Source organism: Cupriavidus sp. UME77, assembly GCF_014170355.1.
GTDB classification, from domain to species: Bacteria; Pseudomonadota; Gammaproteobacteria; order Burkholderiales; family Burkholderiaceae; genus Cupriavidus; species Cupriavidus basilensis.
Window position 1 is genome coordinate 1 of the sequence record NZ_LZZU01000065.1, and the last position, 115,343, is coordinate 115,343.

Genomic DNA, 115,343 nt, shown 5'->3' on the forward strand with positions numbered 1-115,343 from the left:
AACCAATCGCGAACCAACCGCGCCATCCGACTCCATGTGGTGCTGTCCTTCTGGCTGCGGCGCCGCAGCGCGCGCCACCAGAGCTTTGCAATTAGGAATCGGAATGCACGTATGGCGTGCGTGTTGGTCGGCACAGCATGGTAGTTGAGGAAGCCTTGCACCACCCGCCTTAGCCATTTCCCCTGCTCCGAGATCGACTGGTGCCATCTGCGTCTCAACTCCTCCCTGATTTCCCGTAGCTTGGCCTGCATCCGGTCGCGCCGGGTGTGCCGCCTAAGCATGAACTTGCCATCTTTGGCTCGTCCACTGATGTGGGTGAATCCGAGGAAGTTGAAGGTCTCGGGCTTGCCCAGTCCCCGCTTGGCTCGATTTGCGGCTGCGAAGCGGCCGAACTCGATCAAACGGGTTTTCTCCGGGTGAAGCCTGAGCGCAAATTGCTCCAGCCGTTGCTGCATGGCACGCCTGAAGCGTTTGGCATCATCGGCCTTGTCGAAGCCGACGACGATGTCGTCGGCATATCGAACGATCACGACGTTCCCCTGCGCATGGCGCTTGCGCCATTGGTTCGCCCAGAGGTCGAAGACGTAGTGCAGGTAGATATTGGCCAGCAAGGGCGAGATGACTGCACCCTGCGGCGTACCTTCCTCGGTGGCCGTAACCACCCCATCTTCCATCGCGCCAGCTTTCAGCCATTTGCCGATCAGGCGTAACACGCGCCGGTCGCCGATGCGATGCTCCAGAAACCGCAGTAGCCAGTCATGGCTGACGGTATCGAAGAATCGACTGATGTCGGCGTCCAGTATCCAGTTCACATAAGTTCGCGCTATCCCGGTGGCCAGTGCATCCAGCGCATCGTGTTGACTGCGCCGTGGCCTGAAGCCATACGAGAACCCAAGGAAGTCCGTCTCATAGACCGCGTTGAGCACTTCCACCACTGCACGCTGGACAATCTTGTCTTCCAGCGCTGCAATGCCCAGAGGGCGCAGCTTTCCATCCGCCTTGGGTATGTACTGCCGGCGGCTGGGCTGTGCCCGATAGGCTTGGCGGTGCAAGCGCCCGTGCAGGTCGCTCAGGTTTTCCTCTAGATCCTGCTCGTAGTCGCTCCATGTCACCCCATCGACCCCGGCCGCCGCCTTCCGTTTAAGCCAGAAGAACGACGTCTGTAGCAACTCAAGATCAATCAGGTGGAACAGTGCTGTGAACCGTTCCTTCTTCCTTTGCCTTGCGGCTTCCCGCACACGGACTAATCTCTGGGACACGCTGATCCGGCTCAGCGTCCGGGACGTGTGTAACCAATCCGTGTTCCCCTTGGCCTTCCCCCTTGGCTCCACCGACTCCGCCTCCGGTTGCCCGGACTTGTTCGCCAGCTTCGTCGCTACTATGGGGAAGTCCGACTTCTCTCGTCCGTACATCATCGGCTGAGTCGTCCGGGCGCTCGCGCAAGCGCGCCCGTCCGTGTTGCCTTCCGCAAACAGTAGTGCGTCGGCACCCGGGACTGGATAAATTTTTCGCGGCTCAATGGCTGGCCTATACGCACCCCTGTCAACGCTTCGCTGCGCGCCTCGCGGCGCACAACGCATGACTCGGGGACAGCGTGATTCGCTAAATCTTCTGCTGTCAGGGACTTTCACCCTTTACTCCTTGCCGGTTAGCCGGCGCACACTGTATGTTTATACAGTACCACGGATGCGCGCAAGGGTGAAGCGGTGGGGACGTCGAGCGATGGAAATTGATAATAGTCAGCGGCGCCGTGCTGCATCGGTGGCATGAGAATATGCTGCCATCGCAATGACCTCCCGCCATGATGACGATCGCTCGCCTGCTCTGCTTCCCGCTGATTGCCTTGCTCGCCGTCAATGCAAGCGCCGCCGCTCCCGACGAAGCATCCCTGGGCAGGGCCGAGGGCTATCCACCGGCTCGCAGCCTGAAGCAAGCCTACACGGAGCCCTATCTCGTCGGTTCGTTCAGCGCGATGGACAGCTTCAATCCATCCTGTGCGCTCGCTCCGGCAGACGATCCGCTTGCGCTGAAGAAGGCCGCCACCGAGACGCCGTTCAGTTACCGCTTTCGTGGCAGCAAGCTGACACTGGACGACTACATGCAGCGACAGCGCGCCACCGGGCTTCTGGTCGTGAAGGACGGCGAGATTGTCGCGGAGCGCTACAACTACATGCGCGGCGCCGACATGCGGATGCTCTCCAACTCGATGGCCAAGACGATTACCGCGCTGGCCATCGTCAAGGCGCAGGAAGAGGGCTTCATCCGCTCGCTTGATGACCCTGCCGAGACCTACGCGCCCCAACTCAAGGACACGCTGTACGGACAGACCCGAATCGTGAATCTGATGCGCATGTCCTCGGGCGCCCGGTTTATCGAGGACTACTCGGAGCACGACGACCGGGTCCGGTTCAACGATGCCGTGCGCCGGGTTGGCGTTGCTCAGGCCGCCCGGCTGATCACGGCGCGCAGCGATCCCGAAGGGCAGCGCTTCAACTATGCCGGGGCTCAGACTCAAATCCTGGGGCTGGTGTTGCGCGGCGCCACGCGCCGCACGCTCTGTGATTACGTCGATGAGAAGCTATGGAAGCCGATCGGCGCCCAAGCGCAGGCGACCTGGCTGGTGAATCCGGCCGACCAGGACGTGTTCGCGCAAGGCGCCTTCAATGCCACGCTGCACGACTACGCCCGCCTGGGCCTGATGATGGCAGCCGACGGACTGGTGAGAGGCACCGCCGTGGTATCACGTGACCACCTGCTCGCGATGACGGACGCAACACGGCAACCCGAAGCATTTCGGCCGGGGCAAATGCAGTACCACGGCAGCACCTACTACGGTTATGGCCTGCAGACCTGGATCCTGCCCAGCAGTCACCGCCGCTTTGCCCTTCTGGGTGTCTACGGGCAGGCCATCTTCGTCGATCCCGCATTGAACCTGGTGGTGGTGCATACCGCTGTCGGCAAGGATGCCGCGGGCGACGCGAGCGGCGCCCACCTTGGCGCGGAACGCGACGCGCTGCTGCGTGGCATCGTATCGGCCTATGGCGACTGGTAGAAACGTGGATTGCCCCGGGTGTGCGCCTTGGGTCGATCGTCGTCGCGGACCCGGTCAATTCGGCGGGCGCCCCGGATCGTTGGCGAGGCCGGCCTCAGGAGGCAGACGGCCTGGCGGGCATATCAACCCAATCAACCCAATCGACCCGCTATTGCCAGTTGCCAGTTGCCAGTTGCCAGTTGCCAGTCTCCAGTCTCCAGTCAATGCAGCAGGGCATCCTCAAAAGCCATCTGCTCTGCCGCATCAAACAGCGCCCCAAGGCTCGCCGCCCCCGCTGCCGCCATCCCGTCATCGCTGCCCGCGCGCCGCACGGCGTCCAGGCTGCGCCGCATCCCGGCTACCGCCGCGCCCGGCAGCAACGTGGTCAGGCTAACCCGGCGAACCCCCAGTTCGCGCAGCCGCTCCAGCGCAACATTCGCGGCCGACGGGCTTGGCGCCAGCCCGGTCCCGGCGCTCAGCGTCACCGGGATATCCAGCGCGCGCACCAGCCGGGCGATATCGTCCTCGGTGCGCGGTGCAATGGGCAGCAGCATATCGGCGCCCGCCGCCTGGTACGCCCTTGCCCGGAGGATGACCTGCTCGGTGGTTTCGCAGGCAAATGCGTCCGTGCGGGCAATGATCATGAAGTTGCTGTCGCGCCTGGCGCGCTGCGCGGCGTCGATCTTGGCGAGCATCTCGCCAAGCGGCACCACCTCCTTGGCCGCCGCCGAGCCCCAGCGCCTTGGCACCACCTGGTCCTCGATGTTCAGGCCGGCCGCGCCAGCTTCCTCGAACAGTTCCACGGCGTAATGGACACCGCGCGGGTTGCCATAGCCGGCGTCCGCATCTGCGGTGATGGGAATGGATGAGGCGCGGGTCAGCCGCCGGCAGTGCTCCACGCATTCCGTCAGCGTGAGCAGGCCGATGTCCGGCACGCCCAGCAGGCTGTACGACAGCATGGCGCCGCTGATGCAGGCGCTCTGGTAGCCCGCCTGCTCCACCAGCCGCAGGCTGAAGATATCGTGGACGGCAGGCGCCACGACGAACGATTCCCGTTGCAGCAGGGTGCGCAGGGATGCGGTCTTTTGAACCGGGGCAATGCGTGGCATGGACTTAGGATCGCGAGGATGGTTGGAACGTCATGGGGCTTGTCACTCCTTGGGCATGCCGTCGGCCAGCTTGCGCATCATGGGCTTGCGCGCGGCGATTTCCCGGGCCCACTCGTCTCCCGGCAGGTAGGCCAGCACCGGCGCATCGTTGCCGGCCTTCTTCAGGTACTCCGGATCCTTGAGGGTCGCCCGGATGGCCGCGCGCAGCTTCTCCACGATGGCTGGCGGCACGCCCGCGGGCACCGCGATCCCCCGCTCGGCCGGCATCACATCGTCAAAGCCTTGCTCCCGGGCCGTGGGCACATCGGGCAGCGAAGCGGCGCGCTTCTCCCCCATCTGCGCGATGATCTTCAGCGGCACGGCCTCCTTGCTCGCATCCTGCAGCTCGCCCGTGGTGACCGCCGCAAGATCGATATGCCCGCCAAACAAAGCCGTCTTGGATTGCGCCGTCCCGTTATAGGGGATGTCGGTGACCTTGACGCCCGCCACGTTCTGCAATTGCAGTAGCGCCAGGTGCCCGTTCGTCCCGACCCCGTTGTGACCGAAAGACAGCGACGCCGGCTTCTTCTTCAACGCCGCCACCACGTCCTTCAGGTTGTTGTACGGGCTATCCTTGCGCGTGACCAGGATGGTCGGGTCGCTCAGCACCCGGGCGACCAGCCGCAGCGCGGCCGGATCGAAGCTGGTCTTCCGGTACAGCGGCGAAAACGCCATGGCCGGCAGGTTGACCACGCCAACGGTGTAGCCGTCCGGCGCCGAGCGCATCAGGTTGAGGTTGGCGATCTCGCCAGCGGCGCCGGGCTTGTTCTGCACCACCAGGCTGGCGTTTGCGCCAAGGTAGCGCTGGATGAACGGCGCCATCGTGCGCGCCATGGTATCGGTGCCGCCACCGGCGGCAAACCCGACATAGACCTGGATGGGATGATCGCTGGGCCATTCCGCCCTGGCCGGCGTCGCCGCCACGCCCGTTGCGAACAGAAGCAACGCGCCCAGCGTGTGGATTGCGTGATGCGCCTTGCATGCCTTGAGCCCGTGCCGCATGATCTTTCCCTCTCCCAGCCGATATTGACAATGGCCAGACGATACGTACCTCCCGCGCGGGAAGAAAGCGACAAATCCTCACGTCCCCCGGTGAGATTCTGGAATGACCGCACGCGAGCCGGGCAGCGAACGCATCGCCGGGCCAAGGCATCGCCATGACACTCAAGCAGCTGGAAGCGTTCTACTGGGCCGCAAAACTCGGCAGTTTTTCCGTCGCCGCCGCGCGGCTGCATGTCACGCAGTCATCGCTGTCAAAGCGCATCGCCGAGCTGGAAGACGATCTGGGAAAGGCCTTGTTCGACCGTACCGGGCAACGCTCGGTGATCACCGACGCGGGCGAGCGCCTGCTTGAGCATGCCGCCCAGATCCTCGACATCGAAAGCCGCATCCGCTCGGACCTGGACATGGCAAGCGCGCTGCGCGGGAGCTGCCGCTTCGGCATCAGCGAGCTGGTGGCGTCCACCTGGTTTCCGAGCCTGGTCGCGCGGGTGCGCGAACTGCACCCGAACCTGGTGCTGGAGCCACAGGTGGACCTGACGCGCAACCTGGAACGCAAGCTGGAGCGCGGCGAGCTGGATTTCGCGATCATTCCCGGCCCCTGCGCTTCGCCCAACCTGTCGCAGGAGAAGGTCGGCGAGCTGGCGTACAAATGGATGGCGGCGCCGCAGCGGCTGGCTGGCGGCACGGTCCTCACGCCCCGGCACTTCACCGAGCATCCGGTGATCATGCTTAGCGCGGAAGCGGGCCTGACGCAGGCCTTCGAGAAATGGGCGGCGGCGCAGAAGCTGGAGATTCCCAGGGCGCTGGTTTGCAACAGCCTGTCGGCCCTGATTGCCATGGTGATGGCGGGCGTGGGGATCAGCCTGTTCCCGCAGTCCTACGTGGAGCCGTTTGTGCGTGCCGGCAAGCTGGCGGAGCTGACGAGCACGCCGGCGCCGCACAACCTGTCCTACTATTTCCAGTGGCGCACGGGGGACACGCGTGCCGTGGTCCGGTCGCTGAAGGCAATCACGATGGACGAGGCGGATTTCTCCGTGAGCTCGCCGTTGTGGCCGGAGGCTGGGAAGGCAAGAAGGCAAGGGCCGGGCGCACGGCAAAAATAACGCAATCGCTGGCGACAGAGGCGCGCCAGCCAGGCGCGTGCGCCCCGCCCTCCCCGCCTCAGTCCAGCGGCCGTCCGGGCCGGAACCCGTCCCGCAGTTCCCGCTTGAGCACCTTCCCGATCGCACTGCGCGGCAGCACATCCACCAGTTCCAGCACGGCAAGCCGCTGCGTCTTGCCAACCTGCTCGTTGGTCCAGGCCATCAAGGCATCACCAGACACCGTGGCACCATCGCGCCGAACCACAAAGGCCACCGGCGTTTCGCCCCAGCGCTGCGAGGGCACGCCAACCACCGCGCAATCCAGCACCTCCGGATGCTGCTGCAGGATCCCTTCGAGATCGCTGGGATAGATGTTGAATCCGCCGCTGATGATCATGTCCTTCTTGCGGTCCATCAGCGTGAGGAAGCCGTCTTCGTCGAAGCGGCCAACGTCCCCGGTGCGGATAAAGAGCTTGCCGGTGGCGTCGCGCCATTCGGCCGCGGTCGTCTTCTCCGGCTGCTTGTGGTAGCCGGCCATGATGGCGTTGGAATGGCCGACGACTTCGCCGATCTCGCCCACCGGCACTTCATTGCCGTCGTCGTCGATCAGGCGGATGTCATGGCCCTCCATGGGCTTGCCCACGGTGTGAAGCTTGTTGGGGAACTCGTGCGCGGCCAGCACGCAGCTGCCGCCGCCTTCGGTCATGCCGTAGTACTCCACCAGGCCGCCGGGCCAGCGCTTGAGGATATCGGCCTTGAGCGCGGCGGAAAGCGGCGCGCTGGTGGAGAACTTCATCCGGTACGACGACAGGTCGTAGTCACCGAAGTCCGCGCGCGCCATCAGGCGCTGGTATTGCACCGGCACCAGCATGCTGTGCGTGACGCGGTGCTGCGCGGCCAGTTGCAGATAGCGCTGCGCGTCGAACTTGGGCATCAGCACGGCGGTGCCGCCTAGCGCCAGGGTGGGGATGAAGCTCACCAGCGTGGTGTTGGAGTACAGCGGCGTGGAGATCAGCGTGACGGCGTCGGGGCCGTAGCCGCCGGATTCCTGGACACGGCGGATCTGGTTCCAGCGCAGGGCGTGGGCGTGCACGATGCCCTTGGGCGTGCCGGTCGTGCCCGAGGAGTAGATGATGTTGAACACCTGATGCGGCGCGATGGCATGCGCTTGCGGGCGGCTGCCGTGCGGGGCCAGCCAGGCTTCGAACGCGAGCCCGGCGGGGGCGTCGGCCAGCCCGATAAGGCGGGCCTGGATACGATCCTTCACCGGCTCGATCTCGCGCAGGACGTCCGCGTCGACAAAGAACACCCGGGCGTCGGAGTCTTCGACCATGCCGGCCAGGCTTGCCGGCGTGGAGGACGGGGCGAGCGGCACCAGGGCAACGCCGGCGCGCAGGCCGCCGATCAGGATGGCGGCGTATTCGATGGACGCTGCCGCGCAGATGGCAAGCGAGGCGCCGGGCTCCAGGCCGTCGCGTTGCAAAGCGGTGGCGACGCGGTCGGCCAGTGCGTCGAACTCGGCATAGGTAAGCGAGCCCCGGCTGTCGACGACCGCGACATGCCCGGGCCGCTCTGCGGCGTGCAGGCGGACGCAGTCCGCGAGGTTGCCGATCGGCTGCGTCAGAAATTCTGTGATGCCCATAGGAAGGTCCTGTCTCCATTTGGCGTCGCGATCAACAGGTCCGGGGGACCGCCTTCGCGCGCGAATTTATCGTCTTGAACGTCCAGGGCAGCGGCGTTCATCCCGTGGGCCTGCCGGTATTTCCGCAGGCCGGGGTAGATTTTCGCATGGACACGGCAAGGCTGCCCCACACCGGTGGGACAGCCCGCACTAACAGGTAACCACGAGGTAACTACGAGGTAACTACGCAGGTCATTTCAGCGCGCAACCTGGCTCAAAGCGGCCCGCCATCCCCGATCCAGTAGGGGTTGCGGCCATAGTACTCATGCAGCGTGGTGCCCCATTGAGGATCCGCCATGGCCGGCCAGCTGTCCTTGTCGAAACCCGGGGCATCCTTGATGCGTTGCGCGGTCACGCCGATGCGGAAGCACTTTTCGTCGGTGTCCAGGGTGAGCGCGCCCCAGGGAATGGCGTGCAGCGTGTCGCCCATGCCGAGGAAGCCCCCGCTGGTAAGCACCGCGTACGCAATGCGGCCACCGCGCACGTCGAGCATGATCTCAGAGATCTTGCCGACATGTTCGCCGTCCGAGGAATAGACCTTGTCGCCCTCGAGCGTCGATGCGCCCATGACATCGGGGCCCGGGCCATCGCCCACACCGCGGCCGACAATGGCCGCGCCCCTGCTGCCGGCAGGCATGCCGGGATTGAGTTGTCCCATGTTCGTCTCCTGAAAAAGGGTGGTGCCAGAGAGCGCGCAACGAACATGCCAGGCCGTTGGGGCAGGCGGCGCCGCGGCATGGGCTTCGGGATCACGGGAAGAATTACAAAAGCCGGTAACTTTCTTTCCTTTCCGACCCGTGCCGACCCGCCCTGTTGCCGCAACGAGCGTGCGTTGCCACATGGCACGAAAGCTGCGCCTGGACCCTGCCCCCAAACACTCTTCAGGAGAACCCACATGGAAACCGTTGGCAATGGACAATCGTCGGCGCAGGACGAGGCCTCGCGTATCGCCGGCAAGGTTGGCACGGCTACCTCGAACGTGCTGGATGCCACCAGATCCGCCGGCCGGCAGATCGGCGCTGTCGCGCGGGACGAAGCTTCCGGCCTCAAGCGCGAGCTGGACGACCTGATCGCCCGCCTGCCGTCCCTGTCGGCCACCGCGATGGAAGAGGCCAAACAGGACTTCCTGCACAAGATGGCCACGACCAAGGAGGCGGCCAAAGGCATCTCGGACAACGTGCGCCAGCAGATCACGCAGCGCGCGGAGGACACCGCGGCTTATGTCAAGGCGCAGCCGCTGCGGTCCATGGGCATGGCGGTTGGCGTTGGCATCATCCTGGGCCTGCTGATGTCACGCAGCGCTGGCCGAGATCGAGACTGAAGCGCACCAAGGGCGGACCAAGGCGCGCACCGGCTTCCTGGCGAGGCCGGGCAGCCCTGTGCCGCCGCAGCACCCCTGTTTGTGAGCCAATTTGTAAGCCACTTGCTGACGCCGGATTCCTCGTCCGCCGATGCGCATTTACCGTCTTTCCGACTTCGCCCCGGCCCGCTCCCTCCTAGCATGGAATCAAGGGCCCAGCCCCGAGCGCGGCTAACGGCCAGCGGCCAGCGGCTAACGGCTAACGGCTAACGGAACCGGGAGAACGGAAATGCGATCAGACACCACCAACCTGCATGCGATCGTGGCCAAATGGATTGGCCCTGCCGAAGGCCGGCCGGTGCGCGTTGCGCGCTTCGGCAGGATGTGTACCGGCCGGGTGCCTTATGTCGGCGTGGAACGCGAGGCCGACATGCTGTTTTTCTTCCGCCACGGCGACGGCTCGTGGTGCGTGTTTCCGCCGGCTAGCCAGGGGACGGCGGCGCGCAGCGCCTGACGCCTGACCGCCTCCAGTTACCTCCCTTATGTCATCCACGCGTCATCCACGCGTCATTCACGCAGACGGCTCATAGTCCACCTGGTGGCGTGCAATGCGCAAGTCACCCAGTTCCTCCTTCACCCGCAGGTGCTCCGGGTGGGTAGCGTACCCCTCCAGCGCCGATTGCGATTCGAACTCGGAGTACAGGACCACGTCGCAGGCGTAGTTGACCTTGCTAGAGTCCACGCCGACTTCCAGGTGGCGCATTCCGGGGATCCGGCCGCGAAGCCCTTCGAACGCAAGCTTGAGCCGCGCCACGGCGTCTTGCTTGTCGACTTCGGTTTCTCCGCGCAGGTTCCACATCACGATGTGTTTGACGATGGACACGATTTCTCCCTTTGCCGATCTTGGCGGATCTTGGCTGATTTTCCTGATGTTCCCGATGTTCTTCACGTCAAGCCAACGCGCGGCCAACGTCAGGCCGGCGGGAAACCGACCTTCTGCGGCCACAGGTTGCTAAAGCCATGCACGGTCGACTGCCCATAGACCCCAGCCTGCGTGAAGGGCTCCCCGGCCAGCCACGCCTTGGCCTCGGCAAGCGACGGAAAATCGATCACCAGCAGGCTGCCGGCCATGGTGGTGCCGTCCTCGGCCAGCAGCGGGCCCGCAAAGGCGATGCTGTCGGCCTTGGCGCCGAGATAGACCTTGTGCGCCGGGCGCACGCGGGCGCGCAGTTCGCCCGTGCCGGGCTTGTCGAGAAGATGGAATACGAACAGCATGAGGCCTACCTCCGGGACGGCGCCGGCGCTGCCGGTGCCGGGTTGAGAATGAAATCGAAATCCAGCGTGTAAAACGGCGTGGCCGATGGCGTGCCATCCGGGGCGGTGCCGGCCTCGTGCCGCACCCAGTCCCCGATGAGGGAGCTGCGCACGCCGAAGACCGCGTCGGAATCCAGGTACTCGCCGCCCTCCCGGAACACATGGGTGATGAGCGTCTCAAACCCCGGCGCCGAGATCATGAAGTGCAGGTGCGCCGGACGCCACGGATGGCGGCCCATGGCATCGAGCATGCGGCCCACCGGGCCATCATGCGGAATCGGGTAGCACTCGGCGACGATCGACTTGAAGTGAAAGCCGCCGCGCTCGTCGGCTGTCAGCGTGCCGCGGCCCTGGTGGCCATCGAGCCCCGCCTGCTGCACATCGTAGAAGCCTTCCGAATCCGCCTGCCAGACTTCCAGCCGCGCGTTCGGCACCACCTCGCCCGTCACGCTCTTGACCTTGCCACTGACGTAGCACGGCTCGCCGGTCATGCCGTTGGCTACGTCGGCGCCCAGTTCGTACTCTGGCGCGTCGTCCACGTAGAACGGCCCGAACACCGTGGCCTCGGTGCAGCCGCGCGGCTTCTTGTGGTTCTGCGCGGTGACCAGCGTGGACAGGCCAAGCGTGTCGGACAGCAGGATGAACTCCTGCCGGCTGCCGGTGCAAGTGTGGCCGACTTCGGTCAGGAACTTGATGCCTTCGGCCCATTCCGCCTCGGTGAGATGCACCTCGCGGGCAAAGGCGTGGAGATGCTGGACCAGGCTGGTCATGATCTCCTTCATCCGCCCGTTGGGCATGTCGGCATGCCGCGCCAGCACGGCCTGGGTGATGGTCTCTTCGTCTAGGTTGCGCATGATGCGTGTTCCCTTGTGGTCGTTCTTGCGGACGTTCTTGTGGACGTTCTTGTGGTCGTTATTGTGGTCGTTCTTGCGGACATCAGGATCAGGCCTTGGCGGCATCTTCCCAACGCGGGCAGGCACGCTTGCTCACCGGGATGTCGATCGACTGGTAGTTGGTCTTGTCCACCACCGTGGCCGGCAGCACGATGCTCTGCGTGACCGGCATGCCGCGCAGCTTGCGGATGGCGGCGGTCATGCCCAGGCAACCCTGGGCAAATCCATTGTAGTCACCCGTGGCAAGCATGGTGCCGGCCTTGATCGCGTCGATGGCCTCCTGCGTGCCGTTGATGCCGGACACCAGCGCCTTGCGGTTGGCGCCCTGCAGCGCCTCGATGGCGCCGATGGCCATGGCGTCGTTGGTGGCAAAGATGCCGTCGATCTGCGGGTACGACTGCATCAGGTTCTCCATCACCTGCAGGGCCTGCAGGCGCTGGTAGTTGGCCGGCTGCGAGGCCACCAGCTTGATGCCGGGGAAGGCCTTGAGCGCGTCGTGCATGCCTTTGACGCGGTCGATATTGGTCAGCGAGCCCTTGATGCCTTCCAGCAGCACCACATTGCCCTTGCCGCCCATGGCCTTGAACAGGTGCGTGGCGGTCTTCAGCCCCAGGTCGTAGTCGCTGGCGCCGATGAAGGAGACGAAATTGCCCACGTCGCTCTTGTCGGTCACGTTGACCACCGGGATGTTGGCCGCGTTGATCTTCTTCACGCCAGGGCCCATGGCCTTGTAGTCCACCGGGACGAAGACGATGGCGTCGGCCTTCTTGACGATCACGTCCTCGATCTGGCTCATCTGCTCCGGGATGCTGTCCGGCTTGGTGGGGATGTAGTGGGTGACGCGCGCGTTCATGCTCTTGGCCGCCGCATCCGCGCCCTGGCGCACGACCTGGAAGAATGGGTTGGTCTGGTTCTTGGTGAACACCGCGATGCGCTCGCCGTCCGCGTGGGCCGGCGCGGCCAGGATGCCGAGGGCCAGCAAGCCGGCCAGTTGCTTCAGGTTACGTACGTTCATGTTGTCTCCTTTGTCTTGAATGAAAAGCTTGCGAGCTTGTTTGACGACGTCGAGCTAAGACCTCACGCCCAGCCGCTTGCGCGACAGCGTATCCAGGAATACCGCCAGCACCACGATCACGCCCGTCACCAGCGGTTGCCAGTTGGCGCTGACGGTGAGCAGGTTCATGCCGTTGAGCACCAGCGTGAGGATGATGGCGCCGACCAGCGTGCCGGATACCCGGCCCACGCCGCCGAACAGCGAGGTGCCGCCGATCAGCACCGCGGCGATGGCGGGCAGCGTCAGCGCCTCGCCGATGTCGCCCTCGGCCGAGTTGAGCCGCGCCAGGAACACCAGGCTGGCGATGCCGGCCATGGCGCCGCTCACCAGGTACACCAGCACCAGCCGCCGCTTGACCGGCACGCCGGAGAGCCGGGCCGCGACGGGATTGGCGCCGAGGGCGTAGATCTCCTGGCCATAGGTGGTCTTCTGCGACATGGCGGTGCCCGCCACCAGGAACGCCAGCATCAGGTACACCGGAATGGGCACGCCCCACAGGTAGCCGCTGCCGATCGCCCGGAACGCCGGCGGGAAGCCGTGGATGGTCTCGCCCGCCATGAACCAGTAGGTGACGCCGTGCAGCACCCACAACATGCCGTAGGTGGCAATGAATGGCGGGATGCGCAGCATGGCCACCAGCAGGCCGTTGGCCAGCCCGATCAGCGCGCCGGTGCCCAGCCCTGCAACCACGCCGAGCAGGGTGGAGCCGGTGGCCTTCATCACGGTGGCCGCCACGCAGGCCGACATGGCCACGTTGGCGCCCACCGACAAGTCCAGCCCGCCGGTCAGGATCACCAGCGTCACGCCAGACGCCAGCAGGAACAGCAGGCTGGCCTGGCGCAGCACGTTAAGGATGTTGCCCAGCGTCAGGAACGCGTCGGACGCCACCGCCAGCAGCAGGCACAGCAGGCCCAGCGCAAACAGCCGGTAGGCAAACGAGCGGGCATCCGCCGAAAGTGGCGGGAACAGAGTCGCCGTGTTCATGCTTTCCCCTTGAACGATTCGATCAGCAGCACCACCAGCACCAGCAGCCCGATGGCCGCCACCTGCACCGACGACTGCACGCCCACCAGGTTGAGCCCGTTGCGCAGCACCCCCACCGCCAGCACCCCTAGCACAGTGCCGGGCAGCCAGCCGTTGCCGCGGTCGAAGGTGGTGCCGCCCACCGCCACCGCGGCGATGGCATCGAACTCCAGCCCGATGGCCGCCGTGGGGTGCCCGGCATTCATGCGCGCCGTGAGCAGCAGCGCGGCCACGCCGGCCATCAGCCCGCCCAGCGCATAAACAGCGATCAGATAGACATTGATGCGCACGCCGGAGAACTTGAGCGCCTCGCGGTTGCCGCCCAGCGCGAACACATAGGCGCCAAAGCGGGTGTGGTAGAGCAGCCAGTGGAACAGCCCGTAGAACCCCACCGCGATCCAGATCGGGAGCGGCACGCCCAGCAGTTGCCCGGCGTAGATCAGCGGAATCGTGTCGCCGATACCGGTCACGCTCTGGCCATCGGTGGCCACCAGCGCCAGCCCCTGCGCGACGCCCAGCGTGCCGAGCGTGGCCACGAACGGCGGGATCTCCAGCCACGACACCAGCGCACCATTGAGCAGGCCGAACGCCAGCCCGGTAAGCAGCGCCGCGCCCAAGGCCAGGGGCAGCGATTGCGTGGCCACCATCACCATCGCCAGCACCACGCCGCACAGCGTCAGCACGGCCCCCATGGACAGGTCAAGCCCTTCGGTCATGATGATCAGCGTCATCGGCAAGGCGATCAGCAGCAAGATCGTGGATTGCGCGCCGATGTTCAGCAGGTTCTCCACGCTCAGGAAGCCCGAGCCCGTCGCGCTGAAGCCCAGCGAAAGCAGCAGCAGCACCCAGACCGATCCGGGCACCTTGCCGGTGGACAGGCCGAGCGGCCGCGGTAGTGCGTTGGTATCAAGCATCGTTCATCCCCAGTTGCAGAATGCGTTCTTCGGTCATCTCGCCATGGGCGACTTCGCCGGCGATGCGCCCGCCGCGCATGACATAGGTGCGGTCGCAGACATTGATGATCTCCGGCAGTTCGGAGCTGATCAGCAGCACACCGGCGCCCTGCTTCACCAGGCTGTCGATCAGCGCAAAGATCTCGGCCTTGGCGCCGACGTCGATGCCGCGCGTGGGCTCGTCGAAGATAAACAGCTTCGCTTCGGCGACCAGCCATTTGCCGATCACGATCTTTTGCTGGTTGCCGCCGGAGAGGAACTGCGCCAGCTGGTTGCCGTCGGGCGTGGCTATGCGCAGCCGCGCGATCTCGCGCTCGGCCAGCGCCTCGGCCTTGTCTGCGCGATACCAGCGCGCGGGAAAGGCGCGCCGCAAGCCGGCCAGCAGCAGGTTGTCGCGCACCGTGCGGATCAGCGCCAGCCCCTCCGACTTACGGCTTTCCGGAATCAGCGCGGCACCCAGCTCACGGGCGCGGTCCGGGCCGCCGGCCAGACGCTTGCCAAAGATGTGGATTTCGCCCTGCTGGATCGGGTCCGCGCCAAACACGGCGCGCGCCACCTCGCTGCGGCCCGAGCCCACCAGCCCGGCCAGGCCCACGATCTCGCCGGCGCGCACCTGCAGGTTGATATCCGCGATGCCGGTGTCCGCGCTGACGTTGCGCACGTCCAGCGCCACTTCGCCCAGTTGCGCGCTGCGCTCGCGGCTGTAGCTCATGTCGACCTTGCGCCCGACCATGCGCGCCACCAGTTCGTCCGGGGTGGCGTCGCCGGGCAGGCAGGCGCCTACCTTGCGGCCGTCGCGCAAGATGGTGATGCGGTCGCCCAGCGCAAAGACCTCCGCCATGCGGTGCGAGATATAGATCATCGACACCCCATCGGCCTTGAGCCGCGCGATCACGGCGAACAGCTTCTCGGTCTCGCGCTCGGATAGCGCCGCGGTGGGCTCATCCAGCACCAGGATGCGCGCGTTCTGCGACAGCGCCTTGGCGATCTCCACCATCTGCTGCTGGGCCACGCCCAGCGCATGCACCGGCGTGCGCGTGCTCACCTCCATGCCCAGGATATCCAGGATGCGGCGCGCTTCGGCGTGCATCCTGGCGGCATCGACGGAGCCGGGAATGCGCCCGCGCGGCTCGCGGCCCAGGAAGATGTTCTGCGCGATGTCCAGGTAAGGCACCAGCGAGAACTCCTGGAAGATCACCGCGATACCAAGGCGCATCGTGTCGGCCGGGCTGGCGATCGCCACCGGGCTGCCGTCGTGATAGAACTCGCCGGCATCGGCCACGTAGACGCCGCACAGCACCTTCATCAGCGACGACTTGCCGGCGCCGTTCTCGCCCAGCAGCATATGCACCTCGCCGGGGTAGATGGCGAACGACACATCGTCCAGCGCCTTCACGCCGGGGAAGTGCTTGCAGATGCCGCGCATCTCGAACAGCGGCGTGATTTCGGTGATTGCGTTCATGATGCGAGCCTGAAGATCTTGCCGGCGCCGATGCCGATGCCGATGCCGTGCGGGGCGGGTTGTCGATGCATGTGGTCTCCTTCTTATCGTTGGTATCGTTGGTATCGTTGGTGGCTTCCTGGCGCTGGTGGCACGTTGATGACGGCAAAGGCAACTGCATTTTCACCGCCCCTGCGGGGCGGCGACCTACTTTCTTGTCTTGCCAAGAAAGTAGGCAAAGAAGGCGCGCCGGATGGGGCGACACCCCAGGGCGCCCCATACGGCCTGGGTGAACCTCCACGGCTCGCTTCGCATCGCCGTGGGTGTTTCCCGCCCCTTCGGGCGGGAAACACGGCTACCACAGTGGTTGATCTTGCCGCTGGTTGGCTCCCCTCTCCCACTTGTGGGCGCCGGGGGAGAGGGCGGGCGGTCACTCGAAGTGACCGTGTTTGCCGCTGCCACCGCCCTTCCTTTTGCCTGCGCGACATCGCTTGCGCTCACTGCCCCGCCGCCAGGCGTTCGCCCGACGCGCGCAGCGCTTCAAGCTTGCCCGGCAGCCCGTCCACCAGCAGCCGGCCGTGGCGCTTGCGCGCCTTGCCTGCCACGAACACGCTGTCGATATTGGCCAGGCTGGCCTGCATCACGATGGCGCTCACCGGGTCGTGCAGCGGCATCATGTTGAGCTTGCGGGCGTCGATCATCACCAGGTCGGCCTGCTTGCCCACGGCCAGCGAGCCGATGCGGTCTTGCATGCCGAGCATCCGCGCGCCGGCCAGCGTGATCCAGTCCAGCGCATCGCGGCAGCTCACCGCGTGCGCGGGAGCGATCTCGCCGTGCTGCTGGCGGTACCCGGCATGGTCCAGCGCGCGCTGGATGCCCAGCGCCATGCGCGCGGCGATGAACATCTCGCCGGACAAACCCGATTCCAGGTCCACGCCGAGCGACGGCGCGGCGCCCAGGCGCGTCAGCCGGCCCGTGATGGGGAAGCCATGGCCCTGCGTCAGTTCGTTCTCCGGCGTGACGGAGAAGCTCATGCCCAGCCCGACGAAGCGCGCCAGCTGCGCGTCGGTGAGGTTGTTGCCGTGCACGATGTTGATATGGGGGCCAAGCAGCCCGGCCTGCTCCAGCCGCTCCCACCCCTGCGGCGTGCGGGCGCTGCCGCCGCCCTGGTGCATGCTGGCCAGCAGGCCAAATTCCCGTGCCAGCGCAAAATCGTGCAGCGCCACTTCCAGCGTCGAGTAATGCGGGCCGAGGATGGCCAGGCCGAGGCTGAGCAGGGATGAGCCTTGCAGCCGCCTGGACAGGCGTTCCACCTCGCCGCGCGGGTGCGGCATTTCCCAGAACGGCAGCGCGCCGGGCTTGGGGTCTGGCTTGGGTGAGCCGTGCAGGAACGCGGCGCGGATGCCGGCATGCTCCAGCGCGTCCAGCGCGGCATCGCTGTGCGCCGGCGTGGGATTGTTGTGGCACCAGTCCACCAGCGTGGTGGTACCGCAATCGAGCTGGTTCCAGGCGCCGACGAGCGTGGCGATGCCGATGTCATCGGGCGTGAAGCGCGTGGCCAGCCCGGCATGCATCTGCCGGAAATACTCGGTCAGCGTCCAGCCCGAGGCAACGCCGCGCAGCGCGGTCTGCCAGGTGTGCATATGCGCGTTGACAAAGCCTGGGGCGACGATGAAGCCGCGCGCGTCGATCAGCTCGGCGCCGTGCGCTTCGAGATGCGGTGCGATGGCGGCGATGCGCTCGCCGTCGATCAGCAGATCGCCGGTGAACTCGCCGAGGGCGGGTTCCATGGTGACCAGAGTGGCCCCGCGTACCAGGATCATGGGTGTGTCTCCGTTGCCTGGCGGCGCTGCCTGTGGCCGGCGCGCCGCTCTGGGTTTTGCAGGCATCCTGTCCTGCCTGACAGGCGCTGGAACAAACTCTATACTGCCGGCAAATGGAAAAAAACGACGGATAAGGAAATCTTCTTTCCGCCAGGCGAGAGAATCAAAACGGCTCGCGCGGCGGACCAAGGGACACACGGGGAGACAAGGCATGGACCGTTGGACCGAATTCGAACTCTTCGTCCAGATCGCGGAGCTGGGCAGCATCAGCAAGGCCGCCGAGCGCCTGGACATTTCCAACGCGGCGGCAAGCCGCTACCTCACCTCGCTGGAGCAGCGGCTATCGGCGCGGCTGATCGAGCGCAACACGCGCCGTCTTTACCTGACCGATGTGGGGCACGAGTTTTTCCGGCGCTGCAAGGGCGTGCTGACGGAAATGAAGGAGGCGGAAGCCGCGGTCAACGCCAATGTGCTGGAGCCGGGCGGCACGCTGACGGTCACCGCATCGCTGTCGTTTTCCATGAAGCACCTCGCGCCGCTGCTGCCGGATTTCACCAGCCTCTATCCCAAGGTGGACGTGAACATCCTTGCGGCCAACCGCTACTACGACATCATGGACAGTGGCATCGACCTGGCCATCCGCACGCGGGAGTTCGAGCCGGACTCCGGCCTGACCGTGCGCCGGCTGGCCGAGACGCGCCGCATCCTGGCCGCCTCGCCACGCTACCTGGACCGCATGGGCACGCCGCGCAACGTCGACGACCTGCTGCGCCACCACATGCTGATCTACTCGTACGCCAACCGGCCGCACGAGCTGGCCTTTACCCGCAATGCAGAGGAGAAAACGATCACGGTGCGCAGCAAGCTGGAGTCCAACGACGGCCAGGTGATCCGCGCGGCCGCGCTGGAAGGCCTGGGCATCCTGGTGCAGCCCAAGTACATCGTCTACGACGATATCGTGGCGGGCCGGCTGATCCCGGTGCTGGACGACTGGGACCTGCCCCGGCTCACCATCAACATCGCCTTCCAGAGCCGGCGCTACCTGGCCGCCAAGGTGCGCCTGTTCATCGACTACCTGGTGGCGCACTTCGAGCGCATGGACTACGAGCGCAAGTGGACGTCGTGACGGTGCGCTTAAGCGCCCTGCCTAGCCATTGACGCTGGGCAGCCCGGCGGCGAGCCGCGTGGACTTGATCACCGCGGCGTAATCGTCGCCGGCCATGCCCTGCGCGGCGGCGCCCTGCAGCATCTGGCCCAGCAGCGCGGTGAGCGACAGCGGCACGCGCAGGTCGGCGCCCGCATCCAGGATCAGTCCCACGTCCTTGAGCATCTGGTCCACGGTGAAGGTGGGCGTGTAGTCGTTCTCGACCAGCTGCGCCGACTTGGCCTTGACGATGGGCGCGGCCACCGCGCTGGCGGTGATGACAGACCACATGTCCTGCCACTTGAGGCCACCCTTGGCGCCGAGTGCCAGCGCTTCGGCCAGCATGCCGGAGGTCAGGCCGATCATCAGGTTCACCACCAGCTTCATCAGGCGCGCTTGCTCGGCTTCGCCCAGGTAGAACTGGGCCGGCCCGAGCGCGGCCAGCAGCGGCTTTGCCGCCGCATAGGCGGCCGCCGGGCCGGATACCAGCGAGGTCAGCTGCGCCGCCTCGGCCATCTTGTTGTTGCCGGATACCGTCACGCGCAGGTACGGGATGTTGCGCTGCGCCAGCACGGCGGCCACGCGAGCGGACGCTTGCGGCGACACCGTGCTGGTATCGATATACAGCGTGCCCGGCGCGGCCAGCTCAGCCACTTGCGCGCCCACGGCCTCGAAGGCCGCATCGTGCGGCAGCGAGCTGAACACAACGTTCTTGCCGGCGGTTGCCTGCGCGAGCGAGCCGGCCGTCTTCAACCCGGCCTGGCGCGCGGCTTCCAGCACGGCGGGTGACAGGTCGAAGCCTTCGACCGCGTGCCCGGCCGCGGCCAGGTGACGCCCCATGGGCAAGCCCATCTTGCCAATTCCGATAAAGCCGATCTGCATTGTTTGTCTCCGGTGCGCTATGCGCTATGCGTTGTGCGTCGTGTGTGGTGTGTTTGCTGGCCCGCTCAGTCCGGGCGCACGCCTTCAAAGGCGGCCTGCAGCAATTCGCGAATCGGCGCGCGCTCGATCGGGCGCGGATTCCAGTACGGGTTGGCCAAGGCGATATCCGCGGCGCGGTCCAGGTCCTCGGCCTTCATGCCGATATCGCGCAGCGCCGTGGCCGCGCCATGGCGGGCGGCCAGGTCGTAAAGCGCGGCGGCGGCGGAGATGCCCTCCCCGCCCATGGCCCGGCGGATCCGCGCCATGGCATCGGGCGCGGCCAAGGCGTTATAGGCCATGGCGTGCGGCAGCACCGCCGTGTGCGTCTCGGCATGGGGCAGGTTGAAACTGCCGCCCAGCGTATGGCACAGCTTGTGGTGCAGCGCCATGCCGACGCTGCCCAGCACCGTGCCGCACAGCCATGCACCGTAGAGGCAATCGGCGCGGGCATCCAGGTCGGTGGGCGCAGCGAACACGCGGGGAATGCCGCGGGCCAGCGCCCGGATGCCCTCCTCGGCCATCAGCGACGTCACCGGGTTGGCATCCTCGGCGTACAGCCCCTCGGCGGCGTGGGCGATGGCGTTCAGGCCGCTGGTCACGCTCAAGGCCACCGGCAGGCCCACGGTCAGCACGGGATCGTAGATCACGGTGCGCGGCAGCACGCGCGGGTCGCGGCCGGTTTTCTTCAGGCCGGCGTCGGTGAGGCCATAGATCGGCGTCATCTCGGACCCGGCGTAGGTGGTGGGAATCGCCAGGATCGGCAGGCCGGAGGTCAGCGCGATGGCTTTGCCCAGCCCGGTGGTCGACCCGCCGCCAAGGGCGATCATGCAATCCGCGCCCACTTCCTGCGCGTGCGCAATCGCCGCGCGGGCGGATTCCACCGGCACGTGCATCACGGCGCCAGGATAGATGCCGGCGGACAACGGCCCGAGCGCGTCGGACAGCCGCGTTGCGTCTTCGGCCTGGTTGGGCGTGCACAGCACCAGCGCCCGCCTGGCGCCCAGCCGCTCCAGTTCCGGCCCCACCTGGCTCAGGGTGCCCGCGCCAAACAGCACGCGCGTGGGCTGGGCCACGTATAAAAATGACGTTGGCATGGCTTTGTCTTCCTCCGCAAGGATCAGGTTCTATGCCCGCTTGTCGTGTGTCTTGCCCGGCGCTTGTGGCCTTGCGCAGCCATGAACCACAGCCAGCGGACGCGCCAATGGACGTTAGCCTTCCGCCGGGCGGAAAGAAATGCCGGGATGGGAAAACACTCTTGACGCAGGCGGAAGAATTCACGCCTTTTACTAACGGATGTCGCGCGGCGCCGGATTCGGTGCTAGCTTCCGGGCTGGACTAGCGCACTTTTCGATTCTGTCCTGCCAGCGCGGTCCCTTCTGCCATTCCACCCTTGCGCAAAGCGAATACCGTGAAACTTCGAACCGCCACGCTCGCCGTCTCCGCCATACTCGCCGTGGTGCTCGTGGCCCTTGCCGCGGCGCTGGCCGCCGGCGGCCCGACCCGGCCAAAGCCGATGCTGAGCATCAGCGATCCGTTCAAGGACGTGGATTTCTCCGCGCTGCCGGCCCCCGCCCATTACGCGGCACGCGACGGCGCGCAACTCACCTACCGCCGCTATCCCCCCGCCAGCGGTCTGCCCAGCCGGGGCAGCGTGGTCTTGGTGCACGGCTCCTCGGCCAACAGCCAGAGCATGCATCCGCTTGCACAAAACTTCGCGCAGGCCGGCTTCACGGCCTATGCCCTGGATATGCGCGGCCACGGGGCCTCCGGCCCGCGTGGCGATATTGCCTACATCGGGCAGCTCGATGACGACCTGGAAGACTTTGTGAGCACCGTCCAGCCCGCCGGCCCGAAGACGCTGGTGGGATTTTCATCGGGCGGCGGCTTTGCGCTGCGCGTGGCCGGCGGCGCGCGCCAGGCCCTGTTTGACAACTACCTGTTCATGGCGCCCTATACGAACCGCCGCGCGCCCACGTTCCGCCCCGACGCCGGCGGCTGGGTCTCGGTCGGCGTGCCGCGCGTGATCGCGCTCACGCTGCTGAACCGGATCGGCATCACCGCCTTCAACCACTTGCCCGTACTGGCCTTTGCCATCAACGACGCACCGCGCGCCGAACTGACGCCGACCTATTCCTATGCGCTGGCGACGAATTTCCAGCCCGATGAGGACTACCAGCGCGATATTCGCGAGATCCACAAGCCGGCAGCGGTATTGGCCGGGCAGGACGATGAAGTGTTTGTCGCCGCCAGGTTTGCACAAGTGTTCGCCGACGCGGGCCGCCCGGATATTCCGGTAACGCTGGTGCCCGGCACCGGCCACATCATGCTCACGGTGTCACCGGCCGCCCGCGCGGCAGCGGTGCAGGCCGTGGAGCGGCTGGATGGCTTGGCCGGGAAATGACTGGCATGGCAGCGCCGGGCTGCGATGGATGCCATCGCTCGCGCTGCGCCGTGAGCGCACGGCTCTCGCTCACTTGAGTTGATAGGGAATCCGCACACCAGGCTCGCTGATCGAGAAGTCCTTGGTATTGCGTGTGACCAGCAGCATGGAATGCGCTTGCGCTGACGCCCAGATTATCGCGTCAGGCAGCTTGATGCGTGCGGTTTTCCGGATCTGGACTGCGCGGGAGGAAACCGCATCATCGACGGCAATCAGCCGGAACCCATTGAGCCAAGCGCGCAATGTCTGCTCTTCTTCAGCTGTTGCGCCGGCCATCACCGCCATCCAGGTGATGACACTGATCGCCCTTGACTCGTAGCGGCGCATCTCGATCATGGCCTCTTCGATTCCGTTCAAGTGGTCGATCAGGATGTTGGTGTCGAAGAGCGCGTTCACCACTCCTCCCGCAGCTTTTCCTGATACGCAAGGCCATCCACCTCGCGGTGCTTCCAAAGCCCGAAGGTGTCAGAGGCCAGGCCAGGCTTGCGCTGCGCTATGTACGCTTGAATTGCCTCGCGAATGACTACCGCCCGAGGGCGCTTTTCTGCCTCGACAATGGCTGCCAGCTCCTGGAGCTGGTCTTCCGCAAGGTCGACCAGGATGCGACTCATGATGAACCCACAAATGATATGTGATATACGCATCGTATATCATTCGATTTAAAACAACAAGGCACCAGCACGGCGGACCGGACCGGAACACGGTGGCGCTGGAAACCGGGCTGGCGCGCAGGGCTTTGCGACCGGCAACGCATCTGCTCCGGCCCGAACAGGCCCCGTCTGCTCCTGTTCGGCGCGCGCAAGGGGCGCTAGCCTCATGGCTACCCACAAGCCCCTCGCCGGCGGGGCGAACTCCCCCTCCCCGCACGGCACACCTGGAAGTGCTTCATGTATGTGTATGACACCGTCGACCAGCAACTGGTCGACCAGCGCGTTGCGCAGTTCAGCGGCCAGACCGAACGGTTTCTCAACGGCCAGCTCACCGAGGACGAGTTCCGCGTGCTGCGGCTGCAGAACGGCCTCTACATCCAGCGGCATGCGCCCATGCTGCGCGTGGCGATCCCCTACGGCATGCTGGTGTCGCGGCAACTGCGCAAGCTGGCCGAGATAGCGCGCCGCTTTGACCGCGGCTACGGGCACTTCAGCACGCGGCAGAACATGCAGTTCAACTGGCCACGCCTGGAGGACGCGCCCGCTATCCTGGCGGAGCTGGCGACCGTGCAGATGCATGCCATCCAGACCAGCGGCAATTGCATCCGCAACACCACCACCGACCACTTCGCCGGGCTGGCGCCGGATGAGATCGTGAACCCCCTGGTGTGGTGCGAGATCATCCGCCAGTGGTCGATGCTGCATCCCGAGTTTGCCTTCCTGCCGCGCAAGTTCAAGATCGCGGTGAGCGGCGCCACCACGGACCGCGCAGCGGTGGGCGTGCACGATATCGGCCTGCAGGCCGTGGAGCGCGATGGCGAGCTTGGCTTTCGCGTGTGGGTGGGCGGCGGCATGGGCCGCACGCCCATGGTCGGCAAGCTGATCAATGCCTTCGTGCACTGGTCCGATTTGCTCACCTACCTGCAGGCCACGCTGCGCGTCTACAACCTGCACGGCCGGCGCGACAACAAGTACAAGGCGCGCATCAAGATCCTGGTCAAGGACCTGACGCCGGGCGTGTTCGCGCAACAGGTGGACGAGCAATGGCAGCGGATCCGCGGCGGCCCGGACACGGTCAGCGCGGACTTCGTGGCCGGCGTGGCGGGCCGCTTCACCATGCCGGACCATGATCCCGCGGCGGCGCACGAGGCCGGCCCGGATCCCGAACTGGCGGCGGCGCATCCGCGCTTTGCCCGCTGGCTGCGCAGCAATGTGCATGCGCATCGCGTTCCCGGCTACGCCGCCGTGACCGTCTCGCTGAAGGCCACCGGCATGCCGCCCGGCGACATCACCGCCGACCAGATGGATGCGGTGGCGGACCTGGCGGAGCGCTTCGGCTTTGGCGAGCTGCGGGTCTCGCACGAGCAGAACCTGATCCTGGCCGACGTGCGCCGGAGCGCGCTGTTTGCGCTCTGGCAGGCGCTGGACGCGCTGAACCTGGCCACCGCCAATATCGGCCTGCTCACCAATATCATTGCCTGCCCCGGCGGGGATTTCTGCTCGCTGGCCAACGCGGTGTCGATTCCGCTGGCCGAGGCCATCCAGCGCCGCTTCGACGACCTGGACTACCTGTTCGAGATCGGCGAGCTGGACCTGAACATCTCCGGCTGCATCAACTCCTGCGGGCACCACCACGTGGGCCACATCGGCATCCTTGGCGTGGACAAGGCCGGCGAGGAGTGGTACCAGGTGACCATCGGCGGGCGCCAGAACGGCGCGGCCGGCCACTCGCTGCTGGATCAGCACAAGGGCGGCGGCGCGGCGATCGGCCGCATCATCGGCCCGTCGTTCGCGCGCGATGAAATCCCGGATGTGGTGGCGCTGCTGATCGATACCTACCTGTCCCAGCGCGACAGCGAGGCGGAGCGGTTTATCGACGTGGTGGAGCGGGTTGGCCCGGAACCCTTCAAGCAGGCGGTCTACCAGGACCCGAGGATCGTCGCGCGGCGGCAGCAGGCGGAGCAAGCCCGTGCCTGATCACCAATCAATGCCACCGCTGAACAATGTGATTCGCAACGGCCAGCTTGAAGCGGACATCTGGCGCGCCTTCGTGCCAGACCAGAACGCGCCGGTTCCTGCATCGGCATCGGCAGCACACGCACTGCCGCCGGACGAAAACGGCTGGCTGGTCACCCTTGCCACATGGCGGGCAGCACGCGATGCCCTGCGCCTGCGCCGCCACCCGGTGGCCGTGTACCTGGGCCCGGATGCGGACCCTGAAGACCTGCTCGAGGCGGGCGCCGCCACCATCGATGCCACCGGCATCGCGCACCTGGCGATCGACTTCCCGGTCTATACGGACGGGCGCGGCTATTCGCTGGCGCAGCTGCTGCGCACGCAATATGGCTGGGGCGGCGAGCTGCGCGCGGTGGGCGACGTGATGATCGATACCGTGCACTACATGGCGCGCTGCGGCTTCGATGCCTTCGCCGTCAAGCCGAGCCACGACCCGCAGGCCGCGCTGGCGGCGCTAGGGACGTTCACGGTGCACTACCAGAAAACGTACCCGGCGGCGGCGGCGCCGGCTATTTCGGCAACCAGCCGTCCAGCAGTGCGTTGACTGGCTCGTGGGCCTCGTACTGGACCCAGTGGCCCGCGCTGGCAATGACGCGGCCTTCGCGGCGCGGGTTGTCCTGGGTCATTGCCGCGATGGCCGGGACAGGATCCGCCGTGACGTCGTGCTCGCCCCAGGCCAGCAGCACCTCGCCGCCGAAGCGGTCCAGCGCGCCGCGCAGGTCGCCGGAGCGGGAGATGTTCTTGCTGCGAAAGCGCGTGAGGCGGCATGACTCGGTGTGCGCGTACATGGCCATGGCATCGATCTTGGCCGGGTCGGCCAGCATGAACGCCTCCAGGTTGTAGCGCATGGCCACCGCCAAGGCCTCGGCGTCCCCGGCCTTGCGCCAGTCCAGCAGCGCGCGCTGCTGGCGGCGGATGCCGCCATGGCCGCCTGAGCCCATCAGTGCCAGCCGGCGCACGGTGCCGAGCGATGCGGCCACATTGGCCGCCACCAGCCCGCCAAAGGAGAAGCCGGCCAGGCTGAGCGCCTTGCCGCAGCCAGGCAACTGCCTGATGCCCCTGACAAGCGTGCCGGTCATCACCGAGAGATCGCTGGCGATATCGTCCGACTCGCCAAACCCCGGCATGTCCGGCGCCCACACCGTGCGGTGCGCGGCCAGCGCCTCGATATTGCGCACCCAGTGCAGCCAGCTTCCATGCCCGCCGTGCAGCAGGACCACGGGTTGCCCCTCGCCAAAGCGGCGCCAGACGATGCGGCAGCCATCGGCATCGGTGACGATCCGTTCGGATTGTTGCAACAGGGCGGCCGCCTGCGCTTCGGGTTGGGCTGAAGCGACAGGCGTTTTGAGGTTGATCCGGGTCATTGGCATAGGTGCGCGCCGTCTGGCCGCCGGGCGCGGCTATCTGCCTCGGCGCACCTGGGGATGCCGGACGCGCGAAAGACGGTTCCGACCCAGGATCATAGCGAATTCCGGGGGGTCCGTCCCTGGCCTCAGCTGCGTGCAAGGACCGCGTCACCGCTGGCCGGCGCGCGCGCCAGCTTCGGGATATGCCCCTTGACCGCAAGCAGCGCCACCAGCACGGCGGCCATCGCCGCGCCGAGCATGCCGAGGTAGGACGACGCGCCGCCCGCGGTGATCACCGCCGCGCCCGCGAAAGCGCTGAGGATGGCCCCGAGGCGGCCAAAGGCCAGCGCCGATGCCGTGCCGGTGGCCCGCACTGCCGTGGGGTACACGAAGGCACACAGCGCGTACATGGTCGACTGCACCGCATTGACGAACATGCCGTGCACGCCCAGGCCAACGATCAGCAACCCCGTACTGTGGCGAACATCCACGCCTTGCAGCAACAGCGCGCTAGCCGCCCCGCCGGCGCAACAGATCGCCAGCGGCCAGCGCGAGCCGAAACGCGCGATGGCAACCGCGCAGCACAGCGCGCCGATGACACCGCCGAGGTTGTAGGCGGTCAGGCCGGAACCCGCGACCGCCACGTCCAGCCCCTCCGACGCCAGCATGGTCGGCAGCCAACTAAAGGCGCTGTAGACGGCCAGCAGGCACATGAAGAATGCGCACCAGATCGCCAGCGTGTCGCGCGCCTGCCCGGGCGCGAACAGCGCGCCGAAGCCCTTGCGGCTTTCCGCGCCGCGCTCGGCCAGGTCGGTGAAGACGGCGTCAGCCGGCAGCGGCCTGGACATGCGGCCGAGCAGCCGGCGCAGTTCGTCCCACCGGTGCGCTCGGCGCACCAGGAAGCGTGGCGACTCGGGCAGGACCAGCATCAGCAGCACGCCCAGTCCCAGCGGCAGGGCGCCGCCGATAAAGAACAAGCCGCGCCAGCCATAGGCCGGCAGGACCACGCTGGCAAACAGGCCGGCCAGCATGCCGCCCAGCGGCACGCAGACGATCGTGGCCGTCACCGCCAGCGTGCGGCTGCGTGCCGGGGTGAACTCGGCCGTCATGGTGGTGGAGCTTGGCAAAGCGCCGCCGATGCCAAGCCCGGCGATCAGGCGCAGCATGGCGATCGTCGTCGTGTCCGGGGCGAAGCCGATGGCGCAGGTGGCCGCGCCGAACAGGAAGACGCTGCCGATCACGGCCCACCGGCGCCCGAAGCGGTCCGCCAACAGGCCCGCGCACGCGCTGCCGATGCCCATGCCCACCAGCCCGGCCGCCACCGCGGGCGCGAAGGCGCTGCGGGTGATGCCCCACTCCTTGATCAGCACGGGGATCGCGAAGCCGATCAACTGGCCATCGAAGCCGTCCATCACGATGGACAGCGCCGCCAGCATCACGACGATCTTCTGCATGGTCGTGTAGGGGCCGTCATCGAGCACGCTGCCCACGTCGACGGGCGTGCCGGCTTGCCGCAGGTTCGCGCTCATGCTTGCGCTCCATGGCGATGCGCGCCGGGCGCTTGCACCGCGCCGGCCGGGATCATGGCCAGACGGCGCTTGCGCCGCGCGGTTGAAATGCGGCCCGCGGCAATGGCGCGGAACAGATACGTATTCATGCGTGTCTCCTGTCGATGGGCGCTTTGGCCGGGGCCAGCGCTTTTTTGTCTTGCGTCTTGCGTCTTGCGTCTTGCGTCTTGCGTCTTGCGTCTTGCGTCTTGGGGCCACGGCGTGCCGTGGCTCAGTGCTAGCGCAGCGGGCTGGCGCCCTGCCCGCCGTTTGCCGCCCGGGCTTCGATCAGCCGGACGAGTTGCAGCAGGCTCTCCGTGCACGGCACCGGCACCCCGTGGCGCCGCGCCGCGGCCACCACGGCGCCGTTGATCGCATCGATCTCGGTGCGCCGGGCGGCAACGATGTCCTGCAGCATGGAAGGCTTGTGGCCGATGTGATGGCCGATGGCGTGCAACACGTTGGCCCCGACCTTGTCCGCATCGACAGCCACGCCCTGACTCCTGGCCACGGCCAGCACCTCTGCCACCACGGACAAGGCGAGCGCCGTGCCATCCGGGATGTTGCCCAGCTGGTCCACGGTGCTGCCAGTGACCGCGCACAGGGGATTCAGCGCGGCGTTGAATGCCACCTTCTCCCAGATCGCGGCCCACACATCCGCATCGGCGCGGCAGTGCAGCCCGGCGCGCTCCAGCGCCGCTACCGTCTCTGCCACGGCGGGCCGGTCCATGCCATCGGCGCTCATCATCCGGATCCCGCCCTCGCCGTGCGAATGCACGTGCCCGGGGCCAGCCAGGTCGGCCGGCCAAGTGGTGACGCCAATCAGGAGCCGCTGCGCCGGCACGAATCCGGAAATCGCATCGACGCTGCCCAGGCCGTTCTGCAATGTCAGCACAACCGTGTCCGGCCCCAGCAGGTGGCGCACGCCCGTCATCGCGGCGCGCGTGTGCATGGATTTGGTGAAGACGATCAGCAGATCGGGGATGGCATCCGCCTGTTCCGGGCGCACCGCCCGCATGCCTTGGATCCGCCGGTCCGCCTCATCTGTCTGCAGGCGCAGGCCGAAGCGGCGGATCGCGTCGAGATGCGCGTCGTTGATATCGATCAGGGTGACGATATGGCCCGCTTGGGCAAGGCGTGCGCCAAACAGCGAGCCCATGGCCCCGGCCCCGAGAATTGCAATTCTGTTCATAGGCGTCGCCGCGATCCGGCGCTGGTTGAATGGTGTTGTCTGGGCGTGGCGGCAACCCGGCCGCCTGCGGCCTAGAACGGGTAGTGGCGCGGCGTCGTCTGCACGGTGACCCAGCGCAGGTCAGTGAACTCGGCAATGCCGGCCTGCCCGCCAAAGTGGCCAAAGCCGCTGCTCTTCACGCCGCCAAAGGGCATCTGCGCCTCGTCGTGCACCGTCGGGCCATTGATATGGCAGATGCCGGATTGAATGCGCCTGGCCACGTTCATGGCCCGCGCCACGTCGCGGCTGAATACGGCCGACGACAGCCCGTACTCGTTGTCGTTGGCGCAGGCGATGGCCTCGGCCTCGCCGCTGACGCGCACGATGGGCTTGACCGGACCGAACGACTCTTCCGCGTAGATCCGCATCCGCGGCGTGACGTGATCGAGCAGCGTGGCCGGCATCAGGGTGCTGTCCGCCTTGCCGCCGCACAACAGCGTCGCGCCCTTGGCCAAGGCATCGTCGATCAGCGAGTTGCAGCGCGCAACCGTGCTCATGTCGACCACGGAGCCCAGCACCACCGGCCCCTTGCGCGGATCGCCCAGCGGCAGCGCGCGGGCCTTGGCCGCCAATTGCGCGACAAAGGCATCGGCGATCTTGTTGTCGACGATGATGCGCTCGGTCGACATGCAGATCTGGCCGGAATTGGCAAACGCGCCAAAGGCGGCGCCGGCGACGGCGGCATCGATATCGGCATCGTCCAGCACCAGCAACGGCGCCTTGCCGCCGAGCTCGAGCACCACCGGCTTCAAATGCCTGGCACAGCTAGCGGCGATGACCTTGCCCACGCGCGTGGACCCGGTGAAGTTCACGCGCCGTATCGCCGGATGGGCGATCATGGCTTCCACCAGTTCGCCCGCATCGGCCGGCGCATTGGTGACGAAATTCACCACGCCCCTGGGCAGGCCGGCCTCCTGCATGGCTTCGATGATCAAGCCGTGCGTGGCCGGACAGATCTCCGAACCCTTCAGCACGACGGTATTGCCGCAGGCCAGCGGCAAGGCGATGGCGCGCACGGCCAGGATGACCGGGGCGTTCCAGGGCGCCATGCCGAGGACCACACCGGCCGGCTGGCGCACGCCCATGGCCAGGCTGCCCGGCACGTCCGACGGAATGACCTCGCCATGGATCTGCGTGGTCAGGCAGGCCGCTTCAAGCAGGCCGGCCGCGGCCAAGTGCACGTTGAAGCCGGCCCACATGGCGGAGGCGCCGGTCTCGGTGGCCATCGCGGCAGCAAAGGCTTCGCTGCGGGCTTCCAGCGCATGCGCGGCCTTGGTCAGCAACGCGCGGCGCTCGCTCGGGCCGATGGCGGCCCAGGCGTCGAAGGCCGCCGCGGCGGCGTCCACCGCAGACAGCGCATCGGCGACTGTCGCGGCCGGGGCAAGCGTGGCTACCTCGCCGTCCAGGGGATTGCGGCGCTCGAAGGTGGCGCCGTTGCCGGCCTGGCGTTGTTCGCCGTCGATCAGCATCGAAATCTTCTGCATTCTTGTCTCCTTTGTTTTGCTTGCCTGCGGTTTGCTTGCCTGCGGTTTGCTTGCCTGCGGCTCAGGCGACCTCGACTTCGACCAGCGTCGGTACCTGCGAGCGCAACCCATCGGCTAACGCATCGCGCAGCCTTGCAGCGTCCCGCACGCGCACGCCTTCACAGCCCATGCCTTGCGCCAGCGCCACGAAATCGATCCCTGGCAGGTCCGTGCCCTGCACCGGATCGGCCGGGGCAAAGCCAAACTCCGGCGCGAAGTCCTGCAGCGCGGCGTAGCGCGCGTTGTTGAGGATCACGAAGGTGATCGGCAGCTTGAGCTGGACCGCGCTCCAGATGGCCTGGACCGAGTACATGCTGGAGCCGTCGCCGATCAGCGCGATGACGCGTGCCCCCGGCCGCGCCAGCGCCACGCCAACGGCAGCGGGCATGCCGTAGCCCAGGCCGCCGCTATCCATGGTGTAGAAGGTGCCGCTTTGCGTGAACGGCAGGTAGCCCTGCATGACGGGACGCGCGCTGGGCGCTTCTTCCACCACGATGTCGGCGGCGTCGCGCACCTCGGCCAGGGTCTGGAGCACATAGGCGGTGGACATCAGCGGCGTCGGTTCGGCACGCGCACGCGGCTGGCGCGGAGCAGGCAGCGGGCGCGCCCTGGGCGCGGGCCGCGCCAGCAGGTCAAGCACGCCGAGCCGGATATTGCCCACCACCGATGCGCCCACCGGCGTCCAGGCGGCGATGGCGGGATCGTCGATCAGCTGATACAGCGTGGCACCCTGCGGCACGTGGGGGCCTGCGCCTTCCACATGATAGGTAAAGGCCGGCGCGCCCAGCACCAGGATCAGGTCGTGCCCGCCCAGCAGGCCGACGATCTTCTCGCGCATGGCGGGCAGAAAACCGGCGAACAGGCGATGGTCTTCCGGGAAGCCGCAGCGACCAGACATGGGCGCCACATAAACGCGCGCATTGTGCGTCTCGGCCAGGCGCACAACGTCGACCCACGCACCGGCGCGATCGACCGCGCCGCCGATGACAAAGGCAGGCCGCTCGCAGGCATCGAGCGCGGCGCCAACGCGCCCGATCGCCACCGGATCGGGCCGCACCTCGGTGCTGACGGTACGCGCGGCCACCCGTTCGGCCGGCTGGTCCCAGTCGTCCACCGGGATCGAGACCAGCACGGGGCCACGCGGCTCCTGCATCGCCACGTAATAGGCGCGTGCGATGGCCAGCGGCACATCCGCGGCGCGCGCCGGCTCGATGCTCCACTTGACGTAGGGCTTGGCCAGCTCGGTGGCCTGGGTAGACGACAGGAAGGGATCGAACGGCAGGATCGAGCGCGCCTGCTGGCCCGCCGTGACGATCATCGGCGTGCGGTTCTTGAATGCGGTGAAGATATTGCCCATGGCGTTGCCCACGCCAGCGGCCGAATGCAGGTTGACCAGCGATGCATTGCGGCTGGCCTGCGCAAAACCATCGGCCATGCCCACCACCACCGCCTCCTGCAGCCCGAGCACATAGCGGAAGTCAGCGGGGAAATCCCGGAACATCGGCAACTCGGTCGAGCCGGGATTGGCAAACACCGAAGTGATGCCAAGCTGGCGCAGCAGGTCGATCACGGCGTCGCGCACGGTGCTGGTTGCGTTGCGCGCGGCGCCCGCCACGGTTGTCGTGCTACCGGTCATGCAAATCTCTCCCGTCGATGTATTCGGTGGAACGCCTGGCCCAAGGCCAGCGCGTGCTTGGTGCGCAAAGTATGCGAGCCCACCCCTTAATTGAATATTGCCTTCTCGGGCAAAAGGCATTACTTTTGCGCATGACTTTTGATCTGCGCCAGCTCAAGGCCTTCACCACCATCGTCGCCAGCGGCAGCCTGGGCCGGGCCGCCGACGTGCTGCACGTGACCCAGCCCGCACTAAGCCGCACCATCAAGCGGCTGGAGGACGAGCTTGGCGCACCGCTGTTCGAGCGGCACACCAAGGGCATGCAGCTCACCGCGGTGGGCAGCGCCCTGCTCCCCCATGCCACGCTGCTGCAGCGCGAGGCCGAGCACGCGCGCGAAGAGATCGATGCCATGCGCGGCCTGGCCAAGGGCACCATCAAGGTGGGCGCGGTGGGCAGCATCGCCAGCTTGGTGCTGCCGCTGGCGGTTGGCCGGGTCACCAAGGCGTGGCCGAACCTGCGCGTGGAGATTACGGAGGGCGTGTGGGACCGGCTGGCGCAAAGCCTGATCCGGCATGAGATCGACCTGGCGCTCAGCATCTGCGCGCCGGACACCGACGAGATCGTGGCCATTGCCGACTGCCGGTGGGAGGACCGCAGCTACGTGGTGGCAGCGCCGGGCCACCCGCTGCGGCGCAAGCCGGCACTGACCCTGGCCGATACCCTTGAGCAGCAATGGGCCATCCCGCCCCGGGGCACCGGGCCGTTCGAGCACATGCGGCAGGTGTTTGCGGCGCAGGGGCTGGGCCTGCCGAACATCGTCGTGGAGACGCGTTCGGTGACCGCGCTGAAGAGCCTGGTCGCGCAATCCGGCTTTCTGAGCTGGATGGCCGAGCCGATGGTCGAGGCCGAGCGCAAGGCCGGCGTGATCGATATTCTGGACATTCCCGGCGGGGTCGGCACGCGTACGCTGACGGCCTTCCGGCGGCGCCAGGGCATCCTGCCCGGCCCCGCGGTCAAGCTGCTGGAAGCGCTGCGCCAGCTGACCGCGGCTTGATGGGGCCTGATGGGGCCTGATGGGGCTTGATGGGGTGTGATGAGGGTTGCCGGCATGCGTGCCGGCAACCGGCCGCCAGCTAGATCGACGCCAGGGAAATCACCTCGGCAAGGTGCCGTCTTTCGCAAGCCATCTCATCGGCCACGATCTCCGCCATCGCCGCCAGGCTGGCCTGGACGATGGCCGCGGCATCGACCTCGAAATAGCGCCGCAGCGCAGCCCGCGAATCGCTGCGCCCGAAGCCGTCGGTGCCCAGCGTCACATAGCGCCGCCCCGGCGGGACAAAGGCGCGCACCAACTCCGGCAGCGCGCGCACATAGTCGGTGGCCGCGACAATCGGGCCGCTGCCCGCCCCGAGCTGCCGCCCGAACCAGCTATCGATGGCCGGAACCTCGCCATGGCGCCACAGGCGTTCGCGCTCCACCCCTTCACGCGCCAGCTCGATGTAGCTGGTCACGCTCCAGACATCGGCGGCAATGCCATGCACCTGCTCGAGCTGGCGCGCTGCCTTCAGGACTTCGCCCATGATGGCGCCGCTGCCGAACAGCTGCACGCGGTGCTCGAACGCCGCGCCACGGCGCAGCAGGTACATGCCGCGCACCACGCCTTCGTGCGCTTCGGCCGGCAGGCTCGGATTCTCGACGCTTTCATTGGTGACGGTGACGTAGTAGAACTCGTCGGCCTGTTCGCTGACCATGCGCCGCATGCCGTGGTCGACGATGACTGCCAGCTCCCCCGCGAAGGCCGGATCGTAGGCGCGGCAGTTGGGAATGGTCGAAGCCGCCAGGTGGCTTGTGCCGTCCTGGTGCTGCAGCCCCTCGCCCCCGAGGGTGGTTCGCCCCGAAGTGGCGCCGATCAGGAACCCGCGTGCGCGCTGGTCGGCCGCGGCCCAGATCAAATCGCCCACGCGCTGGAAGCCGAACATGCTGTAGTAGATATAGAACGGCAGCATGGTGGTGCCGTGCGTGGCGTAACTGGTGGCCGCCGCGGTCCACGAGGACAGCGCGCCGGCTTCCGTGATGCCCTCCTCCAGGATCTGGCCATCCTTGACTTCCCGGTACGACAGCATTGAAGCCGAATCCTCCGGCTGGTAAAGCTGGCCGAACGGCGCGTAGATGCCGACCTGGCGGAACAGGTTCGCCATGCCGAACGTCCGCGCTTCGTCGGCGACGATCGGGACGATCCGCGGGCCCAGCACGGGATCCTTGAGCAAGGCGCCCAGGTACCGCACCAGGGCCATGGTGGAGCTCATGGCCTTGCCATCGGCATGCAGGGCGAACGCGGCGGTCTTGTCCAGCCCTGGCACGGGCAACGATTCGGCGCCGGGATGGCGCGCAGGCAGATAGCCGCCGAGGGCGGCGCGCCTGGCTTGCAGGTAGCGAATCTCGGGGCTGTCCTGCGCCGGGCGGTAGAACGCGGCCTGGGCCACCTGTTCATCGGTCAGCGGCAGCTGGAAGCGGTCCCTGAACGCGAGCAGATCAATCGGGCCGAGTTTCTTTTGCTGGTGCGTGGTCATCCGGCCTTGCGCGATGGCGCCCATGCCGTAGCCTTTCATGGTCTTGGCCAGCACCACGCAGGGGCGCCCATTGCCCCTGGCGGCTTCGGCAAATGCCGCGTAGATCTTCGCCGGATCGTGCCCGCCCCGGCGCAGGCGGTCGATCTCGTCGTTGGAGAGATGCGCCACCAGCGAGCGCAGCGCCGGCGTCTTGCTGAAGAAGTTCTCGCGGTTGAACGCGCCGTCATTGGCCGAGAGCGTCTGGAACTCGCCATCCACGGTCTGCGCGAACGCGCGGCTGATGGCGTGATCGTGGTCACGTGCCAGCAGCGCGTCCCACTCCGATCCCCACAAGCACTTGACGACATGCCATCCCGCCCCCGCGAACAAGGCCTCGAGCTCATCGACAATGCGCCCGTTGCCGCGCACCGGCCCGTCCAGGCGCTGGAGATTGCAGTTGATGACGAACGTGCAGTTATCCAGCTTTTCCCGGGCGGCCAGCGTGAGCGCGGCGATCGACTCCGGCTCGTCCATCTCGCCATCGCCGAAGAAGCCCCAGACCCTGCGCTCGCTGGTCGCTTTCAAGCCCCGGTTTTCCAGGTAGCGCATGAAACGCGCCTGGTAGATGGCGTTGAGCGGGCCGATGCCCATCGAGCCGGTGGGGAACTGCCAGAAATCCGGCATCAGGTAGGGATGCGGGTAAGAACTCAGGCCGCGAATCCCCTTGCCTTCGGCAACGATCTCTTGCCGGTAATGGCAAAGCGATGCTTCGTCCAGCCGGCCTTCCAGGAAGGCACGCGCATAGACGCCAGGCGCCGAATGGGGCTGGAAGAAAACGAGATCCCCGCCTTGCGCGGCACCGGGGCCGCGGAAGAAATGCTGGTAGCCGACCTCGAATAAATCCGCCGCCGAGGCATAGCTCGCGATGTGGCCGCCAAGCTCGCCATGCGCCTGGTTGGCGCGCACCACCATGGCGAGCGCATTCCAGCGCAGGATTGCCGACAGGCGCTGCTCCATCGCCAGGTCGCCCGGATAGGCCGGTTGCGCTTCGACCGGGATCGTGTTCAGGTACGGCGTTACCTGTGCCGGCCGCCACCGCAACCGATGCTTGCCAGCATGCGCCAGCAACGCATCCAGGATGGCGCAGGCGCGCTCCCTGCCCTGCTCCGGCCCCCAGGCCGACAACACGCCGTCGAGCGCGTCGCACCACTCCTGCAACTCCTGCGGATCCGCCTGCACAACCGGATCGCTCGCCAGGATGGAACCGAATCGGTCACGAGATGCCATCTTGATACGCTCCCGCCGGCAACCGCCCGGCTCAATTTGCCTGGATACCGGCCTTCTGGGCAATGGCCCGCATGCGCGGCAGGTCCTTGTCGATCATGGCGCTGACCTGTTCCGGCGTTGCATAGGAGGGCTCCAGGCCGTTGGCCACCAGTTTTTCCTGGATCTCGTGGTCCTTCATGGTCTGCGCCAGGGCCTTCTCCAGCCGTGACTTGACATCGGGCGGCAAGCCACGCGGGGCCGCGATCGCCACCCATGAATCCGCATCGAAGCCCGGGAAGCCGGATTCCGCGACGGTGGGCACCTCCGGCAGCAGCGTCGCGCGCCTGGCGCCCGCCACCGCGATCACCTTGATCTTGCCGCTCTTGATATGCGGCAGGGATGCCGCGATGGTGTCGACCGAGAACGGAATCTGCCCGCCGATCAGGTCGGCAATGGCCGGGGCGCTGCCCTTGTAGGGAATATGCTGGAGCTGCATGCCGGTAGCGCCCAGGATCATCTCGCCCGCGAAGTGGCCGGTGGTGCCATTGCCGAACGAGCCATAGGCGTATTTGCCCGGCGCGGCCTTCACCGCCGCCATCATCTGCTTGAGGTTGTCCACCGGGACATCGCGATTCGCCAGCAGGATCAGGGGCACGCGCGCGACCAGGCCGATGGGCTCGAAGCTCTTCACCGGATCGTAGGGCAGGCTGGCGTTGATGGCGGGGTTGACCGTGAAGGTCGAGCCGGAACTGATGAACAGCGTATAGCCGTCAGGCGCGGCCTTTGCCACGTAGCCGGCGCCAACGATGGTGCCGGCGCCCGCGCGGTTCTCGATGACCACGGGCTGGCCGAGACGCTCGCCCAGCTTCTTGCCAACCAATCGTCCCATGATGTCCACCGCCCCACCCGGCGGAAACGGCACGACCAGCACGACCGGCCTGGCGGGATATCCCTGGGGCTGCGCATGCGCGGCGCACATGGCGATGCCCAACAGCGACAGCGCCTTCACCGTCATCGAAACGCTTCGTGAAACGACGTTCATGCGCTACTCCTGTGATTGAGCGACGGGGGCAAGCGTGGAGCAAACAATGGGGGGCAAAACGAGACAGGGGCTTTGCCGAACAAGCGAGCCCTGATGCCGGCGTTGCGCCACCGGCATCAGGGGGCAACCAAGCGCGCGGGATCAGCCGTTCCGGAACAGGAAGCTATATGCGCTCAACGCCGGGGCGCCGCCCAGGTGGGCGTAGAGCACCTTGGAGCCTTCCGGAAATTCGCCGCGGCGGACCAGGTCGATCATGCCCTGCATCGATTTCCCTTCGTACACCGGGTCGGTCATCATGCCTTCGAGCTTGGCGCTCATCCGGATGGCTTCGAGCGTCTCATCGGATGGCAAGCCATACTCCGGCCCGCCGTAGCGCGTGTCGAGCACCACGTCTTCGTCGGTGATATCGCGGCCGAGGTCGACCAGATGCGCGGTATTGCGGGCAATGCGCAGGATCTGCGCCCGGGTCTGCGCCGGCTTGGCCGATGCGTCGATGCCGATCACACGGTTGGCCCGGCCATCGGCGGCGAAGCCGACCACCATGCCAGCCTGCGTGCTGCCGGTCACCGAGCAGACCACGACGTAGTCGAACTTGAAGCCTAGCTCGGCTTCCTGTGCGCGCACTTCTTCCGCAAAACCGACAAAGCCCAGGCCGCCCAGCGGATGCTCGGAACACCCCGCCGGGATGGGGTAGGGCTTGCCGCCCGCCTGGCGCACGCTCTGCATGGCCTCTTCCCAGCTCTTGCGGATCCCGATATCGAAGCCATCGCTGACCAGGCGCACGTCGGCGCCCATGATGCGAGACATCTGGATATTGCCAACGCGGTCATAGACGGCATCGGAGTAGTTCACCCAGTCCTCCTGCACCAGCACGCACTTCAGGCCGAGATGCGCCGCCACGGCAGCCACCTGGCGCGTCTGGTTGGACTGGATGCCGCCGATGGACACGAGCGTGTCGCACCCCTGGGCGAGCGCGTCCGGAATGATGTATTCGAGCTTGCGCGTCTTGTTGCCGCCAAACGCCAGGCCGCTGTTGCAGTCCTCACGCTTGGCATAGAGGTCGACCTTGCCGCCGAGATGCGCGCTCAGGCGCTTCAGCGGCTGGATGGGCGTGGGGCCGAACGTGAGCTGGTGGCGGGGAAAGCGTTTGAGATTCATGCTGGCAACTCCTGGGTTTCTTGGATGACTCGGGTGAAGAGCGGGGATCCAGGCATCAAGGCTGGCGAAGAACACTGGCATGTGGCGCCACCTTTCGTTGATGCTGCGACGGACTCAATCCTAGAAAAAAACGCACGAAACATGGTTGCAAATATCAATCCATTTATGCACTATAAAAAATTCATGGCACTTGTTTTTACTCTTTTGTTTTTTGCAAAGCATCATGGACGAAACAAAATTGCGCACCAAAACCGAGCACCCCGTGCCGCATTCCGAGGCATTGGATCGCACCGATAAAGCCATCCTGCGCGCACTCCAGCGCGACGCGTCCATCTCGAATGTGGCGCTGGCAGCCAAAGTCAGCCTGAGCCCGCCAGCCTGCCTGCGGCGCGTGGAGCGGCTCAAGGAACTCGGGCTGATTCGCGGGATCGTGGCGCTGCTGAACCCGGCCGCGCTGGACGCGGGGATGCTGGTGATGATCGGCGTGGTGCTGGACCGGTCCACGCCGGAATCCTTCTCCGAGTTCGAGAAGGCCGCCCAGCAGGTCTCCGGCTGCATGGAGTGCCACGTGGTGACGGGCGAGTTCGACTACTTCATGATGCTGCGCACCAAGGATAGCGAGAGCTTCAATCGCCTCCATGCGGAGCAACTGCTGTATCTGCCGGGAGTCCGCCAGATACGCTCGTTCATGGTGCTCAAGCAGGTGCTGTCGACGACGCAGTTTCCGATCTGAAGCTGCTGCGATGCTATCCAGCCGCCATGGCAGCCGGCCCGAGTGATTGTTATGCCACGGGCGCCATCAGGGCACGAACCTGGTCCTCAAGATCTGCGATCCGCAGCTTCATGCCGGCTTGCGCGCTGATATCGCTGACGACGCCATACCAGCGATCGATCGCGCCATTCGCATCGATATGCGGCTGGGCACGGCTCAGCATGTGGCGCCAGCTGCCGTCCGGCCACTGGATGCGGAACCGGGTCGCGAATGGCTGGCCGCTCGGGATCCAGGCAAGCCACTCTGCCCGGATGCGCAACTGGTCGTCAGGATGGACCGTGGCACGCCAGGCGTCGATGCGGTCCTGCATGGCGCACCCTGCGCTGTCGCGGAAGTTCGGGCTGATATAGCACAGCGTGCCATCGGGTTCCGCCGCCCACGCAATATGGGGGCTCAGCTCGACCGAGCAGCGGAAATGCTCCTCGCTCTCCCGCAAGGCCAGCTCGGCCCGTTTGCGCGCCGAAATGCCGATGGCAACGAGGGAGACGCCAATCACGTCCCCGATGTCATCGTTGACGCGCTGGCCGACCACCAGGTAGACCTCGCCGTTCGCCGTAATCTCGCGCTCCATCGGAGAGCGCGTCTCCACGGCAAGCACGGCATGCGCCAGCGAGCAGACCGATCTGCCGGCTTCGGACATGCAGGCCGCGCAGAGCTGGGCGCCGACAAGGGCGTCCGCCTGGGTGCCGAACATTTCCGCATAGCGCCCGTTGACATGCACGTGCCGCAAGCGCGTGTCCAGGAAGCACAGGCCGACGGGCGCGCCGACATAGAGCGCCTCAAGCTGATGCAGGCGTTGATACGGCGAACGGTCCAACGGCCGCGGCTGCGGCGCGCGCAAGCCAAGCCGCTGGATAAGCGCGGGAATCCACTCCGGTTGCAGCGCCCGTGCCCACAGCCATCCCTGGCCGATGTCGCATCCCAGCTTGCGCAGTATCGTGGCATGCTCTTCGCGCTCCACGCCTTCCGCGACAACACGCATGCCGATGCTGTGGCCCAGCCCCACGATCGCCGTCACGATCCGGCGGCACTCCTGGTCGTCGACCATGCCGCGCACAAAGCTGGCATCGATCTTGATCTCGTCGAATGGCAGGGCATGCAGGCGTGTCAGGCTGGCATAGCCGGTGCCGAAGTCGTCCAGCGCGATACCGATGCCGAGCGCCTTCAGATCGTCGATGATGGCACGCGCGAGCTCCACATCCGTCTCCATGGCGCCCTCGGTGATTTCGATCTGTATGCGCTCCAGCGGGAATCCCGTCTGCGTGACGGCGTCCGCGATCAGCGCGACGACCGCCTTGTCGCGCAACTGCACCGGAGACACGTTGAACGCCAGCACAAAGCCCTGGCCCCAACGCACGGCCTCCCCGCACGCAGTGCGCACGATATGGGACGTCAGGCGATCGATAAGCCCGCACGACTCCGCGATCGATATAAAGGTGACGGGGGAAACCGGGCCCGTTGCAGGGTCCGTCCAGCGGGCGAGCACCTCGAAGCCGACGATGGCGCCGGTTTCGAAGCAGATCAATGGCTGGAATGCCGGCCGGAGCAAGCCGCCATCGAGCGCGGCTGCCAGTCTTGCGCAGGTATCGTCCGTGTCTCCCACTTTCATCCTCTCAGATACCGCCGGAAAACCGGATCGTGTCCTATCGAACGGCGCACCCATGGATCGGGCCCGGCCAACACCTGTGCCGGGCCGTGTTCCGTCAGGTTTGTTCCCTGACCGGGCGCTTGCAAGGCGTAGCGACCTTTTCGCCACTCCCCCCACTGGATATCGGCCAGCCTGACGGCAAATTGAGGTCTTGGCTGCCAGGGCAGCCCGGGGCGTGCGTGCGGCGCATCATCCCGGCGACCCTATCTGGCGCTAGCGGGCCGCCGCCTGCGGCTCCCGGCCCACGAAGATCCGCGTTGGCAGCACAAAGCCCCGCAGCGCCAGCATCTCCAGCGGCCCCTGCCCGACCTCGGTACGCATCAGGTAGCGCACCGGATAGGTCACGTCCGCCGCAACGGGCGCCTGGGCGCTGCGCGCGGTCAGGCTGTCGGGATCTTCGGCGAAGGTCCGGCCGTGCGCATCGGCCTGGCGCTCGGCAGTGGCCTTCGGCGCGCCTGGCCCTTCCAGCGCTTCCGACGCATCCAGCGCGTCCGGCTTCGCGTGCCACGTCAACTGGTAGTTCGCGCTATCCACCGGTTCGATGTGCGCCCGCTCCAGCATCCGCACCAGACCCCAGCGGCCGCCGAACTCGTAGCTCTTGCTGGTGCCCGCGCGCTCGGTCTGCCATTGCAGCCGGGTACCCGGGTCCTGCAGGTTCTTGCCCGGCCACGTCAGCGCCTGCCACGTCTCGCGCTGGTTGTAGTAATGCAGCGTCTGCCCATCGAGCGTCAGCAGCGTGTCGGTCAGGCCCGGGGTGGGGATCGGCTTGAACTCGAAGCGGTACTGCGGCTCGCCCTGCGCCAGCAGGTGCGCCGCCATGCGCTGCAAGGTATTGATCGCGTTGAGGAAGGCCGGATCGAAGGACTGCGCCTGCCCGCCGGTGGCCGCCGGCAGCCACTGATCGCCCTGCAGCTCGAGCACGCCCGCCAGCTGCGTGCCGAGGAAGGACCCGATCAAGCCGCTGTGCGGGCGCAGGAAGCGCGCCAGCTCAGCCAGCGAGGCATCGTTGGCGGTGTCCGCAAACGGATAGCGTCCGGCAAAGGAGCGGCTCCACGTCATCGCGATGCTTTGCCGCCACGCGTCGTTCAGGCTCGCCTGCGCCGGTTGCAGCACCGTCTGCGTGGCCTGCGCGATGGGCCGCACAAACAGCGTCTCGCCCATGCCCGCCCACTGGCTGCCGAGGCTGGCCGCCATCAGTTGGGCATAGGCCTGGGTATCGGCCAGTTCCGAGCCCTTGCCCTGGAACAGCGCCTGCGCCATCTGGCGGGCCTGCGCATCGGCATCGGCGCTGTTGCCGACCTGCTGCAAGCGCAGGCGCAGTGCCGTTGCGCGGTCGAGGAACCGTTGCAGGCTCAGGTCACCGCTGGTGCCAGCGTTGGTGCCAGCGTTGGCGCTGCCAAGCTGGCCCTGCGCCACCAGCCGCAATACCGGACCAAAGGCCGCGCCCAGCGGCCCCGCCGCGTCCGGCTTTGCCACCTCGGGCCCCGCCGGCTTCTTGCCCAGCAGATCCTGCGTCTTGGCCACCAGCGTATCGGACAGCGAGTCCTTGCGAGCGCCAGCGCCACCCTGGTACTCGAGCGACTTCATCAGCGCGATGACGGGCGACTGGCGCGCGTCGGCCATCAGCTTGAGCTGCCCGATCGCGGCCGGCAGGGTCGGCGCCGGCTCCCATTGCAGGCTGTTCATGAAGTCCTGCCAATGCTCCGCGTAATCGGCGAAGTACTGCTCGGTCAGGGCCGTCTGCAGTGCTTCGGCCGAACGGCTCTCAGTCTGCAACGGCGGCTTGCCGTCGGTCAGCACCCAGTCATTGGCGATCTCCGTGCGCCTGGCGGCCTGTTCGATCGCCGAGGCCACATAGCCCTCATAGGCCTGGCGGGTGAAGACCCCGGGCACGATGGCAGTGGCGCGCACCAGCCCCCGGGGATCGGTGCCGGCGGTCAGCGCCGCCAGGGTCTGGTCCGGATACTTGCTGCCAGCGTGCTCGCCAAAGGCCTGGATCACACCCCGATAGACGGTGTCCTCCGCATTGCGCTCGCCGATCACGGCCAGCAGCGTCTGGCGGGCCCCGGCGACCAGTTCGGGCCGCGGCTCGATGCGCCCGGCCGGGTTGGCCGGGTTCGCATTCAGGTGCTCCGCATAGAACTTGAGCAAGCGCTCGGCGACGTCCTGCCGCTCGCCCGGGGTCATCCGGGCGTCGGTCGACCAATGCTGCACCAGTTGCGGGGCCAGGAACGAGGGTTCGGCACGCTCCGGGTTGGCCAGCATCAAATAGGTCTTGAGCGCCTGATGGCCGCTCAGCGCCACCCGGTTGGTCGTCTCATCCAGCACCGTGGTGCGCAGTTGCGCAAGATCCACCAGCGACGCCTCCAGATCCCGCTGCACGGGCGCGACGAGCAACTCGCGGCTGGCCTGCGCGTAGGGCTTCCACAGCGCGGCAAGGACCGCCGGATCGCGATTCAGGCCAAAGCGGGTCGCAAGCGGCGCATGATGCTGGGTACGGTACTCGTAGCGCTCGATCTGCTGCTGCAAGGCAAGGAGCGCGCGCAGGCGCGCAGCCGGGTTGGGGGCCGACTGAAAGTCATTCACGGATTGCCGGGCGGCGTGGATGTCCCGCCCGTTCAGCACGCCGGAGACCAGCATGCCCGCACTCCACAAGCCGATGGCCGTCAGGCCCACGATGGAAGCCACCGTGACCGGGTGCCAGCCAACGCGCTGCCCCGGCTGGCGGCGGGCGGCTTCGCCCAGGTAGTGCCAGAGCGGCAGGTCGATGCTGCTCTGCACGCTCGCATCGCCGGCGACAGGCCGTGGATACGGCGCAAAGACGATGCCCTCCACGGCGATGCGCCGGCGCTGCCGGATCCCCAATCCGGCGATCCAGTCGGCGAGCGCTTTGCCGCGGGTATCGAGCCGCTGGGAAAGCTCTCCCATACAGCGGTCGCGGTTGCCCGCCATCAGCTGCGCGACCACGCGCTGCGCCAGTTGGTCGCGCAGCGTGCGCAGCGCGCCATCGATGGCGTCCGCGTCCGCCTGGCGCGGCAGTTCACAACTGATGACCGGCATGGGGCCGTGGCCCACCGTTCTCGCCTCCGCCACATCCAGCAGGTAGACCGGGGCGGACCAGCGCAGCAATTCGGCGATGCGCGCCAGGCGCATTCCATGGGGATGGGCGCCGCGGCGCTGCGTCTGCAGATCCGCGGCGCTGTCCGTTGTGAGAATCACCGCGTCCACCGGACGGCGGCGGCGTAGTCGGTAGAGTTGCTTGAGCCAGTCGGCGTCCGGCCAGCCCTCCTTGTTGGCCTTGCTCCATAGCAACACCGCGTCTGGGGTGATCAGCCAGCCTTGTTCTGCCAGTTCGGGCAGGAGGCGGGCGATGGCGGCGTCGTCGCCGGTGAGCAGCAGCCAGGGCTGGCGGTAGCGCCAGCGCAGGCCGTGTCGCTGCAGCAACTCCTGGCGAAATGGCCCCAGCAGACTCGGCTCCGATCGATTCCGGTCACCGATGGCGAGGATGCTCGCCTGTGTCGTACCAGCCGTCTCCGGTTTCCGGAAATCCAACCACCTGCCCAAGGTACGCAGGGCATCCCACCAGCGGGCCAGGCGATCCAACGACACCATAATGGCCAGCACAATGGCGCCAACAGCGACCACCGATAGCCAAAATCCTTGCGCTTCGAGCGTTTTGATACCTGCGTACTCGCCCCACATCAAAATAGCACCGGCGACTACCAGTGCGAGAACCAGTATCGCGGTCAGGTCGATTTGCAGCTTCTTCATTGTTCGGGAGATACGTTCATGCCCATGCTTTGGGCCCAATCGGGATACTTGATGCCCTCACAGGGGGCCAGGCCGCCAGTCGCACGGCGTTGTTAGACATCCATGTAAGACGCGTGCTGTGACGGTATCAGTCGAGGGCTCGGATCACAGCGGCAGACACAGAGGTCATCGCTCAGTGCGGCTTGTCGCCCGTCAGGCCCCGTCATTGACAGGCGTGGCCCGGCACAAACGATCCGTCCCATCGTTTTGCAGACTGGACACCACACCGGATCGCCCTCATAAGCCTGCTCGCGATCTCCCACCTTGTCATCCCGCCTCCCGCCCTCAACAGTTCCACCAGAGGTCGTCGCATCACCTCTCGTGATGTCGTAACGTTTTGTCAAAACCAACTCCTCGTTTGCCGTCTATCGGCCTGCATCGGTACGACAACCCTTTCCAGTTCGATGCAATTTGGCAACTCCGTCATCACCTCGGACGAATACGGTAGGGTCAATCCAGCCGCTTTTCGCGCGCTACCGAGCGCACGACTGCGGAATCCACACCGCCAGGCTGACCGGCAAAGACGATCTGACTTTGGACGTCACCGGATAGCGAACCCGCGGCGCAGGCTATCGCGAGCCAGGGTGCGGCAGTGCCGGCATGCCCGACGGTCTGGTCAAGGTCTGTTGGCCGCGCAGTCAGTCCAAGATGCACGGCGGCCTCGCGCAACACACCGGCCTGCGTTGCATCGAGGCCGGTCTGCCAGCCGCCGGGAATTTCCGCGGCAGCGATATCGCCCCATTTCACAGCATGCGACAAAGCGCCGTCCGACTGGTCGAACGGACCGCGTACCGGGCGATGCAGGCTTGCCTCTGACACCACTTGTAGCCCGCCGGCCTGTTCGCCTGGCATAAGAAGAAGCGCAACTCCCGCTTCCGCCGCACCGACGGGCGGCGTCTTGCTCAGCACTGGATACAGCTGAATGGCGACAATCAATCTCGCCTCGCGCCCTTCGCCGCCAGCAAGCTGATCAAGCCAACCGTCGAGAACATCGAGGCCGGCGGGTTCAGTCTCCTCGGAGAGGCGCATATCTCGAAGCTGATGTTCTCGCCAGCACGCTTGCCAGAGCGCCACATGATCCTTGCGAAGCAATCCTCCCGACACCCATAGACAAACGCTAAGATCAACCCGCGACGGCAAGGACTGGATGCGGTTGGCAAGATCGGCAAGTAGTTCCGAATATAACCATCGTGTCACCTCGCGATGACGGCGAGCGTCTGCCTCCTTTCCACCAGGACCAAGCGGTACGCCAGGCACCACCAGCCAGCGAGCCTTTGTGGGTCCGCTGTCGCTGGCGATCGGCTTTTGGGTCTCCAGCGTGACCTTACCTGACAGTATGGTGCGCGTTGCATTTTCGCTCTGGTCCGACGAAAAACGATGGGCCGCACCGAGCAGGGCCAAGGGACGCGCCGCCAAGGCAAAGACACGCTCGTTGTACCTGCGAATCACTTCGTTGCGCATCAGAACGTCAAGTCTGTGGCCCTCATGATGGCTATACCGGCGCAGTACTATCCACGCAGGTATCCCCACCGGGAAAAGGATCAGGCTTGCCCAGAATTTCCACGTATGCGTAGGCAGATCTCTCGGCCATGACAGCAGGATCGCGATTGCGCACGCCAGCGCCATGACGAGAAACACGATCGTCCAGATCAACAGCGACGGCGGATCTCCAGGCTCCGGCTCTTCCTTCGGCAAAAGCGAGAAATCAACAGCCATGGCACCCCGCGCAGCGCGGACCGAGATTGGATTTCAATTCGTTCACTGCTCTGTTCTCCTGTTAAGTTAATGGCTTGGGGGGGATGTCAGAATCCGTTTGGACGCGGGCGCAAGGTTCGCGAGACCACGTCCCAGAACGCAACGGCTTCGCCCTCGGTCAGCGATGCCTTTTCGATAGGATCGCGTAGCACTTTGTTGTGCGAACCCGTATCCAGTTTCAAAATGACCAGGGGCGTTTGCGCACTGCCGATCCTGGAATTCGCCTCCAGCACCAGATGGTGTCCAGGCACACCGCGCGTAGTTATCGCTGCCATCAGCCATTCCTCTGCCTGCAATCCAGGCAAGTCCACCGGGCCCTTTCGAATCGTGCGGCCCTCTCTTTCCTTGAGCGCCGCGTTGATGCTGTCGCCGCGTTGCAGCAGCGTGGTTGGTTCTTGAATATCGGAATCCGTATTCATAACCACACGCACGTCGATCTTGTCATGCAGCACGAAATGGCTCCAGATTTTTTCAGTGGCACCTGCCTTGCCCGGCAGGAACCCACCAAAAAAGCACACCCCGGGTTCGGACGGAATTTCACTTTCCGGGCGGCCACGCACGCGCTTCAGCAGGTCGAATACGCGGGCGCGCAGTTCCGGAACGATGTTCTTGGGAGTGATTAGCTCGACAAGCGAGTCATTGGTTCGATCCAGGTTGGTGTAATCCCACCCCTCCGTTCTCGTCTTGATCTGAAAGCCCCGGTCCCACTTGTAAGCTTCGATGACCCGGCTGGCTGGATGAGCAAGAGCATCGCCCCGATGAATGAAATATCTTGTAGCTGCACCCGACACCTCACCGCTTGCATACAGAAACGGGTAAGCATCGGCACTCCTGGTGCCCTTCAACTCCGCTTCGCGCGAGGCGACCTCCCGCTGAAACTGATCCTCCGGCATTGCCGTCGCCTCAAGAGGAACCTGGTCTACCGTGATGTTTCCAAACACAAAGACATCGGCGGGCATGTCAATCAGGTAGCGTCCCACGCAGCGTGGGCCGAGATTGACGGTCAGTTCGTTCACGGTGTTTTTCTCCTCTTGCGTCAATGGCTTGGACGGATTGCTGGCAGTCAGGCATAGCGCGAGACATGCGATGGCCAACGTGGTTGCGCTCCTCATGCCTTGTCCGACCATAGGCGTAGAGCCATCAACTGGCAGCAGTGAAGAATCAACGACCCTATGCGAAACACCATCCGTCAGAATCCGTTTGGACGCGGGCGCAAGGTTCGCGAGATCACGTCCCAGAACGCAACGGCTTCGCCCTCGGTCAGCGATGCCGTCTTCTCAATACGATCCTGCAGTACGTTGTTGTAAGAACCCGTATCCAGTTCCAAGGTGATCAAGGGCGTTTGCGCACTGCCGATCCTGGAGTTCGCCTCCAGCGCCAGATGGTGTCCAGGTACATCTCGCGTGGTCATCCCCGCCATCAGCCATTCCTCTGCCGGCAAGCCAGGCAAGTCCACCTGCCCCTTTCGAATCGTATGGCCTTCGCTTTCCTTGAGCGCCGCGTTGATGCTGTCACCGCGTTGCAGCAGCGTGGTTTGCTCTCGAATATCGGAATTCGTCTCTAGACCGACACTCACGTCGATCTTGTCATGCAGCACGAATTGGGTCCAAAGGTTTTCCGTGGCACCAGCCTTGCCCGGCAGGAACCCACCAAAAAAGCATACCCCGGGCTCGGACGGAATCTCACTTTCCGGGCGGCCGCGCACGCGCTTCAGCAGGTCGAATACGAGGGTGCGCAGTGCAGGAACGTTGTTCTTGACGGTCATCTTCTGAACAAGCGAGTCATCGGTTTGATCCGGGTTGGTGTAATCCCACCCTTCCACTCTCATCTTGATCTGGAAGCCTCGGTCCCACTTGTAAGCTTCGATGACCCGTCCGCCCGGATCAGTATGTACTTCGCCCCGATGAATGAAATATCGCGTAGCCGCGCCCGACACCTCACCGCTTGCATACAGAAACGGGTAAGCATCGGCACTCCTGGTGCCTTTCAGCTCCGCCTCGCGCGAGGCGACCTCCCGCTGAAACTGATCCTCCGGCATCGCCGTCGCCTCAAGAGGAACCCTGTCCACCGTGATGCTTCCAAACACAAAAACATCGGCCGGCATGTCAATCAGGTAGCGTCCCACGCAGCGCTGGCCGAGATTGGCTGTCAGTTCGTTCACGGCTTTGTTCTCCTCCTGCGTCAATGGCTTGGACCGATTGCTGGCTGTCAGGCATAGCGCGAGACATGCGATGACCACCGTGGTTACCCTCCTCATGTCTTGTCCGACCATAGCCGTAGAGCCATCAACTGGCAGCAGTGAAGAATCAACGACCTTATGCGAAACACCATCCGTCAGAATCCGTTTGGACGCGGGCGCAAGGTTCGCGAGACCACGTCCCAGAACGCAACGGCTTCGCCCTCGGTCAGCGATGCCTTTTCAATAGGATCGCGTAGCACTTTGTTGTACGAGCCCGTATCCAGTTCCAAGGTGACCAAGGGCGTTTGCGCACTGCCGATCCTGGAGTTCGCCTCCAGCGCCAGGTGGTGTCCAGGCACACCTCGCGTGGTTATCCCCGCCATCAGCCATTCCTCTGCCGGCAAGCCAGGCAAGTCCACCGGCCCCTTTCGAATCGTGCGCCCCTCTCTTTCCTTGAGGGCAGCGTTAATGCTGTCACCACGTTGCAGCAGCGTGGTTTGCTCTCGAATATCGGAATCTGTCTCAAAAACGATGCGCACGTCGATCTTGTCATGCAGCACGAATTGGGTCCAAAGGTTTTCCGTGGCACCAGCCTTGCCCGGCAGGAACCCGCCAAAAAAGCACACCCCGGGTTCGGACGGAATCTCGCTTTCCGGGCGGCCACGCACGCGCTTCAGCAGGTCGAATATGCGGGCTCGCAGTTCCGGAACGATGTTCTTGGGAGTGATGAGCTCGACAAGCGAGTCATTGGTCTGATCCGGGTTGGTGTAATCCCACCCTTTTGTCTGCATCTTGATCTGGAAACCCCGATCCCACTTGTAAGCCTCGATAACTCGTCTACTTGGATCGGCAAGAACATCACCCCGATGAATGAAATATCGCGTTGCCGCGCCCGATACCTCACCGCTTGCATACAGAAACGGGTAAGCATCGGCACTCCTGGTGCCCTTCAACTCCGCCTCGCGCGAGGCGACCTCCCGCTGAAACTGATCCTCCGGCATCGCCATCACTTCAATAGGAACCCGGTCCACCGTGATGCTTCCAAACACGAAAACATCGGCCGGCATGTCAATCAGGTAACGTCCCACGCAGCGTGGGCCGAGATTGGATGTCAGTTCGCTCACGGTTTTGTTCTCCTCTTGCGTTAATGGCTTGGGCGGATTGCAGGCTGTCAGGCATAACGCGAGACATGCGATGGCCACCATGGTTGCTCTTTTCATGACTTGTAGGCCATCGAGGTCTTCGCAACACCACAGGCAATCTTGGTGATCGCCCAAAGGGCAAAGAGCTGTTGAGGCCTGTTCTTGTACGCACCTTCGTGATCGACGCCCGGATATGACACACAAGCCTTGACTCTTCGGCCTGGGGCTGCGCCGGATCGGATTGGTACCGTGCCATCTCCGTTCTCGCCGGCACCCTTCAAAATGAAGCTTGTCGCCAACGGTCTGCCGCCAGAGTGCTGGTTTACTGTCTGCTCACCCCTCCCCGGATCGTGCAAGACCTGTCCGGCCGTGAGATCGTCAACTTTGGGATACGCATCGAACAGCCGGAGAGCACTGGAGATCCTCCGCTCCCAGACCACGTCTCCCCAAGTTTTATGACTCGGATCGTCCCCGTAGAATGCATATGTGGTTGCGTGGTACTTTCTGCTGATTTTTGTCTGGAATTTTTCTACTTCGTCCCGAATCAAATCCACAAATCCGATCCAGTCCCGATCAATCGTCACCTTCTTCGGATCCAGCGGATTGATCAGCTTGTCATCGCAAAGGCCCCACCACTTGCCACGGACGGTATAGATCTCCTTGTACGGGTCAGCCTTGGGCAAGCCGACCGTATTTTTGCCGTCTTTCAGCTTGAGCCAACCCATCCCGTACTCCGGGCTGGGCAACAACTGCAGGGGCCCGGGTGATTGGGCGAACACGGCAGTCATCTCCGCGGCATTGGCGCCCAATGCGATCCCAGCCGGCATTTCCGTGCCTGCCTTCACCCGTTTATAGGCTGTAGCCGAACCCGTGGCGGGCATGACGCCGTGCACGATCCCCAGCACGCTCTTGTTGCCCCCCATCAGTTCGGAGTAGTAGCGAGAAACCAGGCCGCCCATCGAATGCGTCACGATGATCACGTAGTCGCACATATAGCCCTTGCTCCGGTAGTACGCCATGAACTCCTGGATCTTCCCGTCCAATCGCTTTGCAGACTCTGCATTCGATTGGAGCCAGTTGTAACCTACGGCATGCAAGGGGAGCTGATATTTATACGAGAGTGCTACCTCATCGTGGGTTAGTAACTCAACGCCGGGTGCATTTGCCACAAGTGTCTTCATCAGGCGCGCGCGCTCGCCCGTCTTGCACTGATCGGCGTCGTTGAGCGCGTTCTCGAGCCAGGGCAGAAACGTGCCATAGCTCATGAAGCCGACCTCACCCCACCCGCGGCGCTTCAGTTCGGCATCGTTCTGGCGCGTGCCTTGTGGGATGGTTCCATTAGCAAAGACTCGGGTCTTTTTAGGATCAAGGACCCGTTTTCGCTTGTCTGGACTTCCATTCGCCCACTTCGTCAGTACGCTCGCCGACCCATTTACAAGCCAAACGGGTTCCTCGTTGTCATCCATCAAGTTCGTGCCCATCACACCCGGCACAAAAATCACGGGTATGATCCTGTCGGGCACCATGTGACATACAGCAATGCTGTCGTCGGACGGCGACATGACGGACGAGTAATGCACCGATCCATCATCGGCTATAGCGGGTGGGATTACGCGTTCAACGGTGGCCATACGAAGTTGCTCCGGTTTGCATCTGCGTGGTTGTGGTTGTGAAGGTGCACTGCATGCCTACAGCCATTCATTCCGGATCGATGCGCAGGCGCAGTCCATCCACGAAAAGACTCTTTTGCAGCCCCGTCTTCCCTTCGGCATCGGTGGTGCCACGGATCACACTGCCGTCTTCGCGAATGATGGAGAACGCGCGATGGCTGACGGGCTGGCCATCGAAGGGCCATTTGAGCGCGTATTGCTCATCAAAGTCAGCGTGCTTCCACGTATTCATCGATTCGGCGAGCGAAGCCGGCCCCTGACGGCTGAACGCGGCCGACTTGATGGTCCGGTCCCCGCGCGTGCCGTCCTCTATGCCCGTGGACGACAGGCGAAGATAGGAGCCACCACACTTGAGCAGCAGTTCCTCCTTGGCCTCGATCACGACGCGCCCGTTTGCACTGCTGATCGTCATGTTCTTGTCCGACAGCAGGCGCATCTCATCGCCCTGGGCCCGGATCTCGACCTTGCCCTTTGCTGCAAACAGCTTGATGCCGAGCTTCTGCGCGAACACGGATACCCGTTCGCCTGCCGCAACCGTAAAGCGCTTGAGCACGCTGATGTCGGCATGACCGCCAGCGGTGGCGATCAGGTTCTGGGCGGCCGTCAGTTGCAAGTCGGAGCCCGAGGCCAGCGCCACGCCCGCTGGTGCGCTGACAAGTATCCCGGCCTTGTTTAGCGCCGTCAGCGTATCGCTGAGCAGGGCCTTCTGCCGGTTGTAGTCCGCTGCTACCGCTTGCGCCGCATTGGCAGCCGAGGCCAGCGCTTCGCTTTGCTGGAGAGCTTGCTGCAGCAGGTTCTGCGCCGCCTCCATATCGAGCTGCTTCCCACCTGCATTCGGCTGGTCATCCGCAGAAATGAACAGCCCCTTGCCACCCCGGATTGCACCCCAGGCCGAGGTACGCAACTCAAAGCCCTCACCGCGCTTCTGCCGTTTGCCAGTGGCCATATGCCCCAGGGTCAGCTGGCTTTTGCCCGAATGCTCGGTGGAGAGCTGTACGTGTTCCTCGTCCTTCCAGTCTTCAAGGTCGAATAAGTTGCCACTCTGTGTCTGGATGAGATTGCGCGACAGCAACCGGTCCTGGCTGGTGATCAGGTCCCGATGCTGGCTGTTGTGGTGGAAGTGAGCGATGTACGGCTTGTTCGGATTGCCGTCGATGAACGCGATCGCCGCCTCGGTTCCGTCCATCACCGGGAAGTGAAAGCCGGTCTGGTGGGACCCGGCGAACGGCTTGGCCAATCGCAGCGGCACGCTCTCGCAGCCCTTTGGCCATGATGTATCGAAGTCCAGGTCGAAGCGGACCGTGTAGTGGCCCGCCTGCGTCAGGTAGGCATATTTGTACTGGCCCGGCGAGGTCACGCGGGCGCTCAGCGTGCCGTGGATCCTGGGCCATTTGTCTTCAGCGAGCGGCAGCCGGAAGCGCCGGTCCGAGGGGATGGCCTTGAAGGTGTTGCGGTACGCCGCATCGCGCCCGCCGCTGTGCCTGACCTCGATGATCACCAGCCCGTTGGGCGCGTCGGGCAGCACCCGGTCCATGCGCAGGATACGCGATGCTTGCAGTTCCAGCACATTGCTTGCGCCCTCGTAGATCAGTTGCCAGGCGATCGCGGCCTCGTGGCGCAGTTGCGCCTCCCATTTGGCGCCGTCCTTGTCCAGGTGATGGCTTCCATAGACATAGGACTGGCCGTAGGTGGTCTTGTCCTTGCGGGCGATGTTCGCCTCGGCCTGGATGCGCTCCCAGGACTGCTCGGGGTTGTAGTCTGCGACGAGGACCGATTCCGGCACCGTCCGCGCATGGGACTTGAGATCGGTCACGGCCTCGACGCCGGATTCCAGCCCCGCCGTTTCGCGGTACGGCACCCGCAGCTCCGGCAGATAGATGTAGTGGTCGATGTCGTCGCCAAACACCGCCATCTCGCCGAACTTGCCCAGGAGGAAATAGCAGTAGAGGCCTTCCTGCTCCATCAGCAGCCGGATGTAGTCCCAGTCAGACATCTGGTACTGGAGGCGGAACTTGTGCTGCGGATACTTGCGGCGCGTCTTGAGGAGAAACTGATGACCCCGCAGGCCATGCCGGCGCAGGATCGCCTCGATGATCTGCGGGGCGGTCAGGTGCTGATAGACGCGGCTCGCGCGCGTGAGCCGCAGCCGCGCGACCAGCGGCTCGACCACGATCTCGTAGGCGCAGAAATCATGGGTCTGCCTGGTCTCGGAGAAACCCGTGATGCAGCCCCCGAACTTGCGCGGCGCCGTGCCGTCGCCAGGATCGATCAGGAATCCGGCATCTTTGCCGAGATAGTCGGCCCGATCGAGCGGCAACGGGTGCGTCAGCAGGATCGTCACGGTGTACGTGTCGCCCAGGCGTTCCACCGCCTCGAACGACACCACCGACAGTTCGGCGGCGCTGGCCGCGCCGGGCACCTCCAGGAAATACGCCTGGTGTGCACCACCGTAAGCGCGCCGTTGTTCAACCGGATCCGTCATGGTCTTCGCTCCGTTGTCAGCTTGATCGAACCTGACGCAGGACTCTAAACAGATTTTTTTATGACATAAATAGCATTATTACAATTGTTTAACAAAATATCACTTTTAGAGCAAATTCGTACTCGTCCTATTCATCTCAATGGACATCCATGCTATTAGCCACGGCGGCACGCCCTACGGATTGCATACGGATCGTTGCCGCGAGCATTGGGAATGCGTTGAACTGTGCGCTTGGCCCGCTGTGGGTACGGTGCTGTTGCCGCAGGCGACCGGGCGGTACCCCACATTGCCGCCGCCCTCACGATCGCCCCAACCTGCGCAATAGGGCTACACTGAAAACGAGACAACCCTCCGGAGCGCCATGATGGACGCCAATGGCCCTCAAAGCACCTTTCGTGGTCTTCCTCTGACCCCGGAACAGGATGCGGAAGTCAGGCACTACATCAAGAGGAAAAAGCAGCGCAGTGCGCCATGGGATACACCTGAGCTAGCCGCCATGCTTGCGGACATGCTGAGGCCGCCAAGCGTTGAGGACGAGGACTTCGAATCCCCCGCCGAAGAAGCCAACGCGGACGCCGAGCGCGCGGCGGCTTCTGTGGACGAGGCCATGGATCCGATCGAGGCCGGCGAGGAGCGGATGGCGGCCAGGGAATCCGAGGCGATGAAGGGCCCCAAGCATTGACTTGCAGGTGCGGCGTGCGCATTGCGGCTCCATGATCCGGGACGCGCACAAAAGAAGAGACAAAAAAGAGAAGAAAGACGAGAAGACAGCCCCCAGCGCAACGACTGGAACACAAGAATAAAGGGCATAGCATGGCGACCGTCGCGACATTCGACATCGAGTACACGCAGTTTCTCGATCCACAAGGTGAGCCGACCCAAGCGCTACCCGCATTTGCGCTCGATCCCGAGGCGCTTCTCCCGCTCTACCGGGCCATGGTGCTCACGCGCCAGTTCGACCTCAAGGCCATTGCGCTGCAGCGCACCGGCCAGATCGGCACGTTCGCCTCGGCGCTTGGCCAGGAGGCCGTCGGCGTCGGCGTTGCCAGCGCCATGCGCGCGCAAGACGTGCTCGTGCCGTCCTACCGCGATCACGCCGCGCAGTTCCAGCGCGGCGTCTCCATGACCGAGAGCCTGCTGTATTGGGGTGGCGACGAGCGCGGCAATGCGTTCGCGGCGGCGCCGCATGATTTTGCGAACTGCGTGCCCATCGGCAACCAGGTCTGCCACGCTGCCGGCATCGCCTACGCGATGAAGCTGCGCCGCGAGCCGCGCGCCGCGGTTTGCCTGCTCGGGGACGGCGGCACGTCAAAAGGCGATTTCTACGAAGGCATGAATATGGCGGGCGCCTGGCATGCGCCCCTTGTGCTGGTCGTCAACAACAACCAGTGGGCGATTTCCATGCCGCGCAGCCAGCAGACCGCCGCGCAGACGCTCGCGCAAAAGGCCATCGCGGCCGGTATCCCTGGCCTGCAAGTGGATGGCAACGATGTCGTGGCGGTGCGCCAGGTCACGCTCGAAGCGCTGGAGCGGGCGCGCAGCGGTGGCGGCGCCACGCTGATCGAGGCGATCACCTACCGGCTTGGCGACCACACCACGGCGGACGATGCCTCGCGCTACCGCGACAGCGAACAGGTCAGGCAGCACTGGCTGCTGGAGCCGGTGGCCAGGCTGCGCAACTATCTACTGCGCCTTGGCGCGTGGGATGCGGCACGCGAAGACGCGCTTGCCAAGGATTGCGCGGCGCAAGTGGCGGCCGCGGTGCAGGCCTACCTGGCAACGCCCCTGCCGGAAACGGCAGCGATGTTCGATTGCCTGTATGCCAGCCTGCCCAAGGCGCTGGCGGGGCAAGTGGCGACCGCGCATCGCTTTGCTCCGGGTGCCCGGGGCAAGGACAACGAAGACGAGAGCGAGCAGGATCATGGCTGAAATCAATCTGGTCGAAGCCGTCAACCAGGCGCTGGCCCATGCGCTGGAACACGACCCGCGCGTGGTGCTGCTCGGTGAGGACATTGGCGTGAATGGCGGTGTGTTTCGCGCCACGGCGGGGCTGCAAGCCCGGTTTGGCGCGGAGCGCGTGATCGATACGCCGCTGGCCGAGTCCGGTATCGCCGGGGCCGCGATCGGCATGGCGGCAATGGGGCTGGCGCCCGTGGCGGAAATCCAGTTCACCGGTTTTATCTACCCGGCCATCGACCACATCATCAATCACGCCGGCCGCCTGCGCCACCGCACGCGCGGCAGGCTGAGCTGCCCGATGGTGCTGCGCTCGCCTTATGGCGCCGGCATCCATGCGCCGGAGCATCACTCCGAAAGCCCCGAGGCGATGTTTGCCCATATCCCCGGCATCCGGGTGGTCATACCGTCCACCCCGGCGCGCGCCTACGGCCTGCTGCTGGCGGCCATGCGCGACCCCGACCCGGTGGTGTTCCTCGAACCCACCCGGCTCTACCGCCTGTTCCGCGAGGAAGTGCCGGACAGTGGCGAGGCGCTGCCGCTCGATACCTGCTTCACACTGCGCGACGGCGACGACATCACGCTGGTGAGCTGGGGGGCGATGCTGCAAGAGACGCTCGCCGCGGCTGACCTGCTGCTGGACGAAGGCATCGCCGCCGCCGTCATCGACGTCGCCACGCTCAAGCCGCTCGACATGGACACCATACTGGAATCGGTCACCAGGACGGGCCGCTGCGTCATCGTCCACGAGGCGCCCCGCTGCGCCGGCTTCGGTGCCGAGATCGCGGCGAACCTCGCCGATGCGGGGCTGTACTCGCTGGCGGCGCCGGTGCAGCGCGTCACCGGCTACGACACCGTGGTGCCGATGGCCAGGCTCGAGTACACGTACCTGCCCAGCGTGGCGCGGATTGCGGACGCGGCCCGCAAGGCCATGGCCGCCTGACGTTTTTCCGGGAGCGTTGATGAAGATCTTCAAGTTGCCCGACCTGGGCGAAGGCCTGCAGGAAGCCGAGATCACCGAATGGCACGTCAAACCCGGTGACACGGTGACGGCCGACCAGCCACTGGTTTCGGTCGAGACCGCCAAGGCGATCGTCGAGATACCGTCGCCCTATGCAGGGCAGGTCGCCAAGCTGTTTGCCCAGCCGGGCGAGATCGTGCACCTTGGCGCGCCGCTGGCGGGCTTCGAAGGCGCCGGCGGGCAAGAGGACGCGGGCGCGGTGGTGGGCGATGTCAAAGTCGGCACGCAGGTGGTCGCGGAAGCGCCCGCCGCCCTGTCCCGTGGCGGCGGCGCGGTGCGGGCCGTGCCGGCCGTGCGCGCCCTGGCGCGCCAGCTCGACGTGGACCTGGCGATGGTCACCCCAACGAGCGCGGACGGCATCATCAGCGCCGCCGATGTGCGCCGCGTTGCCGCGACGCTGGCGGACCTGGGGCCACCGGAAGTCCTGCGCGGCGTTCGGCGCGCCATGGCGCTGAACATGGCGCGCGCCCAAAGCGAGGTCGCCGCGGCGACCGTGATCGACGACGCCGATATCCATGCCTGGGCGCCCGGCACCGACACCACCATCCGGCTGGTGCGCGCACTGGTTGCCGGCTGCCGCGCCGAGCCCGGCCTCAACGCCTGGTATGAAAGCCAGACCGGACGCCGCCATGTGCCGGCGCGGATCGACGTGGGGATTGCGGTCGACCTGCCCGAAGGCCTGTTCGTGCCGGTGCTGCGCGATACCGGCAGGCGCGACGCGGCAGACCTGCGGCGCGGCCTGGACCGCATGCGCGCGGATGTGCGTGCGCGCACGATCGCCCCCGAGGAGATGCGCGGCAACACCATCACGTTGTCCAATTTCGGCATGATCGCCGGCAAGTACGCGGCGCCGATCGTGGTGCCGCCAACCGTTGCCATTCTGGGCGCCGGCCGTATCCACGATGCGGTGGTTGCAGCCGGCGGCATGCCCGTCGTGCACCGGATCCTGCCGCTCAGCCTGACCTTCGATCATCGGGTGGTCACAGGCGGCGAGGCCGCGCGCTTCCTGGCGGCCGTGATCGCGGACCTGGCGCTGGCGGCCTAGCCCGGGCAGCGCAGCAAGCGAGCGCGTGGGCGCTTTACTCCGCGCGGATCCTGGCTTCGGCCACGATCTTGGCGGAGCGCTCCATGTCCTCCTTCTCGAAGCGCGCGAAGTCTTCCGGCGTGCCTGGCGAGAGCAGGTAACCCTGCTCGGCCAGCCTGCCGCGCAGGTCGGACGCCAGCGCCTTGTTGACCTCGGCGTTGAGCCGCTTGGTCACATCGGCCGGCAGCTTGGCCGGGCCCCACAGGCCATACCACGAGTAGAACTCATAGCCAGGCACCGTCTCGCCAACGGTCGGCACGTCGGGCATGGAAGGCAGCCGGTCCTTGGAGGTCACCGCGACCACGCGCACCATGCCGCTCTTGTGATAGGACAAGGCGCCGAGCACGGGATCGATAAAGCCATCGATGGCGCCGCCGATCAGGTCCTGGTAAGCGGGCGCGGAGCCCTTGTACGGCACCACCAGGTAGTCGATCTTGCCGGCCCGCTTGAGCAGCTCCGTGGACAAATGCCCCGCGGACGCCTGCGAGCCAATCGCGAACGACATCTTGCCGGGATGCGCCTGCGCGTAGGCGATCAGCTCCTTGATGTTCTTCACCGGCAGGTTCTTGTTGACGGAGACTGCCAGCGGCCCCTTGCCGACCAGCGCGATCGGTGCGAAATCCTTGGTCACGTCGTAAGGCGACGATCTCAGGGTCATGGGCGTGGTGGTGAAGGTGGAGGCGCTGAACAACAGCGTGTAGCCGTCCGCCGCGCCCTTGGCCACCGCGTCGGCGCCGATGATGCCCTGGCCGCCGGGCCGGTTGTCGACGATAAAGCTCTGGCCGGTCTGCTCGGAGAGCTTTTGCGCCAGCATGCGGCCGACGGTGTCGGTGGGGCCGCCGGGCGGGAACGGAATGATGACGCGCACGGCTTTGTTGGGGTAGCCCTGCGCGAAGGCGCTGGCGGCGGCGCAGGCCAGCAACGCGCCGGCGGCCCTGCGGAAAATCCGGTGGAACAGCATGGTTTGTCTCCTGTCTCGACTGCAGGTGCGCCCTGGAGGGGCGCTCTTATTTCTTGTCCGTTTTCTTGTCCGTTCTCAAGGCTGCGCCAGCGCCGACATCTGCGCATACAGATCCGCCTTGCCCTCAAACCCGATGCCCGGCAGCTCCGGCATGGTGATATGCCCATCAATCACCGTCACGCCATCGGGAAAGCCGCCGTAAGGCTGGAACAGGTCGGGGTAGCTCTCGTTGCCGCCAAGGCCCAGGCCGGCGGCGATATTGAGCGACATCTGATGGCCGCCGTGCGGGATGCAGCGGCTTGGCGACCAGCCAAAGGTCTTCAGCACTTCCAGCGTGCGCTCGTACTCCACCAGCCCGTAGGACAGCGCGCAGTCGAACTGCAGGTAGTCGCGGTCCGGGCGCATGGCGCCGTAGCGGATCAGGTTGCGGGCGTCCTGGTGGCTGAACAGGTTTTCGCCGGTGGCCATGGCGCCGGGGTAGTACTCGGCCAGCGTGGCCTGCAGGTGGTAGTCCAGCGGATCGCCGGCTTCCTCGTACCAGAACAGCGGATAGTCGCGCAGCATCTTGGCGTAGGCGATGGCGGTGTCCAGGTCGAAGCGGCCGTTGGCGTCCACGGCGAGCTGCGCGTCCGGGCCGATTTCCTGCAGCACGGCCTCGATGCGCGCGCTGTCTTCTTCCAGGCTGGCGCCGCCGATCTTCATCTTGACCACGTTGTAGCCGCGCTTCAGGTAGGAGCGCATCTCGGCGCGCAGCGCGCCGAGGTCCTTGCCCGGATAGTAGTAACCGCCGGCAGCGTAGACGAACACGCGCGGGTTGGCGTTGACGCCGTGGCGCTCGGCCAGCAACTGGAACAGCGGCACGCCGGCGATCTTGGCCACCGCGTCCCACACGGCCATGTCGATGGTGCCGACCGCGACCGAGCGCTCGCCATGGCCGCCCGGTTTCTCATTGGACATGCTGGCGGCCCACACGCGGTTGGGGTCGAGGTTGGTGCCGGCGTCGTCCAGCAGCGATGCTGGATCGGCCGCCAGGATACGCGGCGCAAAACGCTCGCGGATCAGGCCGCCCTGGCCATAGCGGCCATTGGAGTTGAAGCCGTAGCCGATCACGCGCTTGCCGTCGCGAAAAGCGTCGGTCACCACGGCGACGAGACTGCTCGTCATCTTCGAGAAATCGATATAGGCATTGCGGATGGGCGACGAAATCGGCTTCGTCACTTCGCGGACGTCAATGATGCGCACGGACATGGCTTGTCTCCAGTGTTCTAGTGTTCCGGTGTTCAGGTATTCCGGTATTCCGGTATTCCGGTATTCCGGTATTCGGGGGTCGTTCGGTAATCAGCGAATCAGGCGGTTCGATACGTCGGCTGGCGGCGCTACAGCGAAGCACCGCCGCAAATCAGGATCTGCTGCCCGGTGATGGCGCCGGCATCGGGCCCGAGCAGGAAGCTCACCATCCCGGCCACTTCATCGGGCCGGATAAAACGCCCGATGGGCGGCGTGCGCGGCGGCGTGCCCTTGCGTCCCGGGTCGATCAGCATCGGGGTCTCGGTGGCGCCCGGCGCCACCACATTCACAGTGATGCCGCGTGGCGCCAGCTCCGCGGCCCAGGAGCGCGCCATGCCCACCACCGCCGCCTTGGTCGCGGCGTACTGGCTGCGCCCTGGCGCGCCCGCCGCCGTGCGGCTGCCGATCAGCACGATGCGCGCGCCATCCGGCAGCGTCGGCATCAGCGCGTTGGCCAGCACGCAGGCGGCTTGCACATGAATGCGCCACATGCCCTCGCCGTCCTCGGGCTTCAGCTCGCCAAGCACCGCCGTGCGCATGAATCCCGCGGCATGGACGATGGCGTCGACCTGGGGCAACGTGGCCACGGCGGCGGCAAGCCTCGCGGCATCGGTCAGGTCGACTTCGATCCCGTTGAAGCCCTCGGCGCTGGGTGCCGGCGAGCGGTCCAGCCCGGTCACGGTCCAGCCCGCCGACAGCAGCCGCCGGGCAATGGCCGCGCCGATACCGGAGCTGGCGCCGGTGACCAGGGCGTGCCTGGTCCGCGCCGCGGACGTGTCGTCGTCTTGCATGGATTGGCTCATCAAAGCCCCTTTGAATTGCATGGCCGGCGGCCCGCCCCTCGGCACGCTGGCCGCAGGGCAGGATGGCGCGCCGGTACAGGCCCGGATCAGACTTGGATCAGACGAGGTTCAGGCTCAGGCGGCCGCTCTCTGCGTCACGCCGGCGTGTTCCAGCGCGGCCTTGATCGCGGCCAGCTCGGTGGCCGACGGTGCGTGGGTCGGCGGGCGCACCGTGCCATCGCGCAGGATGCCGGCCAGCGCCATGGCGGCCTTCATGCGGCCATGGGCTTCGCCCGTGGGCTCGCCGGCGCCGTACACCGCATCCTTGAGCGGGTTGATCAGAGCCTGCACGCGCATGGCTTCATGCAGGTCGCCAGCCTTGACCGCCTTGAGCAGGTCATTGATCAGGCCGGGAATCAGCGAGGCAAAGCCGACCAGCGCGCCGTCGATGCCCTGCACCATCGACGACAGCAGATATTCGTCGTGGCAGGTCATCAGCACCTTGGTGGGATCGGCCGCGCGGATCTCCTTGATGTCGCGCGCATATTTGTTCATTTCGCGCTCGCCCATCTTGAAGGCCTTCACATAGGGCAGCTTGGCCAGTTCCGCGAGCAGCTCCGACGAGTAGGAGCCACGGGTCCAGGCCGGGTAGATATGCACCACCAGCGGCAGCCCGCTGGCCTTGCCGATGGCGTTGAAGTAGTCGAGACAATGCTCCGGCTTGAAGCCAAAGCGCAGCCAGTGATGCGGCGGCATGATATCGAGCCCGGCGGCGCCAGCTTCCTTGGCCCAGCCAGCTTGTTCCACGGCGTCGTTGATGCCTTCGCAGACCACTGACGAGATCACCGGGCAGATGCCCTGGGTGGCGTCGGCGGTGATGCGGGTCACTTCGGCGCGCTCGCGCGGCGTCAGCGAGAAGACTTCACCGGTATGGCCATTGGTCATCAACGCGGTCACGCCAGCTTGGCCGCCCAGCCACCGGGCAAAGCGGCGCAGCTCCGGCTCGTTGATGCTGTAGTCCGCATTGAAGGGAACTGCGATGGCGGGAATGATGCCGTGGAAATTGATATCAGGCACGTTCGTCTCCTGGTGTGGCTTGCGCTATTTGCGCGTTCGGTTGGGTATCAAGGTGGGCGGAATGAATCCGCCGGAGGGTTGCAGCGCACGGGCCAGCTCGGTAGCGGCATGCACTACCGCCGGGGCCGTGGTCGATTCGAAATCTTCAAGCGAGGTGTTCATGGCAGGTGCCGCCACGCTCAGGCCGGCAACCGGCACGCCGTCCACATCCAGCACCGGCGCGGCCACCACATAGAGGCCGGACACCGTTTCCTGGTCCGACAACGCATAGCCCTTGGCGCGCACGGTCTTGAGCCGATCGAGGATGGTGTCGAGCTCGGTGAGCGTGTGGTCGGTCAGCTTCTGCCGGGGCTGGGCGTCCAGCACGCGGGCCTGCATGTCCTGCGGCAGCCACGCCAGGATGGCGTAGCCCACGGCCGTGGAATAAGCCGGCACCCGGCTGCCGATGCGGATATCCACGCCAAGCCGCGTCAGCCCGGCCTGGATCCGTTCCGCGTAAAGCACGTCAGGGCCATCCAGCACGCCGATGGAAGCGGCTTCATTGATCTCCCCCACCAGCGCGCGCAGGATCGGCCTTGCCCGCGTGCGCAGGTCGGCATGGGCGATGGCGTCAAAGCCCAGGTCCAGCACCTTGAGCGACAGCCGGAACAGCCGCGTGTCCGGCACGCGCTGCACGTAGCCGATATCCACCAGCGTGTTGAGGAAACGAAAGGCCGTGGCATTGTCCAGCCCGGAGCGGCGCGCGACTTCCGCCATGGTGAGCTCGGGTTCCTGCGCCGTGAACGCTTCGAGAATGCGGAAGCCCTTCGCCAGCGACTGCACCGTGTTCTTGGATGCGTCGCCCGCGCTGCTCGCCTTCGATGCGGTCGGGACGGAGTTCTCGGTAGCCATGTCAATCTCCACTGTCAGTTCTTCGTTCTGGATGCAAACCCGGAATCGAGTTCGGATTCCGAATTTTAATTCGATGAACTGACGGAGGAAAGCCCTCGCTCAAGTTGGGTGGATACACACCGGCATTGCTGCCGTATCACCAAAAATTCGGATTGCGAATTTTTATTTGAATACTGGGGCTAAGAAAAAGTGCCAACCAACGGCACTTCTTTTACCCTGCCCAGCGCCCCTAAGACGCTCCTTTTATTCGGATTGCGAACTTGTATTCGCAATATGAAATATTCTAGACCTCGTTTACAGGACAGGGCAAGGGCGAATTTCCTAGGGTTTTCACTGAATGGGCCGCGCCGCCTTGCGCGGCATTCAGCACAATTCCTCTTAAACATACATTTACAACTAGCGACGGAATCGCTACACTGCTGCACAATTGCGAATCACTCGCATTCTCGTTCTCAATCTAAGCATTGGTTTCTATTCCTGGCCTCGCCTTTCGTTCCTTGCACACCAGGTATCTTCCGCGCCCCGTGCGCGCATCGACTCCCCTAGCAACACTGAAATCATGACTGCTCCCCTGAAGACGCGCGCGCGTTTGCTCGCGTCCGCTGGTGCTCTTTACTGCACAGGTTTCCTCGCCGCCACGCCGGCCTTCGCGCAATCCGCCGCCGGCGCCGGCGCCGGCGACGCGAAGGAAGCCACCTTGCCCACCGCCGTTGTCACCGCCGATTCGCCGCTCCAGGCCAAGCGCCTGCCCTCGTACAAGTTCGTCGCACCGCTGCTGGATACGCCGCGCTCGGTCACGGTGATCCCCGAGGAACTGCTCAAGCAGACCAATGCGACGACCTTCGCCGATGCGTTGAAAACCGTGCCGGGCATCACCTTCCTGGGCGGCGACGCTGCGGCGAACCCCTCCGCGGATCGTCCGGTGATTCGCGGCTTCGAGTCGCGCAACTCGATCTTTGTCGACGGCATGCGCGACTCCGGCGTGCAGAACCGCGAGACCTTCGCGGTAGAGCAGATCAGCGTCATCAAGGGCCCGGATTCGGTTTATGCGGGACGTGGCGCGGTTGGCGGCAGCATCGACATCGTCACCAAGATGCCCAAGGCGGATGACTTCACCAATGCCAGCCTGGGGCTGGGCACCGAGGCCTACAAGCGCGCCACGCTCGACGTCAACCGCCGCATCAACGACGAGACCGCGGTGCGCCTGAACGTGATGGGCCACGACGCCAACCAGGCCGGCCGCAACGATGTCTACAGCAAGCGCTGGGGCGTGGCGCCGTCGGTCGCGTTCGGGCTGAACACGCCGACCACGGTGTCGCTGAGCTACTACCACGTCAACACCTACGACATGCCGGACTTCAGCGTGCCGTTCCGCTCGAGCGGCGGCACGCCCGGGGCGGGAACCAGCATCCAGCGCTCGCAGTTCTACGGCCTGAACAACCGCGACTACCGCCGCGGGCAGACGGACACCGGCGAGATCCGCATCGAGCACCGCGTGGACGACAACTGGAAGGTGCGCAACACCACCATGTTCGGCCGCTCCACGCTGGACTACATCGCCACCAACCCGCAGTTCCTGAACGCCAGCGCGAACCTCCTCCAGCTGCAAGCCAAGAGCGGGAAATACGCCACCAACAGCGTCTCCAACCAGACCGAGCTGTCCGGCAAGGCCACGTTGCTTGGCATGCAGCACACGCTCACGGCCGGTGTGGAATTCAGCTGGGAGCGCAGCCTGTACGAGGGCTACCTGGTGAGCGACAGCGCGGGCAACAATATCCGCACAGGCGGCCCCTGCACGATCGCCTACAACTGCACCGCGATCGGCGCGTGGAATGCCAACGCCCCGTGGACCGGCAGCACCGTGCTCAACGGCGACAAGAGCTTCCCCGGCGCGCCCACCAGCACCCGCACCAATGTCTCGTCCGCCTACCTGTTCGACAGCGTGAAGCTGAGCGATCGCTGGCTGTTCAACGCCGGCACGCGCTTCGACCGCTTCGACGTCACCGCCGTGCAGGCCGGCACGCCGGACCTGAAGAACACCGCCAACCTGTTCAGCTACCAGCTTGGCCTGGTGTTCAAGCCGGTCGACACGGTCAGTTTGTATGCCTCCTACGGTACGTCGGCCAATCCGCCGGGCGCCAACAGCGGCCTGGGAGGCGGTACCGACCAGATCACCAAAACCAACCAGGACCTGTCGCCCGAGCGCAGCCGCAACATCGAAGTGGGCGCCAAGTGGGACACGCTGGACCGCCGCCTGTCGCTGACCTCGGCGCTGTTCCAGACCGACAAGACCAATGCGCGCGTCAGCGACGGCCTGGGCGGCATCGTCAACGCGGGCAAGCAACGCGTGCGCGGCGCGGAACTGGGGGTGGCCGGCAACCTCACCAGCAAGTGGCGCGTGTTCGGCGGCTACTCCTACCTGGATGCCATCACGATCGATGCCGGCTCCGCCAATGCCTCGGCATCCGGCCTGCCGATGGTGATGGTGCCCAAGCACAACGTCACGCTGTGGACCTACTACGACGTGCTGCCCAAGTTGTCGATCGGCGGCGGCGCCACGATCTCCAGCCTGACCTACGCCTCGGTCTCGGCAACGTCGCGCAAGTGGACGCCGGGCTACGCGCGTTTCGATGCGGTGGCGACGTATCGCATCTCCAAGACCGTGGATGTGCAACTGAACGTGCAGAACCTCTTCGACAAGAAGTACTACTCCGCCGCGTACCCAATCTACGCAACATGGGCGCCGGGCCGTTCAGCGGTGATGACGCTGAACTTCCATATGTAAGTTCTAGCTTCTAGCGGCCTTCCATTCTACTTTTTAGTTTTCAGCCTTGAGGGCGCTCCGCGGAGCGCCCTTTTTCATTGGCACGCCGTTGCAGGGTGCCTTGTTTTCCACACGGCCTTAATGCTGCCTTAAGCCACGGCGAAATAACCTTGCGCCACGGACTGCGCAGAGCGACCAATCCCGCGCCAGCCCCCCAAAACAACCAACAGGGCAAGCCCGCCCCCAGCGCATAGCACACCTGGAGCACGCCATGAACACGCTGTCCCCCCAGCCGATGCCAGCCTGGCTCAACAAAGTGCCCGAAGTCACCGTGGGCTTCTGGATCATCAAGATCCTGTCGACCACGGTCGGCGAGACGGGGGCCGATTTTCTCGCGGTCAACGCGGGGCTGGGCCAGGCCGTCACCGGCTGCGCCATGGGCGCCTTGCTGGCCATCGCACTGTTCGCGCAGGTCCGGGTGCATCGCTATGTTCCCTGGATGTACTGGCTGACCGTGGTGCTGGTCAGCGTCGTCGGCACGCAGATCACCGATGCGCTCACCGATGGCCTGGGCGTGAGCCTGTATCTGAGCACGGCCGTCTTCGCCGTCATGCTGGCGGGAATTTTCGCGTTCTGGTACCGACGCGAAGGCACACTCTCCATCCGCACGATCTGCTCGCGCCGCCGCGAGCTCTTCTACTGGGCCGCGATTCTCTGCACCTTTGCCCTCGGCACCGCCGCGGGCGACCTGGCCACCGAAGCCCTGGGGCTGGGCTTCCAGCTCGGCACCCTGGTGTTCGGCGCCCTCCTTGCTCTGACCGTAGCCGCGTTCTACCTCGGCGCCAACGCCGTTCTCACCTTCTGGGTCGCCTATATCCTGACGCGCCCGCTCGGCGCCTCGCTGGGCGACCTGTTGTCCCAGGCGCAGACCTATGGCGGCCTTGGCTTCGGCGCGGCGCTGACCAGCGGCATCTTCCTGGCCGTCATCGTCGCCCTGGTCGCGATGGCCCAGCGCAATGCAAGCCAGGCCGTGGGAACAACGACGGCGCCATGAATGACACCGATGGCAGCGCCGTTGCCCTCTTCATCGCCTCCAACCCTTCCATGCAGCAGGAGACCACCATGCGCAAACCCCTTACTACCCTTGTCACCCGCCCCTTCTCCATTGGATTGCTGGCGCTCGCGGCATGTTTGCCGGGCTATGCCGTCTTCTCTTCCACGAGCCTGATCCCTGCGGCCGAAGCCGCAACCGCGTCAAAGCTGGGCGACTTGAGCCCGTTTCGCACGATCGCGGCAGATACGGCATCGCTCGTCGACAAGGGCGACCTTGCCGGCGCGAAGAAGCGCATCAAGGACCTGGAGGTTTCCTGGGACGCCGCCGAAGCGGGCCTGAAGCCGCGTGCGGCAGCCGACTGGCATGTGGTCGACAAGGCGATCGATCGCGCGCTGGAGGCGCTCAGGGCCGGAACGCCGAATGCGGCGGATTGCAAGGCATCGCTGGCCAACCTGATCAGGACGATCGACCAGGTCAGTGGCAAGCAGTAAGGTGCCATTGGTGGCTGGTGGCACGCAAGCGGGATCAAGTGGGTGCGCAGGCATACGCGCTGGCTGACCGTGGCCATCCTTGCCGTTTGCCTGCTGCTGCTGGCGATCCAGCTCCGGCGCGGCACGGTGCGCGCCGGAGCTAGCGGTCTCAATGGTGGCCGCTCAATCCTTGTTCGGATGCGTCATCTCGATGGGCACGATCCAGCGCGCGTATTCGTCCTCGGTGAGATAGCCCAGCGCCAGCGCGGCGGCCTTCAGCGTCAGACCTTCCTTGTGCGCCTTCTTGGCAATGGCGGCCGCCTTGTCGTAGCCGATATGGCGGTTCAGCGCCGTCACCAGCATCAGGTTCTTGTCGAGGTTCTCGGCAATCTTCGGCAGGTTCGGCTCGATGCCGAGCGCGCAATGGTCGTTGAAGGCCAGGCAGGCATCGGCGATCAGCTCGATGCTTTCCAGCACGTTGTGGACCATCACCGGCTTGTACACGTTGAGCTGGAAATTGCCCTGGCTGCCGGCGAAGGCCACCGTGGCGTCGTTGCCGAACACCTGCGCGCACACCATGGTCATGGCCTCGCACTGGGTCGGGTTGACCTTGCCGGGCATGATCGACGAGCCCGGCTCGTTCTCGGGGATGTTGAGCTCGCCAATGCCGCAGCGCGGGCCCGAGGCCAGCCAGCGCACGTCGTTGGCCATCTTCATCAGGCCGCCGGACAGCGTGCGCAGCGCAGCGGAGGTTTGCACCAGCGCGTCGTGCGCGGAGAGCGCGAAGAACTTGTTGGGCGCATCCACAAACGGATGGCCGGTCAGCGCGGCGATATAGGCCGCCGCGCGCGCGCCAAACTGCGGATGCGCGTTCAGCCCGGTGCCCACCGCCGTGCCGCCGATGGCCAGTTCCAGCAAGCCCGGCTCAGCCAGCTTGACGCCATGCAGCCCGAAATCGATCTGCGCCACCCAGGCGCTGATTTCCTGGCCAAGGGTGATGGGCGTGGCGTCCTGCAGGTGGGTGCGGCCCGTCTTGACGATGTCCTGGTATGCCTGCGCCTTGGCCGCCAGGGTATCGCGCAAGGCGCCTACCGCCGGCAGCAGCTTGGTGTGGATCTGCTCGACCACGGCGATGTGCATGGCGGTGGGGAAGGTGTCGTTGGAGCTTTGGCCGCGGTTCACGTGATCGTTCGAATGCACCGGCTTCTTGCTGCCGAGCTCCCCGCCGGCAATCTCGATGGCCCGGTTGGAGATCACCTCGTTGGCGTTCATGTTCGATTGCGTGCCGGACCCGGTCTGGAACACCACCAGCGGGAAGTGCTCATCCAGCTTGCCGGAGATGACCTCGTCGGCCGCCTGCACGATCAGCCGGCCGATGTCGGGCGGCAATTCGCCAAGCTCCGCATTGGCCTCGGCCGCCGCGCGCTTGAGGATGCCCAGCGCGCGGATCACCGGCCGCTGCCAGCGGAAGCGGCTCACCCCGATCGGGAAATTAATGGTGGAACGCTGCGTCTGCGCGCCCCAGTAGCGATCTGCGGGCACATCGATGGCGCCCATCGAATCGGTTTCGGAACGGAATGCGGGCATGGAAGACACTCTCCAAACAAACTACGTCAAGGATCGCCCGGTACTGGGCAACCTGGACCTGGAGGCACCCATCACCGAGCCGGAACAAACGCCAGCGCCAGTGGCGGCCAGGGCGTGACATGCGTTGATCTTTTCAGTTGTGCGCTGTACTGCGCTGTAGTTCGCCGTACAGCGGGAGGACGATATGGTCTCTCCGTTTTCCTTTTGCGGGGGGCAGCCCAGCCGCATGCGTTCCCGCAGCCGCTTCGAGCCAAGACGAACGATAGCCCAGGCGCTGGCCATGGGCAATGAATCCCGACGAAATGAAAGGGGTTCGCGGGCCGTGCGCCAAGCGGGCAAGGCGGGCGGGATGGCTGGCCGGCGAAGCAGCGACAACGGCCCCGGCGCGAGCGCTAGCCGGCACTTTCCAGCTGGGCATCGGGCAAGCTCGCCTTGCCCGCATGCCGCAGCAACGCGCCCGCGATCCCCATGACGATGGCCGCCATGGTGGCACCCGGCCCGAAGATCGCGCTCACGCCCTGGGCGCGCAGCCGCCGGGCGTGGCTGGCGGGAATCACGCCGCCCGCGAAGACAAGCACGCCGGGCCGGCCAGCGCGCAGGCCATCGCGCAGTCCATCGCGCAGTCCATCGATCAGGCAAGGCAGCAACGCCAGGTGCGCACCCGCCAGGGACGATGCGCCCACGGCGTCGACCTGCCCGTGCAGGGCCATCGCCACGGCGTCCTGCGGCGACTGGAACAGCGGCCCCAGCGTAACCGCGAACCCGGCATCGGACAGCGCCGCGGCCACGGCCTTGGCCCCGCGGTCATGCCCGTCCTGCCCCAGCTTGGCAATGAGGATGCGCGCTGGCCTGCCCAGGCGCGCGGCCAGCGCACGGACCTGCGCGCGGGCCGCGTCCCAGGCCGGGCTGTCGTGCACGGCCTCGCCGTAGGCTTGGCGCACGTAGCGAGGCGCCATCGCATGGCGCGGCCACACCAGTTCCAGCGCCTGCGTGCACTCGCCAAGGGTCGCGCGGCAGCGGATGGCGTTCATGGTCAGCGGCAGCAGGTTTTGCTCGCCGCCGCGCGCGGCGTGCGCCAATGCGCGCAGCGCCTGTGCCACGGCTACGCCATCGCGGCTTGCCTTCAGGCAGGCCAGCCGCTCGCCCTGCTGCGCCCGGACCTGCCGCCCATCGATCTCCAGGCAGGCGGGCGCCTCATCGGCCCCCGCCTGGTAGCGGTTGACGCCGACGATCGCGCGCCGCCCTTCGTCGATATCGGCCTGCGTGGTCACGGCCGCGCGATGAATCCGCTCATGGACCCAGCCTGAGTCGATCGCGGCCAGCACGCCACCGGCAGCGGCAATCTCCGCCATCAGCGCGCGCACCTTGTCCGCCATTTGCGCCGTGAGCGCTTCCATCATGTAGGAGCCCGCCCATGGGTCGGCCACGTCGCACAGGCCCATCTCGTGCTGCAGGATCAGTTGGGTGTCCCGCGCGAGCCGGGCGGATGCGGCGCTGGGCAATGCCAGCGCTTCGTCATAGGCATTGGTGTGCAGCGACTGCGTGCCGCCAAACACCGCAGCCATGGCTTCCACCGTGGTCCGCACGATGTTGTTGTCCGGCTGCGTGGCCGCCAGCGACCACCCCGAGGTCTGGCAGTGCGTGCGCAGCATGGTTGCCCGATCCGTGGTGGCACCCAGCTCGCGGACGATCCCGGACCACAGCAGGCGCGCGGCGCGCAGCTTGGCGATCTCGGTGAAGAAATCCTTGCCCACGCCAAAGAAGAAGCTCAGGCGAGCGCAAAACGCATCCACATCCAGCCCGCGCGCGGCCATCTGCCTGACGTATTCCTGCCCGTTGGCCAGCGTCAGCGCCAGTTCCAGCACCGGGTCCGCCCCGGCTTCCTGGAAGTGGTAGCCGGAGATCGACATGCCGTTGAACCGGGGCACATGCCGCGACAGGTAAGCCACCACATCCGCGCAGATCCGCATCGACGGCCCGGGCGCAAAGATCCACGTGTTGCGGACCATGTACTCCTTGAGGATGTCATTCTGGATCGTGCCGCTGAGCTGATCGAGCGGCACGCCGGCTTCTTCGGCGCTCACCAGGAACGCGGCCAGTACCGGCAATACGGCGCCGCTCATGGTCATGGAGACGGAGACGCGGTCCAGCGCGATGCCATCGAACAGGCGCTTCATGTCCTCGACGGAATCGATCGCCACGCCAGCCATGCCAACATCCGCCTGCGCCAGCGGGTGATCGGAGTCATAGCCACGATGGGTCGGCAGATCGAACGCGACCGACAAACCCTGCGCCCCCTGCGCCAGCGCCTGCCGGAATGCCAGGTTGGAGGCGGTGGCGTCGGCAAAGCCCGCGTACTGCCGGATGGTCCATGGCTTGCCCGCGTACATGGAGCGATGCGGCCCGCGCACGAACGGCGCCTCGCCTGGCAGGCTGCCCAGATGCTGCAGCCCGTCCAGGTCGGCGGCCGTGTAGACGGGCTTGCGCGCCAGTCCGCCATCCTTGTCTGCGCTCATCGCACTCTCCAACGCTTGCGTGTCACCACATCGGCGATCTTCTCGCCGTCGCTGCCGCGCCGCACCTCGCACCAATGGGCCAGCCCGCCCTGCCCGAACTCCACCGCGGAGAACGACAGCTCCAGCGCTTCGCCAAGGTTGACGTTGCCGTGGAAGAACAGGTCGCGCCCGGCAATCACCGGCGGCTCGTCGAAACGCTGCCATTGCCATTCGGCACGATCGACGATGGCCTGGAAGTTGGCGAAGTAGAGCAGGTCCGCGCCGTTGAAGTCGGCATAGGGGCAAGGCAGGTACTCGGCCATGTGGCTGCCGAGGTGCCGTGCCCGCTCCAGGCCAAGATGGGAGGACCAGTCGCCCGCCCGGAAGCGCTTGGCCAGCGCGCCCATCTCCGCCGCCGCAGCAGGTGGCGGCCCGTCCGCCGGCAGGTTGAAAGCGGCCCTGACCACCGAACGATTGTCGCGCTCGCGCTCACGGCGGATAAAGGTGGACACCATCGATACCTCGGCCCGCCTGGTGCCTGGCCCGTCACTATCACCTTCGCCATCACCATCGCCATCGCGCCTCAGTGCATGCGTGCTGAAGTGGCGCGCGCCGGCCACCCGCATCAGCTGCGTGTTCACCGAGAAGCCATCGTTTTCGCCAAGCCCTTCCAGCGATGCCTCCCGCAGCCGGATCGCGGTGAACGCGGCATAGGCCTTGTTGCCCTGCGCGTCCCGGAACTCCGGCAACGCCTGCCCGGACAGCGCCGCCAGCCCTTGCCAGTGCAGGTCGCCGCAAGCCTTGAGCAGCCAGTTCTCCGACAGGCCGGTATAGGACAGGTTCGGCATGCCGGCGACATAGCTTGTGCTCGCGCGGAACATGTCAGGCTGCCAAGGCTTGCGCGCCGCGCTTTTCGCTGACGATGGCCGCCAGATATTCCGCATCGCGCGCAATGCCGGAGAAACGCCCGGAGCCCCAGGTGTGCAGCCACGGCAGGCCCAGGAAATACAGGCCGTCCTGCGCCGTCACGCCGCGCACGTGGCCGGGATAGCCGCGCCCGTTGAAGACCGGCGCCTCCAGCCAGCTGAAATCCGGGCGAAAGCCGATGCACCAGACGATGGTGCCAATGCCCGCCTGCGCCAGGTCCAGTGCCCAACGCTCCTCGCCCGGCGACCAGACCGGCGCATACGTGCTGGCGGGCGGCGCGGCGATGCCGTGCTTGTCGATGAATTTGTCGATGCTGGCGTTGATGCGGTTGTAGGTGTCGTCCGCATCATCCAGGTTGGCCTTCAGGTTCGGCGTGAAGCGCAGCTTGCCGTCATGGAAATCCTCCAGCGCGCCGAACAGCTCCATGCCTTCGGTGGCGAACTTGCGCAGGTCGATGTCGCGCCCGCCATCGCGGCCGGTCACATAGTGATTGGTGTTGTCTCGCACGCCCTCGCGCAGCGGATGCTCCTGCACCGGCATGTCGTAGTACTGCATGTCGGCCAGCCAGTCCACCACGTCGCGGCCACGGTAGAAGCGCGCGCAGCGCGGCGCCTGTCCCACCGCCAGGAACACCTTGCGGCCCGCCAGGTGCAGGTCTTCGGCAATCTGCGCGCCGGACTGGCCGGAACCCACCACCAGCACGCCGCCCTCCGGCAAGGCCTGCGGGCTGCGGTACTCGGAGGACTGGATCTGCCGGATGCCCGCCGGCAGGCGCTCGGCCATGCGCGGCACGATCGGCGTGTGATAGCCGCCTGAGGCCACCACCACCTGACCGGCGGTGAAGTCGCCCTGCGAGGTGCAGACCAGATAGCCGCCCTGCTCCAGCGGCTTCACGCGCAACACCTCGGTGTGCTCCAGCACCGGCGCATTCACCATGCCGATAAAGCCATCGAGGTAGGCGGTGATCTCGTCCTTCTTCATGAAACCGTGCGGGTCGTTGCCCTGGTAGGGATAGCCGGGCAAGGCACACTGCCAGTTTGGCGTGACCAGGCAGAAGGCATCCCAGCGCTGGCTGCGCCAGGTGTGGGTGACGGTGTGCTTCTCGATGACGAGATGATCGATGCCGGCCTGCTTGAGGTAGTAGCTCATGGACAAGCCAGCCTGGCCGCCACCGACGATGATGACGCTGTAGTGCTTGAGCGAGCCAGTGGCCTGGGTTTCGTTAAGAGGGGTAGACATGTTGGGTCCTTCCTTGAATGCTGAAAAATACGCTAAGGCCTGCGCAAACCGGGCTACCGGCCAAAGCCGATCACGCGCACCGTGGCGCCAGGCTGCGCGCAAAAACGCGCGGCGGTGGTCTCGATCTGTTCAAGCTGGTCCATGGCAGAGGAGCAGGCATAGCCATACTTCGCCCTGACGCGCTCCGAGGCACTGCCAAGCGCCTGCCTGGCGATCGCCAGGAACTCGGCGAGCGCGTAGTCCTGTCCCGGGACAAAGAACTCGGTGACCACCGAGGACGGGGAATAACAGGTGACCTCGGTCTGATCGGGCCAACGTACCCGGAAATGTGTCACTGGCATGGCCTCTCCTCAGGCATCGATGGGGTGGCATCCCGCGCCGGGCAACCAGCCTGCGGGACGATAAATGCATCGCGCGCGAAATCCCACAGCAGCGCGGTTTCGCCGGCGCCGCTGACCAAGACCTGCCGCGAATCGTCGATGACGCCGATCTCCGCGCAGGCAATGTCCCGCGCCTTGAATCGCTCGCTCACACGCTCCGCGTCCTGCTCGCGCACGGCCAGCAGGAAGCCGTAGCTCGGGAATGCCGTGAGCCAGCGCGCCATCGGCACCCCCACGGGCGCCGGGATGCGGCCCAGGTCGATCCGCGCGCCCACGCCGGAGCACTCCAGCAGCATCAGCGCCGTGCCCAGCGTGCCGGCCATGCTGATGTCCTTGGCCGCGACGCACAGGCCGTCCTCGGCCAGCGCGGGCAGCAGTTCGAGATCGGCCCGCAGCCGCGCGGGCGGCGCTTCGGTGGAGGCGTTCCAGTACGGGTACGGCTCGGCAAAGGCGCCACGCAAATCGACGGCCATCAGCAACCGGTCGCCCGGGCGCGCCGCGAAGCTCGATAGCAGGCGCCGCGCCCGCCCGACAATGGCCACCGCAAGCTGGGCCTGATCGCTGCGGGCATTGCTATGCCCGCCGACGATGGGCACGCCATAAGCTGCGGAGGCCGCCGCCATGCCCTTGAGCACTTCGGCGGCCTGCGCCACGCCGTCGCTCCAGATGGCGTCCACCACCGCCAGCGGACGGCCGCCCATGGCATAGATATCACTGACGTTGACCATCACCGCGCTGTAGCCCGCGAACCACGGCCTGGCATCGATGAAATCCCGGACCATGCCTTCGATCGCGAACAGCAGGTAGCCGTCATGGTCGGCAATCGCGGCGCAATCGTCGCCCACCGCCACCGCCTGGCCGAGATCGCGCATGCCGCCCGGCAGCGCATTGCCCAGCGACGACAGCACGCCGGCGATATCGGTCTTGTGGCCAAAGCCGCGGCTGGCGCGCAGGCTTTCCACGATCTGCGCGACGTTCATACCCCGCTCCTGCCCAGTGTCGACAGGCCAACGCGCGGCGTCAGGCACGCCGGGTAATGGTCCAGGTCCGCCTGCATCAGGTGGTGCGGGCGGCCAAGCAGCGTTTCCTCGGCCAGCACGTCCCAATGCAGGCGGCGGAACAACGGCACATTCTGGCTCTGCACATGCGCGAGGAATCGGGTGCAGCCCAGCCCGTTGGCGCTGCTCACCGCCAGCTTGATCAGCGTCGCGCCGATCTTGCCGTGGCTGCGGTACGCGGCGTGCACGGCCAGCCGGGAGCCAAACCACACGCCGGGCTCGGTCTCGTGGATGCGCACGGTGCCGACCACCGTCTCCGGCGCATCCGCCTCGCACTTCACCGCCACCAGCAACTGCGCGGTGTCGTCGATCGCGTCGCGGTCGTCGCCAACAAAGATGCCCTGCTCATGGCAGAACACCGCCCGGCGCAGCGCCATGGCCTCGTCGGCCTCCCACTGCGCCCCGACCCAGCGGATGCGAAACGTCGTGGCCGCGGGCACTTCCACACAGAGATCGTCGTTCATGCCGCCACCTCTTCATACGAAGACAGCGAGGAGCAGGCGCCGCACTTGCCGCAGCCCGCCTTGATATCCGCCGAGCGCATGCCCGCCGCGCTGATCATCGCGCCCAGCGGCTTGAGGATGGCCTTCATGAATTCAGGCGGCGGCGCGGGATGGTCTTCCAGCGGCGTGCCGGTGATGGGCACGAAGGGCACCACGAAGGGATAGACGCCAAGCGCAACCAGTTCCTTCGAGATCGACAGGATGGTCTCAACGCTATCGCCGAGCCCGGCGAGGATATAGGTGCTCACCTGCCCCCGGCCGAACACGGCGACTGCAGCCTTGAAGGCTTCCATATAGCGGCTGATCGGCACCGCCGCCTTGCCCGGCATGATCCGCTCGCGCAGGGCGGGCGTGACCACTTCCAGGTGCATGCCCAGCGTATCGATGCCGGAGGCTTTCATGCGTTCGAACCAGCGGTCGTCGTCCGGCGGCTCGCATTGCGCCTGGATGGGCAGGTCCACCGCAGCCTTGATGGCAAAAGCGCTTTCGCAAAGAATCGCGGCGCCGCGGTCCGGCGTGGGCGGCGTGCCGGTGGTCAGCACCATATGCTTGACGCCGTCCAGCAGCACGGCGGCGCGCGCCACTTCGGCCAGTTGCTCCGGCGTCTTGCGCGCAATGGTGCGACCGGCCGCGACCGATTGCCCGATCGCGCAGAACTTGCAGGTCTTGCGCCGGCTCTCGTAGCGGATGCAGGTTTGCAGCACCGTGGTGGCCAGCACGTCCGCGCTGTGCAGCGTGGCGATGTGCGAGTACGGCACGCCCTCCATCGTCTGCAGCGCATAGAAGCGCGGCGCTTTCGGAAAGCTGATGTTCGCGATCGGGATGGTGCCGCGCAGCAGCGCGCTGGTGCCCTTGCCATCCGGCGCCGACGCCACGTACGGCGAATGCCAGGCGGTATTGGTATGCACCGGCACCATGATGGTCACGCCATCCACGGTCACCGCCTTGTGGTCGGACGGGCCCGCGCCGCCGCGCCGGCTGGCCGCGCCCGCTGCGGGGTCCAGCAGGCGCAGCCCGACCGATTGCAGCTCGGTCCGAAGCTCAGTTACCGACAACCGGCTCGAGGCCGGCGTCATCTCGCTGGAGTTCATGGTGGGTGCTCCCGTGGTAGTTGGAGAATGCGCTGGCCATGGGCGATGCGGTCGCCGCCGGCCGGTCGTTGATGGCAAGACTGAGCAATTCAGGCCGGGCGTAATGCCCCACCGAATCCATCATTCGCTTGCGCTTGGTGATCAGCGACATATCCAGGTCGGCAATCACCATGCCTTCGCCCTCGCGCAGCGGCGGCGCCAGGTGCTGGCCCTCCGGCGACACGATGGCGGTGTTGCAGCCGCCGCGCAGCGCCTTTTGCAAGGCGGGGTCGGTGGTCACCGAGGCGATCTGCTCGTCGGTCAGCCAGCCGGTGGCGTTGACCACGAAGCAGCCGGACTCCAGCGCGTGATGGCGGATGGTGACTTCGATCTGATCGGCAAAGATGGGGCCCACCAGCGAGCCGGGAAACTGGCTGCAGTGGATTTCCTCGTGCTGGGTCATCAGCGCGTAGCGGGCCAGCGGGTTGTAGTGCTCCCAGCAAGCCAGCGCGCCCACACGGCCGATGGCGGTTTCGGCCACCTTCAGGCCGGCCGCGTCGCCCTGGCCCCAGATCATCCGCTCATGGAACGTCGGCGTGATCTTGCGGCGCTTGAGCACCAGGCGGCCGTCGGTATCAAAGATGAGCTGCGTGTTGTAAAGACTGCCGTGGTCGCGCTCGTTGACGCCGAGCACCACCACCATGGCGTGCCGGCGCGCGCGCTCGGACACGGCATGGGTGACGGGGCCGGGCACCACCACCGCCTGCTCGTACAGCCGCATATGGTCGCTACCGGATTGCACGGGTGGCCGTACAAAGGAGAAGTACGGGTAGTACGGCAGGAAGGTTTCCGGAAAGACGATCAGCTGCACGCCTTCCCGTGCGGCGCGGTCGATGGCCTCGCAGACTTTGCCAAGCGTGCCTTCGCCGTGCTCCAGGTCCGGTGAGATCTGGACCGCGGCCGCGCGCACAATGCGTTTCTGTGACATGGTGATGCCCGCCCTTTCTTTTCAGCGTGAATGCATGAATGCGTGAATGCGTTGAAGCCTTAAACCGTCCAGGTATCCAGGATCAGCGCGTTCTCCTTGCGGTGGATCAGCTTCAGGTCCAGCACATCGAGCGGGCTGATCGGGCGGATGCCTTCAATCAGCGACGCTTCGCCATGGCCATACAGCGCTTGCAGCGCAAAGCGGCAGGCGTAGACCTTGCCGCCCTCGTCCATGAACTTGGTGATCTGCTTGTTGAAGTTGAGATGGCCGGCGAAAGCTTCGTCGCCCAGCGTGGGAAAACCGCGCTGCAGGCCCAGCGTCACGCCCGGGCCGTACAGCAGGATGGAGGTCTCGAAGCCCTTGCGTTGCAGGCGCGTGGCCTGCAACAGGTTGACGAAGCCGATCGAGCCTTCGAAGGCCACGGTGTGAAAGGTGACCAGCGCCTTCTCGCCCGGTTCTGCCTTGACGTCCTCGAATACCTTCTCTTCGTAGTCGACCAGGAAGTCGCCTTTCTTGTGGGCCGGTTTGTTCACTGCGGGCATGTTGCACTCCATAGGGTTGGTGGATCTGTCGATCGATCGGCGCTGGGCCGACACCAAACCTTGAGCATGGGACATGCCATCTGCCACGCCCAATCATGCGATCAATGCCCGATCAAGCAGCGAATCGCTCATTGATCGCATCGCCGATTTCCCGGATGGCGAAATGTGCGGGAAACGCTTGTGCGTTAGCCGCTACCGGCCCACTACGGGTCCACTACGGGCCTTTTGCCGCCATGCACCGTGGTGGACCGCGCCAGCCGGGAAACACGCCCGGAAGCGGTGCAATCCCGCTAGATCGCACCATCATTGCGCAAACAAAAATACGATCAATTTAAGCGCAAAAAACGATCATTGTGGTAGCCTGAGGCCTCAGCTAACCCAGCTAAAGCCGCATCCGACAACCGCGAACACGCGAACACCAGGAGCCCACCTTGCCCGGACTTGCCAGCCACTGGCTCAAACGCCTCGGCGAGAGCACCAAACCCGCTTACCTGATGATCCCCGACCTGATCGAGGAAGACCTGGCAAGCGGCCGCTTGCAAGCGCGCGACCGCCTGCCGGCGCTGCGCGACCTGGCCGACGCGCTGCAGCTCAACTACACCACCGTGGCACGTGCCTATGCCGAAGCCCGCAAGCGCGGCCTGATCGACGCCAAGGCCGGCAGCGGCACCTTTGTGCGCGGGCGCGCGCCGGCCCTGCCGCTGCGCGCGGGCACTGGCGCCGAAATGACCATGAACAACCCGCCCGAGCCGGCGGCGCTGACCGTGAGGCTGCGCGAGTCGGCTGCGCGCCTGATGAGCACGACCGATCCCTACGACCTGCTGCGCTACCAGGATTTCGGCGGCACGCCGGCGGATCGCGCCGTAGCGGTGGACTGGCTCAAACGCTATGTGCCCGCCTGCCGCGCGGATACCGTGCTGATCTGCCCGGGGATTCACAGCGCCCTGGTGGCGCTGGTGTCGCTGCTGGCCCGGCCCGGGCAAACGATCTGCCTGGATACGCTGGCCTATCCCGGCATCAAGGCCATCGCCACGCAGCTCGGCGTGCAGCTGCAGGCCCTGCCCAGCGATGAGGAAGGCCCCCTCGGCCCGGCCTTCGAAACACTCTGCAAGACGCAAAAGCCAAGCGCGCTGTACTGCAATCCCACGCTGCAGAACCCCAGCACCAAGACCATGCCCCAGGGACGGCGCGAAATCCTGGCGGATATCGCCCTGCGCTACAGCGTGCCGATCATCGAGGACGATGCCTACGGCATGCTGCCGCAGCGCACGCCGGATGCCATGGCCACGCTCGCGCCGGAACTCACCTACTACGTCACCGGCCTGTCGAAGTGCTTTGGCGCCGGATTGCGCATTGCCTTTATCCACGGCCCCACGGCACGCCAGACCCAGCGGCTGGCCGGCACCCTGCGCGCCACCACGGTGATGGCAAGCCCGTTCAATACGCTGCTGGCCACGTCGTGGATCAAGGACGGCACGGCCGAAGACATGCTCAAGGCCATCCGCGCCGAGTGCGTGGCCCGCCAGCTCCTGGCCCGCGACGTGCTGGCGGGACGGCCCTATGACGCCGACCCGGAAGGCTTCCATCTCTGGCTGCCGATTCCCCCGGACAGCGGCTGGCGCCCTTCCGAGCTGGCACTGCACCTGCGCTCGCGCGGCATCGGCGTGGTGTCGAGCGCGGCGTTCGCCACCGATGGCAATCCCCCCGATGCCATCCGGATCTGCCTGGGCGGGCCGGGCGAGCGCGACGAGGTAGAGGAATCGCTGCAGATCGTGGCGGATACGCTGGACGATCCGCACCATCTGCACTCGGCCATGCTGTAGACATGCTGTAGCGGGCCATAGCGCCTTGGCCCTGCCGGCGCTTGGCCGGCTTCGTTGGGTTTTGGCAACGACATCAAAGTCTGCCGGCGAAACCGCAAATGACTTTGCCGTCTCGCGGACAAGCGTCGATAAAATACGCCCTGCTGCGCCCGGCAGGCGCTGCCACTCCACTCCATTTCATTTCATTTCAATACGTATAAAAAGTGCACCTCGGCATCGGCCGAGACGTGTGCAAGCGGATCACTGTTTTTGGGAAATCACGGGAAATCATGATGCAAACAAAATTGCGGGCTCTCTATCTGTCCATGGCCGCGGCCTCGCTGCTGAACGCATGCGGTGGCGGCGGCAGCGATACCGCGCAATCGTCCGGCAGCGCGCCGGTCACGGTGGCGCCGGCAGCCTCGATCTCCGGCGTTGCCGCCACCGGCGCGCCCATTGCCAATGCCACCGTGGAACTGAAATGCGTGGCTGGCACGGCCTCCGTCACCACCTCGGCCACCGGCGCCTGGTCGGTCACCACCGCCGGCCTGGTGCTGCCGTGCGCGGCGCGCGTGACCGGCCCGAACGGCGTGCTGCACACGCTGATCCTCGGCCCCGGCGTGACCAACATCACGCCGATCACCGAGCTGGTGGTGGCCAGCGCCACCGGAAACCCGGACACCGAAGCCTTCTTCAACACGTTCTCCGCCACCTCGGCCGGCGCGGCAAGCAACCGCCTGCCCACTGCCCTGACCTTGACCAAGCAGCGCCTGGCCAACCTGGGCGTGACGGTGGACACGCTGAACCTGCTCAACCAGGTGTTCCAGCCGCAAGCCGGCGACACCTATGACGACAAGCTCGAAGCGCTGATCGTGCGCCTGAAGGCCAACAACGCCACGCTGGTCACTGTGTCGCAGGAACTGGCCCGGGGCGATGTGGGCCCGGCAGGGGCAACGGGCGCGACCGGCGCCACGGGTGCGGCAGGTCCCACCGGGGCTACCGGCGCGGTGGGGGCAACCGGGGCGACGGGGGCAACCGGCGCGCAGGGCCCGCAAGGTGCCGACGGGAGCAATGGCGCCACGGGCGCTACCGGCGCGACTGGCGCCACTGGGGCCACCGGTGCGCAAGGCGTGACGGGGCCGACCGGCGCGACCGGCGCCACCGGTGCGCAAGGCGTAACGGGTTCCACGGGAGCAACAGGGGCCACGGGGGCCACGGGGGCGACAGGCGCGACCGGCGCCACAGGCCCCATCAACCCAGGTCTGGGGCAAAACGCCGGAAACGCGGCAGGCGGCGGCACCGGCGGCGCCGAATGCACGATGGGCAGCGTGTGGCTAACCGCCACGACGTTCGGGACAGGCCTGCCGGCCGATGGCCGACTGCTCCCCATCGCGCAATACGCGGCGCTGTTCTCGCTGCTGGGGACTAACTTCGGCGGCAACGGCACAAGCAACTTTGCGCTGCCGAATCTTGCGTCCGTCACGCCCAACGGCCTGACGTACATGATCTGCACTGACGGCCTCTATCCCTCGCGGAGCTAAGCAGCCGGAGGCCGGGGATACAAAAAGCCGGCCTCCTTCCCGCTCAAGCCTCGGACGCGTTCATTGCCCGGGCGGCGCCGAGCGCGGCTCCGCAGGCACCGGCGCAAGGCTGCGCGCGATCACCAGTTGCTGGCTATCCCCGCTCGCCAGTGCCAGGTCCCGCAGCTTTCTCCGGATACGCGCCTGGAAATCCGGATCGAGCCCCGCCTTGCCGGCTTCGTAAAGGCCGAGCATCTGCCGGAACACCAGCGCCGGCGCAACGTCGGCCGGCAGCGCGGCGATCACCTCCGCCTCCTGCTTGCACCAGGCAAAATCCGCTGCGCCCAGGTCCGTGCCGCCCACCGTCACACTTACCGTGCGCACCTGGCGGCTCTGCGCAAAGTGCGTGCTTCCGCGGCTATTCGTCATGCCGCAGAACAGATAGCTGCCCTCAACGTCCAGCACATACGTCATCTTTGGCACCGGCGCGCCATCGGCGCCACCCGTTGTGGAGAATGACCGGCCAAAATCGCCCTCCCCCACGATGGCGTCGAGAATCCATTGCGACTGCGCATGGCGCCCGGGCAGGCGCACCGTCACAGTACGGCCTTGCCGGTCGGTCATGCCGAAGACCACGCTGGCCGTGTCCCCCGGGCCAACCGGTATGCCGGCGATCTGGTGCTCAGGCAGGGCCAGCCGATAGCGCGCTTGCGGCATTGGTGCTCCGGTCACCGCATCGCGCAGCACGAACTGATGCCGGTATGGGCCTTGGCCGACCGTTCCGGGGCCGCGGTATTCGCGGGCCTGGGAGATGCCGGGCAGCGCCAATGCCGCCAGCAGGATGACGCTGTACAGGAAAGGGGAGGTTCTGGCCATTGCCACCATTGCCTCCATTGCCACCATTGCTACGATTGCCACTCACGTCGGATTGAATTCGCCCACACTCAGCGATTTTGCTGTTTATGGCGATTTTCAAGCGACGAATTCTACGTCAGCCAGGCCGCTGGCGTGGCAGCCTAGCGCCAGCTGATCACCGACTCGGTGCCGTGGCAGCTAGCGTAGTTGTCGCATCCGGCGCAGGCCGGTTCGGGGCACGGGTGCAGGTCCAGCCGCCGGCATAGTTCGTGGTAGAAGAACTTCTTCCACTTCATGTCCGTGGTGTTGGCCGCGTAGAGCGAGGGGAAATACGCCTGCAGCAAGCGCGAAACGTCATGCCGGCCCGACAGGCCCATGTCGTGCCAGAGATGGGAGCCGCCAAAGCAGCCGCTGGCCAGCGCGTGGGCGGCCCAGCGCGTTTCGGGGCGAGCGGGATCGCCCGATGCGATCAGCATCTGCACCAGGTCGGCAAACTCGCAAGGCAACGCGGCGGCATCGACCGGCGCCGACTCCGGCGCCCACCCCGCCGCCCTGGCACCCGGAAAACAGTAATCCAGCATCTGCCAGAACTCGGGCTCGGCAAGCCCGAGCCACTGCGCGAACCGGGGCAGCCTGGCAGCGTTGGCGCTTTCCAGCACGCCCGCCAGGGCGTGGCAGGCCGGCTCGCCGGGAGACAGCGAGAACGCATCGAGGATCAGCAACGACTGGTTCACGGGCAATGCCTTGTGGAGCCGGGCCGGCAACAAAGAGGGGAAATGCCCGAATGCCCTAAGACCGAAATATAGCGATGTATATAACGGTAGTCAAACGCAGGCCGGGGCAGGCATGGCCTAAAGCTGGAGCAGCTCGAAGGGCATCGGGGGGGAAATGGCATACCCCTGCAGCAAATCCGCGCCGAGCGACCTTGCCAGCACCACGTCGTCCGGGCTCTCCACGCCTTCGGCCACCGTCTGCATTTCCAACGAGCGCGCCAGCGCCACCGAGGAAAAGAACAGCCGCCGGGCGCGCTCGGCGTGGCGTGCGCGGTGCAGCAGGATCTTGTCCACCTTGACCTGCTTGAACGGCAGCAGCCCAAGGGCTTGCAGCGAGGCATAGCCCGAGCCGAAATCGTCCTGGGAGATCACCATGCCACGGGCGGAAAGCGCGTTGAGGTTTTCCAGCAGGCGCGCCTCGCTGTCGCGGGCAATGCGGGTCTGCTCGGTCAGCTCCAGCACCACGCGGGCGATATCCAGCCCATGGGAAATGCTTGCGCGCACGAAGCCCTGGACGAAGCCGGCCGCCGCCGCGGTCCTCGGGTTGACGTTCAGGGAGAACCGGCCCGTGTATTGCGGAAACCGCGTCAGCACCCGCCCGCATGCGCCCAGGAAATGGTCCAGCAACAGCGTCTCCACGCCATGGCTGGTGATGCTGCCGACAAACTGTTCCGGGGCATGGTGCCGCCCCTTGTCGGACCAGCGCGCCAGCACCTCCAGCCCCACGATGCCACCGTGCTGCGCGCTGATCTGCGGTTGGAACACCGGGTAGATATGCCCGAACTCGATCGCACCGATGAGGTCCCCCCGGGTGAGCGAGAGCAGCTCCTCGTGATCCAGGCCGCGTTCCGTGGCATCCACGCCCTGCGGCCCGCCTGCAGGCCACGCCATCCTCTGGCGCAGCCGGGCCAAGCGCGCGGCCACCGGATCGGGTGCGCCACTGTCGGTGCCGGCGCCAACCCCGTCCGGATGCGGCCCCCTTGTGCGGGGAGACGCCGTGCCACTGAAAAACGCGTAATGCAATCTAAGCTCCTGGAAGGCATTTGGACGGTCGGGCGCAACATGCGCACGCATCACATCAAGCTCGCGCGCTAGCACTCCATACCGCCATTCCGCCCGGCAATGCTACAAGGCTGGCCCGCACATATGCAGACACATATACAGACACATGCGCAGACACATGCGCAGACACACATATGCAGGCACAACCCTATTCTTTCAGTGCCCGCATGGCCACGCATCACGCAGGTTCCCCTCTGAAGGAGGACCACCTACCAAGGCAGGGTACTGACGTAATACAAGCCGTAAGACAATGCACACTAGCAAGACTGACCCCTTGCTGAACTGTTCAAGGGGTGTAGGAGCACCCTGCGCCTACACCTCCTTTTTTTTGCCAGGGTGTCCCGCCCAAGTCCGCATTGCCCCGCTCCCCGCCTTAAAATCCCCGCCCTAAATCCCCGCTTTAAAATCCCGAAAAGCGAATGCCGATCGAGCCATAGCCGTAATAGCGATCGAGCTTGCCCGCGGTAGCAGCGTTATAGAGAAACGGGATCGTGCCAACGAAGTTGTACAGCGATGCCTGCCCACGCAGGAACACCTCCACATTCTTCACCACCGCATACGACAGCTCCATCCCCAGCGTATGGTTTGACTTGATCGGCGAATAGCCGTAGGCACTCGCGCGGCTATCGACGTTGCTGCGCAACAGGTACTGGAACTGATAGCCCAGCCGCGCGCTGAAGTTCTCGTACTTCCAGCGCCAGGAGCCACCCAGGTTCAGGAAGCCGGCCGTGTAATTGAAATCGTCATTGATGTTCAGGCCGTACTGGCTAGCGTCCGTTGAAAACGACGCCGACTGCAAGTTGGTGTTGCCCACGCGGCAAGGCGCCGCCAGGTTGCCGCTGGCAATGTTGTCCGAGCCAATGCTCACATTGAAATTGCACGCGCCCTGCTGCAGCCGCGTATTGATGCTGCCAATTGTCACGCGGCTGACGCCAAGGCCAATAAACCCGGTGAGCTTGTTGCGCTCGGTAAGGTCGCCAGAAAAAATCACATCGGCCTGGCCCTGGATGTCGTTGGCGTCGTTGACCGTGACGCTGTTGAACGTGGCATTCCTGACCTTGAGCGCGGACGAGCGGGTCAGGCTGCCGGCGCGGTCGCCCCAAAGGGAGAAGCGCAGCATGATGCGGTCCCGCGCGCCAGGCTCGGCCAGCGGGTCATAGTGCAAGGCCAGCATCCAGCTATCGATCTGGTTGTTGTCCTGCCCGTAGTCGATGCCGCGGCGCCAGTACGTGGCCGATCCCGACCACTTCGGCGAGAACTTGTAGCCCAGCATCAGCTTGCCGCCACGATAGTCGCCGGCATTGTCCGGCACGGCACCCTGGCCCTCTCGCAGGTTAAAGACATCCACGGTCTTGTTGACCATGTCATAGCTGGCCTCCACGCGGAACGACGTGAACTCGCCCGTAGCGGGCTCGGCCTGCAGAAACACATCGTCGGGGGCCGCTTGGGCAACGCCGACGCACGACAAACCCAGCATCAAGGCGCCGGCATGGCGGAGCCGGCGCGTGCGATACAACAGCATAGGGAGACTCCGAGGCCGGGAGCGGACCTCATCCATGGCGTCAGCCAGTTCCTGGTCCGGCCGACTGCACACAAAAAGAAGCCGGCCACCCGTCACAAGCGCCAGATGGCGCGCATGACGGATGACCGGGCAGACCCTCCCCTGACCACGGGGAGGGCTTCACTGCGCACCGATCAGGGGTTCAGCGTGAGCGTGACCGCGGTCGTGATGCCGTTGCCGCTAACCGTAGACGTGGCGGTCTGCACCGTCTGCGCCGCAGTCTTCTGCGGGCTGCTGCTCACCAGGGTGGCAACGCTCACGGCCTTGCCGCCCTGGCCCGCCACCGCGAACGTCACGGGGAAGGTGCTGGGCGCCTGGGGCGTGAGCGAGGCAATCTGCGTGGCACTCAGTGCGCCCGCATTCTGCAGCTTGGCCAGGAAGACCGTGAACGGCAGGTTCAGCGAGCCACCGTTGGCGCTGTCGAACAGGTTGTCGGCCGTTGCATTGGTCAGGCCCACGCTAGCCGTGATGCTGCCGCCACCGATGCGGAACGAGTACGACGTGTTGACCGGCACCTGCGCAGCGGTCAGCGCGCCGCTGCCGTTGAAGGTAAGCGCAACCTTCTCGATGATCACGTCGACCTTGTTGCCGTTGTACGTGTAGCTCAGGCCCGCACGCACTTCCGCTGCCCCGCCGGCAAAGGCATCGCCGCTTTGCGAAGTCGCCACCTTGATGGAGCTCAGCGTAGGGCCGGGCACCGTCACGGCGCTGCTCACCGGGAACTGCTGGCCGTTGATGGTCATGCTGGCCAGCTGGATGAAGTTGGTCGGCTTGACGCTGTTGGCCACATCGTTGATGGCGCCACTGTTGACGCTGCCGCCCAGGTTGCCAGCCGCGGTCTGGATCGCCGTGGCGTTGCCGGTAGACACGGCAGCGCCGAGCGCGGCCAGGTTGGCCGTCAGGGTGGAATCAGCCAGCGCGGCCGGCGTTACCGCAGCCACCAGCGCCGTGCTCGTCGTGGACTTGGCGCTGTCGGTCACCGCATTGACCGAGCCGCTTTGCTGCAAGGCAGCCAGCGTAGCGGCGGGGCTCGCGCCCAGCACGATCGTGCCCAGCGCGGTGTTCACGTTCGACACCTGGTTGGCCACAACCGGGCCGGCCAGCGCGGCGACGTTGGCCGCCACTGCGGCAATGTTGGCCTGGACACTGGCCGGGAAACCTGCCTTGGCGTTCTGCACGGACGCGTTGATCACCGACGTGACCAGCGTGCTGTTGGCCAGGTTAGCGGTACCGGAGGCGTTATTCACCGCGTTAGCCACGGCACTGGCCGCCGCTGCTGCGGCAGCTTCCGCCGTCAACGTGCCGCCCGTTGCCTTCGACAAACCTGCCAGCGTCTTTGCAACCTGGTCCACCAGTTGCTGCACCAGCACGGCCGCCTTGAGCACCGCAGCGTCCTGCATCGGGTCCAGCGTGGTGAGGTCCTTGCCTTGCAGGCCAAGCTTGGTCGCCAGCGCCGCAGCCTGGGTTGCGCCCAACTGCGCAACCAGCGTCGTCAGCGGCGTGATCACCGGGGTTACGCCGGCCTTGTAGGTCACTGCCGGCGCTTGCAGCACGCCGGTGAACGGCTGGTTGGTACCAATGTCGGTACCGCCGGTCACCTTGAGCGCGCTGGTGGAGCAGCCAGCCGGGAACGTGAAGTCCCCGGTTGCGGTAGTCGTGGTGGTCTTGTTGCTGCAATCGAGGAACGTCACCGTAGCCTGTGACAGATAGAAGTCGACGGCCTTGCCTTGCACGGTGACCGATGGCGTCGTCGGGGTCGGCGTCGAGTCCGAGCCGCCCCCGCAAGCCACAAGTGCCGCTGCGGCGGAAGCCATGATGCCGAGGGTAAAGATATTCCTGATATTGGTTTGCACTCTTCTCACTCCTGAATCGATACGTCGATATGTCGATATGTCAATGCGTCGATACGTCGATAGGTCAATGGGTCACTAGGTTGTCTATGGATCCTGACCACGCCTTGGCAGCGCACCACATGTGGCGCCCTTCACCGCCCTGGCTCGTCGCATCTCATGGATACCTTGGCTGGCTCTTGCAATCGGAATCGGCAGCACTACAGCGAAACTGCACTACTGCGCTACTGCACTACTGCCTTTACCAGCCTCACTAGATAAACAATCTCCACAACCGTGTCACCCCTACTAGGAGGGGGAAAGCGCAGACTTGCATGTCAGCCCGTAACCCCCACCGGCGCGAGAGCTGCAACGGCATCGCTGCCGCATGCCATTCCTACGGTTGTCAGGACGCGTAAAACGATGCCGGCCAACGCGCATTAACGCGTTTTAACGCGTTTTAACGCGTATCCTTGCATTGCCTCGCATCGCACTACCCCGCGCCTAGTGCAGAACCGGAAAATCCTCCCGCACCAGCCAGCGCGCCACATATCGGCCCATGGCTTCAAGCAACACATCGGAAGTCAGCCCCGAGGCGCCCGCCAGTGCGGGGCACATGATCCAGGTCGTGCCATCGTGCTCCAGCACGCGCAGCGTCTTGGCCAGATCGGCCGGCTGCAAAATGAAATCCCCCACCCGGGCTTGCTCAAGCCCGAATGCCAATACGAAATCCGAGAAATGCCGCTCGCCCAGGCACACCACCACCTTGGGCTTCCACTCCCTGCGAATGCCCTCGATAAAGCGGAAGCGGCTGCCAGAGCGGCACAGATCCAGGTAGCGCTGCTTGGGCACCAGCGCCGGCTGCCCGCGAAATGCCTTGGACCAGGGCGTCTGGCCAATCAGGTGCGCCGGCAATGGAAACAAGCTGAGCTTGAACTCCGCGCCCCCCGGCGCATAGAGATGCTGATCAAAGTAATGCTTCCAGTCGCACTCGCTCTGCGGGGATGCAAAGGTCTGCGCACGCGCCGCCGCCATGATCCTGGCAATCTTCTGATGCGACTGCCAGCGCTCCATGCTCTCGCGATGGCGCTCACGGTAGGCGCGGTCCCACGCCCCCGGTTGCATGCGCGGCTCCAGTGGCGCTACCAGCGACTCGACCCAAGGATGCGGTGTGCTGTCGCAAAACCAGACAGCCGCCGCCGGATTTCCCCCTTCCATACCAACGTAAGACGCGAAGTACGCGTCCAGCTGCTCACGTGAGAATACTGTCTTTTGTTCTATTTCCATGCCCCTACCGCTTGGTGGAATTAAAGATGCCCACGCGCTGAGGCAGTACCTACCTATACGACGTGACGGGCCGTGAGACGCCTCGAATGCATCGGCAAATCTCTAATAGAACGATGGAGACAACCCGCTGGCGGGGAATGCGAAGATGCCCGCGTTCCCGCGCCTCCCACCTGCTTCGTCTCGGATGCCGGCCGGCATAAAACCAATGCCTGGCTCCGACGGATTTGACCTGCCTACAACCAATCTGGATCGGTGCTTTTCCCTTTGGGAAATCGATTGCCGGAACGTATATCGTCAAACCCGCGACGCTCCCGCTACCGCCCCAAAAAGCCCGATCTCGTTTGCGCGAAACAATCACTTGGCGGTGCAAGATTCTGCGTGAGATTTGATCATGACGCGCCCCCCTTTGGAGGGATTCGCGGCAGTCTTCTTTCCCTTCTTACGCGGGGTAACGGCACTTTGCGCGGCATCGCACAATCGGGCGGCGGTAAGTGGCGTGTGCACGGAAAGCACACGGCAAGTCCATGGCGCATACATGGCCCGTACATTGCCCGTACATGGCAAAAGTACAGACATGCAATTGGGACAGGCACAACGCGTTGCCTGCAAGAACCTCGGTTTTTCGATACAGTGGTGCCGATGCGCCGGCGTTTTGCCGGTCCTATGCAGCACCGGGTGCGCCCAACGCCCATGACCGAGCCTCCCATCGCACTTGCACCGCCCCGATCGGAACCACAGCCCGCGGCCCCGGACGCGCGCGTGCCGCATACCCATTTCCAGGTAGGCGGCGACGGGCCCCGTGACGCTAGCGTGGGACAAATCCTCGCCTGGCGCCAACGTGTCGGGCATGTGATGGACGTCAACCTCACCCGGGACACCCTGGCCGCCCCGTTCCAGGCCTCCATCGACCGCTACCTGGTCGAGGACATGCTCTTCACGGACTGCCGCTGCGATGGCCTATCCCTTGCGCGCAACGTCGCGCGCATCTCCACGGACACCATGCGGCACTATGCGCTCCAGGTGTTCGTCGAGGGCAGCGCCGGCGTGGTCGAGGGCAGGCGGCACAACCCCATGCCGCAACAGGGCGGCATCCTGCTCACGGACCATGGGCAGCCCATCCACATGCACCGGGGTGCCGTGCGCGCGCTCTCGGTCTTCGTGCCACGCGCGATGATGGATTCCATCTTTCTCGGCGCCGAGGCCGCGCACGGGCGCATCGTGCAAACCAACACCCCGCTGACCCGGCTGGCCGTGGAGCACCTGACGGCGCTGAGCCGCGAGATCCCCGGCATGGCGCCGCAAGCGGCTGCCCGGGCCATGCACGCCAGCGTGCAACTGCTCACCGCCGCCTTTCGCAAAGGCGCGCGCCTTCAGGAAGGCGAGCGCGCCGCCGCGCGCAGCGCCATGCTGGCCCGGGCGCGCCGGCTGATCGACGCCGACCCCGGCGCGGCGGGGCTGTCCCCCGACAAGCTGCTCGCCAGGATGGAAATCTCCCGCCCGACCCTATATCGATTGTTCGAGCAAGAAGGCGGCGTGCAGGCCTATATCCGCGAGAGCCGCCTGCGGGCCGCCGCCGCCGACCTCGTGAAGTTCCCCAGCCTGCCGATCAGCAATATCGCCTACGGACTGGGCTTCAATAGTGCATCGGACTTCACCCGTGCGTTCCGCCGATCCCTGGGCATGTCGCCCAGCGACCTGCGCGCCTATGCCACCAGCCCCGAGAACACCGAATTCCGGCAAGCCGCGTTCGCGGCGCAAGGCGATGCCTTCCGGCAGTGGCTGCATCGGCAACAGTGCTGAGACCAGTGTTGAGAACCGTACTGAGCCACACACCAACGGCCACTGAATCGCCATCTCAGGCCGGGTAGTACTCCGCCTCGTAAAGCGCCGTCTCGTGCGGTCTTACCTGAAAATCGGCCATGGTCAGCCATTGGCTGATAAAACGCCCCATGGCGTTCAGCAGCACATCAGAGGCTAATCCGGCAGCCCCGGCCACCGCGGGACAAATAATCAGGTTTGTACCCTCGCTTTCATAAACACGCAGTTCCCTCGCCTGATCAGCTGGCTGCAATGTGTGCGTGGTATATGGCACGCCCCGCATGCCAAAGGCCTGCAGGTAATCCGCCTCGAAGCGCTCGCCAAGGCAAACCACCACCTTGGGCTGCTCGCGCCGGCGCAACTGGGCGATAAAGCGGAACCGGGCACCATTGCGGCACAGCGCGAGGTATTTGGATTTAGGGTTCAGCTCCGGCTGGCTGCCGTGCAATTGCGTCCACGGCAACCCGTTCTCAGAACGGATGGCCAAGGGGAACAAGCTCAGCTTGAAATCCCATCCGCGCGGCCGGTAAAGATATTGCGCAAGATAGCGCTGCCAATCGCCGCTATCGTCCCGGCCAAACAGCACCATCTCCCGGGCCGCCGCCATGATGCGCGCAATGCGCTGGTGCGTTTGCCATTTGCCCATCTCGTGTAGATGCCGCAGCCTGAACTCCGCATCCCACGCCGGCACCTCAAGCACCGGGTCAAGCTGCGCGGGCAGCCGCGTGCCATCCGAAGTCGGCATGCTGTCGCAGAACCAAACCGCGCTAGCCGGACTCCCCCCCTCCATGCCCACGTAGGAAGCAAAGTAAGCATCGAGCTGCTCACGGCTCAGGGCGCCCCCACCCTGCTCCGTCATTCCAGACATATCAGACAAACCAGACAAACCAGCAAAACCAGATAACTCAGCCATCACCAACACCCCCATCATGCCCGTCGTACGCCTAATGACCCATCAAGACATCGGATCGCTGCCGGCATTGCCCCGGTTGCGTCGGTTCCCCGCTCTCTTCGAGTTCTGGGGCAGGGGTTGCCAAGCCACCCCCTTTCGCGCACGCCTTATAGACAACGGTCTCTAGCGCCCAAGATTAAAGCCACGCCCGCCCGCCTCTTGACCGTGCGTCTCACTTTCTGGCAATTGGTGCGGAGATTCGCACTCCAGTTGGCAGGTAAGCAACGCCAGCGGCCCGGCATGGTGACGCGTGAGCCTCGCCGGCAAGCCATCCGGCACCGCGCCAGCCCGGTCCACGTCAACCGCAAACGCACCTGACAGAACACATTCCGTTTCCGCCAGGGAGCCGTTTCGCCAAGTGCCGAAAGCGCCATCCGATCCGCCAGTGCCGCGCGCCTCGATTTCAATCGAGCCCGAGGACCCGGATAAACAGCGGGCGGAGACAGGCAGATCCCCAGCCGATGAGAGCGTGTGGGCCATGTCATCGACGCGCTGTTGATCCCCGAACGGGTCGATAGCCCGTTCACGGGAAAAATCGCCGTCTACCCAGCGGACAACCGGGTCTTCAGCAACTGCCGCACCGATGCCCACGCTGGAACGCAGAGTCGCCCGGAGCTGGTTTCGCAATTAGCAGGTCGACGAAGTGGCGATAGAGATCGAAAGCCCCCTACTCAATATCCGAATCCATTCGGAAATCCCCACTTACGCAGGGATAGAAAAATCGAAAAAAAGCGCAGACCTTTTAGACATATTAAATAGCGCTAGCCATGCGCTAGCGATGCGTGAGTGGATCAGCAGCACGCGCAGCCTCCACCCTCGCCCCTTCGACTTCTCTCCCCAGCCCAAGCCCACAGCGCATTGCAGGGCCTCCCCCAGCAATGCCGCACCATGGTGCCAACAATCCCCTCTCGTTCCCTTCTCACGCAGGGTACCGGTAGCTATCACCGCGCCGCACTATTCGCACCATTCGCAAGACGAAGGACGCCTCCCGCGACGCCAGCCGCAATCGGCTCGCCCTTATCCGGCATTCCCTCGCCTCATCCTGCAGCACGCAAGGCAGTCATGATTTACCGCACCAATCTCTCTGGTGTCGGATTCGCAATGTGGTCTATGCATATGACATCCGCGCTTACTCAATGGCTACTCGCACTTCCGCGCCGTGGCAAAGTCGTTCTGATGGTGGCAGCCGATTTGATGATCCTGCCCCTGTGCTTCTCGCTCGCCCTGCTGTTAAGAAAAGGCGATGCCGATCTGCTTAATCAGTACGGCGCATTGCCGCCATTGGCAATTGCGTTCCTCACCATCCCGGTGTTCTACCTGAGCGGGCTCTACCGCACGGTGCTGCGGTATATCGATCTCAAGGTGCTGTGGATGTCTGGCGTCAGCCTGGCCGCACTGATCGGCCTCACCTATCTTGCATCGGTACTGCTGCAGGACGACTACCTGCCGCGCACGGGCATGCTGATCTATTGGTTTATCGCCTTTACGTACGTCGTCATCTCGCGCTTCCTGGCACGCGCGCTGCTGCGCACCTCGCAATACCGCAAGAATCGCGGCAAGGTGGCCCGGCTTGCCATCTTTGGCGCTGGCGAGGCCGGCTACCAGCTGGCCCTTGCGATGCGTGCCAGCCCCGATCACCAGCCGTTTTGCTTCTTCGATCACGACATTACGCTGAACAACAAGATCGTGGCCGGCCTGCCTGTCTATGACGTGAGCCGCCTTGCCGACCAACTAAGCAAGCTGAGCATCGACGAAGTTGTACTGGCCATTCCGTCAGCCTCACCGCAGCGGCGCCGCGAGGTAGTCGATAGCTTGCGCGCCCATGCGGTGGAAGTGCGCACCCTGCCAACCCTGCTGGAAATGGTGGACGGCAAGATCACCACGCAATCCATCCGCGAAATCCGTATCGAGGACCTGCTTGGCCGCGAACCGGTACCGCCCAACAAAAACCTGTTTGCAAAAAATACTCGCAACAAGGTCGTGATGGTGACCGGTGCCGGTGGCTCGATCGGCAGCGAGCTCTGCCGGCAGATCGCCACACAGGAGCCGCGCAAACTGGTCCTGCTGGAACACTCCGAATTTGCGCTCTATACGATCGAGCAGGAACTGCGGCAGCTCTTTCCCGACCTGGACGTGTCGGCGCGCATCGGCTCGGTGTGCGACCCCGAAATCGTTACGGCCGCGGTGCGCCAGAACCGGGTCGACACGATTTACCATGCCGCGGCGTACAAGCACGTGCCCCTGGTCGAGTCGAACATGCCCGAAGGCATTCGAAACAACGTGCTGGGCTCGCTGACCGTAGCCGATGTCGCCCACATGTATGGCGTCGAGACCTGCGTGCTGGTCTCAACTGACAAGGCCGTGCGCCCGACCAACATCATGGGTGCGAGCAAGCGCATGGCGGAACTGGTCTTCCAGGCTGCCGCCGCGCGTCCTAGAACCCGAACCAACTTCTCGATGGTGCGCTTCGGCAATGTCCTCGGCTCCTCCGGCTCGGTGGTCCCGCTGTTCCGCCGGCAAATTGAAGGTGGCGGGCCCATCACGATCACCCACGCCGACGTCGTACGCTACTTCATGCTAATCCCCGAAGCCGCCCAGCTTGTGATCCAGGCAGGCGCGATGGCCAAGGGCGGCGAGGTCTTCGTGCTAGACATGGGCGACCCGGTACGCATCGTGGATCTGGCTCGTACCATGATTGACATGTCCGGCCTTCAGGAAAAAACCAGAGACAACCCCGCCGGCGATATCGAGATCAAAGTGGTAGGCCTGCGCCCTGGCGAGAAACTCTATGAAGAACTGCTGATTGGCGACGGCGTCATCCCTAGCTCGCACACCCGCATCATGTGTGCAAAAGAGCACTCCATGGAGGAGGCCTCGCTGCACGATTACCTGGCCGCACTGTTTGCCGCATGCGACACGCGCGACACGCTCAAGATCCAGAGCCTGGTACAAGCCATCGTGCCGGAGTACGCGCCTTACAGCTCACTGGACGGCAGCAAGCCCCGCAAACCCGCGCGTTCGCGCGTGCTGGTGCCCTTCCCCTTGGGCGCGCGTGCGCGCGGAGCGGAAGAAGTCCTGGCCGATTTTGCCGAACTCAACGCCAAGCAAGCCCACGCGAGCTGACCCCAGGTTCGTGAGCTAGCCGCACTATCTGTTCAAGCAACCCATTGCATTCGGCAGGACATTGACACTCAGGCCGGCAGTACCGGCTACGGCGGCGATAGCGCCAGAGTTGTGTTCTGCCGGGTGCAGATCAGGGGGGCGCCATGCGTCTGCCAGCGCCACATATCCTCCCGATCCCGCTGGCCGTGAACCTCCCCGGCATTCAGGCATAGTCCAGGCAAGCCCCCGCCAGTTCTCCGAAATCGCTCGGCTCGAGCATGGCGCCAAGCAACTGCCCGAACGCATTGAGCTGCACGTCCGAAGTCAGCCCGGCACAGCCAGCCAGCACGGGGCAGATGATCCAGCTGGTGCCATCCCGCCTGAAGACACGCAATACCCTCGCCAGGTCAGCCGGCTGCAACAGCCGCTCCTCTCCCGCCGACTCATCGAGCCCGAAAGCCTGCATATAGTCATCGGCATGCCGATAACCCAGGCAGACCACCACCTTGGGCCGCCAGCGCGCGCACAGCTTGTTCAGCATGCGAAAACGCGCGCCACGCCGGCACAGCGCCAGGTAACGATCCTTGGGCACCAGTTCCGGCTGGCCCCGGAACACCTTGGACCACGGCGTCAACCCATCGAGTTGCGCAGGCAACGGAAACAGGTTCAGCTTGAACTCGGCGCCATCTGGCGCGTACAGCCGCTCCCAGAAATAAGGCTTCCAGGCCTCGTCGCCCACCCGCTCGCCCAGCGCCTCGGCACGGGCCGCCGCCATGATGCGGGCAATACGCTGATGCTGGAGCCACCGCCCCATATCCCCCTGGTGCTTCGCCCGGAACGCCGCATCCCACGCGAGCGGCTCCATGCGCGGCGCCAACGGCCGCGATATCGGCTCCAGCCACGGATGCGGGCTGCGGTCGCAGAACCAGACGGAAGCCTGAGGGTTCCCCCCTTCCATCCCGACAAAAGATGCGAAGTAACTATCCAGTTCTTCGCTTGTGAATACCCCTAGCTGCTGCATGCTACCCCCTAACGCTTGGTGGGACCCCTGCCGCCCGGGCGCCTTCTACGAGCGCTGGCGTGCCGCTGTGATCGTTCGCCGAACATCTGCACGCCGGCGGCGCAAGGTGACGGGCTGAAGCCCGCTCGATGGAAAACGTCCTCACGCGCAGCGTGCTGTTGGCTTGATCTGTCTCGGCTCGACGCCATCGCATGGATGAGTGTCGGGGGGGCGCCGGGAGCTTTTGCGTGTTACGTCATGGCCTGAGTGGCATCCCTTGCTTGGGCGCCATCCCCGCTCTGCGGCGGATATAGCCGGAAGGCCAGCTGCGGCGTTGCCGTGGATGGCCTTTTTATCTACTCACTTATGGTTTTTTGATGCAATCTCTCGAGATACCCACGATATTCCCCCGGCAAACGCATATCGATATTTCACTGGAGAATGGGGCAGGAAGAGACAAGTGACAAAACCGTTCTGACCGGTGATATCCAAGCTCATCGCTCATCGGTTCCGCGATGAAAGCATGTATATAGAAAAGTGCCAGAATCGACGAAGCGAACTCTAACGCATAACCACCACATTACAAATTTTATTATTTTGAATTCAGAGATAAGAGTTTTCAATCAACTACATTTTCGTGAATATTAATTTATCAGATCCCTCCTGATGGGGGATTCAAATTTTGTTGCAGCAACGGATATGCGGCAAAAAAAGGAGGGCACAAATGCGGCCACGGGCAATGGCACGCAGCAGCCAGCGGAAACTGGACCCAACTGCACATAGCACCGCATTCCCGGGAGGCGCAGGACAACGGCTGTGGACTACAAATAGCCGAGCGCCGGAGCTACCGCCTGGGGCGCCTCTCTCAGCCGTTCTATGTGCAGCATTGCCTGCATGCGGGTACGCACATTGAGCCGCCGCAGGATTTCGGAGACGTGTTCCTTTACGGTGTTCTCCGTCAACCCCAGGCGACGCGCGATGAGCTTGTTGGGCAGGCCCTCCCCAATCAGCATCCAAACCGTGAACTGACGTGGCGTGAGGCCCGGGAGCATTGCCGCATGCAACCCACCCTGCCCCAGCGCGCCGCCACCCGCCGGGTTGCCGGGCGCCGAGCCGCCGGCGCCATGCGCCCAGGCATCCGCAGCGCGCGCCGCACTCCCGCTCAAGCGCAGCGCTGCCTGCATGCGGGTGCTCACCCCAAGCCGCTGCAGGATGGCAGAGACATGCTCTTTCACCGTGTTCTCCGTCAGCCCCAGACGGCGAGCAATCAGCTTGTTGGACAGGCCTTCGCCAATCAGCGTGAGGACCGCATCCTGGCGCGCCGTCAGGCCCAACTGAGCGACAGCTTCCGGTGGCATCGCATGCCTCGCGTCAGGCCGGTTCGTCGACGGCAGCCTCTCGGCATTCTCTTCCGGGGTCATCCAGGATTCGAGCTGAAGCGCCGGCGCGGGCCTGAGCCGATGCGAATCGGATTTCCCTCGCAGCGCATGAGACCAATCAAAACGCGGAGACATGAACACCCCGTCCCTCTCCGCAACGTTCTTAATACAGCCCTCGAGCGGGGAACGGATAGGGGTTCCGGACTGTTCCGTGTAACCCAGGCGAGAGAGCTTCTTGCCCCTGATACCGCAAAACGGATTCTCGATTTCCCGATAAAGGGTCCAGCTTAGCTGACCAGGAACGCGCGAACGCGCCCGCTGCATATTACTGCCGGGAGGCTGATTGACCGCTTGCACGGCATACGCATTGGCACGCGTGGCACGCTCGATCTCGACGGCCGCACGCAAGGCCTCCAGCCGGGCTGCGGGAAGCCGGGCCACCGCTGTCAGCAGTTGATCAAACTCTATCGCCGCATCGGGAGCACATGACTGCAAAGGAAACGACGTCGACATAAACGGAAGAACTCGCCAATAGGATTTCGGGGAATCTCGCCTACCCGAAGATAGCAAGGGCCACCGTTAGCTCGAAGCAGCCGAACTTCTCTTTTTAGGCTGGCGGGATATACGGAGACAAGTGACATTAGTCCGACCACCATTGCGGACCGGCGCAATCTTAGATTAATCCTGCGCTGATTGCCAGACGCCTGGCCGAGCCCTCTTCGCCACGCAGCACTTAGGGGAACGGGCGTGCCGTGAGGCAAATAGGTAACGGCAACTACAGGACTTACGCGAAGGAGAACGCGGACAATGCACATACGTGCATCACAGGCGAGATACGCCATGCCTGCACAAAGGGAGCCACCTGCGCCGCGACGACGCGCCTAATGGCTCAAGAAAGACTACGCACCCGCACAGCTACCCGCCGCGTGCCGCTGACGGGATCCGTAGATATCTGCCGCGTATATTGCTCGGTAGCGCCGAACCAAATCGCCGCGCGTTGCCAAAGCGCCGCCTTGGTCGGATTGACCGTGCTGTGCATATCGACCAGCAGCACCACGGCAACTGGCAACGCGACAAGCAAGGACAGTTGCGCCAGCCGCAACTTCGGCTGCCAGCGCAGATACGTGCAGACCACCGCCGCACCAACCGCCATGCCAGCCAGCGTTTCAGACAGCGTGTGATAGTTGCCGGCCAACAACGTTACCGCCATGAACATCGACGCCGCCAGCCCCAGCAGGAATCCACATCGCGCGGCTCGCGGCCCCAGCGCCGAAAAGAGCAGCATGAACAGAAGCGGATAGATTGCCGTGGTCTGCATAGCGTGGCCGCTGATGCTGTAAAAGCCGAGCGCCGGCAGGCACCACCCACCAAGGTCAAATGCCAGCTTTCCCGCAACAATCACGGCAAGGCCGGCGCCGAAGCAAGCCATCCAACGCACAGCGAGTCCCCGATTTCCACCGAGCAGCAGGGCGATGGCGATGGAAGCAGAAAGAGGCAATGTCCAGGAGCTATCACCAAAAGGGATGACGAGAGGCCACAGCGTCATAGTCCACCGCCCACGCAATCAATCCCCCGAGCCTTCCTGCAAGCAACAGGCACCATCCCCACCTTCACACGCTCTCCCTCATCAAGCTCGCATAGCCCGCTCCAACACCGCGCGTGCCGCGTGCGCGGTCCGCCCGATCTCTGCCTCAGTCAAAGTCGGATGCACAAGGAACAACAAGCTGGTTTCGCCCAGTTCCTTGGCCACCGGCAATCGCTCGGCCGGTCGCCATCCCGTATCGTCAAACGCCTTCTCCAGATACACCTCGGAGCAGGACCCCGAATAGCATGGAACCCCAGCGGCATTGATCTCTGCCATGATTCTGTCCCGATCCCAGCCCGCAGCCAACGCGTCGGGCCGCACGAACGCATAGAACTTGTACCAGGCATGCTCCACGCCAACCGGCGGCAAAGGCACCCGCAGCGCCTTGCACGGCTTAAGCGCCTCAACCAGCGTCATCGCATTCATCGTGCGCCGTGCGGTCCAGTCCGCCATGCGCTTCAGTTGAATACGACCAATAGCCGCCTGGATCTCCAGCATGCGCCAGTTGGTGCCAAACGACTCATGCAACCAGCGGAAACCGGGCGGATGCTCCCGCTCGTAGACAGCTTCATAACTCTTGCCATGGTCCTTGTAGGCCCACATCCGCGCCCACAGATCACGGTCGTTGGTGGTAACCATCCCCCCCTCGCCGCCCGTGGTCATGATCTTGTCCTGGCAGAAAGACCAGGCCCCGATGTCACCGATGGAACCGACGGCCCGCCCTTTATAGACAGCCCCGTGCGCTTGGGCGCAATCCTCGATCACCGCAAGGCCATGCTCTTTGGCCAGTGCCATGATGGGATCCATGTCGCACGGCCAGCCCGAGAGGTGCACGCAGATGATGGCTTTGGTCCGCGGCGTCAACACTGCACGCACCGTGTCGGCAGTGATGTTCTGATCATCGCGATCGACATCGGCAAAGACCGGAGTTGCGCCGGCCAATACGATACTGGAGACTGAAGCCAGGAAGGTGCGAGAGGTGACAATCACTTCGTGGCCGGCGCCGATGTCCAGGGCCTTCAGGGCGACGTCGAGGGCAAGTGTGCCGTTTGCCAACGCCACGGCGTAGCTAGTGCCGACCCAAGCGGAGAACTCACGCTCAAATTCTCGACCTTCGGTACCGGTCCAGTAGTTCACTTTATTGGACAACAAAACCTGTTGCACGGCGACGGCTTCTTCGACGGTAAAGCTCGGCCACGGCGAAAGTCGTGTATTCAGCATTATAATTAAATAATTACGTACCTATTTTTCTAAAAATTAGCAATACAGCAATCCCAAGAAAGCTGCTGCCAGCGCTTCCAAAACTATCATCCACTTTGGAACAGCGATCCACGCCGCCCCCGCCTTTCTCAACTTACAAAATACCGCGACGACTTATTATCAAAAAATAATACACATCCCCATCAGCTTTCCGGCACCAAAATTTCACGATATATATTACCTGGCACACCCATTTTCACCGAATTGGCCTTCTGACTGATTCAAAAATATCCCTGACCGAATCAAAACTTTCACTTCTATCGCTCTTGTCCAAGCAATAAGTTACGATACCTTCTATCTTTCCATCCCGCGCAAAATCCGTCAATTCCTTAATTTTCCCAGCGATTTCCACTGGAGTCCCATCCCCAGCGTATCGCATTCTATACTCAGCAGCGTCTCCCGATGGCATCACGATCATCGGGAGACGAAATCGTCTTTTCCCGGCCACCTCCCTTTCGAATTTCACGGAAAAACCCCCAACGATATCCGAAGACCAAGCGGACCCCCCCCCTAAATCGGAATCTCTTAATTCTATGCCGGACGCATTCAATCCAGAAAATTTCACTATAAGCCCAAAATTCCCAACCCCCTTAATATCAAACACTCCAAAACTCAGCCTAGCCGTCCTTTTTCCACGCAAAGCCTTAGAAATATCAATCGTCACTACTCCGTCGTTATGGCTTGCAGCGTCCTCATCCCAAATAACCTCATCGTCCACCCGTACCTGAAGGCGATGGTACCCCACTGTTGAAGTCTCCAAATTAGTGCGGTAATGGAATCTCAGCTTGGCGTTCCGGTTATCAAGCACTTTAATCTTCTGACTTGCCAGTCCATGGTCACCCGGCCTCGACGACTTCTCGCCTGGAAACGTGATTTTCACGCCACTTGGCTGCAAAAATCGGTCCTCAAGAAACGTAAGGGCTCGTTCCAGCTCCGCGCGATCACGCGGATACGCTCCGATTACCCCATCAACAAATGGCGCGAGAAATTCCGTCGATTCCTCATCTATCTGATTAAAATACATTAACGGATAAAACCTTATCTTCGCATTAATGGCCTTACCCGCATCAACAACCCGACCAATATATTCCCTAGAAAATCTATCAAGCCGAACATTTCCCCAAAAATCATCAATTACATACCCATTGAGATTTGAAAATTCAATTGAGAGCTTAGCAATTTCCTCTGCCCAACGGACATAATCAAGACGGAACGGCTCCGAATAGGTAAATCGTTTATCCTGCACCGGCGTTTCCGAAGGAGGAACCAGATAAACCCATACATTTATACCGGCCATTTTTGCCTTAGGCAAGAACGCTTTTAGATCCTCCCAATCATTTTTGCTACGCCACACTAACCACATATAGGTATTCGCGTGGAGGTCAACCAAACGTTGCACAAGCCGATCGCTATCGACGTGATCTCCAATACGGGGCTCTGCAGAATAATCCCCAAGTGCAACGGATGGTGCCGCCAGCGCATACCCAGAATAGGATAATTCTATAAATAATGCGAAAAATATCAATCTGAAAGTACGCGTGGCGTGACGGCAAAATTTCGATCCTTTTGTGATCCAATAAAAAGCGATGATTTTATTCATGCCCTCTCCAGAATTCACTTTTTTTAAATTTCGGATCATATGATTGGTACCACATTGGAAGTCCCCTCAAAAAACTAAGCACAACCAATCGGTTGCTCAAACTAGAGCCTCAGTTTCGTGCCTCTCAGAGGCAGCTCCATCTACGTTCACCAGCCTGGCACAAAGATATGCTTCACGCCTCTGAGTCCCCATGCTTTGTCGCAGAGAGACTCCGTCGCAATCATCAGACCGATTTAACTCCGCACTTAGCTCTTATGAGCGGTCTAGCGGGCGAGCAGGGTTGCCCACTACCGTTGCCCCAGGAGGGACGCTACGGGTAACGACTGCGCCCATGCCTACTACGGCGCCCCGACCAATTACAAGCGGAGCGTCCGGCCTGCCCTGTTTGAGCACCGCTCCGGTTCCGATATATGCGTGATCCTCCACCAATACATTTCCATTGCACTTAACCCCCGGCGCAAACGTCACGTAGTCACCAATAACGCAATCATGAGCTACGTATGAATATATATTTGCGTGAAAGTGCTTACCTATGCGGATGCTGCTCGTGAGCGTCACGAAGGGGCATATGATCGACCCCGCCCCCAGGATGACGTCATCTAATATCGTCGCATTTTCCGCCAAAACATCGAAAAATCCTATGCCGTCTCGGCCGGCATTTTTCGCGAGCCGTTCTCGCACTTGGCTGGCAGCAATAGCGAAACTCAGCTGCTTCGTGCCGGCTGGCTCCTCAAGAAACTGCGCATAAGACAGCACCCGATGGCCGTTGCGTCGGGGCGAACTATCGCCGTCATCCACGAACACTATCTCGTACGGCCCTACTTCAGCAGCATTCAGCTGGGCCCGAGCTAATGGCATTACTTCCCGCCCAAAGCCACTAGATCCATAAATTCCAATCAACTTCATCGCTTACTCCCGTTGCTCACTCACTTCCTCACCCGCAAAGCGCGTCATTGTGGCCTCGCCGGCAGCGCTGATTCCGTCTCGCACCAACACCTTTCTGACCGTGAGAGCCAATATCTTCAGATCCAGCCAGAACGTGCGATGATCCACGTACCAACTATCCATGGCGAATTTCTGTTCCCAAGACAGGGCATTGCGGCCGTTGACCTGCGCCCAACCGGTAATGCCTGGACGTACAGCGTGGCGACGTGCCTGCTCCAAAGTGTAGAGAGGCAAATACTCCATGAGCAGCGGCCGTGGGCCAACCAGGCTCATATCACCCTTGATCACATTCCAAAGTTCGGGGAGCTCATCTAGACTGGTGGAACGTAAGAAATACCCAAAGGGCGTGAGACGCTCCGCGTCAGACAGCAACTGGCCATCCGCCCCGCGCTCGTCTGTCATGGTGCGGAACTTAACCATCTGGAACGCCCGCCCGTTTAAGCCTGGTCGAGTCTGGCGAAAGAACACCGGTGAACCCAGTTTCTTGCGTACCACCCAGATCAAACTCAGCAGCGGAAGGGCCAAGAGCAGCAACGCCAACGTGGCTAATATAAGATCAAATAAGCGTTTCATTCGTGATAATGAAGTGAATGGCGAACTGGGCTACAGCTTCCCGGGAAAATCGGTCGCGGTCTAAGCGGCAATGGAGCCCCTCTCATATGACAAGGAAGCACTGCATCATCGACTAACCCCGTCGGTCGCGATCCAAAAGACTTCGATAGAACAGAACCATTCGCTTCCAATGGTCCCGCTGTTCAAAGCGCCGCTGTATCCGCTCCCTCGCCCGGCGCCCCATCGCCAGCCGTTGGAAGGACGGCACTTCTATTGCCTCATGCATGGCACGCTCCAGAGCCTGCGCATCCCGCGGTGGTACCAGCCATCCATTAAAGCCCGGCTCAATTACTTCATTGCAGCCGTTGATGTCGGTAGCAATTACAGGAAGCTCCATGGCGCCGGCCTGTAGAACTACGTTTGGAAAACCCTCTCGATAGCTGGGTAGCACCAGCACGTCCGCCGCACGCAGTGCAGGGCGCACATCGCTCAGAAATCCAACCGAATGCACGCGCGGATGGGAGGCAATATCCGCCGACACATCCGCGCCGATTGGCGCCGTATTGTCACTCTCTCCCACCAGCAGCAAATGCGCGTTTGTGGACAAGTTAATGAATGCTCGCATCAACTCCACAAGTCCCTTGTCCCTATTCAGGCGACCGACAAAACAAAATATGAATGCGCCAGGCAAAATTCCAAGCCTGGATCTAAAGTCGGCGGCCGCCTCATACACACCAGGCGCATCGGAAGAAAAATAGTTTGAATCAACTCCGGCAATATTTCCATTACCGATTATTCTCAACCGCTTTCTTGTGATCTGAAACCGCTCCAAATCCTTCTTAACACCCACTCCCTCCGGAACAACATCTGTAGCACAGGCGCAGATCAGGCGATCCATCCAGATCAACAGTGCTCTCTTAAATCCAATTGAAGTCGGAAATATCAATCCTGTAAACGTGTGAACACGTATCGGCACGCGGCAAATCAGTGCCGCAAGCATAGTGACGAGCCCTGCCTTCGGCGTATAAGAGTGCACCAATAAAGGTCGTCTTTTACGCAGAACGATTATCATGGAAATCACAGAAATCAAATCATTTAGTATGCTTATACCACGCTTCATCGGTACCGTCGAAACTAGAACACCCTCCTCTTCGCTTATTCTATGACACAACTCACCTTCACTACTAACCAAAGACAGATCAAAATATTTACGCAGATAGGCTGGTTGCCGTCTAAGAATAGTCGCAAATGTCTCCGGCACTGTCGTCACCAGGATAATGCGACGTGACTGCTGGCTCGCTGACTCTGCGGCCACATACTCTTCATTAGGTTTTCCGCCCAATCCATTCATATTCGAAAATTTATCGCAACAATACTTCTATTTCTTTGCCAAAAAAATGCTCTTAATAACCCCAACAATCGCGGCCACAAAGAATTTCATTCCACGACCCAACAATGCCTCACGAAGCATAAACCCAGAAACTTCTGCGTAGCCCAACTTATTACCGCGCGCCTGATCACTGCAAATCCTATACCTAATAAGGGGTGCTGCTATATTTCTAAAAACAAAGGTCTCATCACGAGACGCACGCAGCCACAGATCGTAGTCCTCTGACATAAAACCACCCAAATAGCCACGCAAAGCTAGAGCAGATCTCACATTCATTGCGCAACTCGGATGAATCATCGGGCATTTTCTCCACAACCAGGATCGGATAGCGCTATTTTCCCGCGGAGGCCTGACATAGCCGATTTCCAAATTGTTCTCGTCCACCAAAATTGCATCACCACCGAGCACATCAGGATAATTCAGATCAGCCAACCATCTCTTTGTCAAATCAAGCCTCTCAGGCAGGCAGATATCATCGGCATCCATTCGCAACACATAACCGTCGCCAATTAAATTTAACCCAAAGTTCAAATTAAAAGATAATTGGCCAATCAGAGTTCTATGCAGGCGCAATCGAGGATCCTTATATTCAGACAAAAAATCCCACAAATCATCATCGCAATTATTAGCAATAATATAAAACAAGAAATCTTGACACGTCTGCTTAAGCACACTATCAATAGCGGCAGCCAAAAATGGCACCTTTCTATTTACGCACATCAAAAATGAGTATTTCTTCAATTGACAGCCTCAACTTAAACCAATCGTCATTTAAATTGATTGCAGCAACCAACCATGAAAGTCGCGCACCAATTTCCTTTTTTCAATATACTGACTGGCCATTTCCGCAATCTCATCCCGTCTCTTCGAAATCACCTGATCCCTAAACTTCAATATCTCATTAATATGTGGGCCTCCGATTTTATAAAACTCGCAACCGGAGGGAAAAACATCCCTATGCCCGGCATAAACTGGTAACCCTTGAGCTAGATATTCTCTCGTTTTCAGCGGACAGGCTTCTTTCATGTCCTTCCTATCTAAAGCAAATGAAGACAAGCCGACATCTGCCTTTGAAATCAAAGCGGTCAATTCCGCTTGAGAAACGTGCCCATGCAAAATAACTCTACGGTCATTAATTGCTTTGATCTTATCCTTTTCATCGATTTCACCAACGACGTGCAGTATAAAATCACTCGTTGATTCTGCAACACTATCCAAAATCAAATCCAGCCCGTGCCATAGGCTAAAATAACTTGCAACAAAAATAATCACCGGGACATTACAAAACCGATCGGCACTCGTGGGTCGAACGGAGAAATCCCTACAATTAACTCCGTTTGTATATCGATATGATAATTTTTCGGGAAAACTGCCCTTCCGTAGGCACGCATCGACAATCTCATCAGTAACGCCGACGATTCCCCTTGCCTTTTCGTAGCTCAGCGCTCCAAAAAATTTCTCGGAAAGAATTCGAACCGGCCCACCAAATCCGCCCACCGCGCGTAACTCTGGAATCTCCAGCGTATGGTGAATCAAAAATACAGGTTTGTCGCAATTTCTAATGAAGAAAAATTGAAACGGATCAGAGGTGCTATATCGCAACAAAATAGCATCATAGTTATCCGATTTCTCCCTCAACCAGGCATAATATTCTCGCCGAAAATTTATATAATCCAAGACACGACGAAAGTAGGATCTATCATTATCCTTCGAGACGGATTTCGAGAATTCAAATAACCCCGGATCCGCAAAATCATTCTTCGGACAAAAAATTTTCACATCCCAACTCAAACCATAGTCAATAGCGGCTGCCCGCTCCCATCTCATTTGGTTAACTATTCCTGAAACAGGACCGAGCATCAGAGCGGAATGCAGTATTTTCATTTACGAAAAAATGTATCTATCTATATTCTGTTCTAAAAAATAGAAAAACAGACTTGAGACAATCAAATTTTTACTACTCGCAATCAATAAACCAGGCCGCGGCAATTCGTCCGAGCGAAATTAAATAATCAAACGTACGACCTCACCCTCACTTCTTTCGCCACTAGAATGAATAACATGGGGGCAATCATCCCCCCTGCGCCCAAATACTCCGTAAACGATCCAGAATTAAGAATAAGAAGCGATGGAACACTTAGCGCCAAAGCGAAACTCTTTATCTCATAGGATTTTTTATAAAGAAAATTATCAACTAGGAGAAGACTTAGGCACAGTGAAATTGAGACTATAGCCACGCCAAGATACCCAAAACCGCTCCAAGCCACAGCAATGAATGACGCATTTGCTGTAAATTGATTTCCCGTAGCGGCCACAGCCACGTCATAAATTGAAACACCCGACACTCCTGGCGGATAAAATATTCTTATAACAAAAGATTCCATCAATCCGCGATAAGGAAAAATATCGGGGAATACATAAAAGTAGTTTGCCTCCGTTGCGGTCGGAACCATAAAAACACGAGCCACAGTAGAGAATATGGATTGATAGAAATCCATATTAAACACAAGAACATATAATATAACCGCCAGAAGAAAGAGAAATATTCCGCCAAATATAATTACACCAGAATAGCTCTTAGCCCCTCTCTCAGCCCCACCTCTTTTATGAATTACCCTGCAGATATGCAAAAGAAAATATGCCAAAAACACCTGAATTATTGGAGATTTCTGTCTTGTCTGAAATGCATACACAAATGAAAGAAGAAAGAAAACAGATAGGACAGTAAAATACGGTATTTTCTTTGATAAGATATTGTTATTTTGAACTCCTGATATCAACCCCGCAAATAGAACGGGCAATATAATGTAGGCGGCTACAGACGCCATGTAGGCACCCTGCCCATAAAGATTATCCTTCGCAACGGTCCGAGCAGCGACAGCATCCTCAGCTGAGAAATACATCAGATTTGTACCGAGCAGTGTTTCCAATCCAGGGCCAAAAATGAAGTATCTCGTATAGGCAAAAAGAAACACTCCTGCCAGAGTTACCTTCCAAAAGAATGAATTGGCTAGCGAAATCTTCTTCAAATCCAATGAAAATCTCTTTTTTTGCAAAGCAATAGCACAGCCGAGAACCGCAAAAAATATCCAATGCGAAACCGCCTGGTGGAAATAGAGCACATCCAACCTTCTATACACCACCATTCCACTATCGTCGCCGAATGGAAGAGCCGCGCCATAGTCGATATAGTGAGAAAATATCAACCCAACGCTTGAAATCAAAAAGAATATTAAAGCACCTAATGAGAGCACCTTGATACCCCGCGTCTTTATTGACTTTCTTATTGCAATAAAAACAACTATGCAAACCAGAAAATGTAAAAACGATATCAGATAGAATTCCATAGAGATCCAACAACCCCGGCCGTGTTCAAAAACAACGCAGAACGGTGGCGATCACTATCGCCTCTTTTACCCCCCCCTCTGAAAACATTCAGCATCATTTTCTCTAACCCAACCAAGGTCGACGATGCCTCGAAGCTATGGTCGGATGGCCTTCTTTCTTGATAAATTTACTCAACCGGCTACTTCATCGAGATCCACTGCAACTGCCTTTGACAATTGTCCGCTATGCTAAATGCCAGACAATAATATGTCACATTACCCCCCAAACAACCATACGCATTAATATCGCCAGCAATGTCCAACCCGCCACAACTATCGCTCCACTTCTTAATTCCACCAGTAGGTCTTCTACTCTTATTTGAGCTGTTAAAATTACGACCCAGAGATAAAACAGATAAAAAATAAAACTGGTTATCGCATATGATTCGAAAATCCAGAGTTGCGCAAGGCAGACTGCCGCGGAGACTGCGCCGACACGCAATACAAGTCCTAGCACTTGCAGCACAAGTGCCGCCCGTTGGCTCTGTGTGACATGCAACGTCATAGATACAGGTGAAGCAAGAAATTGCATGACGAACCAGGGCGTCATCCAATAGAGCATTTCCCCGGCGCGCCGCCATTGAGGCCCAAAAATTAAGGGAAACATTACCGGGGCCATAATACCCGCAAATATTAATGGGCCAACTCCAGTTTTAAGCAATCCGCCCATAGTCCTGGCTGTAAACCTCCCCAAATTACCGATTCGAAGTTCCTCAGGCGCATGGGATAAATATACTTGCGAGACGGCGCCTCCTATTAATGTCATCGGCGACAACATTACCCTGCTAGCCAACAGAAGGAAGCCAGCTTCCGCACCCACTGCATACGCAGAGATTATAATTATTGGTATTTGAATACCTGCACTGTTGGCCAAAGACTCTAGAGTCGAATATTTTGGAAAACGACTGTATTCGAAGAATACGCTGCGCATCCTAGAGCGACTTATCGAGCTTAGCGCGGTACGATCACTTAGCGCATCGCGGACCAGCCCAAAAATTCCCGCGCCGCTATTGATCATCTGGCCAAGCACTAACCCCAGTGGCGCCATGCCGGCAAAACCTAAGGCAACTTGTGTACTGGCACCGCCAATGCCTTGCGTCATTCGCGTTTTGGCAATAACGGAAAATCTCTTTTTCCGAGTAGACCAAAACTGCAGTGCTGTATACGAACTACTCAACCATATGCCCAATGGCAATAGCCATAGGTACGGCCGCAGCCCGCCGCCCTTGGCTAGCAAATTGGCGAACTGCTCCGGAAGGAGTGCTACTAATAGGGCGGATACTCCTGCTACGCCAGCTGAACAACATAGCGCCAGAGCCAGCAAATTCGCCGCATCATCGTCGCGTAGAGGCAGTGGTATAGCAATCTCCAAGCGCAGGCATGCGGCGACCGACACAACGCCAAGGATCGAGGCGTACACAGCCAACACACTGAAATCAGCAGGTGCATAAAGCCGCGTCAATAGAGGTAGCACTAGCACCATTAATGCTTGCGAAAAGGCCGCACCACCGACCAGTACACCGACAGACTTTACGAATCCCTTCCGAAACGGAGCTTCGAATTTTCGACGCACTTTCTGCATGATTTGACGCACGGCGCCAATTCGTTTCAGCATGCCGCCAGAGCTTCTGCAATCTGCGCTTGCAGTATTTCTGTGAGGTACGGGTGCATTGGCAGACTAAGAACCTCCAACGCCACGCCATCTCCCTCTGGCAATTGCATGTGGGTAGCTGCCACGGCAGGCTGCTGGTTCAGCGGGATTGGGTAATGTACAACAGTTGGAATTCCGGCGATCCTCAGTTTACTTTGCACCTTTTCACGTGCCGGTACTCTGACAGTGTACTGCGCATAGACACTAAGACTGTACGGCTCCACATATGGCGTCGTAGTAATGCCCGCCTCCCTAAGGTGCACGTTATAGCGTTTTGCGACTGTTTGACGCCGCTCAATTTCGTCGTCAAAGATGGTGAGTTTGGACAACAGAATAGCGGCTTGCAGAGTATCCAGTCGACTGTTCACTCCGACGCGCACATGGTGGTAGCGGCGATCCTGACCGTGGCGGGAAATCTGGCGGATTACTTTGGCTAGCTCGTCATCGTTGGTGAAGATGGCGCCACCGTCACCATAGCAGCCCAGTGGCTTGCTTGGAAAGAAACTTGTACAAGCGATAGTTGAAAGATTGCAACTCTTTCGGCCCTTATAGAGAGCGCCAAAGCTCTGTGCCGCATCCTCGATTACGGGAATTCCATGCTTTGCAGCGATTGCATTGATGAGGTCAAAATCGGCACACTGCCCGTACAAACTAACTGGGATTATAGCCTTGGTGCGGGGGGTAATGGCCTCCTCCAAGAGAGCCGGATCGAGATTGTATGTTCGAGAATCAATATCCACATATACTGGCGTGGCGCCCAATAGTGCAACGGTCTCGGCAGTGGCAATATAAGAGAAGCCTGGAGTGATGACTTCGTCGCCAGGACCAATTCCAAGCGCCATCTGCGCTATCTGCAGCGCATCCGTACCGTTAGCGCAGGTGATGCAATATTTAGCGCCGGTATAGGCTGCGAGCTTCTCCTCCAGCTCTGCCACTTCGGGGCCGAGGATGTATCGCCCATGCCCCAGCACGCGCTGGATCGCTGCATCGATCTGGCTCTTGATACGCTCTTGCTGAGCGTTGAGGTCAATAAAATCAATCATGGCTTGGGAAGCTCCATCTTGGTCACAGCATGACCGTTAAGCACATACCGTTCGCCGGTGTGCCGGCAGATATCCTCCGCCTGCCCCTGCAAGGGCAAGGAAAGTTGTTCGCCAAATTCACTCATCCAGCCAATCTGTCTCGCTGGCACACCGACCACCAATGCGTAATCTGGCACATTCTTATTAATCACGGCACCGGCACCTACAAAGGCGAATGCTCCGATAGTTACACCGCACACGATAGTGCAATTGGCACCCAAGGAAGCGCCTCTTCCTACCCTAGTATTACGGTATTCACTCTTCCGTTCTACCAACGAGCGAGGGTTATAGACGTTGGTGAATACCATACTTGGTCCGCAGAACACCCCATCTTCCAAAGTGACGTTATCGTAGACCGACACGTTGTTCTGGATCTTGACGTTGTTACCAATGACAACACGGTTTCCCACGAAGACATTCTGTCCTAGCGAACACCCTTTACCGATACGTGCACCGCCGCAGACATGAACAAAGTGCCAGATTCGTGAGCCCTCGCCGATCTGGGCACCTTCGTCCACGATTGCGGATGGATGGACCTGGTAGCTCATATTCACCTCAGCGGACAAAACCGTTCAGGAAGGGATGCCCCTCGTCGTTATGGGGCGGCACAATCCTAGCTGAACGAATGGTATTGACCGTTTCCACACAATGGCGCGCGTCCTCCAGGCCGTAGCCGCGGCCCGCCAGAATCTCCTTGTAGCTCACGGTATGGAGATCGGTGAAGCCTTCAGAGAACTCGATCTCCTGGCCATCGACCGTGATGGAGCGGTATGTGGACTTCTTCCCTTTCACGCTTTCCGGTAGGTCACTAGCATCGATGGACAAGAACCAGCGCACACGCGCCTTCTCGTACTCAAGATAGCCGGCTGCCTTGCTCTCGCCATTGTGGTGCACTACATTGCGCTGCAACTTGCCGAAGATGAAATGCAGCATGTCGTAGAAGTGGACACCGATGTTAGTTGCCAAACCGAAAGATTTGCGCTGGTCGCCCTTCCAGCTCTCCATGTACCACTTTCCACGCGAGGTAATGTAGGTGAGCTCAACGTCGTGTTTGCGGGCGGTACCTTCGGCGGCGACCTTCTCCTTCAAATTCAGGATGGCTTGGTGATGGCGCAGCTGCAGGATATTGAAGACGCGTTTTCCCGTTTCTCGTTCCACTTGGGCTAGTTCATCCAGCAGTTCCGGCGTTGGGACCAGAGGCTTTTCGCAGATCACATCGCAACCAAGGCGCAGGCCCGCCGAGATGTGCGGCTGATGTAGATAATTGGGCGAACAGATCGCAACATAGTCCAACGACGTAGTGGGCTGGCGATTGAGTCGCCAGGCATGGTCGTAAAAGCGCTCGAATTCGGTGAAGAACTCGCTTTGGGGTGAAATGCTATCGATGATGCCAACAGAGTCGTTGATGTCATAGGCAGAGACGAGTTCGTTGCTCGTGTCTTTGATCGCCCGCATATGGCGCGGCGCGATGTAACCGGCGGCGCCAATCAGTGCAAATCGTTTCAATTTAGTTCTCCCGCCAATCAAGCTTTGACGATATGGGATTCGGGGGCGCGGTACTTGCCACGACTATCAATCAGCAGCGCCGCATGCTGGTTTATCAGCGGGTAATCGAAGCTATCATGGTCTGTTGCGAGTACCACAGCATCGAAGCAAGCAATAGATTCGGCGGTAAGCGGCACGCTGGACAAATCGAAGTGGTGCTCCCGCATTTTTGGGAAAACCGGCACGTGCGGATCGCTGTAGGCGACCGTTGCCCCCTTGGCCTCAATGAGTTCCATGATCTCCACCGACGGTGACTCGCGCATGTCGTCTACGTTCTTCTTGTAGGCAATGCCCAGCACCAGTACCTTGCAGCCATTCAGCGCTTTGCCTCGGACGTTCAGTCCGTCGATTAGTTTGCCGACGACATACTCCGGCATGGCCTTATTGACCTCGCCGGATAGTTCAATGAAGCGCGTGTGTAACCCGTACTCGCGCGCCTTCCACGTCAGATAGAAGGGATCGATGGGAATGCAGTGCCCACCCAAGCCCGGACCCGGGTAATAGGCCGTGAAGCCGAAAGGCTTAGTAGCAGCGGCATCCACTACCTCAAAGATGTCAATGCCCATGCGGTCCGCGACAACTTTCATTTCGTTGACGAGGCCGATGTTCACCGCGCGATGAATGTTCTCCAGGAGCTTGGTCATCTCCGCCGCCTTGGTGGAACTGACCGCTACCACCCGATCGATCGCGGGTGCATACAGTGCTAAGCCGACGTCTAGGCAAATTTGTGTATGACCGCCCACGACCTTGGGAATAGTCCGGGTCTCGAAGTTCGGATTGCCCGGGTCTTCCCGTTCGGGCGAATAGACCAGATAGATGTTCTTTCCAACTTCCAACCCGCTCTCCTCCACCCGCGGCAGCAACACCTCTTCGGTGGTGCCGGGATAGGTAGTGCTCTCGAGCGAGACCACCTGCCCTTCACGTAGGTATGGCTTGATAGCGTCGGTGGTGTTCACCACGAAGCTCATATCGGGCTCGCGGTATTTATTGAGAGGAGTTGGAACGCAGAGAATCAGCGCGTCGCATTCGCGGGCACGCTCAAAGTCTGCAGTGGCCTCGAATCCACTCTCACGCGCCCTGGCGATACTGACGGCGGGGATATGCTCAATATAGCTATGGCCGACGTTAAGTTTCTCAACCTTTTCTTGATCAATGTCGATACCGAGCACGCGGAATCCAATAGCGTTATAACGCAGCATCAGCGGTAGACCGACATAGCCGAGTCCCACGATACCAATTATGGATTCCTTGCGCTTTAGCCGATCGATAAGGTTGGCTGCAATGGCATTAGACATAATTTTACACATGAGTTATCTTTGGTTAACCGAACCTGCAAGTCCTGTCGGAGGCGAGGCCATGTACGTGTGAGAAGGTTAAATAGTTGTTCCTTCTTCGTGGTTATCTACATGACTAGATGCAGATAGCTGGCCGAACGTGGACGCTGTCGCGCAGGTTTTCGCACACGAGAAATAATAAATATTTCCGTCATATTTTTTCCGTCATATTGAAACGCGAGACATAGATTCGCGACATTGCCAAGGAGATCTAGATAATCCCTATGTACTCGTTCGTCCTGCGCCACCCACGGATTAGTCGAAGCAATTTCAATCGACTAATCCAAGAAAAATGTACTTCACTACATTAATCCGCTCTGCGATTTCGAATATTTCGTATGGACCCAGCTTTGATAGATCCACTGTAGCCTAGCGTGGCCCACCCACTCGCGCGGATCACGTCCGCGCTAGTAGATCTAACTCTTCACCGGGTCGTGCTCGCTCGCATATCCGTAGTACGCATAGCGATAACGCCCGTACTTCGATCCATATCCATATCGATAGGCGCTGGCATCCAACCCGTTGAAAACCACCCCGTTCACTTCGGCGTTGGATTGGCGGAGCTGCTTAGCCGACTCCGTGACTTCGCCAATAGTTGTCTTTTCAAAGCGCGTGACAAGAAACACCGTGCCGCAGCGTGCCGCCAAGATTGCTGTGTCTGATACGGCGAGTACAGGTGGGGTGTCAATCAGCACTAAATCATATTGGCCGCTCACCTCTTTCAGCATCGCCACCATGCGTTCGTTCAGCAACAGTTCCGCAGGATTTGGCGGCAATACGCCAGTGCTGAGAAAATCGAGGTTGCCGAAAACGTTGCGATGGACGGCTTCGTTGAACGCGATCCTGCCTACCAGCACATCGGACAGGCCACCCTGCCGTTCCTTGCCAAAATAGTTGTTGAGATAGCCTTTGCGCATATCTGCATCTACGAGCAGCACGCGCTTTCCACCGGTAGACATAACCAACGCCAAATTGGCGGAGACGAAGGATTTCCCAACGCCTGGCGTAGGTCCAGTTAGCAGCACGCGGTTGTTGTCTGCATCCAGCATGGCAAACTGCAACGCGGTGCGCAGGCTACGCAGGCTTTCGATGGATGGGTCGTTAGGATAGCGATCTGCCAAGAGGAACGTGCCGAGCTTGCGCAGGCGGATCTCTTCACTGAGTACTGCTTGCTGCGTCGACAGTGGTACCGTTGCATAGACGTTCAGGCCACTATGCCGTTCGATATCTTGGGGGTCGGTAATACCACCATAGAGTGCGTTGCGCACAAAGGCTGCAATCACCCCCAGCAACAGGCCGAGGATGGCAGCGAGCGCGATAGTGAGACCCTTCTTGGGCTTGACCGGCTCCTCGGGAACGGGTGCATTGTCCAGCAGACGGACGTTGCCGACCTTCCCTGCCTTTACCAGCTTGAGTTGCTGCATATTGTTGAGCAGCCCCACGTAGAGGTCATTGTTGACCTGTACATCGCGCATGAGACGAAGCGTATCCTGCTCCACGCTCGGGAACGTCTTCATGCGAAGGGCCATGCCTCCTACTTTCGAGCCTAGCGTGGCAATCTGCTGATCCAGTGCTTGAATGCTCGGGTGGGTCGCGGTGAAGCGTGTCAAGAGTTCGGTACGCTTCTGCTTTAGCTCTAGCAAGCTTCCTTCAGCGGCTACGCTCTCTTGCAGAAAAGCCTTGCCTTCCTCGCTCAGATTGAACGTGTTGCGCTTGTTGCGCATCTCGTTATATCTGACTTCGGCGCGCTCAAGTTCCGACTTCAACTGCGGCAGCAGGTCTCCGAGGAAGACGAGGGATTTCTCCGCTTCTGCGGCCTTGCGCTTAATGTTCTGCGCGACGTATTCATCGCCGATCTCGTTCAGGATGCTCGCAGTGAGGCTGGGGTCGGTGCCCTCCAGGGAGGCGCCGATAACGCCGCTTTGTTTGCCTTTCTCGGCTATCTTGAGCTGGTCTTGCAGTTTCTCGAGTGTTTGGAGTCGCGAATTACGTATCAAGTTAAAGACGATGCCCGGTTTGGCTTTGAGATCAGTCACCAGAAGAGCAAAACGCCCTACGTTTTGATCCGCCTGCAGCAGTTCGCCTACGCTGCCTTCTATCGGCTTGTCGAGGCTGCTGTGTTCGAGCCGGTAACGACCACCACCCAGAGCCACTAGCTTGAATTTCTCACCTTCAAGGTCTTCGGGCACATCGAACTGTTCGACGCTGATCGACTCCTTGGCCCAGGCATATCCACCGAAACCCAGCAAACCTGGCTCGGATAGACCTTTCCCGCGACTAGCAAT

At 63.1% G+C, this 115,343-nt stretch carries 95 protein-coding genes and 1 pseudogene (1 of these 96 running past the window's edge); 21 read left to right on the forward strand and 75 right to left on the reverse strand.

What is annotated here, in order from left to right:
- Positions 1–1,412 (reverse strand): group II intron reverse transcriptase/maturase (gene ltrA / locus A9975_RS26120; protein ID WP_370565523.1); only part of this gene is annotated, 1,412 nt, incomplete at its 3' end.
- A gap of 389 nt (positions 1,413–1,801) precedes the next feature.
- Between ltrA and A9975_RS26125 the strand changes: the two genes are divergently transcribed.
- A complete protein-coding gene (locus tag A9975_RS26125; RefSeq protein ID WP_255503454.1) occupies positions 1,802–3,052 on the forward strand; it encodes a serine hydrolase in 1,251 nt (416 codons plus the stop codon).
- A 200-nt stretch (positions 3,053–3,252) separates the two neighbouring features.
- Here A9975_RS26125 and A9975_RS26130 read toward each other — a convergent pair whose 3' ends face one another.
- Both A9975_RS26130 and A9975_RS26135 read right to left on the reverse strand, forming a co-directional pair.
- Entirely contained in the window at positions 3,253–4,140 is an 888-nt protein-coding gene (locus A9975_RS26130) for an oxaloacetate decarboxylase (protein WP_183035278.1), read from the reverse strand.
- 42 nt (positions 4,141–4,182) lie between these two features.
- On the reverse strand, positions 4,183–5,181 hold the full coding sequence (locus A9975_RS26135) for a tripartite tricarboxylate transporter substrate binding protein (protein WP_183035279.1): 999 nt from the start codon (positions 5,179–5,181) through the stop codon (positions 4,183–4,185).
- Positions 5,182–5,336: 155 nt separating this feature from the next.
- On the opposite strand from A9975_RS26135, the gene A9975_RS26140 reads away from it, so the two are divergent.
- Complete coding sequence (locus A9975_RS26140; protein ID WP_183035280.1) at positions 5,337–6,284, forward strand: LysR family transcriptional regulator; 948 nt, start codon at positions 5,337–5,339, stop codon at positions 6,282–6,284.
- Between the two features lie 58 nt (positions 6,285–6,342).
- Here A9975_RS26140 and A9975_RS26145 read toward each other — a convergent pair whose 3' ends face one another.
- The gene (locus A9975_RS26145) at positions 6,343–7,905 is read right to left on the reverse strand and encodes a class I adenylate-forming enzyme family protein (protein WP_183035281.1); all 1,563 of its coding nucleotides are present in this window, start codon (positions 7,903–7,905) and stop codon (positions 6,343–6,345) included.
- A gap of 253 nt (positions 7,906–8,158) precedes the next feature.
- Positions 8,159–8,602: a PRC-barrel domain-containing protein gene (locus tag A9975_RS26150; RefSeq protein WP_183035282.1), complete on the reverse strand. Its 444-nt coding sequence runs from the start codon at positions 8,600–8,602 to the stop codon at positions 8,159–8,161.
- 237 nt (positions 8,603–8,839) lie between these two features.
- Here A9975_RS26150 and A9975_RS26155 point away from each other — a divergent pair, with 237 nt between their 5' ends.
- Together A9975_RS26155 and A9975_RS26160 are read left to right on the forward strand one after the other, a co-directional pair.
- Positions 8,840–9,265, forward strand: a complete 426-nt coding sequence (locus A9975_RS26155; RefSeq protein WP_183035283.1) for a YqjD family protein — start codon at positions 8,840–8,842, stop codon at positions 9,263–9,265.
- Between the two features lie 268 nt (positions 9,266–9,533).
- On the forward strand, positions 9,534–9,758 hold the full coding sequence (locus tag A9975_RS26160; protein ID WP_183035284.1) for a hypothetical protein: 225 nt from the start codon (positions 9,534–9,536) through the stop codon (positions 9,756–9,758).
- 57 nt (positions 9,759–9,815) lie between these two features.
- On the opposite strand, the gene A9975_RS26165 is transcribed toward A9975_RS26160, so the two are convergent.
- The 8 genes from A9975_RS26165 to A9975_RS26200 all read right to left on the reverse strand — a co-directional run bounded on the left by A9975_RS26165 (position 9,816) and on the right by A9975_RS26200 (position 17,745).
- Positions 9,816–10,127, reverse strand: coding sequence for a Dabb family protein (locus tag A9975_RS26165; RefSeq protein ID WP_370565527.1), 312 nt, complete (start codon positions 10,125–10,127; stop codon positions 9,816–9,818).
- A gap of 89 nt (positions 10,128–10,216) precedes the next feature.
- On the reverse strand, positions 10,217–10,519 hold the full coding sequence (locus tag A9975_RS26170; protein WP_150989025.1) for a YciI family protein: 303 nt from the start codon (positions 10,517–10,519) through the stop codon (positions 10,217–10,219).
- A 5-nt stretch (positions 10,520–10,524) separates the two neighbouring features.
- Positions 10,525–11,412, reverse strand: coding sequence for an intradiol ring-cleavage dioxygenase (locus A9975_RS26175; RefSeq protein ID WP_183035285.1), 888 nt, complete (start codon positions 11,410–11,412; stop codon positions 10,525–10,527).
- A gap of 88 nt (positions 11,413–11,500) precedes the next feature.
- A complete protein-coding gene (locus A9975_RS26180) occupies positions 11,501–12,466 on the reverse strand; it encodes a sugar ABC transporter substrate-binding protein (RefSeq protein ID WP_183035286.1) in 966 nt (321 codons plus the stop codon).
- A 54-nt stretch (positions 12,467–12,520) separates the two neighbouring features.
- The gene (locus A9975_RS26185) at positions 12,521–13,489 is read right to left on the reverse strand and encodes an ABC transporter permease (protein WP_183035287.1); all 969 of its coding nucleotides are present in this window, start codon (positions 13,487–13,489) and stop codon (positions 12,521–12,523) included.
- The gene (locus A9975_RS26190) at positions 13,486–14,442 is read right to left on the reverse strand and encodes an ABC transporter permease (RefSeq protein WP_183035288.1); all 957 of its coding nucleotides are present in this window, start codon (positions 14,440–14,442) and stop codon (positions 13,486–13,488) included. The genes A9975_RS26185 and A9975_RS26190 overlap by 4 nt, the downstream gene beginning before the upstream one ends.
- Positions 14,435–15,943, reverse strand: coding sequence for a sugar ABC transporter ATP-binding protein (locus tag A9975_RS26195; RefSeq protein ID WP_183035289.1), 1,509 nt, complete (start codon positions 15,941–15,943; stop codon positions 14,435–14,437). Before A9975_RS26195 ends, A9975_RS26190 begins: the two co-directional genes overlap by 8 nt.
- A 476-nt stretch (positions 15,944–16,419) precedes the next feature.
- Positions 16,420–17,745 carry an amidohydrolase family protein gene (locus A9975_RS26200; RefSeq protein ID WP_183035290.1) on the reverse strand — a complete coding sequence of 442 codons (1,326 nt, stop codon included), beginning with the start codon at positions 17,743–17,745 and terminating at the stop codon, positions 16,420–16,422.
- Positions 17,746–17,956: 211 nt separating this feature from the next.
- On the opposite strand from A9975_RS26200, the gene A9975_RS26205 reads away from it, so the two are divergent.
- On the forward strand, positions 17,957–18,871 hold the full coding sequence (locus A9975_RS26205) for a LysR family transcriptional regulator (RefSeq protein ID WP_183035291.1): 915 nt from the start codon (positions 17,957–17,959) through the stop codon (positions 18,869–18,871).
- 21 nt (positions 18,872–18,892) lie between these two features.
- Here the strand turns inward: A9975_RS26205 and A9975_RS26210 are convergent, their stop codons facing one another.
- On the reverse strand, positions 18,893–19,771 hold the full coding sequence (locus A9975_RS26210; RefSeq protein WP_183035292.1) for an NAD(P)-dependent oxidoreductase: 879 nt from the start codon (positions 19,769–19,771) through the stop codon (positions 18,893–18,895).
- Between the two features lie 65 nt (positions 19,772–19,836).
- Complete coding sequence (locus A9975_RS26215) at positions 19,837–20,904, reverse strand: maleylacetate reductase (RefSeq protein ID WP_183035293.1); 1,068 nt, start codon at positions 20,902–20,904, stop codon at positions 19,837–19,839.
- A 314-nt stretch (positions 20,905–21,218) separates the two neighbouring features.
- Between A9975_RS26215 and A9975_RS26220 the strand changes: the two genes are divergently transcribed.
- Positions 21,219–22,211: an alpha/beta hydrolase gene (locus tag A9975_RS26220; RefSeq protein WP_183035294.1), complete on the forward strand. Its 993-nt coding sequence runs from the start codon at positions 21,219–21,221 to the stop codon at positions 22,209–22,211.
- A gap of 69 nt (positions 22,212–22,280) precedes the next feature.
- On the opposite strand, the gene A9975_RS26225 is transcribed toward A9975_RS26220, so the two are convergent.
- Together A9975_RS26225 and A9975_RS26230 are read right to left on the reverse strand one after the other, a co-directional pair.
- A complete protein-coding gene (locus tag A9975_RS26225) occupies positions 22,281–22,649 on the reverse strand; it encodes a type II toxin-antitoxin system VapC family toxin (protein WP_183035295.1) in 369 nt (122 codons plus the stop codon).
- The gene (locus tag A9975_RS26230) at positions 22,643–22,861 is read right to left on the reverse strand and encodes a ribbon-helix-helix protein, CopG family (RefSeq protein WP_183035296.1); all 219 of its coding nucleotides are present in this window, start codon (positions 22,859–22,861) and stop codon (positions 22,643–22,645) included. Before A9975_RS26230 ends, A9975_RS26225 begins: the two co-directional genes overlap by 7 nt.
- A 276-nt stretch (positions 22,862–23,137) precedes the next feature.
- Here A9975_RS26230 and A9975_RS26235 point away from each other — a divergent pair, with 276 nt between their 5' ends.
- Both A9975_RS26235 and A9975_RS26240 read left to right on the forward strand, forming a co-directional pair.
- Positions 23,138–24,877: a nitrite/sulfite reductase gene (locus A9975_RS26235; RefSeq protein ID WP_183035297.1), complete on the forward strand. Its 1,740-nt coding sequence runs from the start codon at positions 23,138–23,140 to the stop codon at positions 24,875–24,877.
- Positions 24,878–24,887: 10 nt separating this feature from the next.
- The gene (locus A9975_RS26240; RefSeq protein ID WP_183035298.1) at positions 24,888–25,460 is read left to right on the forward strand and encodes a DUF934 domain-containing protein; all 573 of its coding nucleotides are present in this window, start codon (positions 24,888–24,890) and stop codon (positions 25,458–25,460) included.
- Here the strand turns inward: A9975_RS26240 and A9975_RS26245 are convergent.
- From A9975_RS26245 to mdlC, 6 genes are all read right to left on the reverse strand, one after another.
- Complete coding sequence (locus tag A9975_RS26245) at positions 25,426–26,214, reverse strand: alpha/beta fold hydrolase (protein ID WP_255503465.1); 789 nt, start codon at positions 26,212–26,214, stop codon at positions 25,426–25,428. The two genes, A9975_RS26240 and A9975_RS26245, sit on opposite strands and share 35 nt — an antisense overlap.
- 194 nt (positions 26,215–26,408) lie before the next feature.
- The gene (locus A9975_RS26250) at positions 26,409–27,791 is read right to left on the reverse strand and encodes an MFS transporter (RefSeq protein WP_183035299.1); all 1,383 of its coding nucleotides are present in this window, start codon (positions 27,789–27,791) and stop codon (positions 26,409–26,411) included.
- Complete coding sequence (locus A9975_RS38240; RefSeq protein ID WP_255503466.1) at positions 27,788–27,919, reverse strand: hypothetical protein; 132 nt, start codon at positions 27,917–27,919, stop codon at positions 27,788–27,790. Before A9975_RS38240 ends, A9975_RS26250 begins: the two co-directional genes overlap by 4 nt.
- Before the next feature lie 128 nt (positions 27,920–28,047).
- On the reverse strand, positions 28,048–29,001 hold the full coding sequence (locus A9975_RS26255) for a ketopantoate reductase family protein (protein ID WP_183035300.1): 954 nt from the start codon (positions 28,999–29,001) through the stop codon (positions 28,048–28,050).
- A gap of 71 nt (positions 29,002–29,072) precedes the next feature.
- Positions 29,073–30,524 carry an aldehyde dehydrogenase gene (locus A9975_RS26260; protein ID WP_183035301.1) on the reverse strand — a complete coding sequence of 484 codons (1,452 nt, stop codon included), beginning with the start codon at positions 30,522–30,524 and terminating at the stop codon, positions 29,073–29,075.
- Between the two features lie 61 nt (positions 30,525–30,585).
- Complete coding sequence (gene mdlC / locus A9975_RS26265; RefSeq protein WP_183035302.1) at positions 30,586–32,199, reverse strand: benzoylformate decarboxylase; 1,614 nt, start codon at positions 32,197–32,199, stop codon at positions 30,586–30,588.
- Positions 32,200–32,330: 131 nt separating this feature from the next.
- Between mdlC and A9975_RS26270 the strand changes: the two genes are divergently transcribed.
- Complete coding sequence (locus tag A9975_RS26270; protein WP_183035303.1) at positions 32,331–33,233, forward strand: LysR family transcriptional regulator; 903 nt, start codon at positions 32,331–32,333, stop codon at positions 33,231–33,233.
- Between the two features lie 79 nt (positions 33,234–33,312).
- Here A9975_RS26270 and mdeB read toward each other — a convergent pair whose 3' ends face one another.
- The 3 genes from mdeB to A9975_RS26285 all read right to left on the reverse strand — a co-directional run bounded on the left by mdeB (position 33,313) and on the right by A9975_RS26285 (position 38,194).
- Positions 33,313–36,015 (reverse strand): alpha-ketoglutarate dehydrogenase, encoded by a 2,703-nt coding sequence (gene mdeB, locus A9975_RS26275; RefSeq protein ID WP_183035304.1) that lies wholly within the window; start codon positions 36,013–36,015, stop codon positions 33,313–33,315.
- A gap of 31 nt (positions 36,016–36,046) precedes the next feature.
- On the reverse strand, positions 36,047–37,009 hold the full coding sequence (locus tag A9975_RS26280; RefSeq protein WP_183035445.1) for a tripartite tricarboxylate transporter substrate binding protein: 963 nt from the start codon (positions 37,007–37,009) through the stop codon (positions 36,047–36,049).
- Positions 37,010–37,177: 168 nt separating this feature from the next.
- A complete protein-coding gene (locus tag A9975_RS26285; RefSeq protein ID WP_183035305.1) occupies positions 37,178–38,194 on the reverse strand; it encodes a 1-aminocyclopropane-1-carboxylate deaminase in 1,017 nt (338 codons plus the stop codon).
- Positions 38,195–38,417: 223 nt separating this feature from the next.
- Here A9975_RS26285 and A9975_RS26290 point away from each other — a divergent pair, with 223 nt between their 5' ends.
- Complete coding sequence (locus tag A9975_RS26290) at positions 38,418–38,927, forward strand: Lrp/AsnC family transcriptional regulator (RefSeq protein ID WP_043356167.1); 510 nt, start codon at positions 38,418–38,420, stop codon at positions 38,925–38,927.
- A gap of 49 nt (positions 38,928–38,976) precedes the next feature.
- Here A9975_RS26290 and A9975_RS26295 read toward each other — a convergent pair whose 3' ends face one another.
- From A9975_RS26295 to A9975_RS26335, 9 genes are all read right to left on the reverse strand, one after another.
- A complete protein-coding gene (locus A9975_RS26295) occupies positions 38,977–40,575 on the reverse strand; it encodes an EAL domain-containing protein (RefSeq protein ID WP_183035306.1) in 1,599 nt (532 codons plus the stop codon).
- Positions 40,576–40,827: 252 nt separating this feature from the next.
- Positions 40,828–44,385: an ImcF-related family protein gene (locus tag A9975_RS26300; RefSeq protein WP_183035307.1), complete on the reverse strand. Its 3,558-nt coding sequence runs from the start codon at positions 44,383–44,385 to the stop codon at positions 40,828–40,830.
- A gap of 92 nt (positions 44,386–44,477) precedes the next feature.
- A complete protein-coding gene (locus A9975_RS26305; protein WP_183035308.1) occupies positions 44,478–44,768 on the reverse strand; it encodes a PAAR domain-containing protein in 291 nt (96 codons plus the stop codon).
- A gap of 106 nt (positions 44,769–44,874) precedes the next feature.
- Entirely contained in the window at positions 44,875–46,140 is a 1,266-nt protein-coding gene (locus A9975_RS26310) for a hypothetical protein (protein WP_183035309.1), read from the reverse strand.
- A gap of 86 nt (positions 46,141–46,226) precedes the next feature.
- On the reverse strand, positions 46,227–47,195 hold the full coding sequence (locus A9975_RS26315) for a T6SS immunity protein Tli4 family protein (protein ID WP_183035310.1): 969 nt from the start codon (positions 47,193–47,195) through the stop codon (positions 46,227–46,229).
- 173 nt (positions 47,196–47,368) lie between these two features.
- A complete protein-coding gene (locus tag A9975_RS26320) occupies positions 47,369–48,340 on the reverse strand; it encodes a T6SS immunity protein Tli4 family protein (protein ID WP_183035311.1) in 972 nt (323 codons plus the stop codon).
- Positions 48,341–48,513: 173 nt separating this feature from the next.
- Complete coding sequence (locus A9975_RS26325; protein WP_183035312.1) at positions 48,514–49,482, reverse strand: T6SS immunity protein Tli4 family protein; 969 nt, start codon at positions 49,480–49,482, stop codon at positions 48,514–48,516.
- Positions 49,483–49,574: 92 nt separating this feature from the next.
- Complete coding sequence (locus A9975_RS26330) at positions 49,575–51,131, reverse strand: triacylglycerol lipase (RefSeq protein WP_183035313.1); 1,557 nt, start codon at positions 51,129–51,131, stop codon at positions 49,575–49,577.
- Positions 51,132–51,198: 67 nt separating this feature from the next.
- On the reverse strand, positions 51,199–53,652 hold the full coding sequence (locus A9975_RS26335) for a type VI secretion system Vgr family protein (RefSeq protein WP_183035314.1): 2,454 nt from the start codon (positions 53,650–53,652) through the stop codon (positions 51,199–51,201).
- A 361-nt stretch (positions 53,653–54,013) separates the two neighbouring features.
- On the opposite strand from A9975_RS26335, the gene A9975_RS26340 reads away from it, so the two are divergent.
- From A9975_RS26340 to A9975_RS26355, 4 genes are all read left to right on the forward strand, one after another.
- Positions 54,014–54,334, forward strand: a complete 321-nt coding sequence (locus A9975_RS26340) for a hypothetical protein (protein WP_183035315.1) — start codon at positions 54,014–54,016, stop codon at positions 54,332–54,334.
- A 131-nt stretch (positions 54,335–54,465) separates the two neighbouring features.
- Positions 54,466–55,581 carry a pyruvate dehydrogenase (acetyl-transferring) E1 component subunit alpha gene (gene pdhA / locus A9975_RS26345; RefSeq protein ID WP_183035316.1) on the forward strand — a complete coding sequence of 372 codons (1,116 nt, stop codon included), beginning with the start codon at positions 54,466–54,468 and terminating at the stop codon, positions 55,579–55,581.
- Positions 55,574–56,551 carry an alpha-ketoacid dehydrogenase subunit beta gene (locus tag A9975_RS26350; protein WP_183035317.1) on the forward strand — a complete coding sequence of 326 codons (978 nt, stop codon included), beginning with the start codon at positions 55,574–55,576 and terminating at the stop codon, positions 56,549–56,551. The genes pdhA and A9975_RS26350 overlap by 8 nt, the downstream gene beginning before the upstream one ends.
- A gap of 19 nt (positions 56,552–56,570) precedes the next feature.
- Entirely contained in the window at positions 56,571–57,674 is a 1,104-nt protein-coding gene (locus tag A9975_RS26355) for a dihydrolipoamide acetyltransferase family protein (protein ID WP_183035318.1), read from the forward strand.
- A 34-nt stretch (positions 57,675–57,708) separates the two neighbouring features.
- Here A9975_RS26355 and A9975_RS26360 read toward each other — a convergent pair whose 3' ends face one another.
- From A9975_RS26360 to A9975_RS26380, 5 genes are all read right to left on the reverse strand, one after another.
- On the reverse strand, positions 57,709–58,674 hold the full coding sequence (locus A9975_RS26360) for a tripartite tricarboxylate transporter substrate binding protein (protein ID WP_183035319.1): 966 nt from the start codon (positions 58,672–58,674) through the stop codon (positions 57,709–57,711).
- Between the two features lie 75 nt (positions 58,675–58,749).
- Complete coding sequence (locus A9975_RS26365) at positions 58,750–59,922, reverse strand: mandelate racemase/muconate lactonizing enzyme family protein (protein ID WP_183035320.1); 1,173 nt, start codon at positions 59,920–59,922, stop codon at positions 58,750–58,752.
- A 128-nt stretch (positions 59,923–60,050) separates the two neighbouring features.
- Positions 60,051–60,752 carry an SDR family NAD(P)-dependent oxidoreductase gene (locus A9975_RS26370; protein ID WP_255503478.1) on the reverse strand — a complete coding sequence of 234 codons (702 nt, stop codon included), beginning with the start codon at positions 60,750–60,752 and terminating at the stop codon, positions 60,051–60,053.
- Between the two features lie 126 nt (positions 60,753–60,878).
- Positions 60,879–61,820: a dihydrodipicolinate synthase family protein gene (locus A9975_RS26375; RefSeq protein WP_183035322.1), complete on the reverse strand. Its 942-nt coding sequence runs from the start codon at positions 61,818–61,820 to the stop codon at positions 60,879–60,881.
- A gap of 24 nt (positions 61,821–61,844) precedes the next feature.
- Positions 61,845–62,711, reverse strand: a complete 867-nt coding sequence (locus A9975_RS26380) for an IclR family transcriptional regulator (protein WP_183035323.1) — start codon at positions 62,709–62,711, stop codon at positions 61,845–61,847.
- A 559-nt stretch (positions 62,712–63,270) separates the two neighbouring features.
- Between A9975_RS26380 and A9975_RS26385 the strand changes: the two genes are divergently transcribed.
- The 3 genes from A9975_RS26385 (at position 63,271) to A9975_RS26395 (ending at position 67,020) form a co-directional block, all read left to right on the forward strand.
- Positions 63,271–65,496, forward strand: a complete 2,226-nt coding sequence (locus tag A9975_RS26385) for a TonB-dependent siderophore receptor (protein WP_183035324.1) — start codon at positions 63,271–63,273, stop codon at positions 65,494–65,496.
- A gap of 250 nt (positions 65,497–65,746) precedes the next feature.
- Complete coding sequence (locus A9975_RS26390; RefSeq protein ID WP_183035325.1) at positions 65,747–66,529, forward strand: hypothetical protein; 783 nt, start codon at positions 65,747–65,749, stop codon at positions 66,527–66,529.
- Between the two features lie 68 nt (positions 66,530–66,597).
- Positions 66,598–67,020 carry a hypothetical protein gene (locus A9975_RS26395; RefSeq protein WP_370565590.1) on the forward strand — a complete coding sequence of 141 codons (423 nt, stop codon included), beginning with the start codon at positions 66,598–66,600 and terminating at the stop codon, positions 67,018–67,020.
- Between the two features lie 162 nt (positions 67,021–67,182).
- Here the strand turns inward: A9975_RS26395 and fumC are convergent, their stop codons facing one another.
- The 10 genes from fumC to A9975_RS26445 all read right to left on the reverse strand — a co-directional run bounded on the left by fumC (position 67,183) and on the right by A9975_RS26445 (position 77,788).
- A complete protein-coding gene (gene fumC, locus A9975_RS26400) occupies positions 67,183–68,586 on the reverse strand; it encodes a class II fumarate hydratase (protein ID WP_150988940.1) in 1,404 nt (467 codons plus the stop codon).
- Between the two features lie 392 nt (positions 68,587–68,978).
- The gene (gene scpA, locus A9975_RS26405; RefSeq protein ID WP_183035327.1) at positions 68,979–71,102 is read right to left on the reverse strand and encodes a methylmalonyl-CoA mutase; all 2,124 of its coding nucleotides are present in this window, start codon (positions 71,100–71,102) and stop codon (positions 68,979–68,981) included.
- The gene (locus tag A9975_RS26410; RefSeq protein ID WP_183035328.1) at positions 71,099–71,962 is read right to left on the reverse strand and encodes a Pnap_2097 family protein; all 864 of its coding nucleotides are present in this window, start codon (positions 71,960–71,962) and stop codon (positions 71,099–71,101) included. Before A9975_RS26410 ends, scpA begins: the two co-directional genes overlap by 4 nt.
- Before the next feature lies 1 nt (position 71,963).
- Entirely contained in the window at positions 71,964–73,247 is a 1,284-nt protein-coding gene (locus tag A9975_RS26415) for an MSMEG_0569 family flavin-dependent oxidoreductase (RefSeq protein ID WP_183035329.1), read from the reverse strand.
- A 53-nt stretch (positions 73,248–73,300) separates the two neighbouring features.
- The gene (locus A9975_RS26420) at positions 73,301–73,588 is read right to left on the reverse strand and encodes an MSMEG_0570 family nitrogen starvation response protein (protein WP_150988928.1); all 288 of its coding nucleotides are present in this window, start codon (positions 73,586–73,588) and stop codon (positions 73,301–73,303) included.
- Complete coding sequence (locus A9975_RS26425; protein WP_183035330.1) at positions 73,579–74,607, reverse strand: sll0787 family AIR synthase-like protein; 1,029 nt, start codon at positions 74,605–74,607, stop codon at positions 73,579–73,581. The genes A9975_RS26420 and A9975_RS26425 overlap by 10 nt, the downstream gene beginning before the upstream one ends.
- Positions 74,604–75,149 (reverse strand): MSMEG_0567/Sll0786 family nitrogen starvation N-acetyltransferase, encoded by a 546-nt coding sequence (locus A9975_RS26430; RefSeq protein WP_183035331.1) that lies wholly within the window; start codon positions 75,147–75,149, stop codon positions 74,604–74,606. Before A9975_RS26430 ends, A9975_RS26425 begins: the two co-directional genes overlap by 4 nt.
- Positions 75,146–76,279, reverse strand: a complete 1,134-nt coding sequence (locus A9975_RS26435; RefSeq protein ID WP_183035332.1) for an MSMEG_0568 family radical SAM protein — start codon at positions 76,277–76,279, stop codon at positions 75,146–75,148. The genes A9975_RS26430 and A9975_RS26435 overlap by 4 nt, the downstream gene beginning before the upstream one ends.
- A complete protein-coding gene (locus tag A9975_RS26440) occupies positions 76,230–77,246 on the reverse strand; it encodes a Nit6803 family nitrilase (RefSeq protein ID WP_150988917.1) in 1,017 nt (338 codons plus the stop codon). Before A9975_RS26440 ends, A9975_RS26435 begins: the two co-directional genes overlap by 50 nt.
- 59 nt (positions 77,247–77,305) lie before the next feature.
- Positions 77,306–77,788, reverse strand: a complete 483-nt coding sequence (locus A9975_RS26445) for an MSMEG_0572/Sll0783 family nitrogen starvation response protein (RefSeq protein ID WP_043356207.1) — start codon at positions 77,786–77,788, stop codon at positions 77,306–77,308.
- Between the two features lie 431 nt (positions 77,789–78,219).
- Here A9975_RS26445 and A9975_RS26450 point away from each other — a divergent pair, with 431 nt between their 5' ends.
- A complete protein-coding gene (locus A9975_RS26450) occupies positions 78,220–79,611 on the forward strand; it encodes a PLP-dependent aminotransferase family protein (RefSeq protein ID WP_183035333.1) in 1,392 nt (463 codons plus the stop codon).
- 269 nt (positions 79,612–79,880) lie between these two features.
- Positions 79,881–81,131, forward strand: a complete 1,251-nt coding sequence (locus tag A9975_RS26455; RefSeq protein WP_255503483.1) for a phage tail protein — start codon at positions 79,881–79,883, stop codon at positions 81,129–81,131.
- Positions 81,132–81,191: 60 nt separating this feature from the next.
- Here the strand turns inward: A9975_RS26455 and A9975_RS26460 are convergent, their stop codons facing one another.
- The 6 genes from A9975_RS26460 to A9975_RS26485 all read right to left on the reverse strand — a co-directional run bounded on the left by A9975_RS26460 (position 81,192) and on the right by A9975_RS26485 (position 88,471).
- Positions 81,192–81,986 carry a hypothetical protein gene (locus A9975_RS26460; RefSeq protein WP_183035334.1) on the reverse strand — a complete coding sequence of 265 codons (795 nt, stop codon included), beginning with the start codon at positions 81,984–81,986 and terminating at the stop codon, positions 81,192–81,194.
- 140 nt (positions 81,987–82,126) lie between these two features.
- The gene (locus A9975_RS26465; protein ID WP_183035335.1) at positions 82,127–82,699 is read right to left on the reverse strand and encodes a nitrogen fixation protein NifQ; all 573 of its coding nucleotides are present in this window, start codon (positions 82,697–82,699) and stop codon (positions 82,127–82,129) included.
- 117 nt (positions 82,700–82,816) lie between these two features.
- Positions 82,817–83,761 carry an EAL domain-containing protein gene (locus A9975_RS26470; RefSeq protein WP_255503487.1) on the reverse strand — a complete coding sequence of 315 codons (945 nt, stop codon included), beginning with the start codon at positions 83,759–83,761 and terminating at the stop codon, positions 82,817–82,819.
- Between the two features lie 439 nt (positions 83,762–84,200).
- Positions 84,201–85,322 (reverse strand): hypothetical protein, encoded by a 1,122-nt coding sequence (locus tag A9975_RS26475; protein WP_183035336.1) that lies wholly within the window; start codon positions 85,320–85,322, stop codon positions 84,201–84,203.
- Between the two features lie 173 nt (positions 85,323–85,495).
- Complete coding sequence (locus A9975_RS26480; RefSeq protein ID WP_183035337.1) at positions 85,496–87,214, reverse strand: hypothetical protein; 1,719 nt, start codon at positions 87,212–87,214, stop codon at positions 85,496–85,498.
- 480 nt (positions 87,215–87,694) lie between these two features.
- Entirely contained in the window at positions 87,695–88,471 is a 777-nt protein-coding gene (locus A9975_RS26485; RefSeq protein WP_370565592.1) for an XpsR family transcriptional regulator, read from the reverse strand.
- Positions 88,472–89,236: 765 nt separating this feature from the next.
- Between A9975_RS26485 and A9975_RS26490 the strand changes: the two genes are divergently transcribed.
- Complete coding sequence (locus A9975_RS26490; RefSeq protein ID WP_370565550.1) at positions 89,237–90,277, forward strand: helix-turn-helix domain-containing protein; 1,041 nt, start codon at positions 89,237–89,239, stop codon at positions 90,275–90,277.
- A gap of 55 nt (positions 90,278–90,332) precedes the next feature.
- Here the strand turns inward: A9975_RS26490 and A9975_RS26495 are convergent, their stop codons facing one another.
- Complete coding sequence (locus A9975_RS26495; protein ID WP_183035448.1) at positions 90,333–91,154, reverse strand: transcriptional regulator; 822 nt, start codon at positions 91,152–91,154, stop codon at positions 90,333–90,335.
- Between the two features lie 1,209 nt (positions 91,155–92,363).
- Here A9975_RS26495 and A9975_RS26500 point away from each other — a divergent pair.
- Positions 92,364–94,370 (forward strand): nucleoside-diphosphate sugar epimerase/dehydratase, encoded by a 2,007-nt coding sequence (locus A9975_RS26500; RefSeq protein ID WP_183035449.1) that lies wholly within the window; start codon positions 92,364–92,366, stop codon positions 94,368–94,370.
- 202 nt (positions 94,371–94,572) lie between these two features.
- Here A9975_RS26500 and A9975_RS26505 read toward each other — a convergent pair whose 3' ends face one another.
- The 18 genes and pseudogenes from A9975_RS26505 to A9975_RS26590 form a co-directional block, all read right to left on the reverse strand.
- Complete coding sequence (locus A9975_RS26505; RefSeq protein ID WP_183035340.1) at positions 94,573–95,214, reverse strand: XpsR family transcriptional regulator; 642 nt, start codon at positions 95,212–95,214, stop codon at positions 94,573–94,575.
- Between the two features lie 956 nt (positions 95,215–96,170).
- Entirely contained in the window at positions 96,171–96,533 is a 363-nt protein-coding gene (locus A9975_RS38630) for a LuxR C-terminal-related transcriptional regulator (RefSeq protein ID WP_183035450.1), read from the reverse strand.
- Positions 96,513–96,701 (reverse strand): annotated as a pseudogene (locus A9975_RS26515) (response regulator transcription factor); the annotation flags it as partial. The gene A9975_RS38630 and the pseudogene A9975_RS26515, both read right to left, overlap by 21 nt.
- Positions 96,702–97,617: 916 nt before the next feature.
- Positions 97,618–98,274, reverse strand: coding sequence for a phosphatase PAP2 family protein (locus A9975_RS26520; protein WP_183035341.1), 657 nt, complete (start codon positions 98,272–98,274; stop codon positions 97,618–97,620).
- 81 nt (positions 98,275–98,355) lie between these two features.
- Positions 98,356–99,534 carry a DegT/DnrJ/EryC1/StrS aminotransferase family protein gene (locus A9975_RS26525; RefSeq protein WP_183035342.1) on the reverse strand — a complete coding sequence of 393 codons (1,179 nt, stop codon included), beginning with the start codon at positions 99,532–99,534 and terminating at the stop codon, positions 98,356–98,358.
- Positions 99,535–99,769: 235 nt separating this feature from the next.
- Positions 99,770–101,173 (reverse strand): hypothetical protein, encoded by a 1,404-nt coding sequence (locus A9975_RS26530; RefSeq protein WP_183035343.1) that lies wholly within the window; start codon positions 101,171–101,173, stop codon positions 99,770–99,772.
- Positions 101,174–101,425: 252 nt separating this feature from the next.
- On the reverse strand, positions 101,426–102,079 hold the full coding sequence (locus tag A9975_RS26535) for an acetyltransferase (protein ID WP_183035344.1): 654 nt from the start codon (positions 102,077–102,079) through the stop codon (positions 101,426–101,428).
- A gap of 3 nt (positions 102,080–102,082) precedes the next feature.
- Complete coding sequence (locus tag A9975_RS26540) at positions 102,083–102,691, reverse strand: sugar transferase (RefSeq protein ID WP_183035345.1); 609 nt, start codon at positions 102,689–102,691, stop codon at positions 102,083–102,085.
- 112 nt (positions 102,692–102,803) lie between these two features.
- Positions 102,804–104,021 (reverse strand): glycosyltransferase family 4 protein, encoded by a 1,218-nt coding sequence (locus tag A9975_RS26545; protein WP_183035346.1) that lies wholly within the window; start codon positions 104,019–104,021, stop codon positions 102,804–102,806.
- A 27-nt stretch (positions 104,022–104,048) separates the two neighbouring features.
- Entirely contained in the window at positions 104,049–104,801 is a 753-nt protein-coding gene (locus tag A9975_RS26550; protein ID WP_183035347.1) for a glycosyltransferase, read from the reverse strand.
- Positions 104,802–104,831: 30 nt separating this feature from the next.
- Positions 104,832–105,944: a glycosyltransferase gene (locus tag A9975_RS26555; protein ID WP_183035348.1), complete on the reverse strand. Its 1,113-nt coding sequence runs from the start codon at positions 105,942–105,944 to the stop codon at positions 104,832–104,834.
- Positions 105,945–106,072: 128 nt separating this feature from the next.
- Positions 106,073–107,407, reverse strand: coding sequence for a hypothetical protein (locus tag A9975_RS26560; RefSeq protein ID WP_183035349.1), 1,335 nt, complete (start codon positions 107,405–107,407; stop codon positions 106,073–106,075).
- A 250-nt stretch (positions 107,408–107,657) separates the two neighbouring features.
- A complete protein-coding gene (locus A9975_RS26565) occupies positions 107,658–109,061 on the reverse strand; it encodes a lipopolysaccharide biosynthesis protein (RefSeq protein ID WP_183035350.1) in 1,404 nt (467 codons plus the stop codon).
- A complete protein-coding gene (locus A9975_RS26570) occupies positions 109,055–110,140 on the reverse strand; it encodes a DegT/DnrJ/EryC1/StrS aminotransferase family protein (RefSeq protein WP_220810902.1) in 1,086 nt (361 codons plus the stop codon). The genes A9975_RS26565 and A9975_RS26570 overlap by 7 nt, the downstream gene beginning before the upstream one ends.
- Complete coding sequence (locus A9975_RS26575) at positions 110,137–110,727, reverse strand: acyltransferase (RefSeq protein ID WP_183035351.1); 591 nt, start codon at positions 110,725–110,727, stop codon at positions 110,137–110,139. Before A9975_RS26575 ends, A9975_RS26570 begins: the two co-directional genes overlap by 4 nt.
- A gap of 7 nt (positions 110,728–110,734) precedes the next feature.
- Positions 110,735–111,685: a UDP-N-acetyl-2-amino-2-deoxy-D-glucuronate oxidase gene (gene wbpB, locus A9975_RS26580; RefSeq protein WP_183035352.1), complete on the reverse strand. Its 951-nt coding sequence runs from the start codon at positions 111,683–111,685 to the stop codon at positions 110,735–110,737.
- Positions 111,686–111,702: 17 nt separating this feature from the next.
- Positions 111,703–113,019 (reverse strand): UDP-N-acetyl-D-glucosamine 6-dehydrogenase, encoded by a 1,317-nt coding sequence (gene wbpA / locus A9975_RS26585; RefSeq protein ID WP_183035353.1) that lies wholly within the window; start codon positions 113,017–113,019, stop codon positions 111,703–111,705.
- A 455-nt stretch (positions 113,020–113,474) separates the two neighbouring features.
- Positions 113,475–115,343, reverse strand: the 3' portion of a protein-coding gene (locus A9975_RS26590) for a polysaccharide biosynthesis tyrosine autokinase (protein WP_183035354.1). Its footprint extends 375 nt past the window's final position; 1,869 of the gene's 2,244 nt are visible here — the last part of the coding sequence; its start codon lies off the right edge, out of view; the stop codon is at positions 113,475–113,477.

Coding starts and splice junctions, on each gene's coding strand:
- A9975_RS26125 (WP_255503454.1), top strand. CDS start 1,802: ATGATGACGATCGCTCGCCTGCTCTGCTTCCCGCTGATTGCCTTGCTC.
- A9975_RS26130 (WP_183035278.1), bottom strand. CDS start 4,140: ATGCCACGCATTGCCCCGGTTCAAAAGACCGCATCCCTGCGCACCCTG.
- A9975_RS26135 (WP_183035279.1), bottom strand. CDS start 5,181: ATGCGGCACGGGCTCAAGGCATGCAAGGCGCATCACGCAATCCACACG.
- A9975_RS26140 (WP_183035280.1), top strand. CDS start 5,337: ATGACACTCAAGCAGCTGGAAGCGTTCTACTGGGCCGCAAAACTCGGC.
- A9975_RS26145 (WP_183035281.1), bottom strand. CDS start 7,905: ATGGGCATCACAGAATTTCTGACGCAGCCGATCGGCAACCTCGCGGAC.
- A9975_RS26150 (WP_183035282.1), bottom strand. CDS start 8,602: ATGGGACAACTCAATCCCGGCATGCCTGCCGGCAGCAGGGGCGCGGCC.
- A9975_RS26155 (WP_183035283.1), top strand. CDS start 8,840: ATGGAAACCGTTGGCAATGGACAATCGTCGGCGCAGGACGAGGCCTCG.
- A9975_RS26160 (WP_183035284.1), top strand. CDS start 9,534: ATGCGATCAGACACCACCAACCTGCATGCGATCGTGGCCAAATGGATT.
- A9975_RS26170 (WP_150989025.1), bottom strand. CDS start 10,519: ATGCTGTTCGTATTCCATCTTCTCGACAAGCCCGGCACGGGCGAACTG.
- A9975_RS26175 (WP_183035285.1), bottom strand. CDS start 11,412: ATGCGCAACCTAGACGAAGAGACCATCACCCAGGCCGTGCTGGCGCGG.
- A9975_RS26180 (WP_183035286.1), bottom strand. CDS start 12,466: ATGAACGTACGTAACCTGAAGCAACTGGCCGGCTTGCTGGCCCTCGGC.
- A9975_RS26185 (WP_183035287.1), bottom strand. CDS start 13,489: ATGAACACGGCGACTCTGTTCCCGCCACTTTCGGCGGATGCCCGCTCG.
- A9975_RS26190 (WP_183035288.1), bottom strand. CDS start 14,442: ATGCTTGATACCAACGCACTACCGCGGCCGCTCGGCCTGTCCACCGGC.
- A9975_RS26195 (WP_183035289.1), bottom strand. CDS start 15,943: ATGAACGCAATCACCGAAATCACGCCGCTGTTCGAGATGCGCGGCATC.
- A9975_RS26200 (WP_183035290.1), bottom strand. CDS start 17,745: ATGATCCTGGTACGCGGGGCCACTCTGGTCACCATGGAACCCGCCCTC.
- A9975_RS26205 (WP_183035291.1), top strand. CDS start 17,957: ATGGACCGTTGGACCGAATTCGAACTCTTCGTCCAGATCGCGGAGCTG.
- A9975_RS26210 (WP_183035292.1), bottom strand. CDS start 19,771: ATGCAGATCGGCTTTATCGGAATTGGCAAGATGGGCTTGCCCATGGGG.
- A9975_RS26215 (WP_183035293.1), bottom strand. CDS start 20,904: ATGCCAACGTCATTTTTATACGTGGCCCAGCCCACGCGCGTGCTGTTT.
- A9975_RS26230 (WP_183035296.1), bottom strand. CDS start 22,861: ATGAGTCGCATCCTGGTCGACCTTGCGGAAGACCAGCTCCAGGAGCTG.
- A9975_RS26235 (WP_183035297.1), top strand. CDS start 23,138: ATGTATGTGTATGACACCGTCGACCAGCAACTGGTCGACCAGCGCGTT.
- A9975_RS26240 (WP_183035298.1), top strand. CDS start 24,888: ATGCCACCGCTGAACAATGTGATTCGCAACGGCCAGCTTGAAGCGGAC.
- A9975_RS26250 (WP_183035299.1), bottom strand. CDS start 27,791: ATGAGCGCGAACCTGCGGCAAGCCGGCACGCCCGTCGACGTGGGCAGC.
- A9975_RS38240 (WP_255503466.1), bottom strand. CDS start 27,919: ATGAATACGTATCTGTTCCGCGCCATTGCCGCGGGCCGCATTTCAACC.
- A9975_RS26255 (WP_183035300.1), bottom strand. CDS start 29,001: ATGAACAGAATTGCAATTCTCGGGGCCGGGGCCATGGGCTCGCTGTTT.
- A9975_RS26260 (WP_183035301.1), bottom strand. CDS start 30,524: ATGCAGAAGATTTCGATGCTGATCGACGGCGAACAACGCCAGGCCGGC.
- mdlC (WP_183035302.1), bottom strand. CDS start 32,199: ATGACCGGTAGCACGACAACCGTGGCGGGCGCCGCGCGCAACGCAACC.
- A9975_RS26270 (WP_183035303.1), top strand. CDS start 32,331: ATGACTTTTGATCTGCGCCAGCTCAAGGCCTTCACCACCATCGTCGCC.
- mdeB (WP_183035304.1), bottom strand. CDS start 36,015: ATGGCATCTCGTGACCGATTCGGTTCCATCCTGGCGAGCGATCCGGTT.
- A9975_RS26280 (WP_183035445.1), bottom strand. CDS start 37,009: ATGACGGTGAAGGCGCTGTCGCTGTTGGGCATCGCCATGTGCGCCGCG.
- A9975_RS26285 (WP_183035305.1), bottom strand. CDS start 38,194: ATGAATCTCAAACGCTTTCCCCGCCACCAGCTCACGTTCGGCCCCACG.
- A9975_RS26290 (WP_043356167.1), top strand. CDS start 38,418: ATGGACGAAACAAAATTGCGCACCAAAACCGAGCACCCCGTGCCGCAT.
- A9975_RS26295 (WP_183035306.1), bottom strand. CDS start 40,575: ATGAAAGTGGGAGACACGGACGATACCTGCGCAAGACTGGCAGCCGCG.
- A9975_RS26300 (WP_183035307.1), bottom strand. CDS start 44,385: ATGAAGAAGCTGCAAATCGACCTGACCGCGATACTGGTTCTCGCACTG.
- A9975_RS26310 (WP_183035309.1), bottom strand. CDS start 46,140: ATGGCTGTTGATTTCTCGCTTTTGCCGAAGGAAGAGCCGGAGCCTGGA.
- A9975_RS26330 (WP_183035313.1), bottom strand. CDS start 51,131: ATGGCCACCGTTGAACGCGTAATCCCACCCGCTATAGCCGATGATGGA.
- A9975_RS26335 (WP_183035314.1), bottom strand. CDS start 53,652: ATGACGGATCCGGTTGAACAACGGCGCGCTTACGGTGGTGCACACCAG.
- A9975_RS26340 (WP_183035315.1), top strand. CDS start 54,014: ATGATGGACGCCAATGGCCCTCAAAGCACCTTTCGTGGTCTTCCTCTG.
- pdhA (WP_183035316.1), top strand. CDS start 54,466: ATGGCGACCGTCGCGACATTCGACATCGAGTACACGCAGTTTCTCGAT.
- A9975_RS26350 (WP_183035317.1), top strand. CDS start 55,574: ATGGCTGAAATCAATCTGGTCGAAGCCGTCAACCAGGCGCTGGCCCAT.
- A9975_RS26355 (WP_183035318.1), top strand. CDS start 56,571: ATGAAGATCTTCAAGTTGCCCGACCTGGGCGAAGGCCTGCAGGAAGCC.
- A9975_RS26360 (WP_183035319.1), bottom strand. CDS start 58,674: ATGCTGTTCCACCGGATTTTCCGCAGGGCCGCCGGCGCGTTGCTGGCC.
- A9975_RS26365 (WP_183035320.1), bottom strand. CDS start 59,922: ATGTCCGTGCGCATCATTGACGTCCGCGAAGTGACGAAGCCGATTTCG.
- A9975_RS26370 (WP_255503478.1), bottom strand. CDS start 60,752: ATGCAAGACGACGACACGTCCGCGGCGCGGACCAGGCACGCCCTGGTC.
- A9975_RS26380 (WP_183035323.1), bottom strand. CDS start 62,711: ATGGCTACCGAGAACTCCGTCCCGACCGCATCGAAGGCGAGCAGCGCG.
- A9975_RS26385 (WP_183035324.1), top strand. CDS start 63,271: ATGACTGCTCCCCTGAAGACGCGCGCGCGTTTGCTCGCGTCCGCTGGT.
- A9975_RS26390 (WP_183035325.1), top strand. CDS start 65,747: ATGAACACGCTGTCCCCCCAGCCGATGCCAGCCTGGCTCAACAAAGTG.
- A9975_RS26395 (WP_370565590.1), top strand. CDS start 66,598: ATGCGCAAACCCCTTACTACCCTTGTCACCCGCCCCTTCTCCATTGGA.
- fumC (WP_150988940.1), bottom strand. CDS start 68,586: ATGCCCGCATTCCGTTCCGAAACCGATTCGATGGGCGCCATCGATGTG.
- scpA (WP_183035327.1), bottom strand. CDS start 71,102: ATGAGCGCAGACAAGGATGGCGGACTGGCGCGCAAGCCCGTCTACACG.
- A9975_RS26410 (WP_183035328.1), bottom strand. CDS start 71,962: ATGTTCCGCGCGAGCACAAGCTATGTCGCCGGCATGCCGAACCTGTCC.
- A9975_RS26415 (WP_183035329.1), bottom strand. CDS start 73,247: ATGTCTACCCCTCTTAACGAAACCCAGGCCACTGGCTCGCTCAAGCAC.
- A9975_RS26420 (WP_150988928.1), bottom strand. CDS start 73,588: ATGCCAGTGACACATTTCCGGGTACGTTGGCCCGATCAGACCGAGGTC.
- A9975_RS26425 (WP_183035330.1), bottom strand. CDS start 74,607: ATGAACGTCGCGCAGATCGTGGAAAGCCTGCGCGCCAGCCGCGGCTTT.
- A9975_RS26430 (WP_183035331.1), bottom strand. CDS start 75,149: ATGAACGACGATCTCTGTGTGGAAGTGCCCGCGGCCACGACGTTTCGC.
- A9975_RS26435 (WP_183035332.1), bottom strand. CDS start 76,279: ATGAACTCCAGCGAGATGACGCCGGCCTCGAGCCGGTTGTCGGTAACT.
- A9975_RS26440 (WP_150988917.1), bottom strand. CDS start 77,246: ATGTCACAGAAACGCATTGTGCGCGCGGCCGCGGTCCAGATCTCACCG.
- A9975_RS26445 (WP_043356207.1), bottom strand. CDS start 77,788: ATGCCCGCAGTGAACAAACCGGCCCACAAGAAAGGCGACTTCCTGGTC.
- A9975_RS26455 (WP_255503483.1), top strand. CDS start 79,881: ATGATGCAAACAAAATTGCGGGCTCTCTATCTGTCCATGGCCGCGGCC.
- A9975_RS26460 (WP_183035334.1), bottom strand. CDS start 81,986: ATGGCCAGAACCTCCCCTTTCCTGTACAGCGTCATCCTGCTGGCGGCA.
- A9975_RS26475 (WP_183035336.1), bottom strand. CDS start 85,322: ATGCTGTTGTATCGCACGCGCCGGCTCCGCCATGCCGGCGCCTTGATG.
- A9975_RS26495 (WP_183035448.1), bottom strand. CDS start 91,154: ATGACGGAGCAGGGTGGGGGCGCCCTGAGCCGTGAGCAGCTCGATGCT.
- A9975_RS26500 (WP_183035449.1), top strand. CDS start 92,364: ATGACATCCGCGCTTACTCAATGGCTACTCGCACTTCCGCGCCGTGGC.
- A9975_RS26505 (WP_183035340.1), bottom strand. CDS start 95,214: ATGGAGCCGCTCGCGTGGGATGCGGCGTTCCGGGCGAAGCACCAGGGG.
- A9975_RS38630 (WP_183035450.1), bottom strand. CDS start 96,533: ATGCAGGCAGCGCTGCGCTTGAGCGGGAGTGCGGCGCGCGCTGCGGAT.
- A9975_RS26520 (WP_183035341.1), bottom strand. CDS start 98,274: ATGACGCTGTGGCCTCTCGTCATCCCTTTTGGTGATAGCTCCTGGACA.
- A9975_RS26525 (WP_183035342.1), bottom strand. CDS start 99,534: ATGCTGAATACACGACTTTCGCCGTGGCCGAGCTTTACCGTCGAAGAA.
- A9975_RS26530 (WP_183035343.1), bottom strand. CDS start 101,173: ATGAATAAAATCATCGCTTTTTATTGGATCACAAAAGGATCGAAATTT.
- A9975_RS26535 (WP_183035344.1), bottom strand. CDS start 102,079: ATGAAGTTGATTGGAATTTATGGATCTAGTGGCTTTGGGCGGGAAGTA.
- A9975_RS26540 (WP_183035345.1), bottom strand. CDS start 102,691: ATGAAACGCTTATTTGATCTTATATTAGCCACGTTGGCGTTGCTGCTC.
- A9975_RS26545 (WP_183035346.1), bottom strand. CDS start 104,021: ATGAATGGATTGGGCGGAAAACCTAATGAAGAGTATGTGGCCGCAGAG.
- A9975_RS26555 (WP_183035348.1), bottom strand. CDS start 105,944: ATGAAAATACTGCATTCCGCTCTGATGCTCGGTCCTGTTTCAGGAATA.
- A9975_RS26560 (WP_183035349.1), bottom strand. CDS start 107,407: ATGGAATTCTATCTGATATCGTTTTTACATTTTCTGGTTTGCATAGTT.
- A9975_RS26565 (WP_183035350.1), bottom strand. CDS start 109,061: ATGCTGAAACGAATTGGCGCCGTGCGTCAAATCATGCAGAAAGTGCGT.
- A9975_RS26570 (WP_220810902.1), bottom strand. CDS start 110,140: ATGATTGATTTTATTGACCTCAACGCTCAGCAAGAGCGTATCAAGAGC.
- A9975_RS26575 (WP_183035351.1), bottom strand. CDS start 110,727: ATGAGCTACCAGGTCCATCCATCCGCAATCGTGGACGAAGGTGCCCAG.
- wbpA (WP_183035353.1), bottom strand. CDS start 113,019: ATGTCTAATGCCATTGCAGCCAACCTTATCGATCGGCTAAAGCGCAAG.